General features: G+C 71.2%; 83 protein-coding genes, 1 tRNA gene and 4 pseudogenes. 24 read left to right on the top strand and 64 right to left on the bottom strand.

The genetic code is table 11. The features are described from left to right. The first annotated feature begins 351 nt into the window (after positions 1–351). From ACWDBB_RS09175 to ACWDBB_RS09145, 7 genes are all read left to right on the top strand, one after another. Entirely contained in the window at positions 352–585 is a 234-nt protein-coding gene (locus tag ACWDBB_RS09175) for a hypothetical protein (RefSeq protein ID WP_449788963.1), read from the top strand. Between the two features lie 260 nt (positions 586–845). Continuing rightward, a complete protein-coding gene (mobC, locus tag ACWDBB_RS09170; RefSeq protein ID WP_449788962.1) occupies positions 846–1,292 on the top strand; it encodes a plasmid mobilization relaxosome protein MobC in 447 nt (148 codons plus the stop codon). A 206-nt stretch (positions 1,293–1,498) separates the two neighbouring features. Continuing rightward, entirely contained in the window at positions 1,499–3,013 is a 1,515-nt protein-coding gene (locus ACWDBB_RS09165; protein WP_449788961.1) for a relaxase/mobilization nuclease domain-containing protein, read from the top strand. An 82-nt stretch (positions 3,014–3,095) separates the two neighbouring features. Beyond that, the gene (locus ACWDBB_RS09160; protein WP_449788960.1) at positions 3,096–4,382 is read left to right on the top strand and encodes an MFS transporter; all 1,287 of its coding nucleotides are present in this window, start codon (positions 3,096–3,098) and stop codon (positions 4,380–4,382) included. 13 nt (positions 4,383–4,395) lie between these two features. Next, the gene (locus ACWDBB_RS09155; protein WP_449788959.1) at positions 4,396–5,649 is read left to right on the top strand and encodes a hypothetical protein; all 1,254 of its coding nucleotides are present in this window, start codon (positions 4,396–4,398) and stop codon (positions 5,647–5,649) included. A 290-nt stretch (positions 5,650–5,939) separates the two neighbouring features. Continuing rightward, the gene (locus ACWDBB_RS09150) at positions 5,940–6,863 is read left to right on the top strand and encodes a GNAT family N-acetyltransferase (protein ID WP_449788958.1); all 924 of its coding nucleotides are present in this window, start codon (positions 5,940–5,942) and stop codon (positions 6,861–6,863) included. 264 nt (positions 6,864–7,127) lie between these two features. Further along, complete coding sequence (locus ACWDBB_RS09145) at positions 7,128–8,117, top strand: ATP-binding protein (protein WP_449788957.1); 990 nt, start codon at positions 7,128–7,130, stop codon at positions 8,115–8,117. A gap of 55 nt (positions 8,118–8,172) precedes the next feature. Here the strand turns inward: ACWDBB_RS09145 and ACWDBB_RS09140 are convergent. Next, a tRNA-Met gene (locus tag ACWDBB_RS09140) sits at positions 8,173–8,249 on the bottom strand. 283 nt (positions 8,250–8,532) lie between these two features. Between ACWDBB_RS09140 and ACWDBB_RS09135 the strand changes: the two genes are divergently transcribed. After that, the gene (locus ACWDBB_RS09135; RefSeq protein WP_449788956.1) at positions 8,533–8,898 is read left to right on the top strand and encodes a hypothetical protein; all 366 of its coding nucleotides are present in this window, start codon (positions 8,533–8,535) and stop codon (positions 8,896–8,898) included. Positions 8,899–9,143: 245 nt separating this feature from the next. Here the strand turns inward: ACWDBB_RS09135 and ACWDBB_RS09130 are convergent, their stop codons facing one another. From ACWDBB_RS09130 to ACWDBB_RS08920, 43 genes and pseudogenes are all read right to left on the bottom strand, one after another. Next, complete coding sequence (locus tag ACWDBB_RS09130) at positions 9,144–10,253, bottom strand: NUDIX hydrolase (RefSeq protein WP_449788955.1); 1,110 nt, start codon at positions 10,251–10,253, stop codon at positions 9,144–9,146. A gap of 71 nt (positions 10,254–10,324) precedes the next feature. After that, positions 10,325–11,473 carry a hypothetical protein gene (locus ACWDBB_RS09125; protein ID WP_449788954.1) on the bottom strand — a complete coding sequence of 383 codons (1,149 nt, stop codon included), beginning with the start codon at positions 11,471–11,473 and terminating at the stop codon, positions 10,325–10,327. Positions 11,474–12,745: 1,272 nt separating this feature from the next. Beyond that, positions 12,746–13,093 (bottom strand): DUF317 domain-containing protein, encoded by a 348-nt coding sequence (locus ACWDBB_RS09120; protein WP_449788953.1) that lies wholly within the window; start codon positions 13,091–13,093, stop codon positions 12,746–12,748. A 370-nt stretch (positions 13,094–13,463) separates the two neighbouring features. Then, on the bottom strand, positions 13,464–15,263 hold the full coding sequence (locus ACWDBB_RS09115; RefSeq protein ID WP_449788952.1) for a hypothetical protein: 1,800 nt from the start codon (positions 15,261–15,263) through the stop codon (positions 13,464–13,466). Then, positions 15,260–16,409: pseudogene (locus ACWDBB_RS09110) on the bottom strand (AAA family ATPase). The gene ACWDBB_RS09115 and the pseudogene ACWDBB_RS09110 overlap by 4 nt, the downstream one beginning before the upstream one ends. Before the next feature lie 249 nt (positions 16,410–16,658). After that, positions 16,659–16,880, bottom strand: a complete 222-nt coding sequence (locus tag ACWDBB_RS09105; RefSeq protein WP_449789086.1) for a hypothetical protein — start codon at positions 16,878–16,880, stop codon at positions 16,659–16,661. An 886-nt stretch (positions 16,881–17,766) separates the two neighbouring features. Beyond that, positions 17,767–18,483: a DUF317 domain-containing protein gene (locus ACWDBB_RS09100; protein ID WP_449788951.1), complete on the bottom strand. Its 717-nt coding sequence runs from the start codon at positions 18,481–18,483 to the stop codon at positions 17,767–17,769. Positions 18,484–18,623: 140 nt separating this feature from the next. Next, on the bottom strand, positions 18,624–19,229 hold the full coding sequence (locus ACWDBB_RS09095; RefSeq protein ID WP_449788950.1) for a hypothetical protein: 606 nt from the start codon (positions 19,227–19,229) through the stop codon (positions 18,624–18,626). After that, a complete protein-coding gene (locus ACWDBB_RS09090; protein WP_449788949.1) occupies positions 19,226–20,050 on the bottom strand; it encodes a hypothetical protein in 825 nt (274 codons plus the stop codon). The genes ACWDBB_RS09095 and ACWDBB_RS09090 overlap by 4 nt, the downstream gene beginning before the upstream one ends. Positions 20,051–20,192: 142 nt before the next feature. Next, a complete protein-coding gene (locus ACWDBB_RS09085; RefSeq protein ID WP_449788948.1) occupies positions 20,193–21,131 on the bottom strand; it encodes a hypothetical protein in 939 nt (312 codons plus the stop codon). A gap of 298 nt (positions 21,132–21,429) precedes the next feature. Beyond that, positions 21,430–22,218 (bottom strand): hypothetical protein, encoded by a 789-nt coding sequence (locus ACWDBB_RS09080; RefSeq protein ID WP_449788947.1) that lies wholly within the window; start codon positions 22,216–22,218, stop codon positions 21,430–21,432. Further along, on the bottom strand, positions 22,215–22,640 hold the full coding sequence (locus ACWDBB_RS09075) for a hypothetical protein (protein WP_449788946.1): 426 nt from the start codon (positions 22,638–22,640) through the stop codon (positions 22,215–22,217). The genes ACWDBB_RS09080 and ACWDBB_RS09075 overlap by 4 nt, the downstream gene beginning before the upstream one ends. Then, a complete protein-coding gene (locus ACWDBB_RS09070; protein WP_449788945.1) occupies positions 22,637–23,167 on the bottom strand; it encodes a hypothetical protein in 531 nt (176 codons plus the stop codon). Before ACWDBB_RS09070 ends, ACWDBB_RS09075 begins: the two co-directional genes overlap by 4 nt. Next, a complete protein-coding gene (locus tag ACWDBB_RS09065; protein WP_449788944.1) occupies positions 23,164–23,916 on the bottom strand; it encodes a hypothetical protein in 753 nt (250 codons plus the stop codon). The genes ACWDBB_RS09070 and ACWDBB_RS09065 overlap by 4 nt, the downstream gene beginning before the upstream one ends. Next, positions 23,913–24,608 carry an HAD family hydrolase gene (locus tag ACWDBB_RS09060; protein WP_449788943.1) on the bottom strand — a complete coding sequence of 232 codons (696 nt, stop codon included), beginning with the start codon at positions 24,606–24,608 and terminating at the stop codon, positions 23,913–23,915. Before ACWDBB_RS09060 ends, ACWDBB_RS09065 begins: the two co-directional genes overlap by 4 nt. Further along, entirely contained in the window at positions 24,605–25,828 is a 1,224-nt protein-coding gene (locus tag ACWDBB_RS09055; protein WP_449788942.1) for an MFS transporter, read from the bottom strand. The genes ACWDBB_RS09060 and ACWDBB_RS09055 overlap by 4 nt, the downstream gene beginning before the upstream one ends. Positions 25,829–25,866: 38 nt before the next feature. Continuing rightward, positions 25,867–26,313 (bottom strand): hypothetical protein, encoded by a 447-nt coding sequence (locus ACWDBB_RS09050; protein ID WP_449788941.1) that lies wholly within the window; start codon positions 26,311–26,313, stop codon positions 25,867–25,869. Then, on the bottom strand, positions 26,310–27,164 hold the full coding sequence (locus tag ACWDBB_RS09045) for a DUF317 domain-containing protein (protein ID WP_449788940.1): 855 nt from the start codon (positions 27,162–27,164) through the stop codon (positions 26,310–26,312). Before ACWDBB_RS09045 ends, ACWDBB_RS09050 begins: the two co-directional genes overlap by 4 nt. An 8-nt stretch (positions 27,165–27,172) precedes the next feature. Continuing rightward, positions 27,173–28,117 carry a winged helix-turn-helix transcriptional regulator gene (locus ACWDBB_RS09040; protein WP_449788939.1) on the bottom strand — a complete coding sequence of 315 codons (945 nt, stop codon included), beginning with the start codon at positions 28,115–28,117 and terminating at the stop codon, positions 27,173–27,175. A 42-nt stretch (positions 28,118–28,159) separates the two neighbouring features. Beyond that, complete coding sequence (locus tag ACWDBB_RS09035; protein ID WP_449788938.1) at positions 28,160–28,513, bottom strand: hypothetical protein; 354 nt, start codon at positions 28,511–28,513, stop codon at positions 28,160–28,162. Positions 28,514–28,527: 14 nt separating this feature from the next. Beyond that, positions 28,528–29,163 (bottom strand): DUF4913 domain-containing protein, encoded by a 636-nt coding sequence (locus ACWDBB_RS09030; RefSeq protein WP_449788937.1) that lies wholly within the window; start codon positions 29,161–29,163, stop codon positions 28,528–28,530. Between the two features lie 102 nt (positions 29,164–29,265). Then, positions 29,266–29,568 carry a hypothetical protein gene (locus ACWDBB_RS09025; protein ID WP_449789093.1) on the bottom strand — a complete coding sequence of 101 codons (303 nt, stop codon included), beginning with the start codon at positions 29,566–29,568 and terminating at the stop codon, positions 29,266–29,268. 444 nt (positions 29,569–30,012) lie between these two features. Beyond that, a pseudogene (locus ACWDBB_RS09020) lies at positions 30,013–30,516 on the bottom strand (DNA cytosine methyltransferase); the annotation flags it as partial. After that, positions 30,513–30,923, bottom strand: a complete 411-nt coding sequence (locus ACWDBB_RS09015) for a hypothetical protein (RefSeq protein WP_449788936.1) — start codon at positions 30,921–30,923, stop codon at positions 30,513–30,515. The gene ACWDBB_RS09015 and the pseudogene ACWDBB_RS09020, both read right to left, overlap by 4 nt. 175 nt (positions 30,924–31,098) lie before the next feature. Next, positions 31,099–31,647 carry a hypothetical protein gene (locus ACWDBB_RS09010; RefSeq protein WP_449788935.1) on the bottom strand — a complete coding sequence of 183 codons (549 nt, stop codon included), beginning with the start codon at positions 31,645–31,647 and terminating at the stop codon, positions 31,099–31,101. A 55-nt stretch (positions 31,648–31,702) separates the two neighbouring features. Further along, a complete protein-coding gene (locus ACWDBB_RS09005) occupies positions 31,703–32,233 on the bottom strand; it encodes a hypothetical protein (protein WP_449788934.1) in 531 nt (176 codons plus the stop codon). Positions 32,234–32,270: 37 nt separating this feature from the next. Beyond that, positions 32,271–32,978 (bottom strand): hypothetical protein, encoded by a 708-nt coding sequence (locus ACWDBB_RS09000; protein ID WP_449788933.1) that lies wholly within the window; start codon positions 32,976–32,978, stop codon positions 32,271–32,273. Beyond that, positions 32,975–33,514 (bottom strand): hypothetical protein, encoded by a 540-nt coding sequence (locus tag ACWDBB_RS08995; RefSeq protein WP_449788932.1) that lies wholly within the window; start codon positions 33,512–33,514, stop codon positions 32,975–32,977. The genes ACWDBB_RS09000 and ACWDBB_RS08995 overlap by 4 nt, the downstream gene beginning before the upstream one ends. Positions 33,515–33,575: 61 nt before the next feature. Continuing rightward, on the bottom strand, positions 33,576–34,055 hold the full coding sequence (locus tag ACWDBB_RS08990; RefSeq protein ID WP_449788931.1) for a hypothetical protein: 480 nt from the start codon (positions 34,053–34,055) through the stop codon (positions 33,576–33,578). Between the two features lie 179 nt (positions 34,056–34,234). Beyond that, a complete protein-coding gene (locus ACWDBB_RS08985; RefSeq protein WP_449788930.1) occupies positions 34,235–35,404 on the bottom strand; it encodes a DnaB-like helicase N-terminal domain-containing protein in 1,170 nt (389 codons plus the stop codon). Positions 35,405–35,406: 2 nt separating this feature from the next. Next, positions 35,407–36,225 (bottom strand): hypothetical protein, encoded by an 819-nt coding sequence (locus ACWDBB_RS08980; RefSeq protein ID WP_449788929.1) that lies wholly within the window; start codon positions 36,223–36,225, stop codon positions 35,407–35,409. Between the two features lie 60 nt (positions 36,226–36,285). Beyond that, positions 36,286–37,641 (bottom strand): DNA cytosine methyltransferase, encoded by a 1,356-nt coding sequence (locus ACWDBB_RS08975; protein WP_449788928.1) that lies wholly within the window; start codon positions 37,639–37,641, stop codon positions 36,286–36,288. Between the two features lie 89 nt (positions 37,642–37,730). Next, positions 37,731–38,702, bottom strand: coding sequence for a hypothetical protein (locus ACWDBB_RS08970; RefSeq protein WP_449788927.1), 972 nt, complete (start codon positions 38,700–38,702; stop codon positions 37,731–37,733). 80 nt (positions 38,703–38,782) lie between these two features. Next, positions 38,783–39,613 (bottom strand): hypothetical protein, encoded by an 831-nt coding sequence (locus tag ACWDBB_RS08965; protein WP_449789085.1) that lies wholly within the window; start codon positions 39,611–39,613, stop codon positions 38,783–38,785. Positions 39,614–39,681: 68 nt separating this feature from the next. Then, entirely contained in the window at positions 39,682–41,391 is a 1,710-nt protein-coding gene (locus ACWDBB_RS08960) for a type IV secretory system conjugative DNA transfer family protein (RefSeq protein ID WP_449789084.1), read from the bottom strand. Between the two features lie 209 nt (positions 41,392–41,600). After that, the gene (locus tag ACWDBB_RS08955; protein WP_449788926.1) at positions 41,601–42,089 is read right to left on the bottom strand and encodes a hypothetical protein; all 489 of its coding nucleotides are present in this window, start codon (positions 42,087–42,089) and stop codon (positions 41,601–41,603) included. 147 nt (positions 42,090–42,236) lie between these two features. Next, complete coding sequence (locus ACWDBB_RS08950; protein WP_449788925.1) at positions 42,237–42,554, bottom strand: hypothetical protein; 318 nt, start codon at positions 42,552–42,554, stop codon at positions 42,237–42,239. Between the two features lie 116 nt (positions 42,555–42,670). After that, on the bottom strand, positions 42,671–43,504 hold the full coding sequence (locus ACWDBB_RS08945) for a hypothetical protein (RefSeq protein ID WP_449788924.1): 834 nt from the start codon (positions 43,502–43,504) through the stop codon (positions 42,671–42,673). Further along, entirely contained in the window at positions 43,501–44,160 is a 660-nt protein-coding gene (locus ACWDBB_RS08940; RefSeq protein ID WP_449788923.1) for a hypothetical protein, read from the bottom strand. Before ACWDBB_RS08940 ends, ACWDBB_RS08945 begins: the two co-directional genes overlap by 4 nt. Then, complete coding sequence (locus tag ACWDBB_RS08935; RefSeq protein ID WP_449788922.1) at positions 44,157–44,636, bottom strand: hypothetical protein; 480 nt, start codon at positions 44,634–44,636, stop codon at positions 44,157–44,159. The genes ACWDBB_RS08940 and ACWDBB_RS08935 overlap by 4 nt, the downstream gene beginning before the upstream one ends. A 17-nt stretch (positions 44,637–44,653) precedes the next feature. Then, positions 44,654–45,151 (bottom strand): hypothetical protein, encoded by a 498-nt coding sequence (locus tag ACWDBB_RS08930; RefSeq protein ID WP_449788921.1) that lies wholly within the window; start codon positions 45,149–45,151, stop codon positions 44,654–44,656. Between the two features lie 30 nt (positions 45,152–45,181). Further along, a complete protein-coding gene (locus ACWDBB_RS08925; RefSeq protein WP_449788920.1) occupies positions 45,182–45,778 on the bottom strand; it encodes a hypothetical protein in 597 nt (198 codons plus the stop codon). A 39-nt stretch (positions 45,779–45,817) separates the two neighbouring features. Next, positions 45,818–46,633, bottom strand: a complete 816-nt coding sequence (locus ACWDBB_RS08920; protein ID WP_449788919.1) for a hypothetical protein — start codon at positions 46,631–46,633, stop codon at positions 45,818–45,820. A 102-nt stretch (positions 46,634–46,735) separates the two neighbouring features. On the opposite strand from ACWDBB_RS08920, the gene ACWDBB_RS08915 reads away from it, so the two are divergent. Next, the gene (locus tag ACWDBB_RS08915; RefSeq protein ID WP_449788918.1) at positions 46,736–47,014 is read left to right on the top strand and encodes a hypothetical protein; all 279 of its coding nucleotides are present in this window, start codon (positions 46,736–46,738) and stop codon (positions 47,012–47,014) included. On the opposite strand, the gene ACWDBB_RS08910 is transcribed toward ACWDBB_RS08915, so the two are convergent. The 14 genes from ACWDBB_RS08910 to ACWDBB_RS08845 all read right to left on the bottom strand — a co-directional run bounded on the left by ACWDBB_RS08910 (position 47,011) and on the right by ACWDBB_RS08845 (position 59,629). Then, positions 47,011–47,961 carry a hypothetical protein gene (locus ACWDBB_RS08910; protein ID WP_449788917.1) on the bottom strand — a complete coding sequence of 317 codons (951 nt, stop codon included), beginning with the start codon at positions 47,959–47,961 and terminating at the stop codon, positions 47,011–47,013. The two genes, ACWDBB_RS08915 and ACWDBB_RS08910, sit on opposite strands and share 4 nt — an antisense overlap. Before the next feature lie 38 nt (positions 47,962–47,999). Beyond that, positions 48,000–48,743, bottom strand: coding sequence for a hypothetical protein (locus tag ACWDBB_RS08905; RefSeq protein WP_449788916.1), 744 nt, complete (start codon positions 48,741–48,743; stop codon positions 48,000–48,002). After that, entirely contained in the window at positions 48,740–49,114 is a 375-nt protein-coding gene (locus ACWDBB_RS08900; protein WP_449788915.1) for a hypothetical protein, read from the bottom strand. The genes ACWDBB_RS08905 and ACWDBB_RS08900 overlap by 4 nt, the downstream gene beginning before the upstream one ends. 107 nt (positions 49,115–49,221) lie before the next feature. Further along, on the bottom strand, positions 49,222–49,779 hold the full coding sequence (locus tag ACWDBB_RS08895) for a hypothetical protein (protein WP_449788914.1): 558 nt from the start codon (positions 49,777–49,779) through the stop codon (positions 49,222–49,224). Between the two features lie 214 nt (positions 49,780–49,993). Next, positions 49,994–50,665: a hypothetical protein gene (locus tag ACWDBB_RS08890; protein WP_449788913.1), complete on the bottom strand. Its 672-nt coding sequence runs from the start codon at positions 50,663–50,665 to the stop codon at positions 49,994–49,996. Between the two features lie 47 nt (positions 50,666–50,712). Then, positions 50,713–51,222, bottom strand: a complete 510-nt coding sequence (locus tag ACWDBB_RS08885) for a hypothetical protein (protein ID WP_449788912.1) — start codon at positions 51,220–51,222, stop codon at positions 50,713–50,715. Next, positions 51,219–52,001, bottom strand: coding sequence for a plasmid replication/partition related protein (locus ACWDBB_RS08880; RefSeq protein WP_449788911.1), 783 nt, complete (start codon positions 51,999–52,001; stop codon positions 51,219–51,221). The genes ACWDBB_RS08885 and ACWDBB_RS08880 overlap by 4 nt, the downstream gene beginning before the upstream one ends. Before the next feature lie 84 nt (positions 52,002–52,085). Continuing rightward, positions 52,086–53,615: an ATP-binding protein gene (locus ACWDBB_RS08875; protein ID WP_449788910.1), complete on the bottom strand. Its 1,530-nt coding sequence runs from the start codon at positions 53,613–53,615 to the stop codon at positions 52,086–52,088. A gap of 27 nt (positions 53,616–53,642) precedes the next feature. Further along, positions 53,643–54,077, bottom strand: coding sequence for a DUF6238 family protein (locus ACWDBB_RS08870; protein ID WP_449788909.1), 435 nt, complete (start codon positions 54,075–54,077; stop codon positions 53,643–53,645). Between the two features lie 21 nt (positions 54,078–54,098). Next, on the bottom strand, positions 54,099–55,547 hold the full coding sequence (locus tag ACWDBB_RS08865) for an SCO6880 family protein (RefSeq protein WP_449789083.1): 1,449 nt from the start codon (positions 55,545–55,547) through the stop codon (positions 54,099–54,101). 135 nt (positions 55,548–55,682) lie between these two features. Next, a complete protein-coding gene (locus tag ACWDBB_RS08860) occupies positions 55,683–57,155 on the bottom strand; it encodes an SCO6881 family protein (protein WP_449789082.1) in 1,473 nt (490 codons plus the stop codon). Positions 57,156–57,196: 41 nt separating this feature from the next. Next, positions 57,197–57,886 carry a hypothetical protein gene (locus ACWDBB_RS08855; protein WP_449788908.1) on the bottom strand — a complete coding sequence of 230 codons (690 nt, stop codon included), beginning with the start codon at positions 57,884–57,886 and terminating at the stop codon, positions 57,197–57,199. A gap of 26 nt (positions 57,887–57,912) precedes the next feature. Then, positions 57,913–58,221 (bottom strand): DUF6112 family protein, encoded by a 309-nt coding sequence (locus ACWDBB_RS08850; RefSeq protein ID WP_449789081.1) that lies wholly within the window; start codon positions 58,219–58,221, stop codon positions 57,913–57,915. Between the two features lie 217 nt (positions 58,222–58,438). Beyond that, entirely contained in the window at positions 58,439–59,629 is a 1,191-nt protein-coding gene (locus ACWDBB_RS08845) for a C40 family peptidase (RefSeq protein ID WP_449788907.1), read from the bottom strand. Between the two features lie 443 nt (positions 59,630–60,072). On the opposite strand from ACWDBB_RS08845, the gene ACWDBB_RS08840 reads away from it, so the two are divergent. The 8 genes from ACWDBB_RS08840 (at position 60,073) to ACWDBB_RS08805 (ending at position 66,429) form a co-directional block, all read left to right on the top strand. Then, a complete protein-coding gene (locus tag ACWDBB_RS08840; protein ID WP_449788906.1) occupies positions 60,073–60,828 on the top strand; it encodes a DNA-methyltransferase in 756 nt (251 codons plus the stop codon). Positions 60,829–61,116: 288 nt separating this feature from the next. Then, a complete protein-coding gene (locus ACWDBB_RS08835) occupies positions 61,117–61,878 on the top strand; it encodes a DUF317 domain-containing protein (protein WP_449788905.1) in 762 nt (253 codons plus the stop codon). After that, complete coding sequence (locus ACWDBB_RS08830) at positions 61,868–62,734, top strand: DUF317 domain-containing protein (protein ID WP_449788904.1); 867 nt, start codon at positions 61,868–61,870, stop codon at positions 62,732–62,734. Before ACWDBB_RS08835 ends, ACWDBB_RS08830 begins: the two co-directional genes overlap by 11 nt. An 83-nt stretch (positions 62,735–62,817) precedes the next feature. After that, complete coding sequence (locus ACWDBB_RS08825; RefSeq protein ID WP_449788903.1) at positions 62,818–63,600, top strand: DUF317 domain-containing protein; 783 nt, start codon at positions 62,818–62,820, stop codon at positions 63,598–63,600. Positions 63,601–63,753: 153 nt separating this feature from the next. Further along, on the top strand, positions 63,754–64,443 hold the full coding sequence (locus ACWDBB_RS08820) for a DUF317 domain-containing protein (protein WP_449789080.1): 690 nt from the start codon (positions 63,754–63,756) through the stop codon (positions 64,441–64,443). Positions 64,444–64,609: 166 nt separating this feature from the next. After that, complete coding sequence (locus tag ACWDBB_RS08815; protein WP_449788902.1) at positions 64,610–65,185, top strand: hypothetical protein; 576 nt, start codon at positions 64,610–64,612, stop codon at positions 65,183–65,185. Further along, positions 65,185–65,367 carry a hypothetical protein gene (locus ACWDBB_RS08810; protein ID WP_449788901.1) on the top strand — a complete coding sequence of 61 codons (183 nt, stop codon included), beginning with the start codon at positions 65,185–65,187 and terminating at the stop codon, positions 65,365–65,367. The genes ACWDBB_RS08815 and ACWDBB_RS08810 overlap by 1 nt, the downstream gene beginning before the upstream one ends. Positions 65,368–65,589: 222 nt before the next feature. Next, positions 65,590–66,429: an IS5 family transposase gene (locus tag ACWDBB_RS08805; protein ID WP_449788896.1), complete on the top strand. Its 840-nt coding sequence runs from the start codon at positions 65,590–65,592 to the stop codon at positions 66,427–66,429. Positions 66,430–66,477: 48 nt separating this feature from the next. On the opposite strand, the gene ACWDBB_RS08800 is transcribed toward ACWDBB_RS08805, so the two are convergent. The 3 genes and pseudogenes from ACWDBB_RS08800 to ACWDBB_RS08790 form a co-directional block, all read right to left on the bottom strand. Beyond that, positions 66,478–66,705, bottom strand: a complete 228-nt coding sequence (locus ACWDBB_RS08800; RefSeq protein WP_449788900.1) for a hypothetical protein — start codon at positions 66,703–66,705, stop codon at positions 66,478–66,480. Further along, positions 66,702–68,483 (bottom strand): reverse transcriptase domain-containing protein, encoded by a 1,782-nt coding sequence (locus ACWDBB_RS08795; protein WP_449788899.1) that lies wholly within the window; start codon positions 68,481–68,483, stop codon positions 66,702–66,704. Before ACWDBB_RS08795 ends, ACWDBB_RS08800 begins: the two co-directional genes overlap by 4 nt. A gap of 534 nt (positions 68,484–69,017) precedes the next feature. Continuing rightward, positions 69,018–69,191: pseudogene (locus ACWDBB_RS08790) on the bottom strand (IS5/IS1182 family transposase); the annotation flags it as partial. Positions 69,192–69,504: 313 nt separating this feature from the next. Between ACWDBB_RS08790 and ACWDBB_RS08785 the strand changes: the two are divergent. The 3 genes from ACWDBB_RS08785 (at position 69,505) to ACWDBB_RS08775 (ending at position 71,423) form a co-directional block, all read left to right on the top strand. After that, positions 69,505–69,873, top strand: coding sequence for a hypothetical protein (locus tag ACWDBB_RS08785; protein WP_449788898.1), 369 nt, complete (start codon positions 69,505–69,507; stop codon positions 69,871–69,873). 107 nt (positions 69,874–69,980) lie between these two features. Then, on the top strand, positions 69,981–70,328 hold the full coding sequence (locus ACWDBB_RS08780) for a hypothetical protein (RefSeq protein ID WP_449788897.1): 348 nt from the start codon (positions 69,981–69,983) through the stop codon (positions 70,326–70,328). 255 nt (positions 70,329–70,583) lie between these two features. Beyond that, positions 70,584–71,423, top strand: a complete 840-nt coding sequence (locus ACWDBB_RS08775) for an IS5 family transposase (RefSeq protein ID WP_449788896.1) — start codon at positions 70,584–70,586, stop codon at positions 71,421–71,423. Positions 71,424–71,488: 65 nt separating this feature from the next. Here ACWDBB_RS08775 and ACWDBB_RS08770 read toward each other — a convergent pair whose 3' ends face one another. Beyond that, on the bottom strand, positions 71,489–71,845 hold the full coding sequence (locus tag ACWDBB_RS08770; RefSeq protein ID WP_449788895.1) for an HNH endonuclease: 357 nt from the start codon (positions 71,843–71,845) through the stop codon (positions 71,489–71,491). Positions 71,846–72,187: 342 nt separating this feature from the next. Beyond that, positions 72,188–73,005, bottom strand: a protein-coding gene (locus ACWDBB_RS08765; protein ID WP_449788894.1) for an IS5 family transposase whose coding sequence is annotated in 2 segments (ribosomal slippage) — positions 72,188–72,648 and positions 72,648–73,005 — 819 coding nt in all. Because the reading frame shifts where the segments join, the coding sequence is not laid out codon by codon here. 757 nt (positions 73,006–73,762) lie between these two features. Between ACWDBB_RS08765 and ACWDBB_RS08760 the strand changes: the two genes are divergently transcribed. The 4 genes from ACWDBB_RS08760 to ACWDBB_RS08745 all read left to right on the top strand — a co-directional run bounded on the left by ACWDBB_RS08760 (position 73,763) and on the right by ACWDBB_RS08745 (position 83,638). After that, positions 73,763–76,144 carry a DUF6603 domain-containing protein gene (locus ACWDBB_RS08760; RefSeq protein WP_449788893.1) on the top strand — a complete coding sequence of 794 codons (2,382 nt, stop codon included), beginning with the start codon at positions 73,763–73,765 and terminating at the stop codon, positions 76,142–76,144. Positions 76,145–76,254: 110 nt separating this feature from the next. Continuing rightward, positions 76,255–78,489, top strand: coding sequence for a hypothetical protein (locus tag ACWDBB_RS08755; RefSeq protein WP_449788892.1), 2,235 nt, complete (start codon positions 76,255–76,257; stop codon positions 78,487–78,489). A 39-nt stretch (positions 78,490–78,528) separates the two neighbouring features. Further along, entirely contained in the window at positions 78,529–81,999 is a 3,471-nt protein-coding gene (locus ACWDBB_RS08750) for a hypothetical protein (RefSeq protein ID WP_449788891.1), read from the top strand. Between the two features lie 70 nt (positions 82,000–82,069). Beyond that, positions 82,070–83,638 carry a discoidin domain-containing protein gene (locus ACWDBB_RS08745; RefSeq protein ID WP_449788890.1) on the top strand — a complete coding sequence of 523 codons (1,569 nt, stop codon included), beginning with the start codon at positions 82,070–82,072 and terminating at the stop codon, positions 83,636–83,638. Between the two features lie 397 nt (positions 83,639–84,035). Here ACWDBB_RS08745 and ACWDBB_RS08740 read toward each other — a convergent pair. Next, a pseudogene (locus ACWDBB_RS08740) lies at positions 84,036–85,244 on the bottom strand (IS701 family transposase). Positions 85,245–85,776 lie beyond the last annotated feature (532 nt).

The following is an 85,776-nucleotide window of genomic DNA, read 5'->3' as shown; positions in this document are numbered from 1 at the left end:
TCCGGCTGAGGGCGGCGGTCCGGTCGGCGGCGGTCCGGCTTCTTCGCTCGGCGGTCCGTCCGACGGTGGTCCGGTTCCTCCGCCCGGCGGTCCGGGTGCTCGACCCGGCGGTCCACCTGAAGGACTGGATCCGGCGCTTCTAGCTGCTGGCCGTCAGGCCGCAGCACAGGCAGGTCGTATCACGTACCGGACGGTCCGCGAGGGCATCCGTCGTCAGGGGCTCAGCGTGGCGAACGACCGGATTCCGGAGATTCTCGAGGCCTTGCGGACCGACAGGCCACCGCCACCACGCCGGTGACTGTGCACTATCCCCACCTCCCCACCCTCCCCAACTCACCAACGGAGCACCACATGAGCACCACCGTGCTGGCGGACCGCGACATCGTTGCCGACTTCATGGCCGTCCTGGCCCGCCACCATCACGTCCACAGCGCCCAGTCACTGGGCGACGGCCGCTGGAAGGTCCGGCGGACCGTCGGCGGTCCGGTCGAGATCCTGAGCGGCGGTCAGACGGAGGAGCTGGTCATGGATCACTTGATCTCGGCGCTCGCCGCCCGTGGACTGGCCGGCGACGACGACTTCTGACTACCCGCTCTCCAGCCGGCCCCGAGGATGTGCCTGACTCTGGCCGCCGCCAACCGCCCCGGAATCCGGGCGCGTTGCCACCTACGGCGGAGCGAGCTATCCCCTTGGAGTGTCCTATCGGACACTCCAAGGGCTCGCCCCCGCCCAGGGCGGGGGAAGGGCCGAGTGCCGTGGCCGAGCGGGGGCGCTCGACCACGACACTCGGTTCGCCGCAGCCAGGGGGCATCGGCGGGCAGGACAACCGACAGGAACAACCCGAGATGACCGCCGCCGAGCCCGTCGCCGACGCCGCCGAGTCGACCGCAGAGCGCCGTCCGCGTCGCCGCTTCCACGAGCCGCAGCAGCGCCAGCGAATCCTGACGATCCGCGTGAGCAACGACGAGCAAGCCCTCATCCGCCGCGCCGCCGCCGATCGTGCCGAGACCGTCGCCCGCTTCGTCGCGAGCGCAGCGCTCACTGCCGCGACGCACCCCAACTCCACTCGCAACCCAGACGATCAGCTCGACCGTGCGATCGACGAACTCGCCGCCGCGCGCCGGCAGACCGCCCGCGTCGGCAACAACATCAACCAGATCGCACGGGAGCTGAACGCCGGCGGTCTCCCACACCCGGCCGATCTGGTCGCGGCGCTGACCGCGGTCCGCGGCGCCATCGCCACAGTCGACTCCACGGCAGCTGGACTCCTCAAGCAGCGGAAGAAGCACTGAACCCGAACATCACCCGCGGCGAGCGGACGTACGGTCTGCTGGCCTACCTCTACGGCCCCGGACGTAAGGACGAGCACACCGACCCGCACCTCGTTGCCTCCTGGGACGGCTTCGCACCCGACCCGGGACGCGATCCGAACGCCACGATCAAGCAGCTCCAGACGGCACTCGACCTGCGGGTCGACCAGCGCGGCCCCCGGCGCCGGTTGAAGAAGCCCGTGTGGCACTGCTCGGTCCGCACCGCCCCCGAAGACCGGCTGCTCAGTGACGAAGAGTGGGCGGTGGTGGCGCGCCGGGTCGTCGCCGCCACCGGGATCGCCGAGGACGGCGATCCCGACGGCTGCCGGTGGGTCGCCGTCCGCCACGCCGACGACCACATCCACATCGCCGCCACCATCGTGCGCGGCAACCTGCTCAAGGCGGACATCGAGTGCGACTTCCGCCGGGCCCAGGCCGAGTGCCGAAAGATCGAACGCGAGTGGGGGCTGCGCGAACTCAACTCCGGTGACGGCACGGCCGCGAAGGAGCCCACCAACCGCGAGAAGCACAAGGCCGCCCGCCTCGGCGAGGCGGACACGAGTCGGCAGCAGCTGCGCGACGCGGTCCGCCAGGCCCTGGCCGGCGCGGTGAACGAAGCCGAGTTCTTCACCCGGCTGGAGACAGCAGGCGTGCTGGTCAACCGCAAGATCGGCCCGTCCGGCGACACCCTCGGCTACAGCGTCGCCGTCGTCGGAGAGCACGACGCCACCGGCGAACCGGTGTGGTTCGGCGGGTACAAGCTTGCCCCCGACCTGACCCTGCCCAAGATCCGCCGCCGCCTCGCCGCTCCGGCCCCGGACCGTGGGGAGAATCCCGGTCCCGCGGCACAGGACGGTGGTGGCCGCACTCCGGCTGGCCGCCGGTCTCCGGCAGCCGCCGCCCGGCTCCGGGCGGCGGACACGGTCATGGAGGCCATCAACCTCCTGCACGGCGAGCCCGAGGACGCGGCCGGGGTGGTCGAGGCGACCGGGGAGGTGCTCGACGCCCTGGCGGCCACGGCCCTGCCAGCACAGAAGCAGGAGCTGCTGGCCGCGGCCCGGGCGTACGAGCGAGCCTCGCGCTCGCACGTGCGAGCCGCGAACGCCGACTCCCGTGCCGTGCGGGCCGCCGCCCGCGCGGTGCTGTCCGGCGGCTACACCACCAACCGGGGCCCGGACGCCACTGCCGCCGCCACCGTGCTGTCGGCGCTGATCCTGCTCGTGATCGCGACCAGCCGCTGGCACACCGAGCAGGGCCACCGCCAGCAGGCCGCCGCCGCCCTTGCGGCGGCCGACCGTCTGCGAGCGGCTTACCAGCAGGCCGCCGACCAGCCGCTGGCCGCCCTGCGCGAGCGCGGCCGCCAGCTCCCCGCCGCGGTGCGCGCACGCCTCGAGCAGGCCGTGCGCCGGGCGGTACCCGGTGAGGACGGTCAGCGGATGCTCGCCGAGCCGGAGTTCGACGCCCTGGCCGCCGCCCTCGCCGAGGCAGAGGCAGCCGGGCACGACCCCAACGCGCTGCTGGAGCGCGCCCGTTCATGGCGAGAGCTGGACACCGCGGGCTCGGTCACCGCCGTGCTGACCTGGCGAGTACGGCACATCGCGAAGCTGCCGCACCCCGCCGCGGGCAAGCCGGCCCGGATCACCAGCGCGACGGCCCCGGTCCCGCCCGCCACGACCGCTGCCGCCACGCGGCAGCGCCGCTGACCCGGCCGCCGACGGACGCCACCAGGGCTCCGTCGGCGGCCGAACCAACCCCACTTCGCCGCACCCACGCAGGAGACCGCCCTTGTCCCGCCCGACCGCCGCCGGCCACCAACGGCACCGAGCCACCAGCGCGGCCGACCGCGACTGGATGCTGCGCTGCTACACCCTGCGCGCCAGCGACTCGCTCGCCGCCGCCGTGGTCATGTACGCCGTGCCGCTGCTCGTCCTCACCCTCACCCACTCGCCCGGATGGGCCGGACTGGCCTTCCTACTGGAATGGCTGCCCCGCCTCGCCGCCATCGCGGGCGCCGGCCCCATCATCGACCGGTACAGCCCCCGCACCGCCGTCCTGGCCACGAGCCTGCTGCGCGGCTGCACCGCCCTCGCCACCCTGATCGGACTCGCCGTCGGAGCCGGGGCATGGCTGGTGCTCGTTTTCGGCGTGATCGCCGGCATGCTCGCCGAGGCCGCCTACCTCGCCAACGAATCCGTGGCCGCTGAAGCCAGCCGCCGGGCTGGCGAGCGCGCACACCGTGTCCAGGCCGTCCTCACCGGCACCGACCAGGCCGCCCTCCTGATCGGCCCGATGATCGGCGGCCTGCTGCTGCTCGCCGGACCGGCCCTGCTGCTGGTGGTCGTCGCGATCCTGTCAGCCGTCACCGCCACCGTCGCCGCGAGCGTGCGGACCCATCGCCCGCACCTGCACGTCGTCACCGACGCCGTTGCCCGCCACCCGCTGGCCAGCCTCGCCACCGGCATGGGCACCCTGCGCCGTACCCCCGCGCTGGCTTGGCTGGTCGGAGCGCTGGCCTGCGTCAACCTGGCCAGCGGCCTGCTCCAGGTTTCCGCCCCCGTCACCGTGACCCGGACCCTGCACCACTCCAGCGCCGCCGTCGGCGCGGTGTGGAGCCTCGCCGCCGCTCTCTCGCTGGCCGCGGTCGCCGTCGCCCACCGCGCCATAGACCGCTTCGGCCTGTTCGCCGTCGGCACGGCCTCGGCCGCCGCCATGTGCACCGCCACCCTCGCCAGCGCCCTGGCACCCAACCTCCCGCTCTACGCCGCCGCGGTCGGGCTGTTGATGGCGGGCGAGGGCGCGGTGACCGTAGTCCTGCGCACCGCCCGCGCCCGCCTCATCCCCGAGCGGGCCTTCGCCGCCACGCTCGCCACCACCGTCCTGTTCGTTCTCGCCCCGCTCCCGCTGGCCGGGCTCCTGGTCGCCCTGTGGCCCGCCGACCACCTGAGCCTGCTGGTCGCCGTGGCCGGACTCCTCGTCTCGGCTGGCACCATCGCCTGCTTCCGCGGACTGCGTGCCCACCGCGCGGCCTGGGAGCACCCCCACAACGCCGACCGGCCCCTGATGGCCGCTTGATCCGGAGGACACCGTGCCCGACGACCCGATCGCCTACATCGACCACGCCGACCTCACCGACGAGGACTTCGCGGCCTTCGAGCACCTGCGGGCCTACCTTCCCAACGCCCACCCGCGCTGGGAGCTCGCGTTCGGCGTCAATTCCTATACCACCGAAGGCCAGTGGGCGAGTACCGAAGTTCTGTTCCGGCTCACTGAGTCGCCCCCTGGGGCCGGACGGTTCGCGCGCGTGTACTTCGACGAACACGGCAACGCCCTTCCGGACCGACCGGCAGACCCCGTCACCTCGCCACTCGCAGAGAGCCTGGCCGGCCACCTGCCCGGCTGGTCGGTCCGGCCCCTGCCGCTCCACCCGGGCCGCGACCTCGCCGACCTGCACGACCGGGCCTGGTCCTGGTCCTGGCCCGGCTTCACCAGCACCACCGCTCCGCACACCGCCATCGCCCTCACCGGCCCCGCCGGTGAGCGCCTGCTCGCGGTCCGGCCGGGCGCCGACACTCCGCTCCTCGTCGGCCCGGCCCGGCCCGACGACAGCCACCACCTCTTCGGCGGCGCACCGGAGCCGACCGCACCGGACCGCTTCGCGAAGGAGCTGGATACGGCCACGGTGGCGGCCGAGATCACCGGCACCCTCGCACCGCGCTACCAGCAGGCCCTCTGGCGGGCCCGCTCGGAAGCCACGGCCAACGCCGTCCAAGGCCTCCAGGACCTGAGCAACGCCCTGGTCGGGGAGCACTCCTGGTCGGACACCCGAGACCGAAGGGCCCAGATCTTCGAATCCGAGCACGACCGCAACCGCAGGGCCTGGTACCACGTCGAGGTACTCCTCGACACCGGGCAGCACGTCGTCGCCGGCATCCGATCCGCCACCCACGTCGAGGACCACCTGGACCCAGCCGTCGGCCCCGACCTGCGACGCCTCGACATCGTCGAATACGCGCTCGCCCACCTCCAGGAGATCCGGGACGGCTGGCGTGACGCGAGAGCAGCCCTCGTCGGACCGCCCGAAAAAATCGAGCCCGTCCTGCGCCGTGCCGACGACCTGCGCAACCAGGAGGCCTGGCCCGTCGCCCAGCGGCTCGTGCAAGGCCTGCTGCCCGCACTGGCCGTGCACATCACGCCGAGGATCGGCACACCCGTCCCCGACCGGGACCAGCAGATGAAGGCCGCCCTCGCCCGCGCGAGCAACCTTCCCGTCCAGCCCTCACCCGCCACTGAGGCCGCGACCGCAGCACCGCCACCAGGCCGGCACCGCCCCACCCGCTGACCACCCACTCGGCCGGTGCACACCGAGCCCGAACCGGGCCGACCGACCACACAACCGACCTGCCGGAGAGACATATCACCCACAGCACCAATGACGCCGACGACGAGATCACCCACGCCCTCAGCACCTGGTACGACACGATCGCCGACGCCCCCGACGACAGCCACCCCGCAGCCCACCCCTCCCGCACCCGCGCGTGGACCGCCGCCTGGGAGAAGCTCACCACCGAGCAGATCGATGCCCACCGCCACCTGCACATCACGGACTTCGGCGCCGGCATCACCGAGACGGTGCCGTACTTCCTCGTCCCCGCCCGAGGCTGCCCGTACTGGTCCAGCCAGGAAACCGACGCGGGCGTCGCACCGGTGTGGCTCGGCCCGGTCCTCTACTCCGGCAGCCCCCACGGCCAGTACGGCGGCGCCGGAGCCGCCACCGACACCAGCGCCCGCCTGGCCACGCTCGCAGGCCTCCACCTCGCCGACGAGTACGGTGCCCACGCCGTCGTCTACTCCGGGCTCACCGCCGACCAGGCCGACCGCCTCACCACCGCCGGACGTCACGAAGGCGCCGCCCGCGTCCTCAACCTGGCCACGGACGTCGCCCACGTGCGCGACCTGCCCACCTGCGCAGGCCTCGACCACTGGTGGGACGACACCCCCGCCGGCCACCGCCGCGACGCCCGCCGCCAGTGGCGCCGCGCCACCGAGGCCGGACTGACCCTCGACCCGCTCACCGGCCCCCGGATGCTGTCGCACCTGGAGGAGTTCACCGCGCTGGCCGTCGGCACCGCCGAGCGCCACGGCACCGCCCTCTACGGTCACGACATGTTCGAGCATCTCGCCCAGGTCCCCGGCGCCGTCCTGCTCGCCGCCCGCCACCAGGGGCGCCTCGTCGGCGGCATGTACGCCTTCCTCCACGACAGGTGCCTCTACCTGTGGGCCTCCGGCATCGACTACCAGCACCCCCTCGGCCGCCACGCCTACACCTGGCTGATGACCGAAGCCCCCCGCTGGGCCATCGAACACGGCGCCCGCCGCATCGACGCCGGACGCGCCAACTACCTGGCCAAGAAGCGCCTCGGCTACCGGCCGACGGTCCTGCGCACCGTCATCCACCTGCCCACTGAGGCTGCCACCACCGCCGACGCCCTGACCACCCTCTCCCGCCGACTCGGCGAACAGGCCCTGCGCCACCACCCCGACCTGCACTGGTGACACCCCCGCACGCTCACCCCCCGGAAGGACCACCTCCTGACCAGCACCACCCCGACCCTCCTGCTCGTCTCCTCCGGCGACGAGCAGTACCGCCGCTACACGCTGGAGCAGATCGCCGAGCACCACCGCGTCGTCCTCCTTGCCCAGCACGAGCCCACTTGGCAACTGCCGTACATCGCCGACCACCAGGTCACCGACACCCGGGACCCGGACCAGGCCCTGGCCGCCGCCGAGCGCCTCGCCCGGCACCACCGCATCACCGGGGTGCTCAGCTGGGACGAGTACGCCCAGCCGAGCGCCGCTCGCCTGGCCAGCGCCTTCGGCACCTTCGGCAACTCCGAGGCCACCGCCCACGCCTGCCGCAACAAGGCTGCCAGCCGCGCGGCTTTCGCCGCCGCCGGTGTCCCCTCCGCGGCCAGCGTCCGCGTCGACTCCTTCGACCAGGCCCTCGCCGCCGCCGAGGGCATCGGGTACCCCGTCGTCGTCAAGCCGACCGCTGCGGCGGGCAGCATCGGGGTGCGCCGGGCGGATGATTCCTTCGACCTCGTCGACGCCTACACCCAGGCCGCCCTCCACGCCGACGACGGCTTCGGTGTCCTCGTCGAGGAGTACCTGGACGGGCCGGAGGTCTCGGTCGAGTGCGTCACCGTCCTCGGCGTGACCACGCCCGTTGCCGTGACCCGCAAGCGCCTCGGGCCCGCGCCGTACTTCGAGGAGACCGGCCACAGCGTCGAAGCGGGAGACCCGCTCCTCGCCCTGGTCGGGCCCACCGCCGTACAGGCCCTGGATGCCGTCGGCTTCGCCAACGGCATCTCCCACGTCGAGATGCGACTGACCGACGGCGGCAACACCCCCCGCCTGATTGAGGTCAACGGACGCCTGGCCGGAGACCTGATCCCCCACCTGGTCCGCGAGGCCACCGGCATTGACCTCCCGCTCGCCGCCGCCGACATCGCCCTCGGCTTGCAGCCCGACCTCGCCCCCACCAGGCGCCGAGCCGCGGCCATCCACATGGCCTACGCCCCCGCCACCGGCCGCCTCACCCGCGCCACGGCGGACCCCACGCTGAGCGAGCAGCCGTGGCTGGAGCGCCTGGTCTGGGAAAAGCAGACCGGTGACCACGTCGCCCTGCCGCCCGCCGGCGACCTCGGCACCGCCCGCGTCGCCCACCTCGTCGCGCGCGACACCACCGCCGAGCGCTGCCTCCAGCACCTCGCCGACGCCGCCTGCCACCTCGACATCACCGTCAACTAGCCCAACGAACAAGGCCCGGGGCCGGAACGCACTGCGTTCCGGCCCCGGGCCTTCGTGGTAGCGGGGACAGGATTTGAACCTGCGACCTCTGGGTTATGAGCCCAGCGAGCTACCGAGCTGCTCCACCCCGCGTCGGTGACAGTGACTCTACGGCAGCTACGACGTGGGGCGAAATCAGCGGACGGACACGTTGTACGTGCAGACGGAACTGGGGTGTCCCACGTGTTACTTCCAACTCCCCAGAGCGCTCGGTGCAGGCAGTTGGCTCGTGAAGGTGAGCGTGCCGTCGAAGGTTGCCGCGAGCCATGCCGCCCAGGTGTGACCGAGCCGACATCGGCAAAACAGACAATATGGAACAAGATTCTCTTTGCGGGATGTTCTATCCCGTACATCACGAGTTGGGGGCTCCTTGACCATGTCTGACCGCAGCGACGACCTGCCTGGCTTCACCCACTTCCGCTTCGGCCAGGAGCCGCAGCCAGCCGAGCCAGTTCCGAGCACCCTGGCTGTCCCGCACCCCGGCCCCCTGAGCCCTCGCGGCATGCTCATCTCCTGCGCTCAGTGCCAGGCGACCTGCGACTGGCTCCTCATCCACGTCCACCCCAACCTCGTCTTCGTCCGCTGCCGTTGCGCACACGAGTGGCGCGAGACGGACCTCGAGGTTGGCGATGTCGCCGGCGCCCGGCACGACTCCTTCGAGGAACGCGAGTGGGACTCGTTCGAGGAGATGTACCGCGGCCTCGGATTCGACGGCCTCTTCCGCGGGGCGTACTTCCAGTAACGAGCGGTCTTGCATCCGATGCAACATTCATCGGATGCCGCGAAGGGTCTCGGCCTGGGCTTCATCAAGGGAGCCGACCGAACCCGGCCCCCTTGATGCCCCTTCCAGGCGGGGAGGAGCATCCAACGCAACGATGTTGCGTTGGATTCAACGTGAACCGAGTGCTCGATCTGCCCGGTGCGTCCCATCTGGTGTTGGCGTCCGGGGCCAATCGGTGCGGCGCTCGGGCCCGGAACACACCGGGGTCATGGGCGGAGAGCGGCGTCGAGGTACGCCTGCACCGGCGGGAAGAACCCCTGAGGCACGTACTTCGGCAGTGCGCCGTGCTCGACCCACGCCACCTCGGCGATCTCCTCGGGCGCAATCACCTCGGCGACACCGGCCACTACCTGGCACGCCACGTAGAACAGGTACCGGCCGGTGTCCGGATGGCGCCGCTCTCCGAGCAGTTCGGAGAAGGCGACGTCGAGCCCCGTCTCCTCCCGGGTCTCGCGGGCGGCGGCAGCGTGTGGTGTCTCCCCGTGTTGCAGCTTTCCGGCGGGAAGTTGCCACAGGAGTGTGCCCTCACGGTTGCGGCGGCGCACCAGCAGCACGCGGTGGTCCTGAACGACCACCGCGGCGGCGATGTGAGGCCCTTCCGGCGCCTGCGCCGAGTTGGCGCCGACGGCGGGGATCGGTTGGCCGGTGCCGGTCATGATGTGCTCGTCGGGCCGCCTGGTCGGCGCGTTGAGACGCAGCTCGGAGGGGAGTGGCGGGAGACCTGCGAGCCCGGTGGCGAGCCCGGTGTCGTCCAGCCCGGCCAGCGGTTCCAGCTCGACCGCCTTGGCTAGGATCTGCCGCAGCTCGCCTTCGATCGTCCCGAGGTCCAGTTCCTGGCCTGCCACCGTGACCCGCCACGACGCCGCATCAATGCGTTGTGCCGGCGGCGGCGGGAAGGTAGAACCGATCCCCTGCTCCCACTCAGCCGTGGTCGGCCGGGGGTGGTGGACGACCCACTCGTCCAGGTACTCGTCGAAGTGCTCGGCGGCGTCGCGCACCTTGCGGTCAAGTACCGCAGCGTCGTTAGGCACCTCAAGCAGACCGCACAGGTACTTGCCGCGCTGCCCACGCCAGGCCCGCCCCTCCGACGTCTGGCTTGGGAGCGGCCTGCCGATGATCGGCTTGAGCATCTTGGAGACCTTCGCGGTGTACATCAGGAAGGACTCCAGCAGCATCCACGCCTTCGGGTCGGGCGGAACCTGGCCGGTGAGGTTGGCCGCTTCACCCAAGGTGGCCAGGGCGTACCGGACGTCCCGGGCCAGCCAGGTCAGGTAGACCCGACGGGTCCAATCGCCCTTGATTGCATCGGTGTTCACGACCGACCATCCTGCCCTGGAACGCAGTCCAGCTCACGTCCTTTTGCCCGTAGCGACGTCCGAGACGTCGTCTACTCCACCGTGAGCAGGGCGAGGAGAAAGGCCGGGGCCAGCCGCCGCATCGCCTCGCGGCCGTCGTCGTCGGTGTCCGCGAGCGTGGTGTTGAAGGCGTCGGCCATGAGGATCAGCTGCACGGCGGTGGCGGCCTGCTCCGCTGGCGTAGGGTCCGGCTCGGACAGCCCGGTCAGCAGGAAGGTCCGGCTGGCCCCGAAGATCATGCCCATCGCCCACTGTTCGGTGGCCTCTGCCGGTTGGCCGGCGGACAGCTCGGCCTCGACGGCCGCGCAGCTGGTTTCTGCCCAGGGCGGGATTTCCCCTGCTGCTGTCCAGGCTGCTTGCAGCCGCTCGATCGGGGTTGCCCGGGCCACGGTGTAGAGGTGGTTGGCGATGCTGTCGGCAGGTAGGCCCGGGAGCTGGTGTTGCGGTGGGGCTGCCAGGGCCGCCAGCGGGTCGCGGGGATCGGTCTCCAGCAGGTGGGCGGCCCACTGCGGGGTGCCGTCCGCGACAGTGCTGCGGGCCGCCCGGGCGAGCGTAGCGGGGGTCATCTCGCTGGGGCCGGCCATGGCTGTGATCGCCGAGTGGAACAGGAAGTCGGTCCTGTCCAGTGGGTCGGCCTCGGTGGCTCCCGGATCAAGTTCGGTGGCGAACTGCCACCCTGGGGCGAGGTTCGGCCTTGCCCGGACCTGCCGATCGATCGCCTGGACGCGGCGCTGCACTGCGGTAAGGCGGCGCTCCTGGGTGCCGGCCAGGTCGGCTGCGCCGTCGTACACCCACTCCTGGAGATCACCGTCCACCGGCATGGGACCGAAGCCACGGCGCAGCTGCTTGGCCAGGTCCTCGGCCGGGCGGGCGAAGGCGTGGCGAACGGTCTCCTCGGGCACGGGCAGGCCCGCGCCGAAGGCCCTCAGCGCGAGGTGGCTGCGGTCCGCGCCCTGGCGGCGGTTCTGGGCGAGCCAAACCACCAACGCGACCAACTGCTCGTCCGCCGTCGAGGAGCTGCCACCCGAGGGGCGGCCGGGGTAGTACCGGCGGTGAGGAGGGAGCAGCGGGTTCGGACGGCTACGCCAGCGTTCGAGATGGCGCGCCGACACCTCGGCGCCGTGCTGTGCCGCGAGGTCGATCAACCGTCGGTCGGCGGGGCTGGGGGAAGTTCTGGCCATGAGGCGAACGTAGTGCCGCCGCGTGGGCTCTGGCCGGGCTGTGGCGAACACCAAGTGGACGGCCGCGGCCCGGTGTAGTGTCCACCCGCCGTAGAACCCCCCGAGGTTCCCCCGGTTTGGGCTGAACGCCACTTGCTTCGATGAAGACACGAGGCCGGAGCAACCGGCCGGTGGCGCCAACGCGCGCGGGAGGGGCAGGAGATGGCAATGGACTCGATCGGCGCGGGGCAGGTCCGTGGCGCGGAGGGGGAGTGCCGTAGGACGGCTGGAGTCCGATGGCGGCGGTACCTGCGGATGGCCGGCATCAGTGCGCTGAGAGGCGCGTCGTCAGCGGCGGGGGCGGCGGCCGTCAGCGGTGCGCTGTGGTGGCTGGGGCATCGGTGACGGACCGCGTAGGAGCCCGGATGTTCCCGTTGCCGGGCGTTCTCGGCGCCCGGTTCTGATCAGCGAGGGGAGGGCCATCAGACCAGGACACAGCGACTGCGGGCCCGCACCTATGGTGCGGGCCCGCATGGGTCTTCGTGCCCGGTAGGGCGCCGCTCAGCAGGTTCCGTAGCGGACAGTGCAGTTGACGGCGTTGACCGCTTCGACCTGCCCGGCGCGCTCCAGACGGGCCAGGCTGAGCCGGACCGGACCGGGCCGGGCTGGCGGCCGAGGCGGCGTGCCAGATTGTCGGCGTTGCGCGGCAGGGGGAGGCGTGCAGCAGGGCGAGGACATCGGCGTCAGTCAGGTCGTCCCAGGATCTGGCGGCGCCGAGCGTGAAGATGGTGAAGGAGCCGCAGTCAATGAGGGAGCCTCTGTCGACGGCGTGGTGGGCGAGGGCGTTGTAGGCGCCGAGTGCGCCGAACCCGCTGGTGCCGGTGATTCCGGTGACCAGCAGGCCTCGAACGAACAGCTTGAGGCGGCGGTTGTTCTGGGGGCGGATGGTGGGCTTCGCGGGCTGCTAGCTCCCGGGCGAAGGGCAAGAGGGGCGACGGGACCGGAGTGGTGATCAGCTGGACTTGTCGCGCTGGCGGGCGATGCGGCCCGCGGCGAAGGCGATGGTCGTCGCACGCTGAAGCCGCTGGAGCTTGACCTGGAGGACGATCTGCTGAAGACAGGTCAAAAGCAGGGTTAGGGTGAGCAGGGTCGCGTGGAGGCCCACGCAGACCGTGGCGGTGAAGGCAGTGGTGACGGCCCCGGCGATGGCAAGGTACTGCGCGTCCGCGAGGTTCTTGGTGATGTCGGATTCGCTGGTGCTGCTGTCGGCGGTGATGACGAGGCCCTTCGAGATCAGCGGGTGGTGCGGGTGTACATGGCGGTCAGCAGATCGAGGACCAGCTCGACCGGTGCGTGACGGTCGAAGGCCGCCTTCCAGCCGGGATCGTGGGCGGTGCCGGTGACCGCGATCGTCCAGGTGTCTGCGGTCGGGTCGTCGGGCGCGTAGCCGAGGTAGACGCGTGTGTCGGGGGACGCGGCGTGGATGGTGCCGCGCGGGTCGATGACCCAGCTCCACTTGTGGAGGGCCAGGAAGTCGCTGATCAGGTAGGGGCTGCCCTCGCCGGTCAGCCATTTCCGGTGCTCGATGCGGCCGCCCGGCGCGAGGCCGGGGACGGTGGGTGCAGTGACGGCGACGGTCATGATGATCGCCTTCCTTGTCGAAGGCGTCCATGGTTCCTTGCCGATGGCCGATATACGTAGTTTGTGGTGTCTGCCGGAGGCGAACAAAGGGCGCTGCGCGACGAGCGACCCCCAGGCCGAGCGGGGCTCGGTGTCCTGTCTAGATGAACCCGGCGGAGTCTCGGTGAGCCTGGCCAGTGGTGGACCACTCGTCTCGGTGAAGTTGGCGAAGTTGGCGGACAGGGTTGTGCCAGCGGGAGCGCCGCGGCGGAGGGTTGCCGGCCTGGCTGGGGAAGGGGACCGTGGAGCGGTTGGCCTCGGTCCGGGCCGGGAGTTCGGCGAACCTGGCGGCGAGGTCTGCCGCACCGAGCCCAACGCCTCGGCCGGCGTCTTAGCGTGTTTTGCGGATGGCATCGGTGGCGGCCTTGGCGATGGCGGCGGGAGCACTGGAGGGCCGGGGCAGGTGGAGCAGGGTGGTCCCCGGCAGGTGGCGGGATTCCGCGGTGAGGGTGAGCTGGAGTACGGCGCAGCCGGCGGCGGTGAGGCGTTTGATGCGGGTGACGGCTTGAGCTGTTTCGTTGCCGGTGTAGTGGGCATCGGTGACGATCACGAGGAGGCGGCCGGTGCCGGGGCGGCTGAGGTCGAGGCCGTGGTCGAGTGCGTCGATGGCGTCGCCGAGGTTGTGGTTGCCGCCGTTGGCATCGAACGTCGTCACGCGGTCTGGGGCCTGGTGGGTGGGCCGGGTCAGTGCGGTCAGGTTCATGTCGTAGGCGATGGTGGCGGTGCGGGAGTCGGGGTCGGTCAGGGCCGCGGCGCGGGCCACGATCCAGGCAGCGGACGCGACGGGCCCGCAGGCGGCCGACATGGAGCCGGAGACGTCGACGGCGATGCCCACTCGCAGCGGTGGGGTGGGAGAGTGGCGGCGGCGGGTGTGGGTGAACGGCTCTGCGGTGGGTATCGATCCGGCGGCGCGCTGGGCGTCGCGGGCGAGGGCCCTGCCCATGTTGAGGCGGCCGGGCGGGGTCGGGCTGGTGGTTCGCTCCTCCGTGCGCTCGCGGTAGGCGGCGGCGCGAAGTGCTCGGCTCAGGCGCGCGGCGGCGGTCTGCTCGGCGGCGGTGGGCCGGCGGGTGCCGGTGACGGGGTTGCCGGAGGGCACCGGTGTGCCGTCGGGGCTGACGGTGGTGCCGCGGGAATTGAAGACGGACCGGGCGGTGGCGGCGGCCTGGCGTCGCCGGCCGGCCTGCTGGGCGCGGTCCTTGGCCTGCGCCTTGGTCTGCGCGGCCACGGCGTTGGTCGCGGAGACTTGTGCCGCGAGGTCGGCGGCGTCGTTGGCGGCCATGTTGTCCATGACGACCACCACGGCGCCGGACAGTAGATCGGTGAGGTCCTCCGGCACGGGCAGCGCGGGGGCAGCGGTGTCCAGGGCGTCGCACCAGTCCTGGGCGTGCGCGAGCATGGTGGTGGCGTCGTGGTCGGCGCAGCGATGGGCTGCGGTCCAGATGCGTGTGAGGGTGGCCAACAGGTCGGTGCCCAAGACCTTCTCGCACAGGTCGGCGACGGCCCGGGTCTCGCCGGCGTCCAGGATGCCGGCGTCCCGGCGGCCGAGGATCAGGGCCGCCACGCTGGCGGCGTGCTCGATGCCCTGGACGCTGGGGTTGGCGATGTCGGGCATGACCAGGGTCCGGGCGCTGGTGCGCAGGTACGTGCGGTCGGTGGGCCGCCTGATCAGGTGCGCGCCTTCGGCACGGCTCTCCTCCAGCAGGAGCGCGGCCTCGACGGCGCGGGGATCCGCACCGGCCGGCTGCTCCCATACGGAGTGGGCCGCATGGGCGGCCTCGTGGACGAGCACTCCCCAGGCGGCGGGATAGCGCTCCTCGTCGCCCACGATCCGCGGATGGACCTCGTGGGGTTGGAGGGGGGCGAACAGGCCGGAGTCGAACTCGATCTCCGCCAGGCCGGGGAAAAAGGCGGCCGGTGCGCCGCTGCGGGTGCCGGGGCGGCAGGTGACGAGCAGGTCCTGGCGGCCGGACAGGGCGACCAGCCGATCGCCGAGCTCGGCTCCCACGCGCAGCCACGCGGCCGGGGAGGAACGGTGCTGTGCGGGCGGGGCGCCGTCGTCGTCCCAGCGCGTGAGGTCGGAATCGTCGTCGGGCGCGGTGACGGAGGACTGGACGTGGCCGTGGGCGCTCATCGCTGGCGGCCCCGGGGCGCGGAGCTGGTGCTTCCCGGGGGCTGCCGGGCGGCCGAAGCGGTCGCGGCGGGGAGCTGCTTGCCGAGGGTGAGGGGAGCGACCTCCTTGACGCCGGCAGCCTTGATGACGGCGGCGGCGACGGCGTCGCGGTCCTCGATGGGCGCGATGCCGACCAGGTTCGCGAGCGCTGCCTTGGTGCCGAGGACGGCCTCCGTTTTCTGGTAGCTGATCAGCTCCCGCAGCTGGGGGGCCCAGCCCAGTTCGCCGAGCTCGACCTGGCGGGCGAGGTTTCGGGCGACCCGGACCACCCGGGCATCGATCCGCAGGGCCAGGGCGAGGTCGTAGTCCGTGCCGACCTGGATCTGCACGCTGAACCGGGACGCCAGCGCCTCCGTCAGGATCGCCCCGTGTACGCCCGGATTGTGGCCCGCCACCACGAAGAAGCCGGGCTCGGCCGTGACGGTCTCGCCCTTGTGCGCCTTGACCTGGATCTGGCGGCGCCCGTCCATCGCCGGATACATCGCCGACAGAACCTTGGGCGAGATCAGGGTGGCGTCGTCGATCAGCAGGGCGCGGCCCTCGGTCATCGCGGTGACCAGCGGACCGTACTGCCAGACGTAGCCCCCGCTGTCGTCCAGCGTGTAATCGCCGATCAGGTCGCCGACCGTGGTGTCGCCATCGCCCGCGACGGTGAGTAGATCGGGGAACGCGGCCTCCACCAGGGACGTCTTGCCGGTGCCGGGGGGACCGTAGAGCAGCACCGGCACGTCGGCGTCGCGTAGACGATTCAGCGCCTCGACGTCGGGCAGGTCGGCCAGCTCGGGGGTGGTAGAGCTGGCCTCCCGCGCGGCGGATAGGGCCGCCGTGCTTGGGCGTGTTCGCTGCGGGAGCGGTCGTGCGGGCCGTGGCCGCGGCGGCGCGGGGAGAGTGGGTTCCCGGTGGACTGATCACCGCGGTCTGCGCGGCTGCCGTGGTTTTCCCGTTCGCGCGGAACTGCGGCTGTCCGGTGCCGAGCTGGTCGGCTTCGCCGCGTCGCACCAGGGTGAGGGCGGCGTTGCGGACGGCACCGTGGGAGTGGCCCAGCCGCCGGGCCATGTCCCCGATGGTGAGCGTGTCCGCCGGCTGGTCGACCAGCAGTTGGGCCACCTTGGCCCGAAGTTCGCCGCCCTTGGTGCGTGCTGGAGTGCCGGGCGGTCCGGGTGTGGTCAAAGCGAGGATCCTTCAACGGGTCTGCGTGCGGGCGGGGTTGGCAATGTGCTGGAAGTCGGGCCGCTCTCGGAGCGGATCACGGACTGTGCCGACGTCGGCGACCGGCCCGGCAGGGGGGCGCACCGGACCGTCCGCTCACGCAGGCAGGAAACACGGGTGTTCCCGGCAGGGGCGTACCGTCGGCGCTCAGCGGCCGGCCGAGGGCTCGGTCCAGGCGCACGGGGTGGCTGGCGGCGAGCAGCTCGCTGGCTGCCGAGCAGGCCCGTGCGTCCGGTCCGTGTTGGTTTCCGTCGCTGGGCAGGCGCAGCCAGGAGTCTCTTCGAAGCCGGCCTGGAGCAGGATCCGCCGGGCGGCGGCGTTGTAGCCGGTGGTGGTGATCTCGCTGGTGTTGGTGTGCCGGATCGTCACGAACGGCTGGGCGGTGCGCTCTGCTGGCGCCGCCGCCTCGTGGACGGGCGAGGGCCCTGGGGCGACGAAAGTGTGGGCCGCCGACAGGGATTCGAGCGCCTCCATGCGGCGGTCGTGTAGGTCCTCGTCAATCCTGGCCAGGGCGTGCATGAGCGTGTACGCGGGGACGGAGCCCGGGTCGGGGTGAGTCTCGTCGAGGTCGGGATCGACCGCGGTACGGGCACGGGCGATAAGCCGCTCGGCGGCGTGGAGCAGGCCGCCGTCCTGCAGGAGGCGTTCCAGGAGTTGGTCGAGCTGATCGGTGTCGGCGGTGGTGAGGTGGTCGGCGAGTTCGTGCAGTGTCGCTGCGCTGACCTTGACGTTGGCGACGGAGTCGAGAGGATGCGAGATCAGGATTTCTCCGTGTTGTTCGGTTCGGGGGGTTGGAGGGGCTTGCGCGGCCGGTGCCAGCCGTGTTCCGGGTGCGGGACTCGGCGGTGCGGGGCCGTCCCCAGACGACACGGAGCTGGTGTCCTACCAGGTGGAGGGCACGCTCCCGGTTCGGCGTGGGAGACATGATCGGTCTCCACTGGGACAAGATGGTGGTCACCGCTGTCCGCACGATCTATGGGCGTGACGAGACCACCGGCCGGCCGGTGGTGCACACATCGGTCGACGTTGAGGCCCAGTCGTCAGGTTCTGAGAGCGCCAACGCCGTACTGGGGGACTCCCGTCAGCCGTGAGCCCCAGAATCGCCGTGATCAACGAACGAATCGCAGTCCATCCGCCTCAACGATCACGGCGAACTGCGTGCCAGGGCTTGTGACTCCGCAACCTTCACCGAGACCGAACACTCGGCCTGGGGCACAACACAACGTCGTTGATGTGAGGTTGTGGGCCGTGGCAGCTACCGGGAGACTGTGTGGCGCTCAATGCTGGGGGAGGTCGCTCGCGCCGGGGCGGTGGTTCCTGCGGGCTGCGCCGAGCGAATGAGGGCGCTTCCTGCGTGCGCGGCCAGGGCACGGCTGTTGCCACGGATCGGGGCTACCGGCTTGGCGGTGGCCCGCGCGGGCAGGGTACGCAGGTCGGCGCCGTAGCGGCGGACGGGGTTCGGGTTGACGACGGCGCCGTACAGGGAGGACACGAGGCGGGTCGGCGTCGCCGAGGACGCGGTGATCCACCAGCGCTCGTCGTCGGTGCCTCCGGTGATCACCCATCGGGCCTTGGTGCCGGCCAGTTCGGCCTCCGCGTCCAGGTCGCCCGGGAGGTGGTGGGCCTCGGCATACCCGTCGGGCGACTGCCACGGGAGGTGGGAGAGCCGCTCGTCCTTGACAGCGTGCCAGCCCGCCGCGACGAGGGTCTCGTCGAGGGCGGTCGGGTAGGTGTCGGCCAGGTAGTGCTCGGGGCCTTCTGCGTGGGCGGCGACGAGGTCGGTGGCGAAGTCGGCGACGATCTCGGCGGGGGTGTTGTGATCCATGGTGACGAGCCAGTCCGGAGCGTCGTGGAAGGGGTTCGCGGAGGCCACGACCTTCCACAGAGGTCCGGGGGCTTCGGGGAGGAAACCGAACCGTATTCGCAGGTCCGGCGAGGCCGCGTACACGTTGGCCGCCGGGTCGTCGCCCATGAGCCAGCGGGCATTGGCGAGTCGGCCGATCGCGGTGTCTGGCAGGCCGGCGCCGGGGGCGAGATAGCGGGGGGAGACGAAGTACTCGCGCCAGGCGTTTCCTCTGTGGTGGGGGGAGTTGTTGTCGGGGGAGGACGAGATCAGGGAGTTCTCCGGGGCGATCGCGGGGGCGTGGTGGTGTCGGGCCGTTCGGTCGAGGCTTGGGTCGGCGCGGGCAAGCCGGAGGTGGTTCGGGCCGTCGCGGCATCCTGCGGGCGGAACGTCTGGTCGGGCCCGGGGTGTTGGCGGCGGTAGGTGTCCACCAGGACCGGGGCGTGGTCGGCCCACTCGTTCATCTCGTGCCAGATGTCGGCGGCGATCTCCTCGGCCAGTGGGTGGTCGAGGTCGTGGGCCAGCGCGATCAGGTCGTCGATGCGCCGGAAGCTCGAGTGGTAGGCGGTGCTGAGCGCGCGTCTGCTGTGGACGACCTTCGGGTCGGCCGGGTCTGCTTCGATCGCCATGCCGACCCGGAGCAGGAAGCCGGCCGCGTACGGGAGGATCGCCTTGTAGTGCTGCCAGGCGGCCAGGTCGCGGGCGACGATGCCGTGGTCCCACCCCTCGGTGTCCACGATATTGCCGTCGGCGTCGCAGAAGCCGTCGTTGATGGCGTCCCAGTCGTCGGCAGCCCGCCGGATGCCGCGGGCCGCAGCCTCGACGACGGCGATGTACTCGGAGACGGCGTGGATGGTCGGGGCCTTGCGGGTCATCGGGTTTGGCGTCGTGAGGTGGGCTGGCCGGCCTCTCCGGGCGGCTTCACCGCCGGCGGCTTCGATGGTGCGGCGGTGGTGCGCGTTGCAGCGGCGATCCTGCGTGCGGGCGCGGGGGCGGCGAGCGGGGCGATCGTGGCGTGGGGCCAGTGGTACGGCGGGACCTCGGCCGGGCGGCGAACCACGGGCGCTGGGTCGGCGACGGCCCGGTACATCGCGGCCACGACCACAGATGGGGAGCTTGGCGAGAACTCCGCACTCCAGTGGTGGGGGCTGTCCTCGGGGCCACCGAAGAAGCTGTACCCAGGCGCCTGGTGCCTCGGGTCGCTGCTCTCGCCGGAATGCAGCTCGCGCAGGGCGAAGCTGGCCAAGGCGTCCGGCGGATCGTGGATTTCGTAGCCGCCGGAGTGCGTGACCCTCCAGCCCGGTGCGGGCGCCCATCGGCCGAGGCTGATGCTGACGTCGCGGTCAAAGGGGCTGCCGGGCCAGTGCGGATCCTCTCGGAGCGCGACCGCCAGGGCGGCGACGGTGGGCAGGACGAACTCGACCGGAGTGTGTCGGCTGATGGTCGCGTGCCAGAGCAGGCTCCCGTCGAGGAGCTCCGCGCTCAGCGTCAGGGCCGGGCGGGTGCTGGACCAGCGGGCCTCGTGGACCTTCGCGCGGTTGCACGGGCTGACGGCCTGCACGCCGTGGCCGTGGGTGGTGACGAGCCAGCCGTGGTCGTGGCGCAGGGTGTGGAGTACCTCCTTGAAGTCGGCTGGGCCGCCGGCGAGATAGGGCGGTGCGATGGCCACCAGGCGGGAGCGGGGATCGGAAGTCATCGGGCGGGTCTTCGGTTCTGCGAGGCGATGCTGGCGCGCGCGGTGCCGGGCATCGGAGAGGGCGTGGGGCTGCCCACCGGACGAGGACAGGCTTGGCGGCGGCGGGGGAAGCTTGCGGGCAAGGCGTTCGTGCAAGGGGAGTTCAGCGCACCGGGGCGGCGCGCGAGGTGCTGGCCGGCGGTGGTGGTGCCGAAGGCCGGGTAGGGCTGGCCAGCAATGGGGAGGCCGAGCGTAGGCGTGCGGCCGAGGGCCTGGGGGCGGGCGGAGGCTCAGCGAGGCGGGCGGCGGTCTGCCGCAACAGGTGGTACTGCTCGGGGCGGGGGAGAGCGGACAGGCTCCGCAGGTGCCGTGGGGCTTCGGGGTCGAGGAGGGAACCGGTGCCGAGCCCCGCGGTGAAGAGCAGCGCCTGCGCGGTCGCGACCTGGACCAATGACGCCCTGTCGTAGCCGGAGACGTACTCGGCGGCGCAGGGGAGGACTTCCGCCAGGCCTCGCGTGTCGTCGTCCAGGCCGTACTCGGTGACGGCGAGCACAGCGCGCACGGAGTCGCGCAGCGCGGCGGGGTCGCTGTCCGAGTACGACCAGGGGTCGCCCCAGGGCAGGTCGGTATCCGGGGAGAAGTCGGGCAGTGCGCCGCGCAGCGCCGTGTCGTAGCGGGGCAGGAGCCGCCCGGTCACGGCCGCGGCGGCGCGGACCGGATCGGGGGCCACGGTGATGCCGTGCGGGGAGAGGTGCTCGACGTCGTCCGTCGTACGGCCGAACACGGCCGGGAGGAGAGGGGCGACGATGTACTGTCCGGTGTGCGGGAAGGGGCGGGGAAGGACGAGCAGCTCGCGGCCGGCCGGACCGCGCAGTACCCCGGCGCTTGAGTACACGAACTCGCCCAGCGCCCAGTCGGCGTGGGCGAGATCCCAGAGCCTCTCATGGAGTGCGTTACGGGCAGCCGTGGTTGGCAGATCCATGATGTCGGCGGCCCAATCGCCTGGCAGGCGAGGCGCGAGCGCCTGGGTGAAGGCGGCCAACGCGCGGGCACGTTCGGTGTGTTGTGCTTCGGCTGCCCTGCTGGAGGCAGTGCTGCTCATCGGCGACTCCTGGACGAGCCGGTGGTTCCCGGCTGCGAGGCGGCCGCGACAGGGGCCTGCTGCAGTCGTACGGGGCGCGTGAATCGCAGGCCGGCGGCGGATCGCCGGTTCAGGGTGGCTGTACTGCCGGGGGCGCGGAGGAAGGGGCGGGCCTGGCCCACATCCTGTGCCCAGCCGTGGCGGAGCATGGGTGTGGTGATGGTGGCGCGGTCGCCGGGACCGGCCAGGTGGACGGGTTGGAGGTGGATGTGCGATGTCGCGGTCAAGGGTGCCCTGGGTGAGGTGGTCGGGGGCGGGATCAGCGGGAGCGGGGCCGGCCTGCGGGCGGCGGTGGAGCTGACCTCGCGGCGAGGCGCGGTGTGCCGGTGGCCGGGATGGTGCTCTGGCGGGCGGCGGCGGCGCGGGCGCTCGGCGAGATGACGGGCGGCAGCGGAACGCTGGTGTCTCGGGTCCACGCGTACGCGGAGTCCAAGCCGGCGAAGCCGCCCTCGCGTACGGTGTACGTGTCGTCGTCGACCTGCCGCCGGCTGTGGAAGACCCGCACCGGTGCCTCGGCAGAGGACGGCGCGGTGTCCTCGGCGACGACCCAGACGTCGTACGGCTCGCTTTCGTCGGTGTAGCTGTTGTGCACGTTGAACCGGTTACCGGAGCAGCGCAGGAACTCCTCGATCTGCCGGGTGAGTTGGTCGGCAGGGTCGAGGGGTGCGGCAGCTGGGGCGAGCTGCTTGGGGTCGGCGCCCCGGGCGATGAGCCAGCGTTCGGCGAGCGGTACCAGCGCCTCAGTCTCCATGGCCGCCCGGATGGTTCCGGCGGTGTCGTCGCGCTCCAGATGGATGGCGACGATGTCGGGCGTGCCGGGGACGTCGTAGATCGCGGACCTGTCGAAGGCGATCACGTAGCTGGTGCGCATACGGGAGGAGGGATCGGCCCGGTGCTGCGCGGCGAGGAACAGGTACTCGCTCTCACGGACGGCGAGCTTCGAGAGAACCTCGTCGCTGTCCTCGTCGGCGGGCTCCAAGTCGTAGATGTCGGGTCCGAAGCCGAGGACGGAGCTGGTGGTGGGGGCGATGGGGGGCTCCTGGGTCAACGGTGTCGAGCTACGGATCGGCTGGTGGGCGTGGCGGAGGCGGCTGATGGGATGGGGCTCACCGTGCTGGTCCGTGTGCTGCGCGCTGTGGCGGCGGCGCGGCGGGCCGCCGTCGGGGTAGCGGGGGTGGTCGCCCGCGCCGCCTGGGCGGCAAGCCAGGAACGGGCGTCGGCGCCGTCGCCGGTGTGGTGCAGACGCACGGTGTACGTGCCGGCACGCTGGTCGCGCGTGATGACGGCGGCGATGTGGCGGCCTTCGACCGAGCCCAGGACAGTGCTGGTCCGCAGACTGCGGGCGTGTTCCACCGCGAAGTCGGCACCGCTGTGGTGCAGGACTAGGGCGCCGACGGCGTCGTCCGCGGTGGCGGGGTCCAATCCGGCAAGGCCGAAGTCGACACTGCCCGGCGGGGTGGAAGCGGTCACCGGCGTGGGGCCTGGTGCGGGGCCGATGAGCTCTGGACGGACGCGACGGAGCTGCCTTCGGTGTCAGGCGTAGCGGTACTGGTGACGCGGGAGCGGGCGGCCACGGCTCGGGCCGTGGCCGGTGTTCCCGAGAGGCGTTTGGTTGCCTCCTGGTAGAGGTAAGTGGCCTGGGCGAGGTGCTCGGTGGCGAGGTCGAACCTGGCACCGGCGGTTTCGAGGTCCGTTCCGCGCGATCGAAGGGTGCCGAAGTGCCGGATTTCCCGGTGATCGCCGGCACGGATCGGGCTGAGAAGTCCGATGACCTCGGCGGCTGATCGTCGTAGCTCCTGGTCGAGGCCGTCGAGCCGCTCGGCCTGACGGGAGACCAGCGTCGCCAGCGTCCGCAGTTCGCCCGGCTCCGGGTGCCTGCGGAGCAGGTCCTCGGGTTCGGTGCCGAGGCGCGCCAGGACGGTGAGCCGGCCCGCGAAGGCGGGGGTGCCGTCGACCAGCTTGGCCGGGGTCGGGCCGGTGGTGGGGCCCTTGCTCATCGTGTCCGCCCCGTGGGCTGTGCCGAGTGCACGCGGGCCGCTGCCGAGGGGGTCGTGTGCTTGGCGGGTGCTGCTGCTCGGTTGGGGGCCGTGGAGCCGGACTGGGCGGCGTGCACGCGGCTTCCGAGCGGGGTGAGGCGGAGCTGGTATCCGGCGCGAGGTCCCGCGTTCTTCTCCTGCACAACGAGGCGTCGGCTGATCAGCGAGTTCACTAGGGAGTCCGCCGTGGCCGGGTGGATGTGGGGAGCGTCGGTCGAGACCGTCCGGATGGTGCGGCTGCCGTGCCTGGAGAGCGTGATCTGGCCGCGGGCGACCGCGTCGAGGGCTCGTCGTTGGGCATCGGTGAGGTCAGTCACCGGCTCAGCCGAGGGGCTGGGGGTGGGGGCGAGGACCAGGTACAGGTCGGTGGCGGCGTCCAGCCGTTCGAGCAGTTCGCTGCGGCGCAGGGCGAGCGCGTCCAGGGACTGGGCGGTGGATCCCAGGAGCCCGTTGGCCTGCGCCAACGTCTCGTCGCGGCCTTCGATGACCAGCTCCATGTCGTCCCGGATCGAGCGGGCGAGGCTCATCAGGCGTTCCTGGACGTGGTCCAGGCGCCTGGTGACGGTGCGGATCTCATCGCTGACCCGGCCGAGTGCGGTGTCCTCGCTCTCCCGCCAGCCGGCCAGGTCACCGAGCCGCTCGACGCGGAGCTTGCGCAGTGCCATGGCGGTGCCGACGCGGGTCGAGGGAGCGCTGGGCGGCTGGGTCACGAGCGGCCAGTGCGGTTGGCGGCGACGGCGGCGAGTCCGACCTCGACGGCCTCGGCCAGGGTGTCCACCAGCGGGGCGCCCACTGCGGCCAGGCGCTCGGGGCAGTGCAGGCCGCCGGTGTGCAGCACCGGGACGGCGCCCACAGCGCGGGCGGCCACGGCGTCGTCGGCGCTGTCGCCGATCACGATGACGTCGGCCGGGTCGATGTCGGGGCCGAGGGCGGCGAGGTGGGCAGCGAGCGCCGGCGCCTTGGTGGAGACGGAGGGGCCGATGCGGCCGTCGATCCGGTCCATCAGCTGGCGGATGCCGACATGCTGCACTTCGTGGAGCAGCCGCTTGTGCGGGGCGAGGGAGAGCAGGGACTGGCCGATGCCGCGGGCGCGCAGGCCCAGCATCAGCTGTCGGACGCCCGAGCGGAGCTTGACCGGGCGCTGGTCGAGCACGGCGAGGAAGGCGGCGTCGTTGCTGGCCCACTCCTCGTCGGAGATCACACGGCCCAGGAGATGGTCGTAGAACGAGCGGATCGGAACCCGGTGCTGGGAGCGGTAGGTGTCCACGCTGACCGGCTTGCCGCCGAGGGCGGGAAGAGTGCTGTTGAGGGCCGCGACGTGGTCGCCGAGATCGTCACGGACGGTCCCGTTCCAGTCCCAGACGATGCGGATACGGGCGGCGGCGGTGGTGCTGGCGGTCAAGCGCTTGTCTCCTGAGAGGTGGTGGGGTTGGTGCTGAGAAGGTCGGTACGGAGGAGGACGGCCGCGGCCAGGACGGCGGCGAACACCGCTACGGTGGCGATGGGTGCGGTGCCGTGTGCGGCGAGACGGCCAGCGACGGCGGTCCCGATGGCCTGGCCGACGCCTATCACCGCGACCAGCCAGGCCGCGGCCTCGGTGGCGGTGCCCTTGAGGGCCAGGCGGTCGCAGAGAAGGAACGCGCAGGCGAGCAGCGGGGAGAGGTAGAGGCCGGGTGCGACGCTGAAGGCGACGGCCGCCAGCGGAACGGTGGCGAACACCATCGGCGTGAACGACAGTGCGTACCCGCCGGCCGCCGTGAGCAGCTGGCGCTGAGGCGAGAACGGCCAGGGGGAGCGGGTGTAGGCGATTCCGCCGGCCAGACTGCCGACGGACAGCGCCGCGGGCAGCAGCCCGGTCAGCCAGCTGGCCCCGGTTCGGTCGGCGAGGGCGACCGCCAGGACGTTGAAGGCGCCGAGGTTGACGCCGAGGCAGAGCATCGCGGCGAGCAGGACCAGCAGGCCGCGCAAGCGCAGAGGTCCGCTCCAGTGGACCTCGCGTTGCTCGGCGGGCGGCCAGCTGGCCGGCGGTCGGGTGGCGACGATGCCCGTGCCGAGGACGCCGATGACACCGCATGTCCACAACGCGACGGCGGGAGAAAGGAGTTCACACGTTACGGTTGCGGCCAGGGGCCCCGCGACGAAGACGATCTCCTGGCTGATGCTGTCCAGGGTGAAGGCCACCCGCTGTTCGGCCGGATCGGGCACGAGGCGCGGCCACAGCGCGCGAAGTCCGGCCTCCAGCGGCGGTGTTGCGGCCCCGGCGAGTACGGCGAGAGCGCCGGCGGAGACCGGCCGAGCGGCCAGGTCGACCACGGCGAGCAGGCTGAACGCCACGAACGCCACGCTCGCCGCGACGGCCGAGACCAGTCCCAGCAGTGTGCGGTCGACGAGACGGCCGAGCAGGGGCTGGCCGATGGCGCCCGCCAGCCCGTAGAGGGCTGCGAGGACGGCCCCGAGCAGGACCGGTCCGCCGGCCGCGCGTACGGCGAGCAGCAGCGCAATGGGCGCCATCGCGGTGGGCAGCCGGCCGATGAGGGTGCCGGCGAGCAGCGCGGGCACGTGGGGGCGGGCGAGGACGTCCCGCGTGGTGGGGCGGTGGCGGGAGCTGGAAGCGGGGTGCATGCGGGCGGCGGGGTCTCCTGGTGGTACGGGTGGCGGTCTCAGCCGGGCGGGGCGGCGCGCAGAGTGGCAGCGGCGGCGCCCAGGTGGGCGCTGGCGCTGGTGAGCAGCGCGCCGGCGCGCAGGCGCCCGGCCTGGACGAGGCCGGCCGTGTCGGTGATGGTGGTGCCGGGGGTGGTCAGCTGGTCGAGGACGGTCGACATCGAGCCGCTGGCCGACAGGAGGGCCTGCTGGGCCTGCTCGATCCGCGCCAGGGCACGAAGGTGGGCGCTGGCGGGCGGGTCGGCGGCGTCCACGACGGCGGCGGCCGAGGCGCTGACGGTGGCGAGGTGAACCAGGGTGGTCAGCAGGTTGCGGCTGAGCAGCCGGACCGGGTCCGGGGAGCGGTGGGGGAGGTCGAGGGTGCGGGCGAGGGCCTGAACCTGTTCCGATTCCTCTTGGAGATCGGCGGTCAGCAGTGCGGTCGCCTCGTGGTGGACGGCGGTCAACGCATCCTCCGGGGTGAAGTGGCGGGGGGCTGAGCGGGGGTGATGACGAGGGCGGCCGGACCGGCGGCCAGGGCGGACGGAGAGGTCTGGCGGGCCGCATCGGAGCGGTACGGATCCGGTCCGATCTCCAGGTAGCGGCGCAGTGCCGTCGGCAGATCGGCGGTGCGGCGGCGGGCCGGGGACTCGGCGGCAAGGCAGCCGATGATGCTCTCGATGAGCAGCTCCGGGCAGTCGCCGACCAGTTCGGCCTCCCAGCCCTCGCCGTCCAGGCCAGCGGTGAACAGCCACGCCTGCTGGTCCGGGGGATGCAGGATCTCAGCGAGGTGGTCGGGCGAGGTGATCCGCGTGATCGCCGCGCCGCGGGTGTCCGCGCCGTCCCAGCCGGCCTCGGACAGGCAGTAGAGCGCCCCATCGAGATCGGAGCGGTCGGCCGTCTGGCCCTCGCCGACCCCGGCTACTTCTACCAGCGCCTCGGCAGCCGAGGCGAGGACCTCGTCGGGGGTCTGGACGCTGAACGTGGCGCGCCAGCCGGGCCCTTGAGCGGTGAGCGCCTCCCGCTGGTACGTCTGGTCGGCGAGGTCGTGCAGCAGCACCTGGACGTCGCCGTGTGAGAAGGACTGGTCCGAACCCTGGGCGGAACGGGCCCAGACCGCCTCCTGCAGAACCCGGCGGGCCCGCACCACAGATGTGTACGAGCCGAGGGCGAGGTAGGGGGGACGGACCCCGACGATCCGGGTGTTCCAGGAGGCCGGCGGAATGGAGGGGGCTACCCGGGGCTTCGGCGCGAGGCCGGGCGGACGGCGCACCCGGGGAGCGCGGGCAGACGGGGTGGAGTTGGTGGTGGAGTCCATAAAGGTCCTCAGCGCCGCTTGGCGGCAGTGGAGTTGGAGATGGCAAGGGCGGGCCGGGCCGGGGTCTCGTGGCTGAAGACCAGCGCGGCGGTCGCCGAGCGGAGCGAGGCGGCCTGGACGCGAGCAGCGGCCTGCTGCGACGGCGAAGCCACGAACTGCGCCACGGCCGCCGGGCCGGACGCGGCCGAAACCAGCGCCGCCCGGGCCGGTGCCGCGGACGAGGACCTCAGGGCAGCCGCGGCCGGGGACTTCTCGGCGGGAGCGCTGCTGCGCGCACCGGCACGGCGAACGGTCGTCTCGGAGCGCGGAGGCCGCGGCAGATGGCGCTGCGCCCAGCGGCCGATGGCGGCAAGCGGTTCGGAGAGCGCCTTGCCGGCCGTGGTCAGCCCGTACATGTAGTTGCGCGGCTCGCCGGTGCGCTCCACCAGCCCGTCCGCCTCCAGCTGCTGCAACCGCAGGTAGAGGTTGCCGGAGTTCATCTCGGCCGGCAGGGCCTCGTCGAGGATCTCGCTCGGATAGGCCGGTTCCCCGTAGGCGGCCAGGGCCATGATGGTGGCGACCGTGTTGGTCCGGTTGAGCGTGGCGAGGGCCTGCTCGGTGTACGCGCCCGGACCCGTCCCGTGCCCCGGGACCGGCTGGTGAGCCGAAGACCAGCGGGTAACAGGGATCTGGATGTACGCCACGGCCTCGCGGCCCGCGCGAGTGAGGGAGGCGAAGGTCATGCCGGCCTCCTGCCGACGGGTGATCAGCCCGTTCTCCTCCATCGCGTCGAGCCGCTTGTCGAGCTGGGCCTCGGTCATCCCGCGGGACTTCTCCGCCAGCTCGGCCACCGGCCGGGTTCCGTCGGCCAGCTTGAGCAGGCGCAGGAGCGAGACGGTGTCCTGCGGGCCGAGGATCGACACGGCGGCCTGGATACGCTGGGCCTGGGCAAGGGTGGAGGGTGCGGTGGGCATGCTGGTCCTTCGCGGGTAGGAGAACGGGCGGAGGTGGGCGGATCAGGCCGCAGGGAGGGCGGTGAGCAGCTGCAGTCGGCGGGCCGCGGTGTTGTAGACCTGGTGGCCGCTGCGGCGTCCGGCGGCGAGCAGGTAGATCTCGCCGCGGCCGGAGGCAGAGTGGGTCGGGCGCTCCTGGTAGACCAGGCGCCAGCACCGGTCGCGGTCGAGGTAGATCCGGCGGCAGCCGGTAAGGTCCCACAGGCCGCGCCGGCCGAGGACGGGGCCGCGCTGCTGGCATCGGACCAGGCGGCGCAGGTTGTCGACGGCGGCGTCCTTCACGTCCTGCGGGAGCTGGTCGAGGTCGGTGAGCGCCGCCGGGTGGGCATCGAAGTCCAGCAGAGCGGCGGCGGTCACGGGCAGTCCTCGGTCTAGACGGAGATGCGTGGCACCCCGGGCTGGGGCAGGGAGTCCGGGTCGGTGAAGGGGGGATGCGGCAGCAGCCGGTGGTGCGGATGGTCGGGGTTGGTGGTGCACGCACCGAACGGCCCGTCCGGGGCCCGGAGTTTGAGCAGCAGCGGCTCCAGGTGGTCGCGCTGCCACACGGAGGGACCGGTCGCGCCGGAACGGGAGTCGGTCAACTCCTGCCAGGCCAGCCAGCAGTGGTGGATTCTGGCCAGCGCCTCGTCGTGCTCGGGCCACCGGGCGCACCACGGCCTGCCGCTGGTGATCTCCTGCCCGTAGACGCCGAGCAGGATGTGGTCGACCCACGGCACCATCGTGGCCACTTCCACGGCGAGGGCGTCGTCGTCGAAGGCGAGGAGGGTCAGCGACACAGCGGCGTCGGAGTCATCCGGCGCGCCGTCCGCCTTCGCGTCCGGGCCGTCATCGACGAGCGGCTCGGAACCGGGCTGGTCCTCTTCCTGCTCCTCGGCGAGGCGCTCTGCCACGATGGCCAGCGAGTCACGCTCCGCCTGGAGACGGGCCAGGGTTGCGCGCCACTCGGCCACGGTCTCTGGTGAGACCGCCGGGCGGCCGGGCGGGTCGGCGGGCGTGGGGGTGGACAAGGGCGGCTCCTGGGGAATCGGTCGTGCGTCGGTGAACACGACTCTGCCCGCGGGCCAGGTCCTTGCTCGGGAGATATCCGATGAGGTATGCCCGCCAGAAATTCACTTGCGAGGAGCTTGGTGGTTCTCGCACAGAGGAATATCGTGTGTCAGCAACTCGGTTGCAAGGGCGGCTTGTTGGGGAACGACGCCATTTCCTAGAGCGGTCAACTGGGCAGACCTGGAAAGTTCTGTGATCTGCGTCACCCATCCATTTTCGAGGCCCATCACCCATTCCACGAATGCCGGGGAGAGGCGGCCGCGGGAATCCACCGGATCGGGTGCCGGACGGGTCATCCGCTCCCACTGGGAGATGGCGGAGGCGTACTCGCCCCAGCGTTCGCCTCCGGTGGAGGCGGTGACCACATCGGCAGCTCCGGCTGGGGTGGTGGCAGGCTGAAGTCGTTGCGGCCGCGACCGGGCGGGCGCTCCGTGCTGCAAGCCTTCGGTGCCGGGCGGAGCTTGGCCGCCGCGCTCGGCAGGGTCAGATCGCCCCTGGATCCGCGCTGGTTGGGGCCTCCCTTGGTGCCGTCGCTCGCCCGGGGCGTCGGCAGCAGGTGCTCCACCAGGTCGGAGAGATTCGGCCCGTGGCCGCCGGCCTTCCGCCGGGACGGGTGCTGCGAGCCGCCGATCGTGCCGAGATTCGAGGTCGGGGTGAGCAGCAGCGTGACCACGTGGCCGAGGTCCCCCCGGCCGGCATCCGGACCCTTGAAGTCCTGCGTCCTCGGGGTCGGCGGGCTCAGCCGGCCAGGCAGCGATGAAAACGCGCTCCCTTCGGTGGGGGGCTCCGACGTCGGATGCGCGTAGCACCTGCCAGCGCGCATCGAACCCTGCGGAGGCCAGGTCTGCGAGTACGGCACCGAGTGCCCGCAGATGATGTTCATCTCCGGCGTCTCCCAGACACCACGGGCAGCGCTCCACGTCGCCATCGGTATTCGAGCGAGCGGGGGTCGAGAGCAGGCCTCGGACATTCTCCAGAATCACCAAACAGGGCTTGAGAGTTGATATGGCGCGGGCGATGGTGTGCCACAGCCCGGAGCGGGTGCCGTGGGCGAGACCTGCCTGCTTCCCGGCGACGGAGACGTCGGTGCACGGGAAACCGGCGACGAGGACGCAGACCGGTTCGACCTCGGTCCAGTTGACCTGGGTGATGTCGCCCAGGTTCGGGACGGCGGGCCAGTGGTACGCAAGGATGGCGGCTGCGCCGGGGGCCGGGTCGGCGTGCCAGGCGACCGTGCCGCCGAGCACCGACTGGACGCCGAGGTCGAGGCCCCCGTAGCCGGAGCACAGCGAACCGATGCGAAGACCAGTCATCGCGACGCCCTGCCTCGTGCGCCCGTCGACAGGTCCCTGGCGCGCGGTGCTTCGGCGATCGGCGCGAACGCGGGGGCTGTTCGGCGTGCGAAGGCGGAGCGCACCCGGGCGGCGCCGGCTCGCAGACTGCTTCGGGTGGGCGCGGCGGCACGCTCGGCGGCAAGGCGCAGGCCGTCGGCGGCCCGGTCCAGCACCAGCTCGGAGCGCCGCAGCGACAGGTGGTGTCCGCTCTGGTCGGCGGTGTAGGTGGAGCCGGTGGAGTGGTCGTGCCAGATGTTGCGATTGAGGGCGACGAGGTGCTGGTCGGCCTCGGCCAGTCCCAGGGCGGCGTCCCGCAAGGCCAGGCCAGCAGGATGGGGCGGCTTGCCAGGAGGGCGGGAGGCGGTGAGGGCCGCCGCGAAGGACACGACGCTCAGGTGGATCTGGCGCAGCGTCTCGATGTGCTCGGGCGCCGTGCGCAGGGTGTCCGGTCGGCGCAGGGTATCCAGGCCAGTACGGGCGATGCGTATTCGTTCGGCGGCGCCGGACAGCGCCGCGGGCAGGTCGGGGTCGGGGGAGGACAGGAACGGACTCCAGGTGGGGTTAGAGCCTCTTGGCCATGGAGGGGCCGGCGCCGGGCTGGTGGCCGGGCGGTGCGGCCTCGGGGCCGGTGCGGAAGGTGCGGGTGAGGGCGGAGCGCAGACGGGCGGCTGCTCCGCGGGAGGGGCGGGCTTCGGCCTCGGTGGCCTGGCGGGAGGACCTGGCGGCCGATCTGGGCGCCGGACCGTTGTTGCGCAGGTGGCGGGCGGCCGTGGAGAGCGTCTCGGCGGCCTCCCGGTACAACCACTGGGCGTGCTGGCAGGTGAGGGCGGTCGGCGAGAATTGGTGGGCGTCGGCGAGTTCGAGGACCTCGCTCACACGCTGCAGTGCCACCGCCGACATCGAGACCGCCCGGGTGGTGGCCCGGCGTTCGCGCCGGGCGGCGGCGGCCTGCTCCGGTGCGGCGAACGCATCCACGGGTCGCAGGGCGGCTTTGATCAGCCCGGTATGGAGTACGTGCAGGGCGAATAGCTGCACGCCGACGGCGCCCGGGGCGGGGAGCGGGCCGTGCGCGGGCACGGCGGGCCACGAGGCGGCGATCTCGTCGAGCATCGCCGCGAGCTCCCACGAGGTGGGGTGCGCGGTGGACAGGGCGGACTCCTGGTGGTCAGCGTCCCCGGCGCAGCGGGATGACCTGCGCCGTGGGTGCGGAGGGAGCGGGTTGGCCGGCGCTCGCGGGCTGGGCGCTGACGATCCGGGGCCTGGCCACGGCGGCTGAGGCCTGGGCTGCGCGGCGCTGGCGCAGCTCGTCGGCGGGCAGCGGCACCACCGGCGCCGGGGCGGTGTCGGTGAGCAGATCGGCGACGGCGCCCAGTTCGCGGGCGGCAGTGCCGGCCAGGGCCTCGGCGGCGGCGAGCGCCTGTTGGACTCCGTCGGCGCCGACCGGGTCGAGGAGCCGGGTTGCGGCACCGGCCACGGCGGCCAGGGCCTCACCGGTGCGCGAGGCGGCGGCGGCGAACGCGGCGAGGGCAAGGCGGTCGGCTCGGGGGTCCGATACCCGAAAGAGGTACTCATCGCTCGCCTCAGCGGCGATTGCCACCAGATGGGTCATCGGCCACGCGGCCTGGGAGGGGTGGTCGGCGATGGCGGGAAGCGTGCGGCGGACGGCCTCCAGCCGGTCGGCCAGCGACCGCATCACGGCCGTGGGGTCGGTGCTGTTCAGAGCGCTCCGATCGTCAGGGGGACATGAGGCAGGTCATCGGCGACGGGCTGAAGGAGCCGGTGCTGCGGTGGGCGCGGGGCCTGGAGGCAACGCGGGACGCGCTGGCCCGGCGCGCCGCCGTGCTGGCCGCCTCCTGCCCGGAGATCGGGGTGAGTACCGAGGCCTGGCCCCTGGCCTTCGCGCGTGCGGCGACCGCCCGGGCTGCAGGCGCGGTGGGGTTCGCCACCGCCTGTTGCTCTTGCTCCAGTTCGCGCATGCGCACCTTGCCGAGCCCGGTGCGGAAGCGGCGGATCGTGCTGATGGTCTGGGTGAGCGCCTTGTCAGCCGCGGCGAACTGGGCCGACACGCGTAGATCCAGACCGGCGGAGTAGAACTGCGAGCGGTACTGGCTGCGGGGCCGACTCTGGTTGGCCAGGTCGCAAGCGTCGTCCAGCAACTCGGTGAGCTTGTGCAGGACGGGGCTGGTCCGGGTGGCGGCGAACGCGGGCCCCCAGTCCTCGCCGTAGTTCGCTGGCGCCGGTCCGGTGCGGTGCGAGAGTTCGGCTCGAAGCCGGGACGCGGAGGCGACGTAGTCGGCCAAGGCACTGATGTCCCGGACCAGCAGATCCGGCACCGCGGACGACGGCCGTCTCGCGGTCTGACGAAGGTTACGGCGGATCACGGCCAGGCGGTCGGCGAGGTCGGTCAGACGCTGGACGTCCTCCTCGCGGACGGAAGTCACCGCCGACGGCCCGACGCCGTGGCCGGCTGGCCGACGGCGGAAGCAGGTGCCGTGGCGGAGACGGCATGGGTACGCCGGGTACGGGAGGCTGCGGGCGCAGCAGCGGCTGGCAGTTGTCCGCTCAGCACCACCAGCTCGCTCCCCGCGGCGATGGCGGCGTTCCGTCCCTCGGCGACCGCGCACAGCATCTGGTAGTCGAGGCGCCGCTCTCGCTCGACACCCTCGGCGTCGTCTCGTCGAGCCGGAGGTGTGTCGTCGACGAGGATGGCCAGGGCGTGGGCAAGGTGGCGGTGAACGGTGGCGGCTCGCGCCCGCCCGGCGCGGAAGGCCGACGTCGCCGCCGCGAGGCGCCGCGGGTCCTGGGCCGGTGTGGAACCGGCGAGGTCGTGCATCCGGGCTGAGCAGTGCCGCATCACGGTCCTGGCGTGCTCGCACTCCTCGGAGATGGCCTTGACCATGCCGGGACGGCCGGGCACGCGGGCCGTCCTGTCGAGGTTCTCCGCGATGAAGGTGAAGACGGAGGCCATCTGCGCCAACTCGACTTCGTAGTCGACGGATTGGGGTTCTGGTCGGGGAATTAGTGGCTCCTGGGTGAGACTAGCGACGGTGTGCTGCGGCCGGGGTGGGGGCCGCGGTGGAGCTGGTCGGCGAGGCGGTGCGCGACGTGGGGGCGGGTGTGCCAGCGGTGCGGGCAAGGGCGGCCCGGCTGCGCATCGGAGGCAGGGTGGCGCCGTCGCGGCCTGAGCGGGCCTGCTGGCGCAGGGTGTCGCTCGCGCCGGTGAGCGCGAGTCGGGTGCGGGAGAGCGCGAGGTTCAGCTCGCGCCCGGCGCGCTCCCGGACGGCTTCGGCGTGCGGGCCGCTCAGGCCCGCGACCTCGTGGAGGCGAGCGGACATGGCGACGGCCTGGCTGATGCCGTACACGGCCTGGCCGACCTGGGTGCCGGCGTCGGCGAGTGCGCGGGCCGTGGCCCGCCGGGTGCTGTCGGCCAGCGGCGAGGATGCCAACACGTCAGCGGTCGCGACCAGTTGGGTGTGCCGGTCGCTGATGTGGCCGACATGCTCGGCCAGCTCGCGCACGCCGGGAGCGCCTTCCTCTCGGTAGGCACCGGGCAGTGCGGCGGCGACGACATCGATGGCGTCGGCTGCGGCCCGCAGTCGGGTGGCCTCGGGGCTCGGCGGTCGGGGCGAATTCTTGGTGGGCAGGGCTGGACTCCTTCGGAGGGGCTATCGGGACCGGGCGGGACGTTCGGCGTCGGTCAGCGGCTGCTCCTGATGGGTGATCGGGGCGGTGCCGCGGCTTCGGCCGGAGAAGGGAGAGCGGCACCGTGTGCGATGGTGGCGGGGGTTCGGGTGCGCGCGGCCTCGCGTCGTTCGGTGCCGCCAGGGGACGGGGCCAGGGGCGGATCGGACCGGAGTGGGAGGCCGTTGGCGGTGAGCCAGCGCTCCTGGACGGCCTCGGCGCTGCCGAGGGTGTGCAGCGCGCAGCCGAGCAGGCGCGCGGCCGGCAGGGAGGAGTCCCGGGCGAGCAGCCGCACGATCCCGGCCGACGCGGCGCTCTGGCGGAGGACGGAGGCTCGAAGGACCCGCTCGCCCCAGTACTGCGGGTCGCCGGTGAAGCCGTCGCGCGTGGCCGCGCGCACGCCGTCGGCGGTGATGGCGCCGGAGGCGATGGCCCCCTGGTTCTGGGCTTCCCAGAGCACGGTCAGCGCGTCGATCGGCTCCCCCCGGTGCGCGAGGGCGGCCAGGGCTTGGAAGACGGCGCTGTGCCCGCGGTCGAGGAAGTCGCCCGGCCGTAGCCACCGGATGATTGACTTCAGCCCGTCGGGAGCAGCGGTGGCGGAGGAGAGCAGCGCGGTCTCGTCGACCGTGGTCTTCTCGTGGACAGTATCGGGGAGTTCGGGCGGCCAGGGGCCGGGCAGCGGGCGAGGGCGCTCGTCCAAGGTGCCCCAGAGGTCGGCCAGCTCGTGGACGGCTTGGCGCAGCTCACCGGTCAGCTCCCGCACGCCGTCCAGGGCACCGGTGCGCGCGGCGTGCTGGAGCCGGTGCGCGCGTTCGTGGACCTGGCGGCGGATCGAGGACTCCAGCACCATCCTGGCGTAGGCGCGGGCGTGGCGTGGGCGCGGACAGGCGGCGATCAGCGTCGCGCCGTAGCCCGGGCTCAACCCCCGGCTGGTCCTGCGCGCGGCGGCCAGCGCTTCCAGCGCGAAGTCCCGGACCTGATCGTCGCCGGCGCCCTCAGCCGCACCCGGGTGGCCGGCTGCGCGCTGATCGAGAAGCACCTCGTACAGCGCGGCGTGGGCGGGGCGGAGGAAGTGGGGCGGCTTCAACCACCCGGTGATGGAGGCGAGTTCCGTGGGGGAGAGGAGTAGCGCTCCGAGGAGGGCCTGCTCGGCCTCCATGCCGGGGCTGAGCGCGGTGGCGGCCACCGTCACCGTGACCGGCGGGTGGAGGAGACGGGAAACGCGTGAACCGTGCCCGCGGCTCGTAGGGGGGCCGGCAAGCCGCGTGGAGCCAGTCCCGTGGCTGGGTCGGTCGCGGGCAGGGGCGGGGTCGTTCCCGTTTTCGCGTCGATCCGGTCGATCCATCGGCGGGCCTGGGCGAGGGTGCGGAAGCCGCCCTCCGTGATGCTGTACGTCGCGCGCTGCATGTACACGGTCTCCAGCTGGATGAGGAAGCGGCGATCGACGGCGCGCGGGTGCCGGTCGTGCAGCAGGACGAAGTTGGCCTCCCGCTCGCCGTTCAGGAACGCGGGGTAGGCGCTGTTGTAGCGCAGGATCCGATAGCGGTCTCCCGAGCGGCGCACACGGTCCTCGATCAACCGGGTGGTCCTGGCACCGGGGCGGGCGAAGCCGTAGTCCTCGCCCGAGAGCAATCCCTCGATCCGCTCGCCGGCGCCGAGGTTGTACGGGTCGTCGGGGACGGGCCGGTACTCGGCGACGGCGCGGGGATCGGCCCCCTGTCCTACCAGCCACCGACCTGCCCAGCCAAAGGTCGGCGCCGGGCGGGTGCGGACCCGGCAGCGGTGGGTCTCCGGGGCGAAGGAGACGTGGATGCCGTACGCGCGTGGCAGCCCGGGGGGTCCGCCGATCGTGTCCCAGTTGAAGGCCACGTGGAAGTGCTGATGGCCCATCCGGTGGGAGCTGACGACTTCGGTCAGTTCGGGCGCCAGGCTCAGGAACTCCACGGCGGCTTCGGTCTGCGGGTCGGCGGGTGTCCAGCCGTGCAGGGACTGGGCGATGGTGTTCACGAGCCTCCTGCTCGGATCGGGGGAAGGGCAAGGACCGGGGTCGCCGGGCCGAGCGCCCGCTCAGCGGATGGGCTGTGGCGGGCACCGGGGCGACGCTGGGTCCGCGAGGGCTGGAAGGGCGTCGAGCCCGGGCAGCATCGGGGTCGCGGAGACGATCGCGCCGCGGCGGCGCCGCGGGCCGCCGGCCACCACGGACCTCGCGGCGGCGGCCTGGCTGCGCGGACCGTAGAGGTTCGCGAGGTAGCGGCGCACCGGTTCCTGTGATGGGCGGCGCACGAGCGGCCCCAGGACCCGGGCCGCCTCTGTGGGGGGCACGACATCGCCCGCCTGCTGGAACTGGGCCGAAGGCGAGCCGGCCCACGGGTGGTCGGCCGGCATCCCGACCAGCAGCGCGACCTCCGCCAGCCCGAGCCGTCGCTGCGGATCGCTTGCCCAGTACGCGCTGCGGGAGCGGCCGGTGATGGCCGGGGCGGTCCGGTCCGCCGACCACTCGTTGCCGCCCGGAGTGGAGCGTTGCCCCCGCGTGTTGACCCGTACTCCCGCCGGCCAGCCCAGGGCCTCGGCCGCTGTTCGGGCAGGAACCGGGTCGTCAGGATCCACGGCGTTGAACTTCACGTAGCGGTGGCGCCCGGCGATGAGGTAGGTGCGGCGGCGGTGGGAGGCGAGGCCGACGTCCGCCGCGTCCAGCTTCCACTGGGCGGAGTCGCACCAGTCCGCCATCTCCAGCACCTCACCGATCGCGTCCGGCACGATCGAGGGCAGCGCGCTGGACTGCTCCATCGCGAGCCATTGCAGGTGGTCGTAGCAGGCGGACAGGCTCAGCGCCCAGAGCGCGGACTCGGCCACGAGCCCGATGCCCGGGTCGGTCATCCTGGAGATGGGCTCGCGGGCGTCGTTGCGGGTGATCAGCGGGCCGGTCCACCCGCAGTTGCCGTCCCAGACTGGATCGGTGCAGATCAGACAGCTGTCTGCCTCGTCGCAGTCGCCGTCGCCGTGCCAGTGCCCGAACGTGGCCTCCAGCGCGAGGGGGAGCATGTCGAGCAGCAGCTCCAGGTTCTCGTGGGCGTGGCCCTGCCGGAGTCCCGCGGGGCTCCAGGTGATGCAGGGCGCGCTGACGATCAGACCCTCGACGTACCGGAGAGCCGGGTGGGTGGGGTCGAGGTGACGGACATCGGCGACGATGCGCCGGAATCCGGCCGCCCGCGCGGTGGCCGCCGCGTTCTCGTCCAGCTCGACGCCGACGGTGTCGAAGGGCGTGCCGCCGTCAGCGAGGATCTGGAGACCGACCTCCCAACCGCCCGGCCCGGCGAAGAGGTTGACAATCCTCGGCGGGTCGCCGCGCCGCGGCGGGTACAGCCAGGAAATCGGCCAGGGGTGCGCGAGCGAGACCAGCTCCCGGTGGGACCAGGGGCCCATCTGCCGCAGCTGGGGGAACCACGTCGGATCCCCGGCCGTGGAAAGGTTGGACCACCGGCGGGGCGGCAGGGACGTGTACTCCTGCCGCGTCACCGCGTCCGGCCCGGTGCGGGCGGTGCCGGTGGCGGCGCGGGAGACGAGCGGAGCACCTCACCGTCTGCGCCCCTCACGGCGTCGGCTGGCGGGGGAGCGGCGGATGGAGCGGTCGCGGAGCTGCTCAGGGCGGCGGCCCTGCGCGGCGAATCGCCCAAGGCGGCGACCGGCTGGCGGAGGCCAGTGGTGATCTGCGAGGCGATCTCGTCCAGCGTTTTGACGTGGCGGCGGAACTCGCCGGCCGTGTACGTGTCCGTGACGGAGGGTCTGGCAAGTTCCAGCAGAGAGGACCGAAGGCCGCGCAGGAGCTGCAGGTCGTCCTTGATGGAGGTGGTCCGCGCGCCCTGGACGGCTTCCCACTCGCCCGTGAGGTCTTCGAGATCGTTGTAGATCCCGCCGGCTACCTCGCTCAGGACGTCGGGATCGAGGTACGGGAGGGAACGGTCCGCCATGGCCTGCGGGTAGGCCGCACGGAGGTCGACGAGATGGTCCGCAAGCCACCACAGGCCGTCGACCTGGTGCATCGCGGTGAACTGCGGGGCCTCCGCCGGGGCGAAGACCCGGACGTAGGTGTCGACGGCTTCACGGACTGCATCGGGCAGGATTCCCTTGGCACAGAGCAGATCCCGCTGGTTCTCGCGGGTGAGGGTGCCGGCGTCGGAGCGTCCGTCTCGGGCGTCCCGGTTGAACACGGAGTGCTCGGCGAAGCCGAACCAGTTGCCGGGTAGCTCCCCGTACGCAGGGGAGACGATACGGACGTTGATGCCCGTCCAGGTGTCGTGGACGCTCCCCTGCTCGAGCGTGGCGATGACGACGGTGTCGGCGCGGCAGGCGATCTGCTGGAGGCCGGTGGTGGTGCCGTCCGGAAGCGGACGGATGAGCCGCAGGGCCTTCGCCTGGTCGACGGGGGTGTACGAGGACGTCAGAAATGGCCTCCGAGGAAGGCGAGTGCGGGCGGCGCCGGCCATCACGCCCGGGAGCGAAAGGTCAAGCGGGGCAGGGGCGGTGACGTGGCCGACGTCGCGGCGATGGGCGGGGAGCGAGGAGATCAGACGGGGTCGCCTGAGCGGCAGGAGTACGGCGAGCACCCATCGGCGGGGCCGAACTCAGCCTCGTCGGCGGCGACCCGCTTCTCCAGGGCGAGCTGCTCGCGGCGGGTGAGCCGGTCGATGGGCGCCTCGGCCAGCGGCATCCGGGACCGGTGCAGATACGCCTGGCCGAGCAGTGGCCGGCCGTCGGCGTTGGCGCGGGCGTTGCCGGCACGGATCTCGCGGTCGAACTCGACCACGTCCTCCCACTCCGCCGGATCGCCGTCGCGGATCGCCCGCCACTGCGCGTTGCCGTGGTACGGGCACCCCAGGCACGACGACTTGGGGGTGCTCTCCAGGCCGTGCTCGGCGAGCAGGCCCAGGCAGTCACCGCGAGAGAGGCCCAGCTCGATCAAGGGGAACCGATTGCGCGTGTATTTGACGTCGGCGTCCTTCGCGCGGTGAAACTCGTCGGTGCTGATGCCGATCCACTGCTCGGCGAAGACGTCGGCCGGTATCCGCGCAGGATAGGGATAGCCGAGGATTTCCCGAACCTGTCGCTTAATGGGCTTGATTTTATATTCGCCGGTGCACTGGCGGCGCGTCATGCCAGGTGAGCCGTCCCGGTTCAGGATGTAGAGCGGCATGCTGGCGAAGCGGTGGGAAGGGTCAAGGGCGTCGGACCTGATATTTCCCGAGGATACTCGGAGGATGGGTATTCCGGCGGGTTTCGCTATTTCCTGTTCGACGCGGTCGAGGTGTTCGTAGACCTTTTTCGGCTCCCAGCCGGTGTTCGCGAAAATGGCGTAGTCGAGGCGGGGCAGCTCGCCGAGGGCGGACAGTAGCAGCAGGCAGGTCGACTGGACCCCGGCGCCTAGAGAGAGCGTGCGCACGGTCGGGGCGTTCGTGGTGGCGGCGCTCACGCGGCGGCCTCCGCCTTGGCGCGGGCCCGCTCGGTAATCGCCGCGGTCTGCCGGGAGGACGCCTTGCCGATTACGTCGGCGCCGGGCTCCTTGTACCAGGGACGGAGTTGGAGCAGCGCTGGCTTGATCCCGGTCGCGAAGAGCAGCGCCGAGCCCTTCTTGAGGGCGCGGATCTGGTCGGCGGGCAGGATCCGCTCCTGTCGCATCGAGATCGAGGTGGAGCGTCCGGAGTCGGACGTGGAGTGCGAGACGGTCTCGACGTCGTGGTCGCCGACGAGCCGGCTCAACTTGTCGGCGAAGTCGGCGTCGTCGATGCCGCTGCCGACCAACTTGACCGTGGCGGCGGACCACATGGCGTCCATGCCGACCTCGCCCCAGACCCGTTGGCCCTGTCGGTAGGACTGGAGGATCGTGATCGGAATTACGCCGCGGGAGCCCAAGTGCGAGTAGAGGTCCGGGAGATCGCCGATCTTGCACACGTTGGCGGCCTCGTCGAGGACGCACAGCAGCGGCGGGTCGAGGCGTCCGCCGTCGCGCTCCGCCTGGATGACCGCGGTGCGCATCACGCTGTCCGCAGCGGCGGCGATCAGCGCGGACGCCGAGCCGCCGCCGTCCTTCGACAGCAGGTACAGGGTGTCCTTGCGGGTGACGAAGTCTGAGGGCTTGAACTCCGGGAGCGTGTCGTTCGGGGTGACCCAGGCAGCGATCTTCGGGTCCAGAAGGCAGGCCGCGTACTGTCGCGCGGTTTCAAAAATGCCGTCCCGCGTTTCGACAGCGCCTGACACGGTGCCCTGCAACTGCGCTGCGATGGCAGTGAGTTGGTGTTCCTTGAGGATGTCGATCGGGGTGCGGTCGGCGGGCTGGGCGAGCCAGCCGAGCACGTCGGTGATCGGGCGACCGTCCGCGCCTGCGGAGAGGAACAGCGCCGTGAGTGTGTTGGCGGCGGCCGTGGACCAGAAGTCGCCCTGCTCGCCTTCGTCGACGGACGCGGTGACGAAGTGCTGGGCCAAACGCCTCGCGCCGGGGAGGTCCTTGGCGTCGGCCAGCGGATCCCACCACATGGCCTGCTCGGTGTGGGCGATCTGCTGCGGGTCCATCGTCCACACCCGCCCGGCCTCGGATCTGGCGTCGAGCGTCACCGTGAATGCGTCGCCGGCCGCCTTGTTGGAGGTGAGCAGGACGGGGCCGGGGGCACGCAGGATCGACGGGACCGCGAGCGAGGTGGTCTTGCCGCTTCGGGGGGCCATGATCGCGACCGCGACGTCTTCCCAGGACGTGCGGACCTCGGGTCCGCCGTCGCCGAGGTTGCCGAGGAGGACGCCGGTGTCGTCGGGCTTGATCGACCCCGGCTTGGCGTCGGCGAGGCTTGGGCGAAGGCTCTTGGCCTTGGCCGAGACCTCCTTGGGCAGCAGGACGGCGAGGTCGCGGCTGGTGGCCAGCCCGGCGGCCTTCTTGGAGCGGTGGTGCTTGAGTACCTGGGCCGCGCCGACGGCGGCCAGGGCGGCGAAGAGCAGGCCGGGGGCGATCCGGGCGCCGATCAGGACCTGGAGCGGGTCGAGTGCCGGCCACAGGCGATCAGGGTGCAGGGCGGCGGTGACCGGCTGGTACGGCTGCCAGGGTCCGCTGCCGAAGGCGGAGTTGGTGAGGTTGCCGCCGACCCAGGCGAGCGAGCCGTAGGCGGCGAGGGCGAGGCCGGCGCCGATCAGGGTGTAGAGGAGGGCATCGGTGCCGGGGCTGGAGGACGGTGCCTTTGGGGAAGGGGAGGAGGGGGAGGGCAGAAGAAGGTCCTTGCGGGAAGCCCGGGCGCGGGGCGGAGCGCGCGGGCGCGGGGAAGGCCGCAGTGCGGGCCTGGGAACGGGTTGGCGGCGGCGCGGTGCGGTCACGCGCTCGCGGCCAGGGCCGAGATGGCCGCTGGTCAGCGGTGGGAGGTTGCCGGGCGGTGCTCCGGCGCCCACGGCCGGGCGGCGGCTGGAGGGGCCGCGGAGCTGACGGGCCGGTGCCCGGTGCGCGCGGCCACGGCGCGGTGGCGGCCTGCGAGGTCGAGGTCCACGAGCTGGCAGGCCGCGCGCGCCAAGGAGTGATCGCGGTGCAGTGGCGGGGTGGTGCCGTCGGCACGCATCAGCGGGGCAATGATCCGGACTTCGTGGCTTCCGGTCCGCAGCGCGATCCAGCGGCAGCTGGCCGACGGGTCGTCGGCGGACACGATTCTGGTGGAGGCCAGGACCCGCCGGGCGGTGGCTGCCCACTGGGCGTCGGTCAGGCGCGGCGCGTCGGGGTGGTCGCGGATGGTGCAGTGCCACACATCGCGGCTGCGGCCCAGGCGCTCGTCCTGGTCCGGACGGTGCGCGCGGAGAAGCCCGTTCAACTCATCTGCAAGGGCGGCGAGTTCGATGCTGCCGGGCAAGGGGAGTTCGCCGACTTCACGCCAGCCGCCGATGACGCTGACCGGCGGCCCGCCTGGCGGGCGCAGGGCGTGGTGCTGCGCGGCAACGAGCAGGTCGCGGGTGCTCGCGTACCTGGTGATGGAAGGGATCAGAGGGGAAACGTTTCTTCACCGCCCGCGTGAGCGAGCCTGCGGGGCCGTGGCGGAGACCGGTGGTGGCTGCTGCCGCTCGGGCCCGGGCGCGGTGGCGCCGCCGGTGCGCGCGGCGGCAGAGCGGATGCGGGCCGGGCTGGTGGCCAGTTCGCGGATCTGTGCGGGCAGGTCGATGATGTCGGCGCCGGCCTCCCAGATCTCGTCCGCGGCTCGGCCGAGCGGCTGCCAGAGGTATCCGCCGCCGGGCCGGCCCTTGGCCCACCGGCTCGCGGTGGCCACCACGTCGGACAGCGCCTCAAGGGTGCCACCATCTCGGGTGATCTCCGTGAGCATTCCCGCCACTTCGGACGGGTCGCCGGATGAGCGGATCCGTGCGGCGACATCACGCAGTCCGGCGGTGAGAAGCGCAGTGGGAGCGCCCGAGGTCGCCTGCTCCTGCGGCAGCGGGTTCACCGCGACCTGCCAGGGGTTGCGGCCGGTGCGCTGTGCCGGGTGGTGGCCTCGGACGAGGCTTCCGGGGAAGGCGTGCTGGAGACGATCCGGGCGGCGTTGGCCCGGGGTGCGAGTTCGGGGTCACCGGGACGGTAGTACATCCACGGCCACTGGCCGCCGATCGCGTACAACCCTCGGTCGTCCGGGACGACGTGCATCCGTCCGTCGTCGCCGTCGTACTCCTTGGGCCAGGTGTAGATCAGCGATCCGTCCGGCTGGAACGCGGCTTCGAAGCCGGCGTCAGTGGCGAGCATGTCGGCGACGACCTGCTCGGCGGCCTGGCGGGTGAAAAGCGCGGTGCCGTACGGGTCGGCATAGCCGCGCCGGGTCGGCGCGAGGCCCGGCAGGGGGATATCGTCCGAGCCTTCGGCATGCCAGTAGTACACGCGTTCGTTGCCGCGGATTTCAGAACCGTCCCACAGGGCCTGTTCGGCGGCCAGGGCTACTGCAGCGGCCTCGGCGGGGTCGGCGTGGTCGGCCATCAGCCGGGTCGCTGCGGGCAGGTGGAGTTCGGCCTTCTCCATGGTGCCGAGCACGCTCTCCTCGATCGTGGCGGCCTGGCGGCTGAGTTCCTGCAGGTGCGTGCTGTCCGGGTCGGGGCTGAGGGCCTGGTTCCAGGCATCGAGGTCGATCCGGGCGCTGGTGGCTGCCTCGTGGGTGAGGTTGAGCAGGCCCTGTGGGGTGAGGAGGGCCTGGAGCAGGTTCTGGCTCGGCTGGCCGTTGTCGGTGTCGAGCTGGTCGGCGAGGTTCCGCAGCCGCTGTGCGAGGGACAGGTGGGTGGGGTGGGTCAAGCTCGGGTTCTCCGGGGGTAGGGGCCGTGAGGGAGGGCGGAGGTGGTGCTGACCGGGGCGGTCGTGGCTGTGCGGGCGGCCGGCGCCCGGGCAGCCGGAGAGGTGTCGGACTGCTGCGGGTAGGGCACGTTGGAGGCGTTCCGTTGGAGCGTGGCGACGGCCTCGGCGCCCGCGTCGAACCAGCCGGCGATCTCCTCCCGCTCGTGCGGGGGGCCGTGGGTGTCGCGCGCGGATCCGGCGGCGGTTCTGAGAAGCTCGCGGGTGCCGTCGGCCACGTTGTGCGCTCCGGTGACCATCTGGGCTGCCACATCGGCGAGTTCACGTAGGTCGTCTATTCGGCTGACCACGTCGGCGAGTTCGTCGAGCTTGCCACGCAGGTCGGCGAGAACCTCCAAGGCCTCCTCGCCGATCGCGGAGAGCCGAAGGCGCGGATCGACCTCGACCTCGTACCCGGCGCCCTCCAGCCGACGGGCGGCCTCTTCGACCACGGCGCGGAAGACGAGCGGGCCGTCGAGCATGTGCAGGGACATGGGCTGGTCGGTGTTGCGCGGTGGCGCGAAACCGAGCTTCGTCAGCATCACGCCGGCCGCGGAGTCGGCGCCGCTGGCGGAAGCGGCGCCGAAACTGCCCGGCGAGATGCGGATCGGGCCGGTCACCGCCGTGTCGTGTGGCCGAGCACGCTGGTGATCGACGCGGCGGGCACCGGGGCTGGGAGTTGCACGGACCGCGGGGCGTGCACGACCTGGGGCGCAGTGCGCTGGGCGGCGTTGGCCCGGGGCGAGAGGTCGGTGGCATCGATGGGGAAGTCGAGGTCGAAGCCCCGCAGCCGGGCGGCGATCTGCTCCAGGTGCAGTCGCAGGAGGACGGTGGTGGCGCTGGCCTGCCCGAACTGCTCGGCGGCGGCGTGAGCGGAGCGTGCGGTACTGGCCCCGCCGGCGGCCTCGGCCGCACGCCGCAGCGTCTCCTCAACCTCGTGCAGCACAGGTTCCAGCAGCTCGATCGAGCGGGCGAGGTCCGAGGGCAGGGTGCTGTCGGCGAGGGAGTCGCCCAGCCGCCGCACCGCCCAGGCGGCGACGCGGGAGCTTTCGCCGTCGTCGGGCTGGTTGCGCGAGAGCGCGGTGATCAGGCTCAAGTGATGTCCGCCCCTCGCTAGAACGGGTTCTCGACGACGCGGTCGGCGTCGGTGGCGGCGTCGAGCAGCTCCGGCAGGTCACCGGGGCTGGCCTCACGCTGGTCCACCCACCAGCCGGAGCGGTCGATCGTGCGGGCCAGAGCCTCGACCTCCTGCCACCGTTCCTCGGTGAGATCGCCCTCGGTGACGAGGCTCTGGTAGGCGCCGGTCACGAGCTGATGGCGGCAACGCGCGCCCCAGGCGAGGATCGTCGCCGGGCCGGACAGCGGCGGCATCGCGTACCGCTCGGCCCAGTCGACGGCGGCCTGCTCCTCCTCTGCGCGGCGGGCGGCGACCCAGGCGGTGCGTTCCTCGTCGTGGTCGCCTTCGCGCTGGGCGCGCCAGCAGTCTGTGCAGTCGCGTCCGGCGAGCCAGCGGGCGTACCCGGCCCGCCGGTCAGCCGGCCTCGCGCCGAGGTCGTGCTCGTGCTCGTGTCCGCAGGAGTGGGTGACCACCCACTTGGTCTTGACAGCCATGTTGTCTGTTCTCCTTGGCAGTTGGATGGATCATCGGTGCTGCGGGTGCGCGGTCGTCACGGAGCGGCGGGCCAGGACGGCGGCGACGATCTCCGGCTGGACGGCGACGGTGTACCGACCGTGCTGGAGGTGGGCGGTCGCCCGGGCGACGGCAGCGAGGTTGTCGTCCTCGGGGCGGTCCGTGACCGGAGCCCGGTAGACGTCGAGGGCCGGCACGTGCTTCCAGCCGGCTCGGGTGAGCAACGGGGCCGGGTCGATCGGCAGGCCGGAGGTGACTGCGGCGACGACGCCCAGCTTCGGGTGTCGGCCGATCGCGACGTCGGGCTCGCCGTCGCTGCTGCGGTGGGTGGCGGCACAGGTGTCGAACTCGGGGTCGGCGGGCACTCGGTGGCCCATGGTGCGCAGGGCCCGGACCGCGGCGACGGCCCGTTCCCGGCTGTTGCGCCGCGGGGCGGCGAGTCGGAACGAGCCGAGCGCGGTCGGGTCGGGCTCGAATCCGAGTTGCGGCAGGAGCGCGTCCGCGACCCTGAAGGTCATGCCGCTGGGCGTGGCCGAGATCGTTCCCGTCTGGGCGTGGCGGGAGATCGTGATGTCGACGATGTCGTTGCTCTCGGGGGTCGTGGACACGGTGGACTCCTTGACGTCGTTGAGCAGAAGGGGCATTGGTCAGCGGGCGTGGATGCTGTAGGCCCGGCGCGGATCGACCGGCTGCGCGGCGGCTTCGACGGGCTGGGCGGCGGTGACGCGGCCCAGTCGCAGGCTGGTGGCGGTGGCTGCCTGTGCGCGGGTGCCGAGCTCGGGGGCGACGGTCGGTCGGGTGGCCTGCGTGGGACGGGCGGTTCGGGCCAGGGCCGGGGCTGAGATCGTCGCGAGGTCGCGGCGGACGCCACCGAGGGTGGTCTGCGCATCGTTCAGAACGGCGGACACCTGCGCGGGGTCCAGGGCCTGTGGGTCGTCGCGCAGCTGCTGTGAGAGCCCGGTGAGGATCTCCTGGATCGCGACGAGCGTGTCCTGCCGGTTGCTCAGCAGCGCGCCCATCCGGCTGTCCGCCTGATGTCGTTCGGGGGCCGGGAAGACGCGCGTTGCGAACGGGTCGAGGCCTGCCACCGGTTCGGCGGTGCCCGTTTCCTGCTTCGGCGCTGGGAAGATCCGGGTGGCGAAGGGGTCCTGCGCGGGGTCCTGTGACGTGGTGGCGTCGGAGATCTTGACGAGGTGGGTGCGGAACGACTCGCCGGGGTTGCCGGGAGCGTGGTCGGGGTCGAACGCGGCGTCCGAGACGACGGTCAGCCCGGCCGCGCGCAGGCGGGCGACGGTGTCCGTGGCCCGGTCGACTCCGCCCGCCTCCGGCCTGGTCAGGGAGTACAGGGTCGGATGGTCCGGGACCCGGTAGAAGCCGGCCTTCGCCAGGAGTTTCGCTGCGTCCGGGCTTCCCGAGTGGTTGGTGGCGGTGATCCCGTGGTCGGGGTGGTGCCCGACGGCCACGTCCGGCTGCCGGTCCGTGGCGACCTCCGGCGGCTGCGGGGAGACGCGACCAGGGGTGATGATCTTCGCGCCCTGTCCGGCGGCGACAGAGGAGGGAGAGGGGTGGCCGGGATGTTCGGCGTATTCGAACGCGGGGTCCGGGCGCACCTCGGCACCGGTGGCGCGCAGGGCTGCCACGGTCTGACGGGCGTGGAGGAAGAGGTTGTCGGTCTGGCCGGTGAACGCCAGATCGGCGGTGCCGGGGATCGGCGTGAACCCGTAGTCGGCCAGCAGCCGGCGCTGCCGGTAGGTGGCGTGTTCCAGGCCGGCGGCGGTGACGCCGTGCTGGGGATGGCGGACGATGTGGATGGCGGGGCTGTCGCTGATGCGGGGTTCTCCTAGAGCGTGGCGGCGGTGGAGGGGGCGGTGGCCAGCACCCGGGCGGCGGGCGCGGCCTGGATGATCGGGCCAGCCGGGAGCCCGCGAGCGGTGACAGCGCTTGCCGCAGTCGCGCGCGCACTGCGCGCGGTTGTGATCGGTGCCTCGACGACGCTGCCGACGTCCGCCAGTGCGGCCTGGACGGTGGTCAGGTTCTCGGCCAGGGCGGCTGTCTGGTGCCGGGCGATGCTCACCTGGGCGCCGAGGACCTCGCCTTGGACCGGTGGGAGCTGGGAGACGAACGCCTGGGTGGAATCGAGCAGCTCCAGCAGGTTCGGCAGCGCCCCGACCCGCGGATCGAGGGCGACGTCTAGTACATCGGCCACGTCCCTGCTGTCGGTGAGGCTGCGCAGGCTGACCGTTTCGATGGCCAGGTCTTCGGCCGCCTCGGCGAGCCGGTCGGCACTGGCCGGCGGTGCGGCCAGCCCGACCGTGGCGACCTGCAGGCCCAGGCCCTGTAGGACCAGGCTCGCCCGGGCCGCCGCGGCCAGGGCCTGCCGTTCGCTCGCGTCCTCGGGCGGCAGGTAGATGTCGCGGTCGGGAGCGCCGCCGTCGTAGCGCCAGCCGAAGGTCCGCAGCACCTCGGGCACCAGGCCCTCGGTGGAGTCCGTCGCGGTCGCCGCGACGATCCCGTCACCCGGGTGGCGGGCGAAGACCACGTCAACCCCGGCCAGCGGCATCGTCCGCGAGGTCGACGGGGCGGAAGCACCGAGCGAGTCCGCCCGGTTGAGCCAGGCGACCTGGGCCGCGCGGGCGACGGCGTCCGGACCGTCGAAGACGTACTCGCCGTCGCGGGGGCCGGGGGTCGCGCCGTTCTGCTGGAGGAGCCGGTGCGCGCTGTCGGGTGCGTCGGGGCCGAGTCGGGCGGTGATGGCACCGTCCGGACCCGGCCCGAAGGAGATGTCGGACATGATCCTCGCTGTCGAAGTGGGGGCTAACGGCCGGGCGGTCAGCGCCGTCGTCCCTGAGCGGACGACGCGAGCCGAGCTGCGTTGGGTACTGAGGGCTGAGCGGGGGGAAAGGGCCGGGAGGTCGCGCTAGCGGCGCTGGCCCGGTCGGAGACCGGTGGACGGGTCTCGCGCAGGATGAGCTGTCGGAAGGAGCGGCGGGTGTGCCCGGCGAACGCCTCGGGCACGTCGCCCGTGACGAACATCGCGCTCTGGGGCAGCCGATGGAGTAGTTCCACGTAGCGGTCCGGGCTGTCGCGCTCGGAGGCGATCATCCACTCGGCGTCGTCGAACGTGCGCCGCGCCTCCACCAGCAGCTCGCCGGACGCGATCTGCTCGGTGATCGACCGCGAATCGGGCGACTGGACGCGGCTGAGTCGGCGGCAGGCCTCCACCCGGGCCGCCGCCGACGTCGCCCCCGCGTTGTGGAACGGGGCCTCGGAGGTCAGCCAGTCGTAGTGCCGGACAACGTCCGAGGAACGCTGTTGTGGTGCATGCCAGTTACCCACCCGGCAGCCGGCTTCGGCCAGCTGGCGGACCGCGAGAGCGGCAGCATCGGCCTGCTCGAACATCGTGGTTGCCGGGGACATGCGCCAGGCCCCGAGCGGCGCGGCCCGGTTCACGAAGCCGGCCTCGGCGAGGATCTCCGCGATGTCGGGGGCAAGCTGGTGCGGGGCGATGACGAACTCGCCCCAGTCGAAGTTCCAGCCGAAGGTCGCGCGTTCGGGCCGTCGGGTGGCGCTCACCGGTGGCGGACGGAGAGGGCCAAGCTCGGGACCGAGCGCGTGCTGGGCAGCGGCTGCTTCATCTCCTTGACGCGGGCCAGCAGGTCGGCCTCGGCCTGGTCGCGGGTGGCTGCGGCGTCTTCCAGGATCTCCAGCTGATCGGACAGATCGGCGAGCAGCTGGTCGTCGACCCGGCGCTGCCGGTCGGCGCAGATCACGAGCCGCACTCGTTCGAACGCGACGCGGGTCTCGGCCTTCACCAGCACACGGTGGGCGTCCAGCACGCGGGCGGCACCAGCGCTCAGGCGTGCCTCCTCGGCGTGCAGAGCGGCGATGCTGGTGCCGACAGCCGCCTCCACTCGGTCGTCCAGACGGGTCAGACAAGCAGGCAAGGAGCAACTCCGGGAAAGGGGAAGGGTGGTAGAGGGCGGATGGCCCCAAGGGATTGAGTCGGGTGGGGGCACCGCAGGGACGACGGGGCGGGCAGAGTCCCGAGCCGTCAGCGCGCCCGGCCGGCAGCAGGCTTGGCCAGGGGAGCCGGGCTGAGCGCACCGTCCGGATCGGTTGCTTGAGCGGGCGCGGCGGAGCGGATCTTGCCCGAGGAAGCCCGTGCCGCCGCGGCAGCCGACGACGGCGGCGCGGTCACGGGCAGCGGACCGGTCGGCGACCAGAGGCCGGCGTAGTCACTGAAGACGGAGGTCGGCTCGGTGTCCCAGGGCACCACCGGTCCGCGCTCGTACTCGTACAGGCCAATCACCTCGACGCCCTCCGCGTGCAGGACGTACGCCCAGTTCAGGCCCTCGGTGGTCTGCTCGGTGACGATGTCCTTCGAGGGCGGCGATCCGTCCGAGGTGAGGATGCCGCCGGCGCTGACCTCGCTGCTGGCGACGGAGTCCCTGCCGATCAGCCGGGCCCGCAGCCCCTCAGGGGCTCCGTTCAGCAGATCGACGCCGATCTCCTCCCAGCCGATGGCCGGGGTGTCGATCAGGTGGTGGGACAGTGCCTCGACATCGCCTCGGAAGCGGTGCTGCCGAGCGCTCAGCAGGAGGGGCAGCATGTGGCTGGGATAGCCGTCATGGTGGCAGTAGATGCCCGTGAAGCCGACGTCGGTAGGCCGGGCGATGACAGAGCGGGTGGACAGGAAGCACTCCTGGGGGCGAGCAGAGAGGAAGGCGAGCAGGGAAGTGGGGCTGGACGTGGCTGCTGGGGGCAGGGTCAGCGGCTGCGGTCGTGGGCGGCAGCGGGCCGTTGCACCGGGCCGGCCGGGGGACTTACGGATGGATCCCGGCGGCGGCCCGCGGCGCTGGCATCCGCGACGACAAGGCCGGATCCGGCAGGACAACCTCGTTGGCGTTCTCGACGTACCGGGTGGAACGCGAGGCGGAGGCAACGGCCCTGCGCGGCTCCGGCTGAGGGAACGGGGAGGTCAGCGGATAGCCCCAGCCGACCACTGCCGCGTCCAGGTCGGGGTACTCCGTGGCGCCGAAGAAGCCGGTGCCGTCAGTGGAGAGGACCGCCGCAGCGCCGTCCGCCGGAAAGCTGGTCAGCAGCTGGGTCGGGCCGTCAGCCTTGCTGAGCCGGGCGTGGACCACGAGTCGGCCTGAGATCAGGTCCGAGGCCAGGTGATGGGCCCAGATCGTCCCGGGCGCGCGGGTCATCGTGGGCTCCTCCGGTGCCGGCTGCGTGACGGACTGCTGCTGCTCCGTCTCGGAGTACAGGCGCAGGACGTCGTAGCCGGCCGCATTGAGCAAGCGGGTAGCTTCGGTGACGAGCCGCGGGGCCAGAGACTCGGCAGTGGTGCGCGAGACCCGGTGCAGACCGGTCGCGTCGTCGCGGACGAAGCCGGCCTGCTCCAGCCGCTGCCGACTGGAGCGGTCTACGGACAGAGCGGCGACCGCGTCGAGAGCGGGGTCGACAGCGAAGGTGATGGTGGGCGAGGGCACGTTCCTCCGTTCGTTGAGTGGTTGAGCGAGGACGCCGGGAAGCGCGGCTACTCCTCGTCGTCGCTCAGGTCCGGGTTGTCGCTCGGGTCGTGGACGTAGCCGAAGACGATCCGCTCCAGCTGGCCGAGCAGAAGGCCGTCGTGGATCCGGAAGGCGTCGAGGCGCTCGGCGACGTAGTCCTGCCGGTCGGCCTCGGCACGTGCCACCCGGGCCAGGTTGCGTGTGGACAGGCGGCCCCACTCCAGGAGGTCAGTCGGCGTGGCGAGTTCCATCCACACCCAGATCCCGGAGCCCAACTTGAGGATCCCGTGGGGGTGGAACATGCCTGACCGGCGGCGGGGGTTGGGGCTGCGACGCTCACCCCAGCCGCGCACCAGGCCGTGCGCGAGCTTGTCGAGGGCAGCGGCCTGGACGTGCGCTTCGAGGTCGGCGTCGGAGAGCCGCTGGCGAACCTCGGATTCGAGATCGCCCTTGCGGAAGCGCCCGGTGTCGTTGGTCACAGCTTGGGCGGCTTCCTCCACGATCTCCCACAGCCGCACTTCGGCGGTCACGCTCATGCCGCCTCACGCTCCCGCCAGGCCGCGGCCATCTCGGCGAGCGCCGCCATCGCCTGCTCGATCACCTCGCCGGTGACCGCCCGGCCGACCAGCATGAACTGCTCGTCGTAGAGCTTCACCGTGTCGGTTCCGCGGGCCTGCGCGAGCGGCGGCACCACCTCACACAGGAACTGGGTGGCAACCCGGCGCCGGCGGACCTCCTCCTCGGCCCGTTCCTTGCGCTCCGTCCACGCCGCCGGCAGGCTCAGCTCGCCCTCGACGACCTTGTCGGCCAGCTCCGGGTCCTCCGCGCGAAGCCGGGCAAGCTGGTTCTCCACGGAGTCCGCCTGCGCCTTGGCCTCGCGCGCGGTGTTGTAGGCCTCGGTGAGCCCGAGCGCGCCGTTGATCACCAGCTCCACGAGGTCGGGTGCGTGCCGGAGAACGGTGTTCGCCTGGCCGATGCGCCCAAGGGAGACCCCTGCCTGTTCACTCAGTGAACGGGCAGGCCGTTCACTGCGTGAACGGTCGCTCTGTTCACTCAGTGAACAGGCCTTCGCGGCGATCATCGCCATCTGCCCCTTGGTCAGGTTGCGGCGCCGGATATTGACCGAGAGGGCGAACATCGCGGGGTCGTCCCCGCTGTAGGTGGCGAACTCCGGCGCCACGCCGGCGATCTCGCAGGCCTTGATGCGGTTGCGGCCGTCGAGGACGCGGCCGGAGTCGTCGAGCATGATCGGGTGGTACTGGCCGTTCGCCTTGATGTCCTCGGCTAGTGCGAGCAGCTCGTCGTCGTCGAGCATGGGGAACGAGGCGGCAGTGGGGTGGAACTCGATGATGATGTCCTAGAGTTGGTGGGCGGATGTCGGCAGTGGCGCCAGCGACCGCTACGCGGCGGAGAGTTGGTCTCGCGGGGCATTGGCCTTCATGCGGCTGTCGGTGTCGTAGAGGCTCCGCTCGGCGGGGTGGAGGAGATGCTGCACCACGAAGCTCCGGCCGGCGATCTTGTAGAGGCCGCGTCCCCGGGTGAGCGCCGCGATGGCCTGAGTCTCAACTCCGGTCAGCCCCAGCAAGCTTGCGGTCGCGGCGAGCTGGTCCGGCTCCTGCCGGTAGATGATCCGAGTCGCGCAGTCGGTGAGCAGGCCTTCGGCCAGGGCCCGGCCGCGGGATCCGGCATCGCCGGCCGACAGGAGGTCGGAGAGGCGGTGGATCACCAAAAGGTTGGCAATGCCGAGGCCGCGGCTGAGCTTCCACTGCTGCTGCATTCGTTCGAGCAGCGGCAGGTGGCGCATGAGCCGCCAGGCCTCGTCGTACACCACCCAGCGCCGTCCGCCGCCGGGGTCGGACAGGGCCGCCTCCATCCAGGCGGAGGCACAGGTCATCGCCAGGATGAGCGCGGTGTCATCACCTGCGGATCCGAGCTGGGAGAGGTCGATGCTCAGCATCGGTGACCGGGCGTCGAACTCCACGGTGCTCGGCGCGTCGAACATCCCGGCGAGGTCGCCCTGGACGAGGCGCCGCAGCGCATGGGCGAGGTTCTCGGCGGCGGCGCCGAGGCGGCGGGCGGGATCGCCGAGGGCGTCGTCGAGGCGCCGCGCGTTGCCGAGCATGGCGGCGATGTCGCCAAGCAGCGGAACCCGGCCGGTGCGCTCGGCGTCGGAGACGACCTCGTCGAGCGCGACGTCGAGCGCGGTGTGCTCCATCGGGACCAGGTCGCGGCCGAGCACGGTGCGGGCGAGCGCGCCGAGCAGCAGGAGCCTCCGCTTGCGGACCTCGGTGGTCCAGTCGGCGAGGTTCACGCCGGCCGGGGCGGCGGGAGCGTCCAGCGGGTTCAACCTGCCGCTCATCCCGGGCCCGAGGGCGATGGTCCGCCCCCCGAGCGCCTCGGCCACCCCACTCCACTCCCCCTTGGGATCGCAGGGGATGTAGACCTTGTAGCCGTGCGCGATGCTGCGCAGGGCAAGGCTTTTGGCCAGCGCCGACTTGCCCATGCCGATCACGCCGGCGAGCAACACGTTAGGGTTAGTAAAACCTTCAACTTTCCCGTACAGGCTGAACGGGTCGAAGCAGAAGGACCCTTCGGCGTGGACGTCCCGGCCGATGTAGATGCCCCCTGCGCCGAGGCCACCCTCGGCCAGGAACGGGTAGGCGCCGGCGGCGACGGCGGTGGTCATCCGGTGCGGGGGGAGCTTGAACTTGCCGCCGCGGGCGGAGGCGGGGCCCGGACGCCCGGCGGCCGGGTAGAGCGGGCGCGCGTCGAGTTCGTCGACGCCGGTGGTGAGGGTGCGCCGCCGCGGCTGGTCGGCGAGGCGGGCTTCGCGGCGGGCGGCGGCCAGGTCGCGGCGGGCGCGGCGGCGGTCGTCGCGATCGCCGCCGGTGGGGGTGAACAGCGCGCTGGCGCTGGTGCGTATGCGCAAGGAGGAGCGTCTCTTCTCGTCCGCCGGTCAGCGGCGGATCAGGCCGGCGACGGGGGCGTGCAGGTCGGTGGGGGTCGTGAACTGCCTCACGTGGGCGCTGGTTTTGAGGTGGCGCTGGCAGACGGTGAGGTCGGGAGCGCCTTCGGGCAGGCGCGTCGCGCAGGCCTCCCTGGTCGGCAGGCGGCCGTCCGCGCGGGGCGCCGCGTGGTAGGCGGCGTGCAGGTGCTCGCACGCCTGCCAGAGCCGGATCCGGGAGTTGTGGAGCTGGTCGCCCTCGGCGGCGGCGTGGGCGCGGGTGCGCGCGGTCGCCCGGTCGAGGAGGGTGTGCAGAGCGATGCTGAGCTCGTGGAGCGCGTCGAGTTCCTCGCGGGAGAGGGGTTGGCGACTGGTCAGCTCGATGTCGCGCTGGGATGCGATGGCGGCGGTGGCGAACCTGATGAGGTTCGGCTCGTCGTGGTCCATGGAGACGGTGCCCTTCGGCGGTCAGAGGCGGGCCAGCGGCAGGGCGGCGGCGCTGAAGGCTTCGGCCTGCTGCATGGTGAGGCGGCGCAGGTCGATCAGGGCGGCGACGGCGGCGGTCTCGACCTGGGCGCAGGCGGAGTTGAGCGCCTCGGCGTCGTCGGCGGAGACGACGATCAGGCCGGTCATGGCGACGTCCGCATGGCCGGCGATGAGTTGCAGCTCGCGTTCCTTGACGTCGGCGTACTCGACCGTGTCGGCCTCGCTGTCGACCTGGCCGCGACGCACGCGCTCGGCGGCGTCGGCGATGATGGTCGCCTTCTTGCGCTGGACGTCCTTGAGGGCGGCGTCCAGGCCCTGGGGGGTGTAGAGGAGCGAAAGGGTGCGCCGCACGCCGCTGCTGTACAGGAGCTGGTGGAGGAAACCGGCCGAAGTCTCCGTCCGGGGCCACTGCTCGATCCAGTAGACCGCGTGGTGGGCGGAGTCGGTGCGGATCTTCTCAGGTTCCTCGACGAGGACGACGGGTCCGGCGGCGGCCACGTCGGCCTCGGGTCGGCCGGAGTCGGACCACCGCTCCAGCGCGCCCAGAACCTTCGGGTCGTAGGCGGTCCGGACGGTGGCAGCGATCTCGCCCGCGGTCAGCCAGCCGCCCGGGGCGAGCCCGGCGCCGCGCAGGGACTGGTCGAGGGAGGATGTGAGCTGCTGGAGAACGGAGAACGAGCCGGCCAGTCCGCCGCCGGCCTGGTTGATGAGGCGCCGGGCGGCGCGCAGATCCATCGAAACGGCGACATACGCCTCGTGGGGGGCTGCGGCTGGGCCTGCTGCGGAGAGCAGATCCTCGTAGATGGGGCCGGCGACCGGAGTGTTGGGGCGGCCGTGCTCCAGCCAGTAGCGCTGCAGGGCGTCCCCGGAGTCGGGGACGGTGCGCTCGACGACCTGGATGCGGGCGATCTGCCCGGAGCGGGACAGCGCCGCCAGGGCCCGGCCCCAGCCGGCCACGTTGTCGGACTGCGTGCCGGGGTCGAGCAGCGCGAACGCGCGGCTGCTGACGCGGGTGACGGCGGTGAGGGTAGCCCGCTGCTGGTCGTGGACCGCGCCGAGTCGGCCGTCCGGAGAGGTGACCGCGCGCAGCGACGCGGCGGTTCCGGGCAGGTGGAGCAGACCTTCGACGCGGGGGCGGGTCGAGGGGCGGGCGAGCCACAGCAGCTGGCCGCGGGCTCGGCGCAGCCAGTAGCGCAGGGCGACAGGCGCCCACTCGGCCGGGGACCGGCCGCGTATTCGTACCACGACCGTGGCGGCGAGCAGCGCCCACAGGGGACTCAGGGCCACGGCGGCGACGACGCCGGAGGTCATCAGGACGCCGAGCAGGAGCAGGCCGGCGACGCCGACGACGACGAGCTGAGGGAAGGTCAGGCCGAGGAGGATGCCCCGGCGGGAGCGGGTGGGGAACTTGATGGTGGCGGGGGTGCTCAGGTGGTGCTCTCTGGAGTCGGGGAGCTGTCCCGGGGGCCCTCCCGGCCCGCGTGAGTGCGGGCCGGGAGGGCAGGCGGCGGCACGAGATGGCCAGCCGCTTGGGACACGGGAGGGAAAGCGCGGTGAGCCAGTCCGTCAGGACGGCGGGCGCTGCGGGAAGGTGAAGCGCGTACCGGCGTCGGCACCGGTGGCGGCGGGCCCGGCGGGCGGGGCGATCACTGGGTCGAAGGGCGCGGCGGCCCCGGCAGGGGCAGCGGCCGAGCCCGGTGTGGTGATCCGGACCGCGGGCGAGGCGGCGGCCGAGGCGCCGCCCGATGCCGGGGACGGCCCTGCGGGGGAGGCCCCGGACGAGCCGGGGCGCGTGACGAGCGCCTGCCCCTGGTCGCCGTCGCTGCGGTCGGACGCCGGGCGGGAGACCAGCGGGACGCCGCCGTCGCCAGGGCCCGACCGCGTACCCTCCCCGTAGCGAAAGGCCGCCGGGGTGGCCTTGGCGAGGTCGATGGACGGCTCGGATCCCTGCGACCCGCCACCGCCACCATCGCCCATGGCCTGGCCGGGGACCTGGGCCGGTCCCTGCGGGCTGGCAGCGCCCGCCCCTGCGGCGCCGCTGGCTCCGGCTCCACCGGCGCTTGCGGCTGCGCCGGCGCCCGCTCCACCGGTTGCGGCGGTCATGGCCAGCTGGCCACCCTTCTTGGCGGTCGAGGTCGCGGCCTGCAGACCCGCGGCGGTGGAGCGGTGCAGGTCGTGGCTCTGGCCGCCGTCGGCTGACGACCAGTGGACGAACTTGAAGACCATGAACGGGGCGCACAGGACGAGCGCCATCACCACGAGACCGGCGATGATGTCGCTGAGCGCCGCGATGCCGTCCCTGGTATCGCTCTGGCCGATCGCGGACACGCCGACCAGCATGACGATCGTGACTACGAGCTTCGTGAAAACCAGGGTGGCGGTGGCCTCGATCCACTTGCGACGCCAGTCGCGGGTGGGCTCCCAGGGCCCGCCGGCCGCGGCCAGCGGGGCCAGGACGACGAGCACGAGGATCGTCACCTTCCGCATGACCATCATCGCCCAGTAGAGGACCGCGCCGATGGCGCATCCGATGGCGGCGAACACCGGCACGAGCCAGCCGAGCGGGATGATGACACCGAGCTCACCGACCTTGACGATCCTTCGGACAGCATCGGAGATCGAGACGTTGGCGATCTCGAACAGACTGCGGGACAAGGCGTCGACCACGGCCAGGGCTACCGAGGTGAACGTGATCGCCGTGACAGCGAAGAGCACAGAGCTGATGGTGGCCGTGACCGCCTGGCCCAGGGCCTGACCGTCCCGCCGCCAGGCGGCCCGCATCAACTGCAGGATGAACGTCAGTACGATCATGGTGAGCCCGATGGACAGCACCAGGCCGTAGTTGTCGCGGAACCATCCCGCGCTCAGGTCGACCCGGGTGGTCTCGTCGACCGCCCGCGAGGCCATGTCGACGGCGGAGGAGGCGAGTTCGCCGCAGCTCTTCGCGATCCAGTTGCCGATGCCGGAGGTGACGGAGTCGGCGACCGCGCTGGCGCCGTCGCAGAGCAAGTTCACGCCAGGGACATCACAGAACCCGATAGATGATCAGCTCCTCAAGTGGACTCCTGGGGAAGGAGTGGTTAGGGGTAGACGGTGGGGGCGACGGCGGCCAGCGCGCAGTCCTGCATGGGGCGGCACTGGACGGCCAGGGTGATCGCGCGGTCTTCGGCGCCCCGGCCGCCGCCGTCCCATGCCACCTCGACCTTGCCGGTGACGGTGACGGCGTAGACGTACGCGGCGGTGAGCGCGCCCGGGTTGGCGGCGATGGCCCGCGAGTAGGCGTCGGGCACGTGCGCCTCGCTGATGGCGGCCTTGGAGGTCTGGCCGTTGGCGGACAGACGCGACCACATCACGGGGTCGGGGACCTGGCCCTCGACGGACGCGCCGTCTGCGTACTGGGCCTCGTGGGTGAGCCACCTGCGCAGCCCATTCACGAAGTCCTGCTGGCTGGTCGCCCGCGAGTCGTAGGTCCACAGCGCGCCGACGAAGGCCGCGGCGAACTCGGTGGGGCTGGTGGTGTGTGGCGGGGCGGCCACGGCCGCGCCCGTGCCAGCAGCGGCGGGTCGGCCGGAGGCGGACCCAGCGGCGGAGGCGGGGGAGGGTGAGTAGGCGGGACGCAGGGTGGGTGCGGCAGTGGGCGGCCGGTCGCGGTGTTCGTCGCCGCCCGACAGACGGGCGAGGAGCCCGGCGAGCAGGCCGGCGACCACGAGGACGGCCAGGCCGATCAGAAGCCGCCGGACGGCGATCGGGTCGCCGCTGCGAAACCGCACCGGGGACGGGTACTTGCGCTCTCGCACTACTTGACCTGCGTCCCCAGTGCGGAGAAGAAGCTCACCAGACCGTTAGCGGCGCCGAGCAGCAGCGCGACACCGGCCGCGACCATCGAGCCCTGCTTGCCCTTCGCCTCGGCGCCGTGGCTGCCGGTGTGGTGGCCCCACGCCCACACGACGCCGGCCACGCACAGCGCGCCGACCGTCGCGATGACGGCGAACAGGTTGATGGAGGAGACGACCTGCTTGAGGACGCCGAGGCCGGGCAGGCCTCCCTCGGCGGGCGCCACGCCGGGGTCGAAGGCCAGCTGCGTGGCGGTGGTGGCTGCGAGGATCAAGGACAAACGTTTCTCCTGTAGAAGGCGTGCCGGGGCGCGTACGCGCGCCGTCCGGCCGGAGGAAGGGAAGAAGGGGGAGAGCCCACGTGGGATGTGGGAGAAGGTCTGAGCCATCGCGGTGGCGACTGGGGTGTCGGCGAGCGACGCCGGTGGCGCCCCGCCCTGCGCGGGTAGACTGGGAACGCCCAGGCTCCGGCGGTCAGGTCAGCAGTGATCAGGGGGCGATCCGCCGGGCGGCGATCACGTCCGTGCGCCAGCTGTCGAGGGTGGCGATCCGTACGACGTCGCCGGTGTGCGGCGCATGCAGGACGAGCCCCGCGCCGATGAACATCCCCACGTGTTCGGGGCCGTTGGGGCCGGGACGGGTGAACAGCAGGTCTCCGGGCCGGAGTTGGTCGAGTGCGACGGCAGTGCCGTTCTTCACCTGGTCGTACGTGGTGCGGTCGATGGCGAATCCGGCGGCCTTGTAGGCCTGTTGCGTGAGGCTGCTGCAGTCGCAGTGCTGCATCGGGTCGGTGCCGTGGCTGTCGGTGCAGGTGCCACCCCACTGGTAGGGGGTGTTCAACTGGCCCAGGCCCCAGCGGATCGCGGCCTGCACCTGTGCGCTGGCGTCGGCCGGGATCTGGTAGCCGGCGGGCAGGGCACCGGGCGGGATGGTGCCCCAGTTGGTGCCGCCGCTGGGCGGCGTGCACGACCCCGGCGAGGCCGCAGGGGCCGACGGCGGTGCCGCGGTCGACGGGGAGGAAGCCGGTGCCGTGGCCGCCGGTGCGGCGGTGGCGCCGGTGCCGGCGGCGGGGGAGCCAAGGGCCTTGGTGATGGCCTGCTGCAGGGCGGTGGCCAACGGTTCCCACTGCGCGTAGGCATCCGGGAAGCCGCTCTTCTGTACGGCCTGGGCGGCAACGGTGAGCGGCTTGTCCTGCCAGCCAGGGACCTTGAGCAGCTCCTTGTAGAACGCGGTGCTCGCGTACACCGGATCCTGCAGCTGTGACGGGCTGCCCCAGCCCATGGAGGGCCGCTGCTGGAAGAGGCCGAGCGAGTCCCGGTCCCCGCCGGCCAGGTTGCGCAACCGCGACTCCTGCATGGCCGTGGCGATCGCGATCACCTGCCCGCGCGGCGGGACCTGCAGCGCGATACCGGTGGCCACGATCGTCTTGGCCATCGGTATCTGCACGGTCGGCAGGTCGAGGCCCTCAGTCGGGACGGTCGGGCCGGACTGGCCGCCGAGGATCAGCTTCACCGCCGACTCCACTGCGGCGGGGTCCACGCTCTGGGCACCCGCGCCGCCCGCGCTCACACAGTCCGCCTTGGCCTTGGCGTCGTGCCCGAGGACGACGACCAGCGGCAGGATCAGCAGGAAAGGGGCTGCGAGAGCGGCCGCGCCGAGACCGGCGACAGCCTTCTTCACATTGCCTGCCGCAGATGCGTGCCCTTCCGGCTCAGGCCCGGCGGGGCGCCGGAAGGCATGAAATGGTGAAGTCCCGGCAAGGGGGATCTCCGATCTTTGGGGTGCGCAAGCGGATCGCGGAAAGGCGATTCGGTGCGCATTGGGGAAGGGGGCGTCGCGGCCAGCCCGGGATTGAGACGGAACCCGTAGATTGCGTCTGGCCAGGTCGTGGTGCTCGTGGCGACGTCTTCGAACGTAGAGATCCGAATATCTCCCGAGCAAGGAGTTCGCGAACATTCGTAAAAATTGCCGAAGTCCTTGCACGGGAGACATCCCGACTTTTACCTTCGAAGGAAGCCCCGCAGCCACCCGTGTTCCGGGGCCCATTTCTATGCGTCAGCCGTAGCCGGAGCCGCCCCCGGCAGCGGATCTCGCGCAACACCCCCCCATACCCAAGAGGACATTTGACGACCGACTACACCCTCCTCCGGGGCGATGCCCTGACCCGCCTGAGCGAGCTGCCGAGCGGCACGGTCGACTGCGTCATCTGCGACCCCCCGTACAACAGCGGCGGGCGCACGACCCAGGAACGAGTCGGCCGAAGCGCGAAGGCGAAGTACACCACCGCCGGCTCGAAGAACCAGCTCCCCGACTTCCCCGGAGAGAACAAGGACCAGAGGTCGTACGGCTTCTGGCTCTCGCAACTGCTCGCCGAGAGCTTCCGGCTGACCGCAGACGGCGGCACCGCGGCGGTGTTCACCGACTGGAGGCAGTTGCCGACCACCACGGACGCGCTGCAGGCCGGCGGCTGGACCTGGCGCGGCATCGTGCCCTGGTACAAGCCGGCCGCCCGCCCGCAGAAGGGTCGCTTCACCCAGAACACGGAGTTCGTAGTCTGGGGCAGCCGCGGTGCCATGGACGGCGATCGCAACCCCGTCTACCTCAAGGGCCTGCTGGAAGGCAGCCAGCCCAGCGGATCGAAGCGCCAGCACATCACGCAGAAGCCCGTCGCGATGATGCGCGACCTGGTCCAGATCTGCCCGCCAGGCGGCAGGATCCTGGACTTCACCGCGGGCTCCGGCTCGACCGGCGTCGCTGCCCTGCTCGAAGGTCGGTCCTTCCTCGGCATCGAGCTGACCAGCCACTACGCCGACATCGCCGAGGAACGCCTCGCGGAAGCCAAGCGCACAGCCGAGGCCGCCGACCAGGCATCGGAGTAGGCGCCTCCGACCTCGACTACGGGACGGCGCCCACCCGCGAGCAGCCCGCAGACGGCCTGCGCTCGACACCAGCCCGGCCGTCGCCCACAAGGTCGTCCGGTAGAACGGCCGGCTCGCCGCACGTCCACCGCAGGCGCGCGCACCCCATGGCATCGGAGCCGGCCGTGCCCAGGCGCTCGCCGAGACCCCCAGGCCGAACGTGACCCCGGTCTCCTCGGACACAGCCTCACCTCAGCGGCCCCGGAGCACTCCGGGGCCACCCCACCACCCAACGGAGCCACCACGCCGATGGCGCACACCAACCCGCACACCCACGACATGCCGATGGCGGTCTTCCCGGGCTACCTCGCCGGACCCGGCGAGGACCTCGACACGCTCTTCGCGTTCGGCCGGGGGCGAGACGACTGGCTGCTGACCGTGGTGGACGACAACCTGGTCGCCAGCCACGAGAGCGCGACCGGGCTCGTCATTCTCAACCGAGCTGCGGACAGCCCCTACCCACGGTGGATCATCGGCTCCAGCCGCAGCCCGCTGAGCGACTTCGCCTGGCACGTCACCTTCGACGCGCCTACACCGGCCGAGGTGGTCATGGCCGTGGCCCGTCGTCTCGCCCATGGCACGGGCCAGCCCACCCACCCCGAACGCGAGCAGCAACTGTGGAGCCGCACCTCTCACGCCAACACCCTCAACGCCCTCCACGCAGAGGCAGCTCGCGCCCGCTGGAGTGCCGGCACCCGGTGCTGCGCCGCGACCCTCGATGCGCCCGACGACACCGCCACTGTGCAGATCCACCGCGCCGCCGAGGGCCATGGCGGCACCGCCGACATCGCCTACACCCTCACCGCCGGAGCCCGCGGCCACGAAGGAACCTGGTGGACAGGCAAGTTCAGCCGTGACGTCCCGGCCAGCGTCATCATGGCGGCCCTGCGCGCCGTCACCGACCCCGGCCGCTACACGCGCCGGGCCTCCCAGATCCCGATGCTCCACCGCGCCCTCCTGCGCACCCACCCGGTGGCCCGACGATGCCCGGAGCCCGTCCGTGGCCGGTGACCACTCCGGCCGCCGCACTGCGCAGGCCGAGCAGCGCGTCGTGGTGAGCCCCGGCTACCTCGCAGGGCCCGGCGACCTGGACAGCGCCAACACGGCGTTCGAGACTTTCCTCGCCGAGCACCCAGGCTGGTCCCGATACTCCTGCGACGGCGGAGACACCAGCGTCGCCATCAGCGACTGCCTCACCGGTCGGATCCGGCTCGACCACGAGCCCGGCGACCGCAACTCCCGCTGGACGGTCGCCGGATACGAGTCCCCGGTTGGTGAACGGTCCTGGCACGTTGCCTTCGACCTGGAGACCCCGCACGAGATCGCCCTCGCCGTCGCCGGAACCCTGTCCTTCGCCGTGTCCCGCAGCAGCCACATCGCGAAGGACGAAGCGCTCTGGGGCCGGAAGGGCACCTGCGAGACACTGCTGAACCAGATGCGCGAGGCCGACTGGCTCGACGTCAGCACGGAGTCCAGCATGGCGTTCCAGTCACCCGACGCCACCGCAGGGCTGATCCGCTGGGACGGCGGAGGGTTCTACAACGAGCCCTGGGGCGCGGACCATCCGGCCGCGGTCACCCTGTGGGCCCGGGCGTGGCAGGCCCACTTCTCCAAGGACACACCCACCCGCCTGATCACCGCAGCCCTGGACCACCTCACCGACCCGCAGCCCGAGATACGGCGGCTCGCGGAAGTTCCCACCGCTCACCTCGGCGCAGTGGAGATCCGGCCCCACAAGGAGTCACCGCGGCCCACGGCCGCCACCGAGCGCACCACGCTGGCCGACATCCCGGTGGCGCGGTGGGACGCCGCAGCTGCCACGGCAGCACAGGTCGCCGCCACCCGATCAGCAGGGAGGAAGCCCTGAGCACCACCCCAAGCCCTCGACACTGGACGGAAGTCGACGGCGACGTCCACGTCCATCCGGTCTACCTGGCGGGAAGCCCGCACGTGGGCAATCCCGCGCTCCAGCCCATCCTCGACCTGCCGAGCGTCGAGCAGCACCACGACGAGCTGGGCAACTTCTTCGCCTCCACGACGGATAGGCGCATCCGGGTCGGATTCATCCCCGAACAGGACTGGGACACCCTGTGGAAGATCGCCGTCTCCCCCGGCGCGGACGCCTTCGAAGCGCCCAGCTGGGTCGCGAACTTCTCCACCGACACCCCGATCGAGATCGTCAAGTCCGTCACGACCGAACTCGCCCACATGTACCGCACGGACGGCGACGCCTGGCTCGACGAGCGGACCGCCGGCCCCCTGGAGTGGATCGCTCCCTACGCCGAAGCCGGATGGTCCCCCCAAGGCGTGGACCTCAGTCGACTCACGCTGCACTCGCCGGACGGCCTGGCGAGCATCACCTACCGGCGAGCGGGCCTGCTGCACACCGCCGATGCCGAACAAGCCGGCCAAGACGGGCGGTTCACCATCGGAACGGTCAAATCGGCAGGCTGGTATGGCCGGTTCAGCGGCGGCACGCCCGCCCGCATCCTCCAAGCCGCGTCCACGGCGATGCTCGACCCGACACCCGTCCCGCGCTACCAGGGTGCGCTCGGCTACTACACCAAGCAAACGGCCACGATCACACCGATCACCCAGCCCGCCCCCAGCCCCCTGGACGTCCAGCGGGCCGCACGGCTTCGCTCGGTCTCCGCGCCACCCCCGAGCGCACCGTCGGCCGCGCCGGCGAGCGTCGTGTGGACCTCCAACACGCCCGCTGCCCGGCGCCGCTGAACCGCGACGGCCGGCAGCCTGCCTACGCACGAGGAGTACACCATCACCAACCCCGCCTCTGTCACACCGCGCCACCTCGCCGGCGCAGGCGATCCCGAGACCGTGTGGAACGTACTTGCCGAGCGCGGCTGGACACCCGGCCACGAGGACGGGATGTCCACGAGCCCCTGCCGACGCGTGAGCATCGAGCACACCACCGACGACCAGGAGGAGGTCTGGCGTCTGAAGGCGCGGACGGAGCTGGCCTCCGACTCCATGTGGACGGTCGACATCAGCCGCCGCACCCCGGCCGAGATCGTCGCCGAAAGCATGGGGCACCTCGCTTACGATCTCGACCGCCACGGTGACAAGGCAATCCACGGTCCCGGACCCGCCACACCGCTCAAGAGAGCGCTCCATCGCCAGGACTGGTACCTCGACGAGGTCTACGGCAACAGCACCGCCGTCTACGGGTCTCCCGGCGAAGGCCTGGACACCATCCAGCTGTACCACTACAAGGTCGGACGGAACGAGTCCGCCCAGGACCCGGACCGCGTCGCCTTCCACCTGCTGGCGGGCCAGCAGCCGCAGGCATTCGACCCCACGTACCAGGGGTGGTTCATCGGGTTCCACGGTTCTGTCCCCCACACTGTCGTGGCCCGGATGCTCGAAACCGCGTGCAACCCTGCTCCCGTCGCCCGCAGCGTCGACCAGATTCCCCAGCTCCACCGCGCCGGCGTGACACTGATCTCCCGAGCCCAGGCGGCCAAGGCGCCGACCCGCGCCGACGACGGGACCTTCCGATCGGCGACTCAGCAGGCTGTCGCGCCCGCGCCACCGGCACCCACCCGTCGCACCAGGTAGACCCCCACTGGCCGCCACCCGCGCTCGCAAGGACACCACCATCACCCACACGATCAGGCGACTGCCGGGCAACCGCACCATCGCGACTGGCTCCCTCGACCAACTCGCACTCAAAATCCTGCAAGGCCACGGGTTCACCGACCTGCAGACCGCCAACGGGGCGAGCATGCAGCTCCGGCTTCCCGCGTACCTCAACGAGGCAGCGCAGAACGCCGTCGCCGTCGACGCGGCGAACCACCTTCGCAGGTACGGGCTCGCCGTCGAACTCGACCCGAAGCTCGGCAGACGGTCGCCCAGCAGCTACTTCGTCGCCGCCCATGTCCCCGACCCCGGTCGTGACCTTGCCCAGTTGACCGACCGCCTGGTCGAACCTGACCTCGACCACCAAGACGTGGCGCGCCACGCCGAGATCGTCTTCGGCCGCGACGGCGCCCTCGCATGCCTCACTGCCTTCACCGATTCCCTCGCCGCGTGGTCCGCCCGGCTCGGCCACCTCCCCGGCGACGACCTGTCCGACCATCTCGCCGAACAGACCCGCCTCCTCGGCGAGATGCACCGGCAGCTGGCCGACACCGCGGTGCGCATCAAGGTCCTCGAAGCCCTGCCGGAGGACAGCCGCCTTCCGCGCACCCGGCGCAATGCGGCAACCGCCACCACCCAGGCCCACCCCGCCGCACCGACCCCGGCGGAGCCCACCGCACCAGCCGCACCCGGACAGCCGGGCTCACGCCGAGCGCGCTGATGGCCGACATCACCTTCGGCACGTTCGGCACCACGGTCGTCGCCATCGGCGGCAGCCCGAGCCGACGCCCCGACGCAGCCCGCCAACTGGACCAGGCCGGCTTCACCTACCTCCGGGAGATCGGCATGCACGAACTCCCAGCCGGCATCTACGCTCATATTCCTAGCCGAAACGCCCACTAAGAGGGCGTTTTAGCACATTTAATCCTGTAAATGGCTTATGGCCATGCCGCTTTGGTGATGTTATGCCCGATAGATCAGCAACGCCCCTCCTAGGATCAGAGGAACGGCTGTCCGTCTCGCCCGCATCTATGCCTTGAAGTCCGTCTGGTTTGAAGAAGTCACAGAAACGCCCACTGGGTCGTGGAGCAGGGCCCTCCGCCCCATCCGTGCTGACGCTGTGTCATGACCGAGCGCAAGCCGTACCCGAGCGATCTGTCCGACGCCCGATGGGCCCTCATCGAGCCGATTCTGACAGCATGGAGAAAGGCCCGGCTCGACCGCAGGCCCACCGGCCAGCCGGCGAAGGTCGACCTGCGCGACGTCTTCAACGCGATCCTCTATGTCAACCGCACCGGAATCCCCTGGAAGTACCTCCCGCACGACTTCCCCAACCATGGCACCGTCTACGCCTACTATGCGGCATGGCGCGACGAGGGCATCTTCGCCCAACTCAACTACGAACTCACCGGATTGGCTCGAGTAAAGGAAGGCCGCAAACCCGAGCCGACCGCCTCGGTGATCGACACCCAGAGCGTGAAGACCTCCACCAACGTGCCCCTGGCCAGCCAGGGAACCGACGCGGCGAAGAAGATCGTCGGGAGGAAGCGCGGCATCCTCACTGACACCATCGGCCTGATCCTCGCCGTGACCGTGACCGCCGCGAGCCTGTCCGAGAACACCCTGGGAATCCACCTCCTCAACCAGGCCAAGAAGACCTACCCGAGCATCTCCAAAGCCTGGGTCGACACCGGCTTCAAGAACACCGTGGTCGAACATGGAGCCGGCCTGGGAATCGACGTCGAAGTCGTCAACAGAAAATCCAACGTCCGCGGCTTCCACGTCGTGAAAAGGCGCTGGGTGGTCGAACGAAGCTTGGGGTGGATCATGCTGCGTCGCCGCCTGGCCCGGGACTACGAGACCCTGCCGGCCAGCTCCGAGGCCATGATCCACATCGCCTCTATCGACAACCTCTCCAAGCGCATAACGGACGAGACCACACCAACCTGGCGAGGAACCTACTAGGACATAAAGGGCAATCTGCCTACTTCAAACGCCCTCTAAGAAGACATCTCATTTGGGGAGTCTGCGGGTGCAGATGATGGCTGCTGCGATGCTGGCGAAGGCGGCGAAGTGGTCGGCCTTGCGTTCGTAGTGGCGATGGAGGCGGCGGAACCCACCGAGCCAGGCCGTTGGGTCGGCCGCGCGGCGAGGTGCCTGCCGTGGCAGGTCCTTTTCCGCGCGGCCTCCCGCCGAACCGGACATGACGGTTTCCCGGTCATCCGGCTCTCCAGTGATCACGACGTGAGTGATCCGGCCGTTCGCGCCTCGTGGATACGGTCGTGACAAGTGCCGCAGGCCACGAGGGTTTTGCGGCGCCGGTCGAGCATGACGCGTGCCCAGTCGGACGGCGGCCATCCGGCACGCGCGAGGTCGGCGAGGGCCCGGACGTGATGCACCTGAACATCACCGACGGCCCCGCAGACCTCGCATGTGTCCGCCAGGAGCCGGGCGATCAGCTCCTTCTGCGGATAGTCCACCCCGACAGGCCGACGGTCGGTGATCTTCGCCGACCGCTGCTGCTGAAGAGGGATTCCACCGAACCGCGCCACCAGTGGCTGCCTGTTCTTCCGTTCGATCCGGGCCTCGAAGCAGACTCGGGGCCCGTTGGCCGTGTCGACTCTGGCCTTGTGCCTGGCGGCCATCTTCGTCACGGTCGAACGGTGCTTGGCCGCAAGGGTCTTGAGCATGGAGGTCTCCATGACCCATTGCAGTCGGTGCAGCCGGAAGACGTCTCCGGCGAGCAGGTAGTACTGGACGATGCCCCGGTAGACGGCCCCGAACGTGGCGACGATCGCATGATCGCCGCTGTTGATCAGGGCCGCTCGCCTCGCGGGTTTGCCGCGGGCGAGGTAGGGCTCGCATTTGGCCTTGATCACGTCCCGTGGGACACGAAGGGCGATCTGGCCGTTGACCCTGCGGTAGCGGCCGGTCTTCTTCGTGTCGTTGTGCTGGGTCGTGATCTCGTAGCCGAGAAACCGTGCCGCCCGGGTGCGGGCGTGGGTGACCAGCGTCTTCTCCCGGGACAGTTCCAGCTTGAGTTCATCACGCAGGAACTGAGCCAGGCGGTGCTTGATCTGCTCGGCCTCGGCCTTGGGTCCGGTAAATCCAAGGAGATGGTCGTCTGCGTAGCGGACATAGCGAAGCCTGCGATATGACGGATCGTTCGGATCCGCACTCGGCAGACTCACCATCCGCTGACGCAGTGCCCGGGCCTGGACCCGGTCACCGCGCCGGCGGGCTTTCGCCAGCAGATTCTGCAACGCCAGATATGCCGGGTTTCTGGCCCGGCGCTCTCCATGGGTGTACTCCGGGATCAGAACTTTCTCGACGAACTCGTCCAACTTGTGCAGGTAGATGTTGGACAGGATCGGGGAAGCCACTCCGCCTTGCGGCGCTCCGGAGAGCGTGGCACCCCATTTCCAGTCCTCCAGGTATCCGGCATTGAGCATGTTGCGCACCAGCCGCAGGAACCGCTGGTCACGGATCTTCTCGCCGAGGATCGACAGCAGGACCTGGTGGTCCAGGCTGCCGAAGCAGTCGGCGATGTCCCCTTCGACGAACCAGGAAGTCCCGGTCCAGGTGTGGGCCACCTCCCGCAACGCGGTGTGGCAGCCCCGACGGGGACGGAACCCGTGAGATCGGTCGGAGAACGTCGGCTCGTAGTACGCCTCCAAGAGCAGGCGGACCACCTCCCCGACGAGCTTGTCCGACCAGGTCGGCAGCCCCAGCGGGCGTGTTCTCCCGTTCTTCTTCGGGATGTGCACGCGCCGAACCGGACGGAAGCGGTAACGCTCGTGGCGCACCGCCTCGATGATCCGGTCGATCTTCCGCTGCGACATGCCGTCCACGGTTTCCGGTGTGACCCCGGGCGTCATCGCGCCGTGGTTGGCGGAGATGCGACCGTAGGCCAGCAGATACAACTGCGGGTTGAACAGCTGTCGATACAGTTCCTCGCACGGCAGGCCACGCCTGCCGCGCTCACGCAGGACACCCAGCACCGTTACGGCGCTCTGCATTTCGCATACCTCCCCATATCCGGGTGTCCGAATCACCTGGCCCCCTTCGCCCTGCGGACGGCTTTCCCGTCCTCCCCGGCCGGGCGCGACTCCGGCGACTACTACGGGGCCTCCGTCGCCATAGGACTCGCGTCCCGTAGGCGATCCCACGTTCGTCTCTGTCTGTACGTTCTAGCGCGACCTAGGCGTCCCACTCATCTCCTTGAATGTCCTCGCTGGACATCGCTCCGAACTCCGGAAGTGCACCACCTCAACCAATCGATGGCAGTGCAGAGTGCGGCGTCGGTTTCAGTTGTCTTTCCGACGGATGGGAACTTGCATCTTCTGGAGATTGGGATTCAAACAATCCAGTCTTCGCCATATCGCGCGGGCCGCTCAGCACACCGCCCCTGACAACTGGACCCGGTCACCGATTTTCTGACATGCTCTTGTCCCCTTCACCTTTCGGATCCAGGTGAGTCATTCGGCCCAGGAACCTCCTTCCGAGTTCCTCCCGACTGAGCCGGGGATACAAACAGAGCGCCTCGTGGCGCACACGGTGCGCTCGATCACCCAGCGGTGCCGGCCGAGACGGCTGGACGAGTCGATGCCGCGGCGGGCGATGCGGGCCGGGATCTGCCTTCGGCGCAGGTAGGAACGTATGAAGCGGTGGTCGTAGGCCTTGTCGCCGTGCAGCTTGCCGGGCCTGCGCCGTCTCGGGCCTCGACGCGAGCGGATCGGCGACGCGAGCACAGAGCACGCACCACGGATGGGCGTAGAGGTAGGCCCGACGGATGCGGGGCCAGCGAGGGCCGTACGCGCTTCCGCCCGGCGTGCCTCGCTGTGCGTCCGCCTCGGCCTGGTGGTCGGGGCAGCGACCACCACGGGCCGTCAGCTCGGGGCACCCGGGGACCGAGCACGGGGGGCGTGGCCTGCGTGGCATGGCGGTACCCCCGATCTGTCTAGAGTGATGGTTTGCTGGCGGACAGTCATGGGAAGATCCGCATGCGTCGGCGCCGAGCCGGCCAGTGAGGAGGCAGCCATGCCCGAGACCACGCCCAACTCAAAGGGACCGGCTCCGGTCCAGCTCACGCCGGAGACGACCGAACCGGCGCTGATTCCGCCCGACCAGGTCAAGCCCGAGGACGTTGGCACGCTGTCGATCGAGTACCGCGACGGTCAGCCCGTCATCGTCGTCAGCGGCGGGAGGTACATCCCGGCGGGCCTCACGGTCGTGGATGGCTCCGGGAACGCTGTTGCGGCGTATGCGGTAGGTGTGTCAACTGGCCGGTCACTCCGGGAACCAGGGCTCATGGGTGTGAATTTCATGTCCGATGACGGCGTTGTCACGGATGAGCTGGTGGCCACGGCGGGTGGCGTCCGGTTCATCGACTACTCGGGCAATGCGTAGCGTCAGCAGTCAGCGCCTCCACCGCCCCGTCCTGGTACGCGCCGCCCGCTTCCTGCGTCGGGGCAGTGTCAGCACAGCCACAGAACCCAACCGGCAAGGAGACAGCCATGTCCGAGACCACGCCCGAAGCCAACTCCCACGGCCCGGCCCCGGTTCAGATGTCGCCCGAGCAGATGGCAAGCCTTGGCCTGACTCCCGCCCCCGACGGCACGGCACTCGCGCTGATCCCGGCGGACCAGGTCAAGCCCGAGGACATCGGGACTCTCTCGATTGAGTACCGCGACGGTCGGCCTGTCATCGTTGTCAGTGGCGGGACGGTGATCCCCGGCGGTATTACGGTTGCGGATGAGTCAGGCAACGCTGTCGCGGGGTACGTGGCGGCCAGCGCCCCCAAGGGCATGACGATCTTCGACGTCAACCCGACCGGCCTGACTTATTACGACATTATTCGGTGATTAGCTCGCATTATTGCCCAGCACGGGCTCTGAGAGGGCGTTTTAGCACATTTAATCCTGTAAATGGCTTATGGCCATGCCGCTTTGGTGATGTTATGCCCGATAGATCAGCAACGCCCCTCCTAGGATCAGAGGAACGGCTGTCCGTCTCGCCCGCATCTATGCCTTGAAGTCCGTCTGGTTTGAAGAAGTCACAGAAACGCCCACTGGGTCGTGGAGCAGGGCCCTCCGCCCCATCCGTGCTGACGCTGTGTCATGACCGAGCGCAAGCCGTACCCGAGCGATCTGTCCGACGCCCGATGGGCCCTCATCGAGCCGATTCTGACAGCATGGAGAAAGGCCCGGCTCGACCGCAGGCCCACCGGCCAGCCGGCGAAGGTCGACCTGCGCGACGTCTTCAACGCGATCCTCTATGTCAACCGCACCGGAATCCCCTGGAAGTACCTCCCGCACGACTTCCCCAACCATGGCACCGTCTACGCCTACTATGCGGCATGGCGCGACGAGGGCATCTTCGCCCAACTCAACTACGAACTCACCGGATTGGCTCGAGTAAAGGAAGGCCGCAAACCCGAGCCGACCGCCTCGGTGATCGACACCCAGAGCGTGAAGACCTCCACCAACGTGCCCCTGGCCAGCCAGGGAACCGACGCGGCGAAGAAGATCGTCGGGAGGAAGCGCGGCATCCTCACTGACACCATCGGCCTGATCCTCGCCGTGACCGTGACCGCCGCGAGCCTGTCCGAGAACACCCTGGGAATCCACCTCCTCAACCAGGCCAAGAAGACCTACCCGAGCATCTCCAAAGCCTGGGTCGACACCGGCTTCAAGAACACCGTGGTCGAACATGGAGCCGGCCTGGGAATCGACGTCGAAGTCGTCAACAGAAAATCCAACGTCCGCGGCTTCCACGTCGTGAAAAGGCGCTGGGTGGTCGAACGAAGCTTGGGGTGGATCATGCTGCGTCGCCGCCTGGCCCGGGACTACGAGACCCTGCCGGCCAGCTCCGAGGCCATGATCCACATCGCCTCTATCGACAACCTCTCCAAGCGCATAACGGACGAGACCACACCAACCTGGCGAGGAACCTACTAGGACATAAAGGGCAATCTGCCTACTTCAAACGCCCTCTGAGAGGTCCGTGCTGGGGCGTCATGCTGTCAGAACGGCGGAACCGTCGTCCCGAAGTCCGTGCGGGTCTTCCCTCGGTGGCAGGTGCGGCACAGTGGCCACACGTTGTCGTCGGTGTCCTCGCCGCCGAGGGCGAGCGGGGTCCGGTGGTCTACGTCGACCAACTCGGCGGGGAAGCCCTCGCCGCATAGCCCGCAGACCGCGGAGCCCGCTCGGTCGATCCGCTGGCGAAGCCGCTCGGCGCCGCTGTAGTGGCGCGAGACCAGGGCTTGCAGCCGTCGGCCGGACCGAGGGGCGGGCTTCGTAGGCCCTGTGGTGGGCTTCGCAGCGCCCTCGGTGAGTCGGGGGCGAGAGGCAGTCGACACAGCGCACGGTGCCCCCTTCATTCGATCGTTGGCGGGCCCGAGCAAGCCGGGGGCTACGCATAGTCGCGGGGTGGCAGGTGCGCATCTCATGGCAAGTTGAGTCGTTGATCAAGGCATGAAGACACGCACGGTACTCGCGGCTCTTGCCCTCGCGGCTGCTCCCCTGCTCCTGGCGACTCCCACGCAGGCAAATGCGAAGACCGGATACATCAAGCAGGGCCCGTTGGTGCCCGAATGGGACTTCCTCGCCAACTTCTTGAGGCTTGACGGGACCAGGCAAGACGCCACGGTGTTCACATACGACCCTGCGACGCATCATCAAGGCTGATCATGGCCACCAGGACGACCGTCTAAGACCGTGTCCTATGTGGTGAGGCGGGCCAGTTGCTTGTAGCAGCAGAGGGTGGCGGCGAGGCCGAGGAAGGCCAGGTAGTTGCGGGGGTCGCGTTCGTAGCGGTGGTTGAGTCGGCGGTAGCCGGTCAGCCACGACATCGTGCGTTCGATGACCCACCTGCGGCGTCCGAGGCGCTCGCTGGACTCGATCCCCTTGCGTGCGATGCGGACGCCAATGCGTTTGCCGCGCAGCCATTTTCGCAGGTGGGGAACGTCGTACGCTTTGTCGGCGTGGAGGCGTCCGGGCTTTCGGTAGCGGGCGCCCCAAGTGTGCTGTCTCATCAGGTGGGCCTCGATCACGGGCTTCAGGGCCTTGCTGTCGTGGGTGTTGCCCGCGGTGACGGCGACGATGAGGGGCAGTCCGCCCGCGTCCGACAGGACGTGCATCTTGGAACCCGGCCTGCCCCGGTCCACGGGGCTCGGACCTGTGAGTCCGCCCCTTTTTTGGCCCTGACGTGGGCGGAGTCGAGCACGACGCGGGAGACGTCCAGCAGGCCGGTGTCGTCCAGGCGCTCCAGTACCAGCTCGTGCAGCCGGCCCCACACGCCGGCCCTCGACCAGATGAGGAAGCGGCGGTGGACAGTGGACTTCGATACTCCGAAGCAGGGCGGCAGCGCACGCCATGCACACCCGCTGACGAGCACGTAGACGATCGCGGCGAACAGCGTCTCATCAGGCGTGTTCGCCGTCCCGCCACCCTGCGGCCGCACCCGGTCCGGCGGGATCAGCGGCTTCGCGATCTCCCACAGTCCGTCCGGAACAATCCAACTCCACGTACCCCGCCCCATGCCCCAACCAACGAGCCATCACCACATAGGACACGGTCTAAAGCCCCGCTACGTACGTACGTGACAACAACGCTCGCCCGTCCGGCCCTGGTTCTGCCGAAGGAAGCTGGCATGTTCCCAGGTCAGATGGGCTGACCGGTGACATCTACAGCAGTCAGTCTCACGTAGCTGTCCTATCGGACCGGCGACGCCATCAGGAAGTGCTGCTCCCGGTTGAGGCGGACCTTGTGGAACCAGTGGGTGACTTCGGCGTTGGACGGCATCACCCGCATGTCCTGCAAGAACCCGGGTCCAGAACTCTCCGCGAGCCGCTGCACGGAAGGTCGGCCGCAGTAGTGATCCGCCGTTCAATGGCTGGCTCTCACTGGATGCCGACACCGTGATGGCCCGCTGAGTGTGATCGATCGGTCGTCACGCCCTCCAGGGTCGGTTCGGGTACCTGCTTTCAGCCATTTTGGTAACTTAACGTAGGCATACGGCTTCTAAGGGTGTCCACCTGGCTACGCTCCCTCTCAGCGGACACGTCAGGCCTGGCACCGTGGCCGGCGCGTGATTCCGCCTTCCCCTTTTGCTGCGAGTAGAAGGTTGGGCCGCTGTGACAGCACGCGTGGAAGACGTTCGGAAGCTCCTCGAACAGGCGGCCGCAGGGGGTGTGGTCGAGATTCCGGCGTCTGTCCTCGCCGATCGCGACGCCGCCGAACTCGTGTTCCGCCCGGGTCCCGTGCGCGTTGACGGCGCGCAGGGTGATCCGCAGGCCATGGCGGTCAGCGGCCTGGCCTCGACCACCGCCTCCACGTCTGCGGTCCCGGTACGCATCTCGTTCTCCACGGACGGCGAGTGGGTGACCGGCATGCTGGCCGTCGCCGATCTCGGCGAGGACCGGACTCTGGTCCTGGTCGACGGCGCTCCCGCCGGCACCGCGTTGGCGCCCGGGGCATGGGCGCTGGCGGGCGGCCGGGCTCTGCGGCTGGTCCAGCGCGCGCCCGCACCGCCGACCGACCCCGGACGTCTCGATGGCCTGGGCCGCGCCCTGCCGGCGGTGCGCCATCGCGACGGCGCCCCACGCGAGCGCGTCCCGCAAGCACTGGTGACCGAGAACGGCATCCTCACTCCCCGTCCGGGGCCGCGCCGCCGCAAGGGCGTGCGGGTCCTGGAGGGCCCGTCGGTGCGCGGCTGGTCGCCGATCGACGCACCGGGCGGGGAGAACGGGTTGAGCGTCGACTACTACAGCCCGCCGCTGCGGATCGCCGGCGCGCTGACCGCGCTGCCGGCATCCCCGCCGTACAAGGCGGTGGTCGGCGGGGTGCTGCTGGTCGATACGGGGGCCTTCAACGGCTCGGCGATGGGCGCCTACGTCGTCCCGAGCAACGGCGCTGATCCGTCCCTGTTCGCCTACGGCTCCCTCGGCAGCCAGGTCGGGTTCGGGCCGCCGCTGTTCCAGGTGCGCGGCATCTCCGCCGGGTTCGGCTGGAACAGTCGCGTGCGGGTCCCGGCGGCGGACGCGCTGGGCGACTTCCCGTTCCTGATGGCTTTGGACAATCCGGGTGCGATCGGCGCAGACGACGAGGAAGTCGACCCGTTGAGGGTCCTCTCGGCGCTGATCGGCGGCGGAAATCCATGGGTACGACCCCAGCAGGGTGACCTCTGGTTCGCCGCCGGCCTGGCCTTTGACTGCTTCGAGACGTTCAGCGGCCGCGCCCTGGCGCTGGTACAGACCGGTTCCGACCTGACGATCAGCCTGCTCGGCGCCGCCGGGATGCAGCTGCCCACCAAGAGCAACAAGAAGATCGCCCGGGTGGAGATCGGCATCGAAGCCACCCTGCGCCCGACGGCCGGGGAGCTGAGCATCGGCGCGGCGTTCACCGAGAAGACGTTCCTCATCGACCCGAACTGCAAGCTGCGCGGCGGCGTGGGCATGAAGTTCTGGTTCGGCAACCACCCGCAGGCCGGCGACTTCGCGTTCATGCTGGGCGCGATCCCCGCAGGACTGGAGCTGCCCGCACGCTACCCTCGCCAGCAGCCGGCCGGCCTGACCTGGGGCGTCGGCTCCACCGTCAACATCACCGGTAACGCCTACGCCGCGTTCACCCCCAAGTCCCTGATGGCCGGCGGGTCCCTGAACGTCGTCTTCCAGTCCGGCATGCTACGCGCCTGGCTCACCGCCCGGGTGGACGCCCTGCTCGAATGGAACCCCTTCTACTTCGACGTCGGCATGGGCATCCGGGTCGGGGTCTCGGCGACCATCAAGGTCTGGTTCGTCAAGGTCAGGATCTCCGTCGAGGTCGGTGTCAGCGTCCGGGTCTGGGGCCCCGCGGTGGGCGGCGAGGCGACCGTCCACCTGTGGTTCATCTCCTTCACCATCGGCTTCGGCGCCGACCGCCGCAATAAGGTCCCCGCGCTGGACTGGGGCGGCTTCCAGGGCATGCTGCCGCCGCCGGAGAACATGGTCCGCATCACGGCGGTCGCCGGATACACCGGGGAGGGTGCCCCGCCCACCCGCGGCGCGGTCAAGCCGTGGCTGGTCAGCAACGGCGGCCTCACGTTCACGGCTGACACCCAGGCACCCGTCAGCAAGGTCTACCTTGACCAGAGCAGCACCACGCCCGTCACCACCGACAGCACGGTGGACATCCTGCCCATGCACGTGCGGGGCAAGGGCAGCGAACTGCGTATCTGGCTCACCTACAACGGCCAGGCCTCGACCATGACGCCGTGGGGCCGAGCGGTGCTGCGCGGCAACGTGCCCAACGGCCTGTGGGGCCAGGAGCCGGACGCGCCGAACGACGGGATCATTACCGACCGGGTCCTCGGGATCCGGCTTTCGTCGCCGCCGGTCGACCACGGCACCTCCACCGGGTTCCTCGACGAGCAGGCCATCTCCTTCGACCCGATCAACCCCGACGGCAACCAACCCCTCTCCGGGGAGTCGGCCACCGGCCCCGTCCCGACCCGTCCCGGCGGGGTGATCGCCGCGATCCAGAGCGGCATCGACGCCGCCACCCGCGACAGCCGCGCCGCCCTGGCCCAGGCACTCAAAGGTCTCGGCACGGACCTTGGCGTTCTCGACACCGACCTGAGCGGCTACGCGAACGCCATCGGCACTGCGTTCACCGCCGAGCCGATGCTCGTCGCCGGCTGACCGGACGCGCCGCATCGGGCCGCCCGTACCGTCACCCGCTCGCCGGTCCCCGTCGCCGCGCCCGCACCCCTTGCCCAGCCACCCCCGCGTCCTGTCGAAAGGCACGCCCTGTGACCACCACGTCCGAACCCGGTCCTGCGCCGCGCACCAGCGAGCCGGGCGCCGAGCACCGCACCCGCTTCTTCGACCACCGCATCCCCTCGCTGTACGCCGGCCGGTACCGGATCGACAACCGGCAGACCTTCAAGGACCTCGGCGGTGCGGACCGCGTCATCGACGCCACCCCGCAGCCCTTCGACGTCGTTCAACCACGCTTCAGCGTCGACCCGACCGGCATCAACGCACAGTTCCCCGTGCCGGACGCCGTCGGCACCTACAGCCAGACCCTCGCCCACATCAACCTCGACGCCCCCGGCCTGCCCTGGGCCCGGGCGCTCGGCGACGGTCAGCCGGGTGCCGTCCCGTGGATGGCCCTGCTGGTGTTCCGCGAGGACGAGCTACCCGAGGACCGGGACGCGGTGGGCCTGGTCACCACTGGCACCGTGCGCCGGCTCCTGAACGGCGCCCTCGGAAACGGCAAGCCCCCGGCTCTCCCGGCGGACAGCCTGCGCCCCGACGAGTACGAGGAGCAGTGCGCCACTGTCCTCGTCCCCTCCGCCCTCTTCGACGCGGTGAAGCCGCTGCCCGCCGAGATGGGCTACCTCGCGCACCTGCGCGAGGGCGGGCGCCCGGACGCCACCCGCGCCGGCACGGACCCGGAGCCCGACGAGGGCGAACTCAACGCCGTCCTCGTCGCCAACCGCTTCCCCGCCGCCGCGGGCGGGCGCCACGTCGTCCACCTGGTCTCCCTCGAAGGATTCGACCAGTACCTGACCATCCCCGCCCCCGCCGAAGGCCTGCGTCTGGTCTCCCTGGTCTCCTGGTCCTTCACCACCCAACCCGACTCCGGCGTCGGGTTCGGCGACCTCGCCCAGCACCTGGCCACCACCGACGGCACCATCCCGCGCCCGGCGGACGAACTGCGCCTGCGCGTGCCGGCCGTCGGCCCAGCAAATCCGGCCGGTCCGCAGAAGGAGGCCCTTGACCGGATGGCGGGCGGCGCCGTGGCCCTGCCGCAGCGCCTGGAGACCGGCGAGCGCACCTTCGCCTTCTACCGCGGCCCACTCACCGCCCAACCCGTCCAAAGGCTTCCCGACCCGGCTGCGACCCGTCTGGACTCCCCGGGCGAGGCCTTGATCTACCTGCAGCAGTACGGCGTCTTCGACACCGCCTACGCCGCCGCGTTCACCACCGGCCGCACCCTCGCCCTCGCCGACGCCGAGTTCCGCAGCGCCCTGCTGGAGTTCCGCTCCGCCGCCCGGACCGCGGCCCGCCGCCTCGCCTCCCACCCGGAGCTCGCCGCCCGCGCCGTGACCGCACTGACCGGCCGTCACCTCACCGCACCACTGGCCTTCGAAGCCTTCGACCGGCTCCTCACCGCCGACGGCCACGGCGACGGTGCCCGCCTGACCCGGGCCATCGACCAGGCCGGCCCCCAGCTGCGCGCCGGCCGACGCCGCACTGCGGCCCGCGCCCGCCGCAGCCCCGCTGACGCACGTGCCGTCCTCGCCCAGCCCGGCGTGGCGGATCTGCTCACACAGGCCGCCCCCGACCAGTTCGCCAAGGTCACCGCCTGGCTGGACACGCTGCGCCGCCTGGAGCCACTGAGCCTGTCCCACCTGGCCCCCGACCTCCGTGCACTGCCAGCCGAGAGCATCCGCTTCGCCTACCTCGACGCCGGCTGGGTGCGGGCGGCGGTCGACGGCGCGCTGAGCGTCGGCGTCGGCCACGCCCTGGACGCCGACCTCAACGCCCTCGCCACCGGCGGCGGGCCGGTCCCGAAGTGCGCGGTGCTGATCAACTCCAGCCTGGTCCCGAACTGGCCCCACACCATCGCCACCGCCTACGTGGGGCAGCGCACCGTCGAACCGGTCCGCGATGCCGTGTTCGGCACCGAGGTCCGCCTGCTGCTCTTTCCGGAGGTCATCGACCGCTTCGAGCTGGCGGAGCCGCCGCGCGGCCTGTGCTTCGGCATCGGCGACCGGGGCACCATCGAGCTGCGCGAGATCACCGGAGACCGGATCGGCCACCCCATGGGCGAGTTCCCCCCACCCCCGCCGGCCGACGACAGCCGCTTCCGGCGTTTCCTGCGTCCCGGGGGCAGGGACGTCCTCAACGTCGACGGCACCGGCGACGCCCTGCTGCCCGCCCTGTCCGAGGCGCACGGGGTGGCACGGATCTCCTCCGCGCAGTTCGCCCTGCAGATGATCAACGCGCCGCAGGCACAGACCTTCTCCCGGCCCTGAGTGCCCGCCCACCCCCGCACCGACGAAAGGACCCGGGCCATGTCCGTGGACACCACCCTCATCGTGCCGGTAGAGGTTGCAGCCCTCGCCGTCAACCGGCAGACCCGCGACACCGCGACACCGCACGTCTTCCACCGCTGGACCACCAACTTCAAGAACATCGGCGAGGGCGTCCCCCCGGAGCCCACCCCGTTCTCCAGCCCCGAGGAGTGGACCGGCCGGGAGGAGCGCCTCGGCGTCTATCTCCAGTGGGAACTGCCCGCCGCCCTCACCCGCGGCCGCCACGACGAGGAGGAGGGCGTCGGGGACTTCCCCCTGGTGCCCAACCGGTGGCTCGTCGTACGCCACGCCGACAGCACCCGCGCGCTCAAGGCCTGGATCGTCGAGAGCGACTACCTCGACCCCATGAACGGCACCGTCTCCTTCCAGAACCCCGACTTCGACCCCGACAGTGAAGAACCCGCCGCGACCCTGATCGGCAGGTGCCACGAACTCACCGGCCCCTGGCGCGAGCCCACCGACCGCCACGCGCCGTTCCTCACCGCGATCGGCCCCGGACTGCCGGCCTTCTCCGTCTTCCAGCCCTACAACAGCAACGTCTTCTCGATGCACGACACGCTCCTCGACGGCCCGGAGGGCGAACTCCCGTCGCAGGAACGGCTCAGCTACTTCGTCGCCGGCTGGTACGCCCAGCCGGACAGTGACATCCTCGCCGGCCCCGACGACCTCACCGTGCTGCTGGAGCGCCTGCAGTGGACACCGCCCGTCGGCTCCGGCAGCGGCATCCGCTCCTCCGTCTACTCCGGAACGGTCCTGGGCCTGGACTGGGACCTGACCGGCCCCGTCCCTGACTCGCCCTGCCCGAAGCCGGCCGACGTCACCCCGATCGTGTCCAACAGCATCGCCGAAGCCGTCTCGGAACTCGGCGCCCGGGCTGACGGCGAAGGTGCACTTTCCGGCGACGAGGCCGACCTGTTCCGGGCCTTCCTCCTCGGCGGCATCGACGCCCTGGAGGAGCGCGACCGGCCCGAGGCCGACATCCTCACCGACCGCCGTGCCCACGACAGCGCCTTCGGCCCCGTCGCCGGCGGATACCGCTGGTTCATCGGCGAACGCGGCGAGGAGACCGGCCGCACCACCTCCCACGCGGCCCGGGCGGCGGAGGCCGACACCGTCGCCGAGCTCAACCGCCGCCAGGCCGCCCACGACGCCACCGAAGCCGAACTCGACACCGCCCGCGAACACCTGTACCACCTGTGGTGGCTCACCCACCTGTCGAAGAAACCCTCCGACTTCACCGCCCGCATCGCCGACGAGCTCGACCCCGGCTACGAGGACGGCGCAGCCGGACGTGTCGTGGCCCTCGCCCGCGACCTGGCCCTGCAGCGCGCCGAGCTGCCCTGGGGCAAGAGCGAGGCGGACCTGGCGGCCCGCATCGACGCCCTGTACCCGGCCTACGGCGCCCGGGCCGCCCGCAGGCTGATCCGCGTCCCGGCCCAGGACTTCGAGTACAGCGCCGACCCGGTCGTCACCCTCCAGGGCGCCAACCTGCACGCCCCGCTCACCCGCGACACCGCCCTGCCCTGCCGCACCCCCGAACGCCTGGTCACCCGTGCCTCCGGCATCACCACCACCGACGTCGCCGACGTCGCCGCCCAGATCGACCTCACCGGCCAGCAGCCGCCCTGCTTCCCCGCGCTGCTCAGCGAGTTCCTCATCCTCGACCGCGCGCTGAAGACCGGCGCGATCCGGGACGTCACGGGCACCCTGCCCGAGTACGGAATCACGCCGTGGGCGATGCCCTGGCAGCCGCTGTTCCTACTGTGGAAGGCCGAATACTTCCCCCTACCGCTGCGCGACGGCGAAACCGCGCACTGGGACTTCGTCGACGGCTCCCGCTACCAGTGGAAGGGCACCGGAGAGCCCGGCACCCCGCTGATCGTCTCCGGCCGCCAGACCCTCGCCCCCACCGCGGGCCACATCGTCGACGGCACCCTGCAGAGCTACGCCCGCGTGCGCGACCAGCTGCCCGCCGACGCCCTGCGGCACGTGCGCTCCCAGGCCCGCGAAGCGGACTACCTCTCCCAGACCCTCGACGGATTCGGCGCCGCCATCGCCCAACGCCAGCCCCTGGCCGGCCTCCAGCCCGCCGGCGACCTCGCCGCCCTCATCGGCAACGGCGACTACCCCCCGCCGGACCCCGGCGGCATGCCCGCCAGCGACTGGGACGAGTGGCCCGACTCCACCTTCCAGGAGCTGCGCGCCGGCCAGCTCGCCTTCCTCGACCTGGCCGTCGTCGACCGTTTCGGACGCTCCGTCAACCTCATCACCAACTCGTCCCACTTCGCGCCCGAGATGCCCGACACCATGCGCCCGGCTCACCCCGTCAGCGACTACGACAGCGACCGGCTGGTCGAACTGGGCCCCCGTCTCCTGCAACCGGCCCGGATGCGCTTCGACTTCCTCGCCGCCACCACCGATGACGACACCGACCTGACCCCGGGGGCCAACCCCGTCTGCGCCTGGCTGCTGCACAACCGTCTCGACCAGTCCCTCGTCGTCCACGCACTCGACGGTGCCGCGCTCGGCGAACTGCGCGTTACCCGGAACGGCAACGGCCAGCGGGAAGTCTTCTGGTCCGCCCTGCCCGGCTCCCAGGTGACCCGCTTCGAGCAACTGCGGGACATCTCCAAGCACGCCTACCGGCTGCTGAACGCCGTGAAGACCCGCGGTCCGCAGACCTTCGACGCGTTCCGCGCCACCGTCGACCGGGCCCTGCAGACCATCGATCCGGACGGCCCGGCCGACCCCGGCCTCGGTTTCTTCCTCGGCCGACCCCTCGCCCTGGTCCGCACCCGCCTCACCATGGACCTGCGCGGCCCCCTGCGCACCGACGTCAGCTGGCCGAACCTCTTCGACACCACCTCGACCTCGAAACTGCCCACCTACCCCTGGACGATCCGCCTCGGCGAGGCGCAGCAGAGCGACGACGGCCTGGTCGGATACGTCCTCGACGACGACTACGAGCACTTCGAGACGGTCGTCGACCCGTCCGTCGGCGGCGGGGAGTACCTTCGGCCGATCGGCGACAAGCCCAGTCTGGCACTCGACTTCGGTGAGAACAGCACGGCGGTTGCCACCGTGCTGCTGGACCCGCGGGCGGCAGTGCACGCCACCACCGACATCTTCGCCACCAAGAAGGTGTTCGTACCGCAGGAGTTCACCGATCCGGCGATCGCCCGCATGAGCGTGAACTTCCGCACCGGCCCGCTCCTGGCCGCCACCACCGCCCTGCGCGGCCCGCAGGGTGAGGGCGAGGAGACCGTCCTTATGCCGACCCCGGCCGGCGTCGTCGGCACCTGGACCTGGTCCGAGAACCGCGGCGGGGACTGGGAGAGGCTGCCGATTCTCAGCCAGGACCAGTACGACCTCCCCCTCGCCGAACCCGAGATCCGCTCCGGCTTCCTCACCCTCGACGACGCCGCTGCCCACGCCCGCACCGATCACTGACAACCACGACCGCCGCCACGCGCCGCGCCGCCCCGGGGCGGCGCGGCCCAACAAGCCCAAGGACCAGCCTGTGACCGTCGTGATCCAGACCCAGGACCCCGTCACCGCAGCCGACGATGAGCCGCTGCTGTCGTATCAGATCACCACCATGCCGAGCCCGCTGAAGGCCTCACCGGGGAACCCGGAGGTCCCCGAGGAGGTCGGGGAGGTCGTCATCTCCGTCTCCCGGCAGAGCGGCACCCCAGCCGACGTCGAGTGGATCAGGGTGAAGGTCCCGGCCGGCACGATGTCACCCGACCTCGCCACCGACCTGAACAAGATCAGCCCGAGGATCAGCCTCACCGACTGGACCGTGCGGCTGGACTCCGCGGCCAAGGAGTTCGTCTGCGCGCCCACCGGCAGCCACGCACCGATCGGCCCGGACACCGGGTTCACCATCCAGCTGTCCGACATCCCGATCAACCGGAAGGTCGGCACCGCCCCGGTCACCGTCACGGAGAGCGCTCGCACCGGGACCACCGCCTTCAAGGAGAGGAAGGCGATCTTCAACCTGGGCAAGTTCCCGGCCGACTTCTACCTGCGGAACTTCCTGTGTGAGCCCTCCATCATCCCCAACGGCGGCGACGTCAAACTGACCTGGGAACGCTCCGCCAACGCCACCTACGAACTCCTGTATCCAGGGTTCAACTGGGACGTCACCAACCGCACAAGCCTGGACATCGAAGGCATCAAGTCCGACACCACGTTCTACCTGCGAGGAACCACCGGCGACCCGTCCAACCCCGTCGTGAGGATCCTCTCCACCCACCTCACCGTCATCAAACCCGACCTCGACATCGGCAACCTCATCGTCAACGGCACCGTCCTTGCGAAGGGCGACGTCACCATTGCGCCGGGCAAGCAGCTGGCCGTCCCCAAAGTCGTCGGCAACGGCGGTCACATCGACGTGGGCAGCAGCATCCACCAGTCGTCCGGCGGCATCTCGGTCAACAGCGGCGGCCTGACCGTCGAAGGAAGTGCCACCATCTCGGATGGGCTCACCGCCACTTCGGTGACAGCCCGCAACACCCTGACCGCCGGCTTTCCAACCGCCGCCAGTGCCTTCCCCGAGGGCACGGAGGGTCACACGGCCGACAAGATGCTGGACGGCCGGGACGACACCCACTACAACGCGAGGTTCAACCCAAGGGTCAACGACTGGGCGATGGTCGACCTGGGAGTCGTCCGCCACATCACCGGGGTCGAGATCCACTTCTACGCGGGCATCCTCGCTGGAAGGCTCGAAACATCGACCGATCAAACCAACTGGACCTCAAGGGGGGCGCTCACACCCAGCGGGGGGGTATACCGGCACCCCATTAACCCTCCAGCCGAGGCCCGATATGTCCGTGTCCTCGTCACCGTCGGCCAGCTCTTTCCATACGGTATCTGTCAGTTCCTCGTCACCCCGCGCGCTGCCCTCACAGTCGACGTCGACCCGGGCGGCACGCTCGGAAGCAACCAGCCAACCGCTTCCGCCGATGCAACAGCTGTGACGAACAACGGTGGCCCACCGGCACAAGCAGACACGCACCCTTCTCCCACGGAGGCCCCCCTCCCGCCGGCAGACGCGGACGCCCAGGACGGAACGGGCACGTAAGTGCGGCTGCCAGGAAGGCCGACGCCACCCTGGCACATGCGCCAGGAACCGGCACCACGGTCCTGGACACCCGGCAGCCACCGGCCAAGGCTGCTCCTCTGGCCGGGCCCGGGAGCCGCTCCGGCGCCCTCTGGCGAGCTGGACGTCGCCGGCGAGCTCGGCGATTCAGGCGCCGTCCCGGATGGCGCCGTCGGCTTCGACGGCCGGTGTCCAGGCAGAGGCCGGAACCAGGAGGACGGCCTGGTGGATGACCTCGGTGATGGCCATCCCGGCCGACTAGTAGTGCTTTGTTAGGTGGTGTCGTAGGTCTGCCATGGGGTGGGTTGTCGGCAGGTGGGGCAGGTGCCGGTCCAGGTGGCGATGAGGTGTTGGAGGAGGTCCAGGGCCTGGCCGAAGGTCAGGCCCTGGACAGGACTTTTGGGAGGGTGCGCTGTTCGGTGAGGAACAGGTGGGCGGCGCTGACGAGGGTGACGTGGCGGTGCCAGCCGATCCAGGAGCGGCCTTCGAAGTGGTCCAGGCCGAGTCGGGTCTTCAGCTCGCGGTAGTCGTGTTCGATCCGCCAGCGTGACTTCGCGAGTCGGACGAGGTCCTTGGCGGGGATGTCGGCGGGCAGGTTCGAGATCCAGTACTTGACCGGCTCCGCCTCGCCTTCCGGCCACTAGGCGATCAGCCAGGTGAGCGGGATGGTGCCGTCGTCGGCGGGCTTGGGGCGCCGTCCGGCGAGCCGGACGCGCAGGAGGACGAAGTGCGCACTCATCGCGGCTTTGGATCCCTTGCGCCAGGTCACGCTGCGTCCGGCCCGGCGTCCGGCGGCCAGCACGTGCTCGCGCAGCGGAAGCGGGCGGGTGCGGTAGCGCGGCAGTGGCCGCGGGCCCAGGCCCCCGTAGGGCGGCCGATACGGTTCGGCGTCCTCCCGGTGGGCGGTCATCTCGCCCTTGGCCTGCAGCACGTAGGCCAGGTGGCGGTCCTCCAGACCGTGGCGGAAGTCGGCGTTCGCCCCGTAGGCGGCGTCCGCGACCAGCACGGCGGACCGCAGCCCGGTGGAGGCGAGTTCGTCGAGCATCTCCAGGGCCAGCTGCCATTTCGGCCGGTGGCGGGCGTCCGCGGGGATCCGGCACGCTGCCCTGCGTGCGGCCGCCTCGGGCCCGTCCCAGGGCTCCGGCAGGAACAGCCGCCAGGACAGCGGGCAGGAAGCGGTGTCGGAGAGCGCGTGGACACTGACCCCGATCTGGCAGTTGCCGACCTTGCCCAGAGTGCCCGAGTACTGCCGGGCGACCCCGGGCGAAGCCATTCCGTCCTTGGGGAAGCCGGTGTCGTCCACGGCCTACACCTCGGGCCGCACCGCCCGCACCGCCCGCCGCGCCAGGCGGGCCCGTACGTCCTCGACCGGCCAGGTCGAGGACGTCATGAACTGCTGCAACGCCTGGTGGTCGACCCCGAGGCGTTCGGCCATCGGCTGCATCGACTTGCGCCGGCCCTCCAGCAGCAGCCCCCGCAGGTACAACCCGCCCTTGGCCCGCTGATCACAGCGGGCCAAGGGCGCGAACACCTCCGCCGCGAACTCCTCCAACCGACCCCGCCACAACGCAAGCTCCCCAGCCCTCATACCAACAGAGAACTACCGACCACACGATGCGACAAGCCTCCTAACAAAGCACTACTAGTCCAGGGCCAGGACCTCGCCGCGGCGCATGCCGGTGCCGAGCAGGACCTCGAACGGGTCGCCCAGCTGGTCGGCGTACTGCTCCGCGTTGTGCTGCAGGAACGCCGTAAGGCCTTCACCCTCGCCCCGCCAGTGGCGGAACTGCCACCGTCAACACCGACGACCTGCACGTCCGACTCACCAACATCCGGGTCAACGCACAACCCGGCATCACCCAGCTCGGGATCGAAGAACACAGCACCGACAGTCAGGGCAAGGCCCCACCCCCCGAAGGGTCCGTCTGGCCCTGGCCAAGTACCCGGTCCGCTAGCAAAGGGACGACTGAAAAAGCCGGCACCGCATCTGCTCAGCCTCACGACACCGCACCGCCCCTACCGCTTGCTAGCCCGGTCCTTCGCACATAACGAGTTCGGATGAACTGGTGATGCGACCGGTATCCCGGTGGGATGCCAGTCGTTGGACCCGGCATGCCGAT

The sequence above is a fragment of the Kitasatospora sp. NPDC001095 genome (genome assembly GCF_053598615.1).
Note: the sequence above shows the minus strand (reverse complement) of the source record. Positions and strands in the feature narration are given on the sequence as shown.

What these genes read in the sequence shown, in the direction of transcription:
- ACWDBB_RS08835 (WP_449788905.1), top strand. Translation starts at nt 61,117, where the DNA reads ATGGCGCACACCAACCCGCACACCCACGACATGCCGATGGCGGTCTTC.
- ACWDBB_RS08880 (WP_449788911.1), bottom strand. Translation starts at nt 52,001, where the DNA reads ATGCTCGACGACGACGAGCTGCTCGCACTAGCCGAGGACATCAAGGCG.
- ACWDBB_RS08785 (WP_449788898.1), top strand. Translation starts at nt 69,505, where the DNA reads ATGCCCGAGACCACGCCCAACTCAAAGGGACCGGCTCCGGTCCAGCTC.
- ACWDBB_RS08970 (WP_449788927.1), bottom strand. Translation starts at nt 38,702, where the DNA reads ATGGCCGGCGCCGCCCGCACTCGCCTTCCTCGGAGGCCATTTCTGACG.
- ACWDBB_RS08820 (WP_449789080.1), top strand. Translation starts at nt 63,754, where the DNA reads ATGTCCACGAGCCCCTGCCGACGCGTGAGCATCGAGCACACCACCGAC.
- ACWDBB_RS09045 (WP_449788940.1), bottom strand. Translation starts at nt 27,164, where the DNA reads ATGGACTCCACCACCAACTCCACCCCGTCTGCCCGCGCTCCCCGGGTG.
- ACWDBB_RS09040 (WP_449788939.1), bottom strand. Translation starts at nt 28,117, where the DNA reads ATGCCCACCGCACCCTCCACCCTTGCCCAGGCCCAGCGTATCCAGGCC.
- ACWDBB_RS09010 (WP_449788935.1), bottom strand. Translation starts at nt 31,647, where the DNA reads ATGCTCGACGAGATCGCCGCCTCGTGGCCCGCCGTGCCCGCGCACGGC.
- ACWDBB_RS09055 (WP_449788942.1), bottom strand. Translation starts at nt 25,828, where the DNA reads ATGCACCCCGCTTCCAGCTCCCGCCACCGCCCCACCACGCGGGACGTC.
- ACWDBB_RS08885 (WP_449788912.1), bottom strand. Translation starts at nt 51,222, where the DNA reads ATGAGCGTGACCGCCGAAGTGCGGCTGTGGGAGATCGTGGAGGAAGCC.
- ACWDBB_RS08895 (WP_449788914.1), bottom strand. Translation starts at nt 49,779, where the DNA reads ATGCTGCCCCTCCTGCTGAGCGCTCGGCAGCACCGCTTCCGAGGCGAT.
- ACWDBB_RS08975 (WP_449788928.1), bottom strand. Translation starts at nt 37,641, where the DNA reads ATGGGCCCCTGGTCCCACCGGGAGCTGGTCTCGCTCGCGCACCCCTGG.
- ACWDBB_RS08805 (WP_449788896.1), top strand. Translation starts at nt 65,590, where the DNA reads ATGACCGAGCGCAAGCCGTACCCGAGCGATCTGTCCGACGCCCGATGG.
- ACWDBB_RS09085 (WP_449788948.1), bottom strand. Translation starts at nt 21,131, where the DNA reads ATGAGCAGCACTGCCTCCAGCAGGGCAGCCGAAGCACAACACACCGAA.
- ACWDBB_RS08870 (WP_449788909.1), bottom strand. Translation starts at nt 54,077, where the DNA reads ATGGACCACGACGAGCCGAACCTCATCAGGTTCGCCACCGCCGCCATC.
- ACWDBB_RS09120 (WP_449788953.1), bottom strand. Translation starts at nt 13,093, where the DNA reads ATGACCGTCGCCGTCACTGCACCCACCGTCCCCGGCCTCGCGCCGGGC.
- ACWDBB_RS08910 (WP_449788917.1), bottom strand. Translation starts at nt 47,961, where the DNA reads ATGTCCGACATCTCCTTCGGGCCGGGTCCGGACGGTGCCATCACCGCC.
- ACWDBB_RS09125 (WP_449788954.1), bottom strand. Translation starts at nt 11,473, where the DNA reads ATGGCCAGAACTTCCCCCAGCCCCGCCGACCGACGGTTGATCGACCTC.
- ACWDBB_RS08775 (WP_449788896.1), top strand. Translation starts at nt 70,584, where the DNA reads ATGACCGAGCGCAAGCCGTACCCGAGCGATCTGTCCGACGCCCGATGG.
- ACWDBB_RS08950 (WP_449788925.1), bottom strand. Translation starts at nt 42,554, where the DNA reads ATGCTCACGGAGATCACCCGAGATGGTGGCACCCTTGAGGCGCTGTCC.
- mobC (WP_449788962.1), top strand. Translation starts at nt 846, where the DNA reads ATGACCGCCGCCGAGCCCGTCGCCGACGCCGCCGAGTCGACCGCAGAG.
- ACWDBB_RS09115 (WP_449788952.1), bottom strand. Translation starts at nt 15,263, where the DNA reads ATGAGCGCCCACGGCCACGTCCAGTCCTCCGTCACCGCGCCCGACGAC.
- ACWDBB_RS08815 (WP_449788902.1), top strand. Translation starts at nt 64,610, where the DNA reads ATGCAGCTCCGGCTTCCCGCGTACCTCAACGAGGCAGCGCAGAACGCC.
- ACWDBB_RS09135 (WP_449788956.1), top strand. Translation starts at nt 8,533, where the DNA reads ATGTCTGACCGCAGCGACGACCTGCCTGGCTTCACCCACTTCCGCTTC.
- ACWDBB_RS09100 (WP_449788951.1), bottom strand. Translation starts at nt 18,483, where the DNA reads ATGGGCGACGACCCGGCGGCCAACGTGTACGCGGCCTCGCCGGACCTG.
- ACWDBB_RS08770 (WP_449788895.1), bottom strand. Translation starts at nt 71,845, where the DNA reads ATGAAGGGGGCACCGTGCGCTGTGTCGACTGCCTCTCGCCCCCGACTC.
- ACWDBB_RS08810 (WP_449788901.1), top strand. Translation starts at nt 65,185, where the DNA reads ATGGCCGACATCACCTTCGGCACGTTCGGCACCACGGTCGTCGCCATC.
- ACWDBB_RS08930 (WP_449788921.1), bottom strand. Translation starts at nt 45,151, where the DNA reads ATGGCTGTCAAGACCAAGTGGGTGGTCACCCACTCCTGCGGACACGAG.
- ACWDBB_RS09070 (WP_449788945.1), bottom strand. Translation starts at nt 23,167, where the DNA reads ATGAGCAAGGGCCCCACCACCGGCCCGACCCCGGCCAAGCTGGTCGAC.
- ACWDBB_RS09175 (WP_449788963.1), top strand. Translation starts at nt 352, where the DNA reads ATGAGCACCACCGTGCTGGCGGACCGCGACATCGTTGCCGACTTCATG.
- ACWDBB_RS09095 (WP_449788950.1), bottom strand. Translation starts at nt 19,229, where the DNA reads ATGACCCGCAAGGCCCCGACCATCCACGCCGTCTCCGAGTACATCGCC.
- ACWDBB_RS08780 (WP_449788897.1), top strand. Translation starts at nt 69,981, where the DNA reads ATGTCCGAGACCACGCCCGAAGCCAACTCCCACGGCCCGGCCCCGGTT.
- ACWDBB_RS08760 (WP_449788893.1), top strand. Translation starts at nt 73,763, where the DNA reads ATGGCGGTCAGCGGCCTGGCCTCGACCACCGCCTCCACGTCTGCGGTC.
- ACWDBB_RS09090 (WP_449788949.1), bottom strand. Translation starts at nt 20,050, where the DNA reads ATGACTTCCGATCCCCGCTCCCGCCTGGTGGCCATCGCACCGCCCTAT.
- ACWDBB_RS08795 (WP_449788899.1), bottom strand. Translation starts at nt 68,483, where the DNA reads ATGCAGAGCGCCGTAACGGTGCTGGGTGTCCTGCGTGAGCGCGGCAGG.
- ACWDBB_RS08750 (WP_449788891.1), top strand. Translation starts at nt 78,529, where the DNA reads ATGTCCGTGGACACCACCCTCATCGTGCCGGTAGAGGTTGCAGCCCTC.